Origin of the sequence: Gilliamella sp. wkB112 (genome assembly GCF_001690685.1) — a bacterium.
GTDB classification, from domain to species: domain Bacteria; phylum Pseudomonadota; class Gammaproteobacteria; order Enterobacterales; family Orbaceae; genus Gilliamella; species Gilliamella apicola_J.
In genome coordinates this window covers 173,015-288,357 of sequence record NZ_LZGL01000017.1, presented here as the reverse complement: position 1 = coordinate 288,357, position 115,343 = coordinate 173,015, and the positions used below count along the sequence as shown (strand labels likewise).

The window sequence follows — 115,343 nt, the reverse complement described above, 5'->3', positions numbered from 1 at the left end:
AACTGAATCCAAAAAACAAGTTCAGGAAGAAAAAAATAAACAAACGCAAGAACAGCAAGCCGATCCAAAAGTGAAAAAAGCACAAGAGGAAAAGGCACGTTTAGAAGCAGAAGCGCAGGAAATTAAACGCAAAGCTGAAGAAGAGAACCGCCGTAAGTTAGAAGCCGATGCTAAACGCATGGCAGAAGAAGCCCGTAAACTGGCGGAACAATATAGTGAAGTTGACGAAAGCGATCATAGCGAAGATGAAGATTATCATGTTACCACTTCTAAATATGCTCGTGCCGCAGAAGATGATACCGATCGTGAAGTAGAAAGTGCTCGTGGTCGAGGTCGTAGTGGCAAACAGACTAAGCAGAAAAAAGGCAGTAAATTATCTGAAGGTAAAGCCGAGCGTGAAGAGGCTCGCGCCGCTACTCGTAGTGGTCATAAAAAGAAAGGTAAAAGCAGCTTACAACAAAGCTTTACCAAACCAGTACAAGCAGTTAACCGCGACGTGGTCATTGGTGAAACTATCACCGTTGCCGAATTGGCTAACAAAATGGCAGTTAAGGGTTCTGAAGTAATTAAAACCATGATGAAAATGGGCGCAATGGCGACGATTAATCAGGTTATCGATCAAGAAACCGCACAGCTAGTTGCCGAAGAAATGGGTCACAAAGTGGTATTACGCCGTGAAAACGAGCTTGAAGAATCACTAATGAGCGATCGTGACACAGGTGCTGAAAAAGTATCACGAGCTCCAGTGGTTACCATTATGGGGCACGTTGACCATGGTAAAACTTCATTGCTTGACTACATTCGTAAAGCTAAAGTTGCTTCCGGTGAAGCTGGTGGTATTACTCAGCACATTGGTGCATACCACGTTAAAACCCCAAATGGTGCTATCACTTTCTTAGATACTCCGGGCCATGCTGCATTTACATCAATGCGTGCACGTGGGGCCAAAGCAACTGATATTGTAGTATTAGTTGTGGCTGCCGACGATGGGGTAATGCCACAAACCATTGAAGCTATTCAACATGCTAAAGCTGCGAATGTGCCAATTGTGGTGGCGGTGAATAAGATTGATAAACCAGAAGCCGATCCAGAACGTGTTAAAGGTGAGCTGGCTCAGTACGGCGTAATGTCAGAAGAGTGGGGCGGTGATACTCAGTTTGTGCATGTATCTGCTAAAGCAGGTACCGGTATTGACCAGTTGCTTGAAGCTATTTTATTACAAGCAGAAGTGTTAGAATTAACCGCTTATGAATCAGGCATGGCTAGCGGTGTAGTTATTGAATCCTTCCTAGATAAAGGTCGAGGATCAGTGGCTACGGTATTAGTTCAGTCTGGTACCTTACACAAAGGTGATATTGTTCTGTGTGGTTTTGAATATGGTCGTATCCGTGCTATGCGTAATGAACTTGGTAAAGAAGTTGCTGATGCTGGACCATCAATTCCGGTTGAGATCCTTGGTTTATCAGGCGTACCATCAGCAGGTGATGAAGCAACAGTAGTCCGTGACGAGAAAAAAGCCCGTGAAGTAGCGCTTTATCGCCAAGGTAAATTCCGTGACGTTAAATTAGCGCGTCAGCAAAAAGCTAAACTAGAAAACATGTTTACTAACATGACTGAAGGTGACGTGTCTGAACTTAACATTGTATTAAAAGCCGATGTTCAAGGTTCTGTAGAAGCTATTTGTGATTCATTACTTAAACTATCAACCGATGAAGTTAAAGTTAAGATTATTGGTTCTGGTGTCGGTGGTATTACCGAAACTGATGCCTCATTAGCAGCAGCTTCTAATGCGATTATTTTAGGCTTTAACGTACGTGCCGATGCATCAGCGCGTAAAGTGGTTGAATCAGAAAACTTAGACTTACGCTACTATTCAGTTATTTATGACTTGATTGATGAAGTTAAACAAGCCATGAGCGGTATGTTAGCACCAGAGTACAAACAAGAAATTATTGGTCTTGCTGAAGTGCGTGATGTGTTTAAATCACCAAAATTTGGTGCAATTGCCGGTTGTATGGTTGTTGAAGGCGTAGTTAAACGTCACAATCCAATTCGGGTACTGCGTGATAACGTAGTTATTTATGAAGGTGAACTTGAATCATTACGTCGCTTTAAAGATGATGTTAACGAAGTTCGAAATGGTATGGAATGTGGTATTGGTGTACGTAACTATAATGATGTTCGTGTTGGCGATAGTATTGAAGTGTTTGAAACTATAGAAATTAAACGTACTATTTAATTAGCATGTAATTATGTTATAAGCAAGGTGTATACCTTGCTTATTCATGTATGAGGAAAATAGATATGGCAAAAGCATTTAATCGTTCATCCCGAGTCGGTCATGAATTACAAAAAGAAATTGCGATTATCTTACAACGTGAAATTAAAGATCCCCGTTTAGGTATGGTTACGGTTTCTGGTGTAGATATTTCGCGTGATCTTGCGTATGCAAAAGTATTTGTTACTTTTTTAAATGACGATGATCCTGAAATTGTTGAGCAAGGTTTACAGGTACTCAATGATGCCAAAGGATACATTCGAACATTAATTGGTAAAGCAATGCGGCTACGCATCATTCCGGAAATAAAATTCTTTTATGATGAGTCGCTGGTCAAAGGTATGCAGATGTCGTCTTTGGTATCTGATGTTATCAAACATGATAATGAACGTCATAAAGATTAATATTAGCTAGCGGATTTGAACCATTGTAAAGATGTTTCAGGTCAGCTATATGTTTAAGTATAAAATCACCATTATGAATATAAAAAAAACACGCCGTGATCTTCACGGCGTTTTATTGTTAGACAAACCACAAGGTATGACATCCAATGATGCACTGCAAAAAGTGAAAAGGCTATTTAATGCCAAAAAAGCAGGGCATACAGGGGCGTTAGATCCCTTGGCTACCGGCATGTTGCCAATATGTTTTGGGGAAGCGACCAAATTTTCACAGTACTTACTAGATTCTGATAAACGTTACCAAGTCATTGCCAAACTCGGTGAGCGTACCGATACTTCCGATGCTGATGGGCAAATTATCAGTACCAAAACAGTAACTATCACTGAGTCAGATATTCAGCAAGCACTCACACATTTCCGTGGTGATATTTTGCAAGTACCTACCATGTTCTCAGCGTTAAAGTATCAAGGTAAACCACTTTATGAATATGCTCGCCAAGGTATTGTTATTGAGCGCGAGGCCAGACCAATTACTGTCTATGAAAATCAATTTCTAGATTTTAATACCAGTAATAATCAATTAAGTTTAGAGATCCACTGTTCTAAAGGTACTTATATTCGTACTATTATTGATGATTTAGGTGAATTACTCGGTTGTGGTGCTCATGTGATCTACCTCAGGCGTTTGCAAGTGGCTAATTACCCTATTGCAAAAATGCTGACCTTAGATGCGTTACAAGCTATGCCTGAACGTGATCATGTGTTAATGCCGGTTGATAGCCCTTTGCAAGATTATTTAACCATCACTCTTACACAATCCCAAGGCAAAGCGATTTTATTAGGGAAAACTATCGAGCTAGACAGTTATACGCCAACAGAAACCTTAGTGCGACTTTATCAAGGTGAACAATTTATTGGGGCAGGCTGCCAGCTACATAATAAGTTATCTCCTAAACGTTTGATTGCGACTTTTGCATAAGGCAAACCCAAAGAGTGTAAATTGTAATATTGCAGATTATGGCTAATTTTTGCATCATTGATAATCATATAGATGATATTAATAAAAAATAGCCTCTGCTTTAAGTAAATGATAGTGTTTGGTAACGCTATCGTTATTTTTGACTTTTTTACTCAACAAAGCTGCAGCTTGTTGCCCCATTTTATATAGTGGTTTATACATTCGCGATAAGGTATCAAGTTCATTATAATGGCGCTGGTTACTATGACTAATGTAAACTAAAGTAGGTGCTGTACTTTGATGTATATGAGCCTGTGCTAAAGCGCCTAAAACGGCTCTATAATCCAATTGATAATGCTGCTTATTATAATATTTTTCATCCAAATAACTTAAATTGATATTGTCTGCGCAAATAATTGCAGTGGGTGGTTTATTGCTGCTAAGCAAATTTTTGACTGCCAGTTGCCCATGTTCATAAGTAAAACAATCCTTAATAATATAATCCGTGTCTATAGTTAAATTGGCTCTATCTAGTGCTTGCTTATAGCCTTGTAGTAAATGAGTAGAACTGATTTTATCCGGGTGACCCAGCAACAGTGCAATTTTATGGTGAGCATGTTCTATTAGATATTTAGTTATTTGGTGGGCCATTATAAGGTGGTCAAAGTAAACACAATTAAATTCAGCATGAAAATGATTTACCAGTATCACTGGAGGCAGGCAAACCATGTATTGACTAAGTTTGGTTAAATATGGTGCTTCATTAATGATGATAATGCCAGCAAATAAGTTTTGGGTAGCATATCTAATTAAATGCTGAATATCCTTGTCTTCTGAGTAAGGAAAGCGTAAGTAAAATATTTTATAACCAGTGGCATTTAACACTTGTTCTATACCATAATTAATTAAGCTATGGGAAATTAGTTGGTTATCAATAATTAAGATTGTTTTATTATTAGTAATGGTATTGTGAGCATTAACTTTATCACAAGTATCTACATGCAATTCTTCAATAGCTTGGAAGACTTTAGATTGAGTTATTGGTGAGGTTAAATTAGGTTTTTTTAAAACTCGCGAAACCGTTGCAATTGATACATTAGCATGTTTAGCAATAGTTGCTAGTGTGGTTTTATTTTTTATCATTGAGATAGCTTAATTATTATAGATACCTTACTTTAGCGGTAATCATTAATTTTGTATTTTATTACTATCTAGTTTTACGATCTGCATTCCAAATTATTAGAGATAATTGAAGTTGTTGGTCAATTCTATAAGTTGCACTCAAATTATATTGTATTAGTACGCAAAAATTACACCAGTAATTCAGCAACTAATAGTTAAAGTAAATCATTTCTCAGAATATTTAAGGCGTAGTATTATGAACCAAATGAAAACTAAAAAATTGAAGATAACTAACAGTTTTGATAGTAATTGGACACAAATTAAAATGGAATTAAGTGATGAAAAAGATTTTATTAAGTAGTTTATTACTAATTATATGGTCATGTTGTACCTATGCATTGGCAGAAAATTTCAGTAAAAATTATCATTATCGCTTGATAAAAGATAGATTAAACGAACACTTTGATCCAAAGTCTGGAAATGAAAGATTAAGTAATACATTTGATAATTTTATTTTAGGTGATTTAGCAAAAATTAATATATTAGGCTGTGATTTTAATAATGTTGAAGTTAATCAAGAAAATATTAATTCAGTATTAAATTCTATTGGTTTTTATGAAGCATATGCCCAAGACTTAAAAAAATATCACTTATCCTTGAATGAATTTAATCGGCTTTATTATTTTGATGAGTCTGAGTTATCCGATTTATGTATTAATTTTAATTACAAATATATTATACAACTTAATAATCATGAATTAATGATTCCTTATGATAATCACTTAATCTTCTATAAACCACTATCTGACGAGGATGAAAGCAAAATTAATCATTTAAATAACAATGAACAATGTCTTGAAACAAAACAAGGTGAAATGCAATGGACTGATACTTGTTATTATAACAATATGACTATTTTGGATGTCTATGAAGCAATGAGTTTAAATCCATATTATGTATTTAGAAGTAAGCTTAAAGCAGGTGAAAATTTTTTAGCCGATTATGAAGATAAAAGTGTTGATATGGAATACAAATGGTCAGGAAACAATAAGTTAACCATTACTCAATACTTTGGCGGTGGAGTAACTTCTTATACTTTTATCTATAAAAACAATAAAACAAAATTAATAACTGTGCATTCGGCGGATTAAACAATAGCCTCAAAAGTATTAAAGCAGTGTAATCAGGTACGTAGATTACCAATGGGTTTGTCAACAACGCTGATTAATACATTTTTTAAAGTAAGGAAACCAGTGAAATGTATCTAGCAATTGATGTTTATTATATGCAAGAACGGGCCAAAACAGTAGGTATTTTGTTTGAGCATTGGTCAGATTCAAAAGCCGAAATTAAAGGGATAATTACCGATTATCAAGATAATGTTGCGCCTTATCAATCTGGTCAGTTTTATCAACGCGAATTACCTTGCATTATGGCTTTGTTGAATAAAATCGATTTAAGCAATATTAGCGCCATCATAATTGATGGTTATGTATATCTACAAGATGGCAAATTGGGGTTAGGTGGTCATTTGTATAACGCTTTAAAGCAAACCATTCCTATCATTGGTGTAGCAAAGAAGCCATTTTTAGGCAATAGCCAATATTTAATTGAGGTGCTGCGAGGCAACAGTAAACACCCACTATATGTAACCGCGATTGGTACGCAGTTAGATGCCGCAGCAAGCAATATAAAATCAATGACTGGCAAATATCGGTTTCCCGATTTACTTAGTTTTTTGGATCAACAAACCAAATTATTTAAGTCAGAATAAAGCTAATAAAAGTTGAGATAATTGCTTGTAATTCAAGCAAAGATAGTGGTCTTATGCGATTAACATTTTGCCACATTGATAGTTACTTTTTTCCGCTGTGTTTGCCAATAAAGTGGTATAATCATCAGCAAATTTCTTTATTTAGGTTTTAAATTATGTCTGCATGGAATATTGCCATTGTCGGTGCCACAGGGCAAGTTGGTTCTGCGTTAGTTGAATTATTACAGCAACGCGCAATAGAAATTGAAAATTTATTTTTAGTTGGGAGTGATAATAGTGCTGGTGAAATAGTTCGCTTTGCCGGTAAAAACCTGACGGTTATTGATAGTAGCAAAATGGAATGGACTGAGTGCCATTTTGCCTTTTTTGTTGCCGGGACTGAAACTAGCGAAAAATATGCCCAAGTTGCAGCCCAATCAGGGTGCATAGTGATTGACGCTAGTGGTTATTTTGCTCAGCAAGATCACATTCCATTATTGGTACCGCGAGTGAATAATAATGTGTTAACAGAATACCGGAATGAAAATATTATTGCGGTGGCAAGTGCTACAGTATGTCAGTTATTACGATCAGTGGCATCGTTAACCAATATTGAACAATTAACTAATTTGCATATGACTAGTTTTATTCCAGCATCATTGTATGGTAAAAACGGAGTAAATGAACTGGCTGGGCAAAGTGCCAGATTACTAAATGGTATGCCAGTTGATAACGAGTTATTTGACCAACAATTGGCATTTAACTTACTACCGGTTTTGCATCAAAACAACGATTCACTATTAGGTGAACAACCACAAGTTGACCAAATCCGTAAGGTTATTTGTAATTATGATTTGGCGGTATCAATTGAATCAGTGGTGGTGCCAGTTTTTTATGGTCTTGCCCAAGCGGTTAATGTCAGTAGTAGTCTACCGATTGAATTAGATACGGCACGCGTTAGTGATTATGGTGTTGAGCTACATGAAGGCAAGTTACCTACACCTGTTACCCAAGTTAGCAATGAGGCAGAGCAAACTCTAGCGATTAAAATCGCCAATTTACGGCACAGTTATGGTAATTATGAGCAAATTCAATTTTGGTCAGTTGCTGACAATGTTCGTTATTTAGGCGCATTAATGTTGATTGAGACGTTAGAGATCCTCATTGATGACTACCTGTAAAATTGCCTTGGGGATTGAGTATGATGGCAGTGACTATTTTGGTTGGCAACGTCAGCAGTCGGTTGACTCCATTCAACAAAGGTTAGAAACCGCCTTATCAATCGTGGCTAACGAAACCATCAACTTATTTTGTGCTGGTAGAACCGATGCCGGCGTGCATGCTACCGGCCAAGTGGTGCATTTTGTGACCAATGCTACGCGATCAGCAAGTGCCTGGACTATGGGGGTAAATTCGCATTTACCTCACAATATAGCTGTGCGCTGGTCAACACCAGTTGCCGATAGTTTTCATGCCAGACATAGCGCCACAGCTAGACGTTATCGTTATGTGATTTATAATCATCGTTACCGCCCGGCAATTTTAGCTAAAGGCGTTACGCATTATTATTTACCGTTAGATGCAAGCTTAATGCACCAAGCTGCACAGCACCTATTAGGTGAAAATGATTTTTCATCTTTTCGAGCGGCTCAATGTCAGTCACTAACACCATGGCGTAATATTCATCATATTAAGGTGACACGGCAAGGTGAATACATTATAGTCGATGTTAAAGCCAATGCATTTGTGCATCATATGGTGCGTAATATTGTTGGTAGTTTATTAGAAGTGGGTTGTGGTAATAAACCGCCAATATGGATTTTAGAGCTGTTGCAAGCTAAAGACAGAACTCTAGCTGCAGCCACAGCCAAACCCGAAGGGTTATATTTGGTTCAGGTAGATTACCCACCAGAATACCAAATACCTGAGCAGGCTTTAGGACCATTATTTTTACACTAAGCATTACTGCTTAGATAGGAATTAAACATAGAGAAAAATGAATGCAATGAATACTGATGAAATAAATACCAGTAAAGATGCGAAAAAATCAAATCTGCACAATTTAAAATTACCACCGCATTCTATTGAAGCAGAACAAGCGGTATTAGGCAGTTTAATGATTGACAATCAACGTTGGGATACAGTTGCTGAGATGATTACTGAGCGTGATTTTTATTCTCGCCATCACCAATTGATTTTTTCCGAAATGCATACCTTGATTAGTAAAGGTACGCCGATTGATTTAATTACATTGTCTGAAAGCTTGGAAAGCAAAGGTGTATTAGCTGATGTTGGTGGCTTTGCCTACTTGGCTGAGCTTTCTAAAAATACGCCTAGTGCCATTAATGTTGTGGCTTATAGTGATATTATACGTCAACAAGCTATTTTACGGGAATTGATTAGTGCTTCCAATGAAATTGCTGATAACTGTTATTCCCCCGAAGGGCGCGATAGTACTGAAATTTTAGATTTAGCCGAAAGCAAAATCTTCCAAATTGCTGAAAGCCGTACTAAACAAGGGGAAGGCCCTAAAAGTATCACTGAAGTGTTGGAAACAACAGTGGCTAAAATCGAAGAACTCTTCCAACGTCCGCATGATGGTGTGACGGGTGTAGCTACCGGGTTTATTGATTTGGATAAAAAGACTGCAGGTTTGCAGCGTTCAGATTTGATTATTGTTGCCGCGCGCCCATCCATGGGTAAAACCACTTTTGCCATGAATTTGTGTGAAAATGCAGCGATGATGCAAGAAAAACCAGTGTTAATTTTTAGTTTGGAAATGCCTGCAGATCAAATCATGATGCGTATGTTGGCATCATTGTCACGCGTTGATCAAACCCGCATTCGAACAGGTCAATTGCAAGATGATGATTGGGCGAGGATTTCTAGTACTATGGGGTTATTGCTGGAGAAAAAGAATATCTATATTGATGATTCCTCTGGTTTAACACCAATGGAATTACGTTCACGAGCTCGGCGAATTTATCGTGAACATAAAGGTTTAAGCATGATCATGGTTGATTATTTGCAATTAATGCGAGTACCTAATATCTCCGAAAATCGTACTTTAGAAATTGCTGAAATCTCGCGTTCATTAAAAGCATTAGCCAAAGAGTTACAAATTCCGGTAGTGGCACTTTCACAACTTAATCGTAGCTTAGAACAGCGTGGTGACAAACGGCCGGTAAACTCGGATCTACGTGAATCCGGCTCAATCGAACAAGATGCGGATGTGATCATGTTTATCTATCGCGACGAAGTATATAATGAAGCTTCCGAGCACAAAGGTATTGCCGAAATTATTTTAGGCAAACAACGTAATGGTCCAATTGGTAAAGTCCGTTTAAAATTCCAAGGTCATTTCTCACGCTTTGACAACTATGCTGATGCTAGTAAATATTTAGATGATGAGTAAGTCATCATCTAAATACTAATAACTTTATGCCGGATTAAACCTATTGCTTTGCTTGACGTGATTAACAATAAGACGATAACACTGAGCCAAGATAAAAATAGTTGCTTGTAAAATAACAATACAGGCACCAGTAGCACCATCAATATAAAAACTAATCAAAGTCCCGGTCACTGTTGAAAATACCGAAACAATAATCGCAATAATTAACATTAATTCAAAACGTTTGCATAATAAAAAGGCGGTGATGCCGGGTGCAATTAACATGGCGATAACCAATATCACGCCAACAGCTTGTAGCGAGGCTACAATAGTTAAGGCCAAAACGCTAAGTAAGCCATAATGCAAAATTTTGACAGGTAAACCGATCACTTTAGCTTGTACTGGATCAAAACAAAATAGCATCAGATCACGGCGTTTAATAATCACTAAAATTGAAACGATAATCGCAATAGTCAATATCTGGCCTAATTCGGCGTAAGTGGTACCCAGTACATTACCGAATAAGATGTGATTTAAGTGTTGCGAAGTGTCGACCTTAGAAAATAGTACTAAGCCAAAGGCAAACATCCCTGAAAAAACAATCCCCATAACGGTATCTTCTTTTACGCGGCAGTTTTCTTTAATGTAACCAGTGGCTACCGAACAGCATAAGCCAGAAGCAAAAGCGCCAATAATAATCGGAATACCAGCTAAATAAGCCAGCACAATACCCGGTAGTACTGCATGTGAAATCGCATCGCCCATTAACGACCAACCTTTTAGTACCAAAAAGCAGGACAACAAAGCGCACACAAATCCGGTAGCTAGTGCTGCTAAAATTGCCCGTTGCATAAAGGCATAGGTGAAAGGGTGGCTAATAAAATCCCATAACTCCATCATATATTGGCCGCCTTATTTAATTGGTTGCGCTTAATCCTTAATCGATTAGGAATCAAACCATGCTGTGGGGCAAACAGGAACGCAGCTATGAAAATAAGTGTTTGTAATGTCACGATTACACCACCAGTAGCACCATTTAAAAAATAGCTGAACCATGCGCCAATGGCACTGGTTAAGCCACCAATGATTACGGAAATAATAAGTAACCGCGAAAAACGATTAGTCAGTAGATATGCGGTTGCTCCTGGAGTGACCACCATGGCGATAACTAAAATAGCCCCCACGGTTTGTAGTGCCGCGACGGTACAAGCGCTTAAAATAGTAAAAAACAGGATTTTTAAGCGCAATGGGTTTAAACCGATCGATCGCGCATGTACTTCATCAAAAAAAGTCACCAGCAAATCTTTCCATAGAAAAAACAGTAAAATAAATGAGATTAAAATAATGATTTGTACTTGCCACATATCGCTATCGGCAATACCTAAAATATTACCAAAAATAATGGTTTGCACATTAACTGAAATTGGATTTAACGAAATAATTAACAAACCAATAGCAAAAAAAGTAGAGAAGATAAAACCGATAACGGCATCTTCTTTCAAACGCGTAAATGCACGAATAAGGGCAATGGCAAGGGCTGCCAACAACCCGGTGAAAAAAGCGCCGATTGAATAAGGTAGACCAAGGGCATAAGCACCGGCAACGCCAGGAACCACTGAATGCGAAAGAGCATCTCCCATTAACGACCAACCTTTTAACATTAAAAACGCCGATAAAAAAGCACAGGCCGCACCTACAATGCAACTTACCCATATCGCTTTAAGCATATAGCCATAAGTAAATGGCTCAAATAATAGTTCCATTTAGCCTTGTCCTTGTGGTTTATTATCAGTATGTTCAACTAGCAAATCTTGATGGGGTGAATCATGTTTACCTTCACCATAAAATATTGCTGCACGTTCATCATCCGTCAATACTGAGACTTTACGTGGATCGGAGTCCTCATGCAATTTGTCGCCAGATAAACTTAAATACCTCAATGTACCACCAAAAGTGGTCATTAAATTTTCTGGCGTAAACGTTGTTTCAGTTGGCCCAAATGCTAGCACCGTTTGATTAATTAACACCACTTGATCGCAAAATTCTGGCACGCTACCAAGATTATGGGTAGAAACTAAAACTAAATGCCCCTCGCTACGCAGATCCTTTAAAAGATCGATAATTGCATTTTCCGTTTTGACATCCACCCCAGTAAAAGGTTCATCTAATAACAGCACTTTACCCTGCTGGGCAAGAGCACGCGCTAAAAATACTCGCTTTTTTTGCCCTCCCGATAATTCTCCAATTTGCCGATGTTTAAACTCAGTCATATTGACGCGCTCAAGGGCTATTTCTACTTGTTTTTTATCTTCTTGACTGGGTATTCGCAGAAAAGACATATGCCCATAGCGCCCCATCATTACCACATCAGAGACCAAAACCGGAAAGTCCCAATCGACCTCCTCAGTTTGTGGTACATAGGCAATAATATTTTGCTTTAACGCTTGTTTGATGGGGGTATTATTTACATTGACATGACCCATAGTTGGGCGCACCATTCCCATGATGCTTTTAAATAGTGTCGATTTACCACTCCCATTAACGCCAACTAAGGCACAAATGGTGCCACCATTTAGAGTAAAACTGGCATCATGAATAGCTGTATGACCATTATTATAAGTGACGGTAATGTTATCAACATTTAAACAAATATTCGGCATTATTTTTCAAACCCTTTGGCTATAGTTTCTACAGTAACTTTCAATAAATCAATATAGGTTGGTACAGGCCCATCTTGGGTTGACAGCGAATCCACATATAAAACACCACCATATTTGGCATTAGTCTCTTGGCTTACCTGAATAGCCGGTTTATTGGAAATAGTACTTTCACTAAATACCACTGGAATATTGTTAGCTCTGACTAAATCGATCACATGTTTTACTTGCTTCGGCGTGCCTTGTTGTTCGGCATTAATTGGCCATAAATAAGCTTCTTTAAGATTATAATCTCGGGTTAAATAGCTAAAGGCGCCTTCACTGGTGACTAACCAACGCTGTTCTGCGGGGATTTTGGCTAAACGCTCACGCAATGGTGCATCAAGCGCTTTAATTTTGGCAGCATAATCAGTCGCATTTTGGTTATAAACATTGGCATTATCTGGATCGTACTTAACTAAAGCCGCACGAATATTATCAATATAGATTAGAGCTAAGGTAGGCGACATCCAAGCATGAGGATTAGGGTTACCTTTATAACTGCCTTCTTGAATTGGCATGGGATCAATACCTGCAGTTACAACCACTGCAGGGACATCTTTAATATCTTCAAAAAAACGTTCAAACCAACGTTCTAAGTTTAAACCATTCCATAACACTAAATCAGCCGATTGTGCTCTCACAATGTCTTGCGGGGTAGGTTCATATTCATGAATTTCGGCCCCAACTTTGGTGATTGATTCAACTGTTGCTGCATCACCAGCAACATTTTTGGCAATATCTTGAATAATGGTGAAAGTGGTAACCACTTTAAATTTTTTGTTAGCGGCTAAGGCTGAATTTGCAAATCCACAGCTAATCATCAGGAAAGTAAAAATTATTAAAAAGAATTTCTTTTGGTTTAGCAAGAAATTGAATCCCATTAGTCACTCCTGTTGTTTAAATATACTTAACAATAACGCTACTTTAAAATAAAACTAGTAATGCCTGAATCAAATTGTATTCATTATCAATTACACTAGTTACATTTACATTAAAAAAGCTATAAATATAATTCACTTAAATGGTAATGAGAATTATTATTATTTATAAAATAATTGTCAATTCCTTTTTTTTTGTAATGATATAAAAAATAATTAGTTAATATTTAACCTATTTTGGGAAAAAATCAATGAAAATAGCAGACAATTAGCACTATTTAATTAATCGGTTGTATGGTTAAGTTAAAAGGAAAAAAACGCACATAGATTCAGTTTGAAAAGTAAAAGGGAATAAGTAGGTTATGACATAATAAAGACAGTAGTTTTTGATTTTACCTAAAAGCTAACACATATAGTTGATGTCAAATATCAGCAGTACTCTGCAAATATGCAGAGCTGTAACTTAACTTGATTTAGGTGAGCAAAATAAAGGTAGAATTCAGCATGAATATTTAAATAGAATTTCAAACTCAAACTTTAAAAATATATGGCCATTAAAATAATGGGTATAAAAAACAATCTTATAGAAAAGGCTATAAAGATCATTCAGATAGATAATGATAATTGTGTTGTATTGTTAGATTTTTTTGATCCATTTTTTAAAGACAATAAACAATTAGCATCAAAAAATATTTTTTTGTTAGATAGAAAAGAAGATATCAAATGGATAGTTCACTCAGATTTATTGATTTCAGGAGGATTTGTTGACATTTTGTTTAAAGAAAATAATTTAAAAGCCGTAAGTTGGAATACAGGCTTATATAAAATAGATTTGGGGACAGGATTTGCTACACCAGAAATATTATTAAAATAGTTATATCGGCAAAAAAATCTTAGTCTGAAAACTGGGATTTTTGATTTTAGTCCTGAGATTAAAACTGCTCAGTAGATTAGGTACTAATTTTTTGTAACAACCACATTATAGATTAGAAACTAAATAACAAAAAATTTACTAGTTTATTAACCCTAACATATTCATAAACCCTTTCACAGAAAGACATTCTTGTAAAGAAGTTTCAGGTCAGCTATATGTTTTAATATAGATTTTTCTTATATTCAACATCTAAGTGCGAATTGAGTTAGTAAAAAACACACCTATTAAGTACGTGTATCTATCCGCAATCAATTATTTTCACTAATATTAATAGTGAGTTATAAATAATTACATAAGAAATTAACGATCTTGTTCTTGCTCGTTGATTATCTATAGGTATAAGATTACTTAAGTATTAGATGTCTTTTAAGTATTATTCGATTTTCAATGTTAATGGGTAAACTTAACTCAGATGAGGTGCAAAATGAAACTGCGTAAAGTGATGATTATTGGTGTGGGTAATGTGGGCTCGACAACAGCTTATACGTTTGTTAATCGTGGAATTTGTGAAGAAATTGCTCTGGTTGATCTTAATAATGATTTAGCTTATGGGCATGCCCAAGACTTATTAGATGCGGCGGCTTATCGACAAAATATGATTAAAGTTAGTTTGCGTGAATCCACTGATTGTGCCGATATTGATATTGCTATTATTACCGTTACTTCCGGGTTAGCACAAAAAAGTAGGGCAGAGGAGTTGGCAGGTACTTCCAAAATTGTTGCTAGTATTGTACCAAATATGATGAAAAATGGTTTTAAAGGTATTTTTTTAATTGCCACTAACCCTTGTGATGCCATTACTTACCAAGTTTGGAAATTATCGGGTTTGCCACGTCATAGAGTTATTGGTACCGGAGTGTGGTTAGATACGGTGCGCTTACGCCGATTATTAGGCGAACAGATGGATATTGGACCGCAAAGTATTGATGCTTTTATTGTTGGTGAACATGGTGATTCCCAATTCCCAGTGTGGTCACATTCATCAGTTTATGGTATCCAATTAAATCAATTAGATAAGAATAGGATTGATTTTGCGGAGATTGGAACGGCGGCAAAAAATAAAGGTTTTGAAATAGTTAAATATAAGCATTGTACCGAATATGGTATTAGCAGTACCATTACTGAAATTTGTCAGCATATTTTTACTAATAGTCACCGTGCTTTAGCCTTAAGTTGTATTTTGAATGGCGAGTATGGTTATAAGGATGTTGCTATTGGTGTGCCGGCTATTTTGGATCAACATGGCATTAAGAAAATCATAGAGCTTGATTTTTCCGATAATGAAAAACAGCTTTTTGCTAATAGTATTGGTATTGTCAAAGACTATATCGATCAGATTAAATAATTTTATTTCCTCCAGAGTGTTTGGCTAATTAGGTGTGGCCTATCAACAAACTATCGTAACATATAGGCAACACCAATTTTTATTAATCTTAACTAAAATTGCCACCCGATTTCAAAGATCTTTACAAATCTTTATAAAAATTCATTTTTAATAGTCTTTTTTCATATTTATACTACAAAATGATTTATGTAGAGATATTGATTTTATATATCTATTTAATCCGGATAAAACAACGAAAAAACAATAAAATTCAATTAAATGCTTGATTTTAAGGAAGAAATATGCTATCATATAACAAGGAAACAAGGAAACAAGGAAACAAGGAAACAAGGAAACAAGGAAACACTGGTAAACTATAATTTTTTTTCATATATTAACTGTTGTTTTTTAATTTTTTGTTTATCACTACCTAGTTTTTGTTTTGGTATTTTAAATGCAACAACTCAAAATGTTATTAATGGTAACTTGCCATATTTAACTTTTAATGATGGAATAACTAGAGAATTTAGTCCAAATGCTTTGGGTTTATTAAGAATAACTCTTCCTGATGGTACTTCACTTATCCCTACCGAACATGATGCTTATCCTGACTCTATTGTAGATACATCAAAAGCCGAAAGTCCTATAATAATTGAAAGTACAGATACTTTCGAAAATATTAAAACTTATGTTCCATTCCCTGCCGATGGTAATGATAATTATCCAAAAATCGATTTTGATCAGTTGGTCGTTGCGCCTTATAATTATTGGCAAGATGATGATGGCGATGAATTAGTACCTTCAAATTTATCTGAAATTAAGGGAGCTTTACAGGTAACATGGAAAGATAATCATGGGCGAGATATTAGTAGTAAAGTTAAATCTAATCCTAAGACAAAACCGTCCCCATGTGATGCACCGTATTCATTGACAGTTGAATTGAAAAAGGGAGTGATAAAAACAAAATATGGCAAACCTAGTCAATTGACTATTGATGATAATTCACATGTTTATTATTTTTACCCTAAAGTTGAAGAACCTATTTTTTGCTACGCACAACCTAATTTAACTTTTGGCGATGGGCAATATGCAGGCCCAGCTGAACAATGGGACCCTATGAATGGATTTAAATTGCAAAATATTAATAATCCTCAAAGTAATTTTCCAACGGTTGGCTCTAATAATTTGTTTTTTAAATTAATAGTAGATGGTATTACAGCAGCAGAAATTATTAGTAGCAATGGTTCGATCATTCAACCAGAAAGTGGTGAAGGTGTGACTTTAGAATTAACACCAGAAAATAATCAACCGCAAGGTAAAGTGGTTCGCGTTACATTACATGGGCTAACTGATTCTGCCCCTAATGGTTCTTTTAGCCCATCTACATTTAAAATTTTTGCAAATAAAAATGGCAACAATAAATTATTATATAATTTTACAATTAATAGATGGTTTATAGCACATTTAAGTTCATCTTCTTGGAATGGAGCTTCACGTTATTGCCCTAATTTAGCATCGTCCCCTAAATGGAGAGTACCTGATTCAGCCGATTACTCAAATGGCACTGGGTATGCTACAAGAAAAATAGCTTGGGATAATACAAATCAGTCCAGAAACAAAATGGGGGGATTAATGAATGAGTGGGGAAATCTGTATACCGATTATTATGCTGGAAGTGAATGGGAGGGGGATAGTCACCACACAGGTGTTTGGGCAACTGAATATACAGGAGGGGCAGGTAATTATTCTAGCCATAATGCTGCAAATCGTGATAATGGTCGAATAGATTGGCATTACGATTGGGATTGGTATGGAGGAAAAATAGCCGTTGCTTGTGTTACCCCATAAAGTGTTTATGTGATTAGTTGTTGTTAGCAGTGATAGCAGGTTATGACCCGTTATCACTGCTTTACTGTTTTTGCTTTTATTTTGTTGAATTTAATGTTGATTAATTATTTTCATAAAATAGAGTAGCAACCAATTTTCGCAGTGTTAATTCGTGGATGTGTTTCGATAAAAAAATAAGAAATACAACGACTATGTTATGGATTAATAGTTAGTGCATGTTTTTTGATTAAAATTAAATTACTATATGCAAGTAGGAAATACCACCCCGGTTTGTTGCCTTATTGTGGTAAGTAATGCCGATGATGTTAGTGAGTTACTTAAACCGTTATGCATAATTTGTCGCTGTAGGCATAGTTCGGCAAAGTAGTTTGCCTCGTAATACATTTCATTGCTATTTTGATTGACTGAAATATCTTGTAGCTCTGCTTGCCTTGGTTGATAACTTACTTGTTGGCAAACGGATAAATGGTTAATTATTAATGAGCCATCCTCCCCTTGAATTTCGCTAGGAATATAGGAATTACTTACTTTCGAATGCCAAATTATGACTTCAAAATCGTCATACGTCATGACTACCGAACCATGCGCATCAACACCTGATTCAAGCAAGGATGACGTTGCTGAAATAGTTGTTGGTTTACCCCATAAACCAATCGCGAAATTAAGTGGATAAACCCCAATATCCATTATTGAACCATTAGAAAATAATGGGTTGAAAGTATTAGGATTTTCACCTTTTAAATAACTAGGATAGCGGGAAGAATATTGACAATAATTTAAGAGTACTTTGCGTATTTTGCCTAATTTTGGTAAATAGTTGCGTACTTGCTGGTAGTTAGGTAAATGGTAGGTTTTTAGTGCTTCAAAAATTACTTGTTGCCGGTCAATGGCAATATCAATTAATGCCTTAGTTTGTTCTAAATTAGAAGTCAACGGTTTTTCACAAATCACATCTTTACCATTTTCGAGCATTAACTTTGCTTGTGCAAAATGCAATGAATTAGGGCTGGCAATATAGATGGCATCTATTTGAGGATTTTTAGCTAAACGAATCAGATCGGTATATATGGTACTAATATGATATTTTTTCGCAAATAGTTGTGCTTTATCAATACTGCGTGAGTAGACCGCTGACAATTGATATTTGTTGGTTTGCAGTGCTGCCTCAATAAACTTGTCAGTGATCCAATTGGTCCCGATTATGGCTAGTCTGATCATAATTTTAATTTTATTTGTAACCGTATAAGTAAACTATCTTATTATAAAAATATTGTCAGAGCACTAGGTGTTTATAATTGGTTATGCATTAATAGTAAGCATAATTGTTATTCAATTATAACAAATAACTAATTTTGTTTTTGCAAAAGACTGTTTAGTTAACAATTTATTAGTTATAAATATATCCACAAATAATGAGGATATATTTATAATTCAATACTATTAGTGATGGGTACTTTCCTTACTAGCATAATGTTAGAAAGAGTAACGGTAGCCACCATTAACTTGTAATAAATCAAATTTATGCCCTGATGAACTTTCTAAATCAAAATAAATGGTGTGTCGTTGATTAATATTTGCGCTTATACCCACACCATTATTCCACCAGCTACCTTTAAATGAGTGGTTTTCTTTGCTGTTATTTAATTTATAGTAAGTGTCACCATTAAATTCACTTACAATCCCGGTTTTAGCATACAGGTTGATATTACTATTTTCGGTATTAATTTCATAACCAAATAAAGTAGAAGCACGGCCGATTAAGGAGTTATAGTTGCTTAATTTGACTCGCAAACCATTAGTTGCATTTATCGAAGCACCATTTTGGTGGCTATAGGATAATTGCGTTTGTGGTTCAATATAAAACTCATTGAAATTAAATTTCTTACCTAATTCCATTGACAGGCCTAAACCATTGGTATGTCCGGTACCTTGAACCCTGTTATTTGCAGTGTCTTTGACTTTAAAATGATTGCGTTGGCGCGCATATTTACCCACAACATCAATGTAGAAGCCATTACTGCCTAAGTAAGTAGTGTAAAGACCAGTGTTGAATGAGCGTAACGAACCATCCCCTTTACGGTAATTAGGGGATCCATAAGTTTGACCGACAAACGCTCCAACAACAAAAGGAGAATCCTCAGATAACTGTTTATCGGCACCAAATTGGAAACCATGGTAGCTCATATCGAATTTACTTAATTTGCCACCAGCAAATGAATCTAATTTGCCAGAAAAACCACGCATCCATACATCACCAAATTTACCACTATTACGCATATCGCCTAAACGTTTTAATAGTGTTTGTGTTTCCACGTAGCTCATTAAGTAGTTGCCATTAAGGAATCCAGCGCTAGCATTGGCAGTAGTAGTAATTACCGGTTTATTCGGATTATCTGGCGTCACAGGGGTATCCGGGTTATCAGGAGTAACAGGATTATCCGGGTTATCAGGAGTAACAGGATTATCCGGGTTATCAGGAGTAACAGGATTGTCTGGGTTATCAGGAATAACTGGATTATCTGGGTTATCAGGAATAACTGGATCATCTGGCGTGACAGGAGTTGTTGGATTGTCCGGAGTAACTGGGGGATCAATCGGTTTACGACTACCTGTTAATACCCAGTTATTACCATCTCTATTTAAACTATATACATAGCCACCTAGTTCAACATCATGGGTTGTTTTAAAAGTTGCGGTATTAAGTGCATTATTATCTATTTCTACTAAAATTAGCTTTTCCTGACCATTTGTATTAGAAGCGCCATTATTGTTTACATTTATCGTATGCGCTCCTTCCGCAGAGTTAGTTACAATGATTTTATCATTCTGTTCTTCATAAATGTTTGTGCGAATATCAAAATTAGCTCCCCCTTTTAAATCCATAACAGTTAGTTCACCAAAGGAATCACTATAATGGATATCAGCAAATTTTATATTCCCGTTACCTGATAATTCAGTAATGTATGTTTTACTATTAGTTATATCCCAAGAAGCATTTTTAGCAAGAGCTATGTTTATTGTACCGCCAGTGGTGCGCTCATCATCGAACATATGATTATTTGCTCCTAGCTGCATTTTTGAGCCAGAGTCTAAATTAAGTTCAACTTTACCATCTTCAAACGTTTCAATAGCTCCAATAATTTGAGCTTTCTTATTAATTTGTATGCCGCCTTCATCGTGAGCAAAAATATAACCACTGATTATAGAGTCATTATTAATTTCTATTTTGCCATTGTATTCAGCAACAATGCTACCGTTAATTTCAGCATCACCATTTAAACTTATTTCCCCTTCATCCTCTGCATGAATAGAACCATTAATTATAGCCTTTTTATTTATTTCTATCTTTGCTTTATCATCAACAAAAATATTAGCGTCAATTTCAGAATCGTCTGTTATAAGTAGTAATGAATTTTCGTCCTCAACAGTAATATCTTTCGTAATTTTGCTTTTATTGTTGATTTCTATTAGTCCTTGTCCTCTAACATTAACTTCACCATTGATTTCAGATTCACCATTTAAAATTATCACTCCTTCGCTGGATGAAGACAGATTACCATCTATTTTAGATTTACCATTTATAATTACTTCTCCTTCGTAGAATGAAGAAATTGCATCATTGATTTCAGATTCTCCATCTATAACTAGCGATGAATTTTCACCCATAATACTAATTTCACCGTTAATTGTGGTTTTACTCTGATTCTTAATTTGTATTCTTCCATCTTCTTCAATAGTAATATTACCATTGATTACAGAGTCTCCTTGGCTTTCTAAATTTATTTTCCCATTAGCCATAGCGAAAAGCTCACCAGTAATTGTATAATCTCCATTAATTTGTATTTCTCCGTTATCTGAAACATAAAAAAGTTCGCTATTGATTTCAGCGTCGCCATTTAAAATTATCTTTCCTTCTCCTTCCGCAGAGAGCTCACCATTGATTACAGAGTCGCCATTTAAAATTATTTCTCCTTCTGCATATGCAATAAGATCACCGTTGATTTCAGATTCGCTATTTATACTTATTTTTCCTTTATCCCTTGCAGAAAGATTACCATTAATTATTGATTCATCATTAAGTTCTAATTTTCCATTATCAGTAACCTCAATACGACCATTGATATCTGCTCCTCCGTTTAAGATCAATGATGAATTATCAGTTATTTCAATTGCTTGTGAAAAGCTAGCATCAAGTGTAGTTTTACCATTAACTGTAACAGTATTAGGACCAGATAGATTAATAGCTGTTGACCCGTACATGTTATCTGGTCTTAGATTAATGGTAAGATCATTTTCGAAAATAGTCTTAGAAGGGGCTGCCTCAGTGTCTGAATTACCACTTATCCCCGTAAACATGTTATTTGATAATGAGTTTATGGAGACATTTTGTTCAAAAGTAGTATTACTACCTTCTTCAATAATTATACCTGCGCCAGCAGTAGTCGGGATATTAACCTCATCAGAATATATATTCGTTCCTTGTAAATTCAATGCAATGGCAGATAAAGGTGTCGACAAAGTTAAACCTAAAATTACTTTTTTGTGCATTATGCTAATTCCATATATATATCTTCATTCCAATAAGTGATTAATTTAACAGAAGATTGAGTTATTTTCAAAATAAATTATCAAGTTATTGTTATTAATTAAGTGGTATTTTTGATAATGGGAGTTAAACGACTATAACTGGCAATAGCTAATAGTCGTTATTAGGGAAGTTAAGGTTGGTTGGTTAAAAATAGTTTTAACGAAGGATTTTCAGTTTCATTATGGAAGCCATAACCCAGTTCGGTTAAATGTTCGTTGAAATTATTACTGTTATTTTCATTAATTTCAAAAGCAGCCAATACACGGCCATAATCGGTGCCATGACTACGGTAATGGAACATGGAAATATTCCAATTGGTGCCTAGAGTTTGTAAAAACTTGAGTAACGCACCTTGCGATTCAGGGAATTCAAAGCTGTATATTTGTTCTTGCAATTGCTTAAATGGTTTACCACCGATCATGTAACGGACATGTAATTTTGCCATTTCGTCTTCAGTTAAATCAACTACTTGGTAACCTGCGGAGGTGAGTTCTTGCATGATTTCATCTTTTTCGTTGATTTTGGAAATCTTAACCCCAACAAAAATACAAGCTAAATTCTCATCATGATAACGGTAGCTGAATTCTGTTACCGAACGGCCTCCTAACAATTGGCAGAAACTTAAAAAACTGCCTTGCTTTTCAGGAATAGTTACCGCTAGTAAAACTTCGCGTTTTTCACCCAATTCACAACGTTCGGAAATGTAACGTAAGTTGTGAAAGTTTAAATTAGCACCAGATAAAACATGTGCTAAGTTTTCACCAAAAATATTATGTTGTTCCACATATTTTTTTAGTCCCGCAAGAGCAACTGCACCTGACGGTTCAGCAATAGCACGCACATCATCAAATAGATCTTTTACTGCGGCACAAATCTCGTCACTATCCACGGTAACAATGTCATCAATATATTTTTGGCAGAGTCTGAAAGTTTCATCACCAATGCGTTTAACAGCGACACCTTCAGCAAATAAACCAACGCGATCTAAATCAACTGGTTTACCAGCATCTAATGCAGTTTTTAAGCAGGCTGCATCTTCCGGTTCTACAGCAATGACTTTAATTGATGGCATGATTTGTTTGATTAAAACAGCTATACCAGCAGCTAAACCACCACCACCAACTGGCACAAAAATGCGATCGAGTTTGGCATTTTGTTGCAATAATTCCATGGCAATACTACCTTGCCCGGCGATAACCAGAGGATGATCAAATGGCGGAATAAAAATGCGATTTTGTTGTTCAACCAGTTCTAGAGCTTTAGCTTTGGCTTCATCAAAGTTAGCACCATATAGGAGCACTTCACCACCAAAACTTTTTACCGCTTCAACTTTGATGTCGGCAGTAGTGAGTGGCATTACAATTAATGAATTAATCCCTAATCTACTCGCTGATAAAGCTACTCCTTGAGCATGATTACCCGCTGATGCAGCAATGACTCCCCGCTGGCGTTCTTCAGCACTTAGACTAGCAATCATTGCTTGTGCTCCACGGATTTTGAAGCTATGCACCAGTTGACGGTCTTCACGTTTGACGAAAATTTGGTTATTTAATCTTGAAGATATTTTTTCCATTTTTTCCAACGGTGTGACTTGGGCAACATCATAAACTGCTGAGCGGAGTGTTGCTTTTAAATAATCAGCACCGGTTAAATTTGTAATTTGTTGTTTCACAATTAGCCACCTAATTTACTTTTATCACGTACAGCACCTTTATCAGCACTAGTTGCTAAACTGGCGTATGCTTTGAGTGCAAATGAGACGTAACGATCTCGATTGTGAGGCGTAAAAGCTTTATCGCCACGTTCAAGTTCAGCTACACGTCGACGTTCAAGATCAGAAGTTGGTACATCTAAAACTAATTTACGGTTAGGAATATCAATATCAATAATATCGCCATCACGCACAAGGCCAATTAATCCTCCATTAGCTGCTTCCGGAGAAATATGACCAATAGATAAACCTGATGAACCACCAGAGAATCTTCCATCGGTTATTAGGGCACATTTTTTACCTAGTCCCATGGATTTTAAATAACTGGTTGGGTAGAGCATTTCTTGCATGCCTGGTCCACCTTTAGGGCCCTCATAAATAATTACGACCACATCACCTGCAACAACTTTGCCACCTAAAATCCCATCAACGGCATCTTCTTGGCTTTCAAATACTTTAGCTGGCCCTCTGAAAACGAGATTTTCTGCAGCAACACTCGCGGTTTTAACAATTGCGCCATCCAAAGCAACATTGCCATATAGTGTTGCAAGTCCACCATCTTGACTATAAGCATGGGCTTTATCGCGGATACATCCATTCTCACGATCATCATCAAGCGAGTCCCAATAACAATCTTGTGAAAAGGCTTTGGTGGTACGAATACCCGCTGGACCACTGCGATACATTTTTTTCACTGATTCATCAGTAGTTTGGGTAATATCATATTTTGCAAATGTTTCTGGTAATGATAAGCCAAGAACATTGTGTACATTGCGATTAAGTAGTCCAGCTTTATCGAGTTCAGACATAATCGACACCACACCACCAGCTCGGTGAACATCTTCCATATGGTAGATAGCAGTACTAGGTGCCACTTTACATAAATGTGGAACTTTACGGGATAATTTATCAATATCCGACATGGTAAAATCTATCTCACCTTCTTGGGCTGTTGCTAATAAATGCAGTACAGTGTTAGTCGATCCTCCCATGGCAATATCTAATGACATGGCATTTTCATAAGCAGCTTTAGTAGCAATGGATCGTGGTAAATAAGATTCATCATCGTGCTCATAATAGCGTTTAGTAATTTCGACAATACGTTTAGCTGCATTAAGAAATAATTGCTCACGTTGTTTATGAGTAGCAATGAGTGAACCATTACCGGGTAATGATAGTCCAAGGGCTTCAGTTAAACAGTTCATTGAGTTAGCAGTAAACATGCCTGAGCAAGAACCACAGGTTGGGCAAGCTGATTCTTCTATAGCTCTACTATCATCATCACTAACATTGGGATTGGCACTTTGGATCATGGCATCAACCAGATCTAATTTGATAATTTGGTCTGAAAGTTTGGTTTTTCCTGCTTCCATTGGACCACCAGAGACAAAAATAGTGGGGATATTAAGGCGCAATGATGCCATTAACATTCCGGGAGTAATTTTGTCACAGTTTGAGATACAGATCATAGCATCAGCACAATGGGCATTTACCATATATTCCACAGAATCAGCAATTAATTCCCTTGAAGGAAGAGAGTAGAGCATGCCCCCGTGTCCCATAGCAATGCCATCATCAACCGCAATTGTATTAAATTCTTTAGCAATACCCCCAGATTTTTCAATTTGTTTGGCAACAAGTTGTCCAATATCTTTCAGATGGACATGGCCTGGTACAAATTGAGTGAATGAGTTAACCACGGCGATAATGGGTTTACCGAAGTCTTCATTTTTTACGCCCGTAGCACGCCATAAGGCGCGGGCCCCTGCCATATTGCGACCTTCAACTGAGGTTGCCGAACGATATTTAGGCATTTCTTGCTCCCAAGTTTTATTATGTAAACTACTGATTTTTTTTGAATACTTAATTCGATTTTAAAAAAATATCCACCGAACTTATCGGTGGATTTGAGCATATTGTATTATTTAACTGGATCTAACCAACCATATTTATCTTCAGTTTTACCATTGAATAATCCGAAGAAAGTTTGTTGGATTTGTTTAGTTATTGGGCCACAACGACCAATACCTACTTGAATACGATCAACACTACGGACTGGTGTAATTTCAGCTGCGGTACCAGTCATAAATACTTCGTCTGCTAAGTAAAGTGCTTCGCGGGATAATGTTTGTTCACGAATTTCAATACCTAAATCGCGAGCTAAGGTTAATACTGCATCACGAGTAATACCTGGCAGGGCAGAAGATGAAAGTACTGGTGTATATAACACTTTATCTTTAATCACAAATACATTTTCGCCAGCACCTTCTGAAAGGTGACCATGAACATCTAAAGCTAAGCCTTCTTGGAATCCGTTAGCACGAGCTTCAGAACCAATTAATAATGAAGATAAATAGTTACCCCCAGCTTTGGCCGCTGCAGGAATAGTATTGGAAGCAACGCGGTGCCATGAGGATACCATAGCATCAATGCCTAGATCTAACGCATCTTCACCTAAATAAGCACCCCATGGAAAAGCTGCAATCATTACATCTGTTTTATAACCATCTGGTGGATTAACCCCCATACCAACGTCACCAATAAATACTAGTGGGCGAATATAAGCACTATCTAATTTGTTTTTTCTGATGGTTTCCCGTGTGGCTTCCATGATTTCTTCAAGAGAATAGGGTACAGGGAAGCGATAAATTTTGGCTGAATTTAATAATCTTTGTGCATGTTCTTTATGTCGAAAAATAGCCGGGCCTTTATGCGTATTATAGCAACGAACACCTTCAAACACTGAAGTTCCATAATGTAAAGCATGTGACATTACATGTACTTTGGCGTCAGCCCATGGAACCATTTCACCATTAAACCAAATATAATCAGATTTTGCTGTAGAACCCATTTTATTTTCCTCTCAAATTTTACTTAATTGTTAAGTATGTATATTGTTGCGTGCTTTTTTAATTAACGGTCAATCATTATACTATACTTTCTACTTTGTTTAACTTATAAATATATACTTATCTAATTGTTACTTATTACTTTATTGATTTTGTAGTAATAAAAAAATATTAATCAATTGTTATTACATCAACGAGTTTTGTTAATTGATTTTGCAAAGCTGTAATCGATCTTTTAGTAGTTAATACTAAGTTTAAAACTAAGGTATTATGTTCCGCAGTTTGCATTTGTAGCTTTTCAATGTGGCCTCCACGGTGGCGAACCACTCGTAGAATTCGTTCTATTGCACCTAATTGATCATAAGCCTTTATAGTAAATTGATAATTAGTTAATTCGCTCATAACCTACTCCTTATCCTTATGACTTTTATCAAGCATATTTTCATTGGCTGCACCTGGTGGAACTAGGGGCCAAACATTTTCTAATTCATCAATACTGACATGCAGTAAATATGCACCGGGTGTATTAAAAAGATTATCCAAAGCTGAATTGATTTCAGATTTGCTCGTGATTTTTTGTCCAGAAATATCAAATGCTTTGGCTAACATTAAAAAGTCGGGATTATCTGAAAGATTAGTTTCACTATATCTTTCATTAAAAAATAATTCTTGCCATTGCCGTACCATACCTAGACGTTGGTTATCTATTAGAACGATTTTGATTGGCAATTTTTTGCGTTTAATAGTAGTTAGTTCTTGTATATTCATCATAAAAGAACCATCACCAGAAATACAAATCACACAATCGTTAGGCCTGGCTAGTTGAGCGCCAATGGCTGCAGGCAAACCAAACCCCATAGTGCCAAGGCCACTAGAGGTGATAAAATTTTGCGGATGGTCAAAACGCATGTGTTGTGCAGTCCACATTTGGTGTTGACCTACGTCAGTGGTAATAATAGTTGTGGTTGATTTACGTTCTGAGATACTTTTTAATAATGCCGGAGCATAAATCGGTTCACCTGGGTGATCATAACGGGTTGGATATTGTTTTTTGAGCTCATCAATCTTATGTTGCCATGGTGTTATGGTAACGGTTTGGTTAATCAGTGGTAATACTTGTTTAATATCACCTTGTAACCCTAAATGAGTCTGTTTTAATTTATTAATTTCTGCCTGATCAATATCTATATGAATGACTTTAGCGTGACGGGCAAATTCATTAAGATTTCCAGTTACTCTATCATCAAATCTAACTCCTAATGCAATTAATAAATCACACTCTTGAACGGCTAAATTGGCAACTTTAGAACCATGCATACCAATTAGACCCAAATAATAAGGATTATTAAGATCCGCAGCTCCCAATCCTTTTAATGTTGCAACACTCGGTATTTGTGTTGATGCCATGAAAGCTCGTAATTCTGAAATAGCTCCTGACAAACCAACACCGCCACCAATATATAGCATCGGTTTTTTGGCTTGAACCATCATTGTTTTAGCAAGTTGGATATCGGCAGGAGTATAAGATGATGGTTTAGGATTATTAAGTTTAGGTTTACAAGTGGTTGGAGTTAAGTATTGCTGATAATCAAGGTTAGCAAGCTGAATATCTTTGGGAACATCAATAAGAACTGGTCCCGGCCTGCCAGAGTTGGCTAAATGAAACGCCTCCTCTAAGATATTAGGTAAGTCGTGGGGATTATCAATTAAATAACTATGTTTAGTACAAGCCAATGATAAACCTAAAACATCAACTTCCTGAAAGGCATCGGTACCAATTAATGAATTAGGAACTTGACCGGTTATGGCAATTACCGGAACCGAATCAATTAAAGCATCGGCCAATCCAGTAATAATATTAGTAGCTCCCGGTCCTGAAGTCGCAATACAAACACCGATCTTTCCGGTTGCCCGGGCATAACCGATCGCTGCCATTGCAGCACCTTGTTCATGACGGCAAAGTACATGTTCAATACCACCATCATAAAGCGCATCATAAAGAGGCATTATCTGACCACCTGGATACCCAAAAACGGTGGTAACCCCTTTTTCTTTTAGAGTTTTTACTATCCACTGTGTTCCTAACATTCATTCCTCACTTGTTTTTTATAATCATTTAATATTTATAAAAAAACCCCCGCTTTTTGGGGCGGGGGTTTTGATTTTATATATCAACATATATTTAACTCAAAAAACGCCCCCGCGTTGGAATAATGACCACGCTGACAATAATGCTAATGAGGAGAATATTGAGTGAAAAATTCATAATGCTATATTTAAAATATCTTGTCATTTATTAAACTGATTTTTAATCAAAATACTCGTTTTTAAAAAAAGTGCAACTTTTTTTTATTGCTTTTTAATATTGTTATAAATAACATGTTAAGAAATTTCAAAGGTTGTTCTAAATATTGGCTAAGTTTTATAAGTATTCATAATTACCATTTAGTGACTAAATTAGGGAATATGAAAATGTTAAAAAGAATAGCTTTAATATTTGTAAGTTTAATTTTAGTCAGTTGTGATAATGCCAAACCCAATTCAAGTCAGAATAATACCAGTATAAATGAACCTTCATCACCAGATAATTATCTTGATGAAGCTCAAGATGCTGTGATTAATCCTATTAAAAATAAATTACCCATTAAGGTTGATAAAATTACTGTGTTAATTGGTATATATAAAAATGATAACGTTATTAATTATCAATACGACGTAAAAAAATTATCCAAATATGCTTTATTGTTACCAACAACTCAAGATACAATACGTAATAATTTGTTGGCAACATATTGTAAAGATACCGAAGATATTCGACAGCTAAAAACTTTATTCCCCAATGGTGCCAATTATCACTATTTTATTAATAATCAAGAAATTATCATTATTGAGATCGAACCTAGTGATTGCGGATTAAATCAAACTTAATTAGCTTTGATAGTGATAAGTATTTTTCTTTTTTTTAAAGCTATAATTATACCCAAATTTGTTTTTATTGGCTTTTAAGCAGGAGGATTACATTAACAATAATCTAGTCTAGTCGTTTAGATCAATTATATATTTTACAGATGTAGAATATTCCCGACAATAGGATTTTGTGGTTAGTTAATTGATTTTGTTTAAGTTATATTGATTTTTTATAAATGCATGTTTAACTTAGGAGAAAATTATGAGTAAACAAACGTACAATCCAATTTCCAAATATTATCACGATAAATTTCCAAAACAAAAACAGCCGGCCCCAGCTTTACAATGTGAAATGTCACCTATTCCTGATTGTGGTGAAAAAAGTTACACTGGTCATCAACGTTTAGTTGGTCGTAAAATGTTAGTAACTGGTGGCGATTCTGGTATTGGTCGGGCAGCAGTTATCGCCTATGCTAAAGAAGGGGCGGATGTTGCTATAAACTATCTTCCTTATGAGCAAAAAGATGCAGAGGAAGTGGCTAAAGTCATTGAAGCTGCAGGCCGTAAAGCTGTGTTAATTCCGGGTGATCTAAGTGATGAGACTTTCTGTAAGAAGTTAGTTGAAGAAGCACACCATAAACTTGGCGGTTTAGATAATTTAACCTTGGTGGCCGGTAAACAAACTGCAGTTGAAGACATTATGGACTTGACTACAGAACAACTTAAAAAAACTTTCGAAATTAATGTGTTCTCGATGTTTTGGGTAACTAAAGCTGCATTGGGTTATTTAAAACCTGGTTCAACCATCATTACTACTTCGTCTGTTCAGGCCTTCCAGCCAGGTGCCAATTTGTTAGATTATGCATCAACTAAATCTGCAATTATTGCGTTTACACGTGGACTAGCTAAACAATTGGGGCATAAAGGTATTCGTGTAAATTGTGTAGCTCCGGGACCAGTGTGGACTCCACTACAAATTTGCGGCGGTCAACCTAGTGAGGTTATACCAGAATTTGGTAAACAAACGCCATTAGAACGTGCCGGTCAACCAGTTGAGCTGAGTGGCGTATATGTGCATTTAGCTTCTGAAGAATCTAGCTATACCACTGCCGAAACCTATGGTGTTACTGGTGGTTTACATACTAATTAATGATTATCTTGCATAATATAAGAGCAAGTTATTGCTTTTCTGTTGTGCAATTTTTAATTATTAATTTGTTTTTAGTACATTTTCTTTTAATTATTGATCATAGTATCAATATTAAATACAGATCCTTTAAGGAAAAATAATGAAAATTTTTAAAGTAATAACATTAGCAATGATGGGCTTGTTTTTGGTTAATTGTGATAATTCAAAATCTACAGTTAGTGATATTAAACAAAAGGTTGAACAAACTAGTGCCGATATTAACGACAAAGCCAAAGATTTGTTTGCCCGAACTCAAACCGCAAGCGAAGATGCTATTAATAAAATCAAAGATGGCAATTACAAAGTTGCTCAAGATGAAGTGATTAACGGCATAAAAAAACAATTACCAGTAGTCTTTGACGGTAATACTACCTTGGTTGATGTGACTAATGACAACAATATAATTAGTTATAAATATACAGTTGTTGGTATGACCAAAGATTCTTTACAAAACGCTGATACGCAAAAAGCGATGTTAAATAATCTATTAGCGCTTTATTGTGGTAAAGATGCTACTATGAAAGCATTACAACTAGTATTCACAGATGGTGTTAGCAATAATTACTATATCAATGACGAAAATGTGTTGAGTTTGAATATAAAACCTAGTGATTGTAAAGATAATTCAGATAAATAAAATATGGAAAACAGGGCATTATCCCTGTTTTAATCAACTATTCTAATATATTTATTCTAATACTTTACCTTTAGTTTCTGGAATAAGGAATACAAATGCTGCTGCAGATAGTAAATAGGTAGCAGAGAGTAAAGCTAGCGCATAACTAATCGAATAAACAGTAGCTAAATAAGCGATTAGTACTTGGGATATTCCGGCGATACCACGGCCAACATTAAAAATAATATTTTCGGCACTTGAACGAGCGTCTGTTGGGTAATGTTCTGCTAATAATGCGCCATAACCACCCATCATACCATTTACGAAAAAGCCAATTGCTGAGCCAAATATAATTAACACAACCATGTCGGTTTGGTGGAAATAAAACCATATAGATATAGCTGAGATTAATAAGAACACAATATAAGCAGGACGCCGACCAAATTTGTCACATAACCAACCAAAAACTAAAATCCCCAGTGACATGCCAATAGTGGTAGAAATGGTCCAATTCATGGTATTTTTAAATGGTAGTTTAAGTTCAGTGGCAATCATATTTGGCATCCACACCATTAGTCCATAAAAGCCAAAATTCTGTACTGCACAAGCTATAGTTAAACCAATGGTAGTAGCGGTAGTCCTTGGGTTTTTAAACAGTTTGCTAATCGCCACTTTATTTTTATTTTGGTCTTTGATATTTTGCCAAATTTCTGGTTCTTTTAAACCTTTACGCGTCCAAGCTACAAATAGGGCAGGTAACACGCCCATAGCAAAAGCCCAACGCCAACCATGAATCTCACCGACAAAATTAACAGTTAATGCGGCTAGAATTATACCAACTTGAAAACCTAGAGCTACAATTGAAGTAGCCCGTGACCGCTTGTTTTTAGGCCAACTTTCTGAAACTAGAGTCATGCCAATTCCAAATTCACCACCAAGACCCAAGCCACTTAAAAAACGAAAAATTAAAAAACTCTCATAGTTAGGAGAAATTGCACATAAACCAGTAAACAGAGAAAAGATTAAAATCGTCCATGAAAAAACTTTAACCCGTCCATATTTGTCGGCCAGTACTCCAAATAAGATGCCTCCAAGTACTGCACCTAATAGGGTTACTGAGGTTAAAGTACCTAGGTCTGTTTTGGTAAGGTTAAAGCTAGCTGAAATCAGGCTAAAACAAACACCTAAAATCATCATATCCATGCCATCCAAGGCATAACCAACAGTTGAAGCAAAAAGTGTTCTCTTTTGATAAGGTGTTGTATGCTCGCTCTCACTTTCTGCTTGCTTCACTAAGTTTGCTTCAGTTTTCATGTTAACCTCTAGTTTTTGAAGATAAATAGTTGCTTAAACTAAGCTGTTGTAGACGTTTAACGCATTGTTAAACAGGAGGGATTTAAAAGCGCTGGCAAGTATATACTTAAAAGTTTTAAAAATCCAAATTAAAACGGTAAAAAATCTATTTTTTTTACTCAAAATTTATTAGGCAAACTATAACTATTTAATCTATTAGTTGTAAAAGGGTTAGCTGGATAAGTAGTAGTGACAATATATTAGCTGAGTTATTAGGTAACAAAATGTAATAATTTGTAGTAGTGGATTAAACCGCCGATAATTGCATCAGCGGTTGTGAATAATTATTGTTGTTCTGCAAAATACCAATAGCCTCGATTAACAAGGTTAAGCATGACTTCAAGTGTCGTTTTATCGGCTAGCTGTTCGTAGTAAAGTATTTCGTTAGCACATAAAACATCAATAATTGGCATTGGTAAAGCAATTTTTTCACCGTGAATGTAACCATAATCACCGATTTTTAGAATACGAATACTAGGTACTCGGTATAATTCGAGGCCGGATTGTAGTAATGATACAAATTCCTCAGATGAGTAGGCGGGTTCCACTGGTACAATATTCAACTCATGCATCGGTAACGTTATGTATTTACCAAACCAATCATTAAATAGTTTTGGGTTATTAATTAACTCAATCATTTGATCTTGTAATTTTGTTAGTTCATAAGGCTGAATCCGATAGGCATCACTTGATAATTTCAGATTAGGATCTTGATAAAAGATGCCATCAGGTAAATTATCAATAATATAATCTGCAAAATTACTTAATAACTCTTGGGAAGTTTGGGTTCTAAACCCTACTGAATAACTTAATGATTCACCAATTGAGACCCCATTATGTGGGAATCCTATAGGAATATATAAAATATCACCGGAGGTGATCTCTTCATCAATGATTGGCTGGTAGTCTTCTACATGTAACAATGCTTTATGAGCACTAAATTGCTTATAATTAGGGTTACGATCACCCACTTGCCAACGTCTGCTGCCCATGCCTTGAATGATAAAAACATCATAGTTATCAATATGCGGGCCCACACCGGCACCTTGAGTTGCATAGGAAATCATTAAATCTTCAAATTGCCATTGCGGTAGGCATTTGAATGGTTCAACTAATGTTGCTGCTTGTTCGTGCCAGTGATCCACCGCTTGGACTAGCAAACTCCAGTGATCTTCACCTAAATTGTTATAATCAATAAAAGGCCCGAATTTAGCATCCCAAATACCGTTTTTATTTGACACAATGCGGCTTTCTATCTCTTCTTCCATGGCTAATCCAGCTAGCTCGTCGGGGGTTATGGGATCACTAAAATTAGCAAAAGCATCACGTAAAATAACCGGTTTTTTTTGCCAATAATTGGTTAGGAAATCATCCCAGTCTATGGTTAACTTGTTATGCATTTAATCCCCCTTGTGGGTTGAATAATTGACAAAAATTATTGGTAGTTTGCTGAGCAATTTGTTCTAAATCGATACCTTTTAAAGTGGCTAAGTAACTAGCTACTTCACGAACATATGCGGGTTGATTTTGTTTACCTCGATATGGCACTGGTGCCAGATAAGGTGAATCTGTTTCAACTAAAATACGATCAAGTGGTACGTATCTAGCCACTTCTCTTATACTTTCAGCATTTTTGAATGTAAGAATGCCTGAAAACGAGATATAAAATCCTAAGTCTAATAGTTGCTTGGCGGTATCAAGATCCTCAGTAAAACAGTGCAACACTCCAGAATGGACATGTTGTTGTTTTAATATGGTTAAGGTATCTTGCCGCGCATTACGCGTATGTACAATTACCGGTTTACTTAATTTTCTACCTAGTCGAATATGTTCTTTGAAGATATACTGTTGTTGTTCAATGTTATCTTGTTGGTAATAGTAATCAAGACCGGTTTCACCAAGAGCGACGACATTCGGTTCTTGAGCTAAAGTTTCAAAGCGTGCTGCATCATAAACTTCATCATCTAGATTGAGTGGATGAATGCCACATGAGAGAGAACATTGTTTTTGATAAGGCACGAGCATACACTTCATTGATTGGTAACCAGAAAGTGTTGTTGCCACGCTTAAGCAATGCTTTACATCATTGTGCAAAGCAGTTTGTATTACATCATCAATAGATCTAGAACTAAAGTCCAAACTATCTAAATGACAGTGCGAATCAATTAAAAACATAAAGAACTCTTTTAGTTATCAGAAAGGTGTTCAAAATCACGGACTGGTTTAATCGTTGACCAAGAACGACAAGCAGGGCATAACCAGTAAATAGAATTAACCGTGAAACCACATTTGGTGCAGCGGTAATTAGGTACAGATTTAATTTGTTCGCCCACCATATTACGTAATAAGAGTAGGCTTTCTTTGGCTCTACCTTCTTCAGCATCGGCGACATGGTAGTCCATTAAACGATAAAATCCTTTTAAGTTTGGATGCTTAATTAATTCTCGGTACAAATAATATTGAGCTGAATCTAAACCTTTTTGTTGTTCAACGATATCTGCCAGCATTAGTTCGGCGACATTACCCGTATCTTGATCCACACATAATTTTAAAAATTGTTGCAATTCTTGTGGTTGATTTAACTGCATATAGCAATCTTTGAGTAATGGCAGAGCTTCACCAATGAATGCTTTATCTTGATCAAGTATTTGTCTTAAAGTAAGAATTGCTTGTTCGGTTTTATCTTGTACCATTAACACTCGACCTAGCATTAAAGAGGTGCGAGCACACATCGCATCGGCTGCAGCAGATTTTAGTAGTAGGTTATAGGCTTTTTCAAGGTCATCGTTGGCGATGGCTAATGCAGCAAGTTCACAATAGAATTGGGCAATATTAGTTTTATATTTTACATTACCAAGTTTGACTAATTTAGTGGCGACGTTAATGGCATTTAACCATTCACTAGTGGATTGATAGATGATAATAAGTTGCTGAAGTGCATATTGTTGAAAGTCTTCTTCTTCAGTTAATTGTAGGAACATTTCTTCTGCTCGGTCATATAGACCAGCAACCATATAATCGCGGCCTAGTTGCTGAATAGCTAATAAACGTTGTTCAAAGGTTAAGGAAGAACTTTCCATTAATGCCTGATGAATACGAATAGCTCGATCAACTTCACCCCGGGAGCGAAATAAATTACCAAGGGTCAAATGAGCTTCAAGCGTGCCTTCATCTTCTTTTAACATGTCTAAGAAAAGGTCTACTGCTTTGTCTTTTTGATTAGACAATAGAAAATTCAAACCATCTACATATTCACGAGATAGCCGATTAGATTGATCTAAATATTTTTGTTTTGCATTTCTGTCACCCATATACCAACCATATGCAGCAGCAATTGGCAGTAACAGAAATAACAGTTCAAACATAATTTTCTATTCTTAATTAGGGTTAGTTAAATTCATTTTTTTATTGCTGGTTACTTCTTCATCATATTTTTTTTGTAATTTATTGAATTTTCGTTTGGATGATGAAAGCTGTAGTTTAGATTTTATAAAGAAGATGCCTGTCAATATCCAACCGACTATAAAACCAGAACCAAATAGAATCGCCATTAAAACTGATAAACGGAGTTCTGCTTTGGCAAATAAATAATTAAAGGTGACCACTTGATCATTAGCAGCACCTATAGTTATAGATATGGCAAAAATGACAATTATCAATAGAATCGATATAACTAATTTCATAATGCTAACCTTTTTATTGTTATTTTTTTCACATAAGTATAAATCAAATCTGCAAATTTTTACAAAATTGCAGATTTAAAAATTATGAATCTACTATAAGCCATTTTCTAGCATAAAAACAGCATATTAATGAGATAACCCACGCAACTATAGTTCCTAAAATTAAATCATCAGGATAATGCATTCCTAATATTAATCGACTAATTTGCATGAGTACAGCCCATATGATTAGAATAGAAGCAATCAAATAATGACGTCTAAATCCTAATAAGACAATGGCTAAAAAAGACCAAGTAGTTGCGAATAAAGTATGCCCGGATGGAAAAGCGTAGCCAGTTTCATTTTGCCAATGTCGCGATAACCAATTGGGAATAGTCGAAGATCCATTGAATAAATGCTGAATTATTTCTTGGCGTTCTATTTTAGGAATCGCATAAAAATGTTCATCACTAATATTGTATTTTTGTGTCAGCCATAATACGTACGGTCTAGACTCAGCAGCTTGAGATTTGATAATTGATTTAATAATTTGTCCACCTAGGATAGCGGTAGTTAATAGTAACCACAAGAGCACAATTTTTTTAAGATTTTTGTTTGGTATTAATACACAAAATAATAAGAACAACGTAGTTGATGTGATTATGGCCCAAGGGTAACTTGCAGTTTCGGTGAGCCAAAAAAAATACTTAGAAGTATGATCTATAGACTCTGGTTGCCAATGCCAATTGGCGACTATGATAACTAATGGTACAATTAAAAAAATAGCCAATAAAGCTATTGTTTTTTTTATAACAAACCCCATTTATAAACTCAATTAAACAAATTTTTAGTTATTTTATCATAGATAAAATTTAGTTTTATAAATTTATTATCTATGTTTTTTTAAGTTGGAGATAATGATGCAAATAAAACTTGTTGCAGAAGCGAAACTACCTACTCAATGGGGATGTTTTAAGATTGTAGGTTTTGAAGAAATTGCAACAGGTAAAGATCACGCTGCATTAGTATTTGGTAATATCAACGATTCGCAACCAGTGTTAACTCGAGTTCATTCAGAGTGTTTAACTGGGGACGCTTTGTATAGTTTACGTTGTGATTGTGGTTTCCAATTAGAAGCTGCGTTGCAGCAAATAGCTAAAGCAGGCAAAGGTATTTTAATCTATCATCGCCAAGAAGGGCGTAATATTGGTTTGCTCAATAAAATCAGGGCTTATGCTTTGCAAGATCAAGGGTTTGATACAGTTGAAGCTAATCATCAATTAGGTTTTGCTGCCGATGAACGCGATTTTACACTTTGTGCAGACATGTTGACCTTATTAGGCGTGTCGCAGATTCGTTTGTTAACCAATAATCCAGAGAAGATTAGAGTATTAGAGGCAGCGGGTATTGAAATCGTCGAAAGAGTCCCTTTAGAAGTAGGTGAGAACCCAAATAATGAACATTATTTAGAAACTAAAGTTACCAAAATGGGGCATTTATTACATCTTCATCATTGTGATCATTAAGATACTTGTTATTCTTAATGAGGTTGTTTTATTCTGTTAGTAGATAGCTTAGTTAAGCTGTTATTGATTCTCTGTTAGAACTAATTAATCCCAAAATGGATCTAGAATTTTGAGATTAATTAGGAATATCAATAAAAATTTTTGACTCAAATAGTTATTATTAATTTTTATCGCAACGCAATATGCCACCGTTAGCAATTTGGTCTGTGGATATTTCGTGCATGATTATTTGTACTGCTTCACGTTTACAATTGAGGGTTTCTACAATGGCATCGGTTACTCGCTTTGCCATCTCTCTTTTCTGTTCAACACTGCGTCCTTCTATAAAATCAATTACTACATTTGGCATATCACTTCCTTATCGATGATTAATTTTGGTTAATTGCTCAGCTGTTAATGCAATCTCCTGATTGTGGCAAACACTTACCCCAGAGTTAATTACTTGTTCAGCTATGGATTTTGCTTCATCTAGTGAGTGCATTTTATAACTACCACATTGATATTTATTTAATTCAGGGATATCTTGTTGCGATTTTACATTTAATACATCATGCATTGATTTTAACCAAGCATCACCTACTGTTGATTCGTTCGGTTTACCAATAAGGCTCATATAAAATCCGGTTCGACAACCCATCGGCGAAATATCTATAATTTCAACTTTATCACTATTTAAGTGGTCACGCATGAAACCAGCAAATAAATGTTCTAAGGTATGGATTCCTTTTTCTGGTAACAGAGCCTGATTCGGAATGGTAAAACGTAGATCAAATACCGTAATATCATCCCCTTTAGGAGTTTTCATGGTTTTAGCAATACGTACAAATGGTGCTTTCATTTTGGTATGATCAACTTTAAAACTATCTAATAATGGCATAACTCTCTCCTTAGTTTTCTCATTGCGAGTTATTTGGTATTTAGTAATCTAACTAGTTATTAGGTATTGTATATTCATTCATCTAATAAACGTAACATTTCTTGTTCATCAATTATTTTAATGTTGAGTTCTTGGGCTTTATCTAATTTAGATCCAGCAGATTCACCTGCAATGACAATATCAGTGTTTTTCGAAACACTTCCTGTTACTTTTGCACCTAATTGCTTCAATCTCTTTTTGGCATCATCCCGAGTTAGTGTTGATAATGTACCCGTTAATACTACAGTTTTACCAGAAAAAGGTGAAGCTGTCGTAACTATCTGTGCTTGGATATCGATATCTTGCCAATGAATACCTATTTCATCACTGGTTAACTGTTCAATGACATTGCGATTATGAGGTTCTTGGAAAAAGTCTATTATACTTTCAGCAATAACTACTCCAATATCATTTACCTTTTGTAACTGTTCTAAAGTAGCATTTTCAATCGCGGTTAAATTGCCAAGCTGGTTAGCTAAATTTTCGGCAGTTACTTCGCCAACGTTAGGGATCCCAAGTGCAAAAATGAAGCGACTGAGTGTAGTATTTTTAGAATCATTCAAGGCATTTAATAAATTGTTAGCTGATTTTTCGCCAATTTTATCTAAAGAACATAATGTTGATAAGTTGAGTTTATAAAGATCTGCTGGTGTTTCAACATAATTTTTATCGACTAACTGTTCAATAATTTTATCGCCCATACCGTCCACATTTATAGCTCGGCGAGAAACGAAGTGTTTTAAAGATTCTTTGCGTTGAGCTGGACATATTAAACCACCAGCACAACGGGACACAGCTTGGCCTTCATCACGCACAATTAAAGAACCACAAATAGGGCAATGGGTTGGGAAAATGATTGTTTTAGTCTCAGTTGGTCGGCGATCTAATAGTACAGCAACAACTTTAGGAATAACATCACCAGCTCGGCGTACTGTGACATAATCGCCTTCTCGGATACCTAAGCGAACTATTTCATCACTGTTATGTAAAGTCGCATTACTAACAATTACACCAGCTACTGATACCGGTTCAAGTCTAGCTACTGGTGTAATTGCACCAGTCCGACCTACTTGGAAGTCTACTTTTCTTAATTGAGTCACTTGTTCTTGAGCTGGAAATTTAAAAGCAATAGCCCAGCGAGGTGCGCGCGCAACAAAGCCTAATTCTTGTTGTAGGTTAATTTGGTTAACTTTTATTACTACACCATCAATATCAAAATCCAATGTCATTCGTTTGGCATTAATTTGTTCAAAATAATTTAATGCATCTTGGACACCATGACGTATTTGTACTTCATTACTAACGGGTAATCCCCAATCTTTAAACTGCATTAAACGAGCATAATGGGTATCTGGTAGTGTGGCACCTTCAACTATACCAACACCATAACAAAAGAAAGTTAATGGTCTTTTGGCGGTAATTTTAGGATCTAGTTGGCGTAGAGAACCGGCAGCGGCATTTCTTGGATTTGCAAATATTTTTTCATTTCTCTTTTCTGCATCAGCATTTAATTTTTCAAATCCTTTGTGAGTCATAAAAACTTCACCACGTACCTCTAACCGAGTGGGAATATGATCACCGCGAAGTACTAATGGAATGGTTTTGATGGTTTTAACATTAGCTGTAATATCTTCTCCAGTGGTGCCATCGCCACGGGTTGCGGCTCGAATAAAATAGCCATTTTCATAAAGTAAACTTACAGCTAATCCATCGAGTTTAAGTTCACAACAATATTCAATTTGTTCGTTATTTTTTTGCAGTAACCGATCTCTAACTCGTTTATCAAAAGCTAAAAAACTTGGAGCATCAAATACGTTATCTAACGATAACATAGGCATTTCATGTTTAACCGTTGCAAATTGTGATAATGGACTGCCACCAACACGTTGAGTTGGTGAGTCGGAGGTAATAAGCTGCGGATGTTGTTGTTCTATATTTTGTAATTGTTTGATTAATTTATCGTATTCAGCGTCAGGGATTTCTGGGGCATCTTGGACATAATAACAATACTCATGATGCCTAATAAGATCACGTAAAGATGCCAATTCTTGAGTAATTTCATCTATCGATTTAGATTGTGTAGTTGGATTTTCTGTTATATTAGATAGTGACATAATCAAAACTCTTAAATTATTTTATGTAGTTGTAACAATTTTAGCATTGTGTGAACTAAACTAGCACTTGTAAAATTGTATTGAACTAATTTGGAATCGAACTAGCTTGTTGTTTGAACTTTACTTACAACCACTAACTAAAGTTGGTGGTTGTACATAGAATTGTTATTAATTTTGAATTGATTAAACTTCATTACATGCTTTTTTGATACGATTTTTATAACTATCAATTTTTTGTGGTGTTAGCATGTGATGTTCATCATCTAATACTACACCATTTACATCATCAGCAATTCGTTGTGCAGTTTGTAACATTAATTTGAAGTTTTGTTGATTATTACCTTCAGTTGGTGCAACCATAAAAATAGAAACCCCCGGTGTGGTAAACTCATGCATAGTTTCAGGATCTAAATAGCCTGGATTTACCATATTAGCTAAGCTAAATAATATAGAACCATTACCTGCTGGGTCAACATGACGATGGAATATGCGCATATCACCAAATTGAAATCCTGATTGCATAATGCTGGCTAATAATACATCACCTTGTAACAATTTGCCATTTATTCCAGTTACGTTCAAAACAATGATTTCAGTTTGTGTTTCGTCTTTGGCATCTATATTTAGTTTTTCTGTTTTATTTGGTTTCGGCGTAGCTTCGGATTGGTGTTTTTGGTCTTGATTATCTAAAGTGTGACTATCAGTTTGATTATGAACAGATATAGTTGGTTCTTTAACGTCTTCTAATTCATCTTCTAAGCGATCATCATAAGCAAATAGATCTTCTTGTTGAGGTTGAATAATTGGTTCAACTTCTTCAACTATTACTTCTTCTTCGACTATACTTTCGGTATTAGTATTATCTTTTTTATTTTTTGGTGTAAGCAAAATTACATCATCTTCGCCTAAATCATCTAGGTAAGTATTCTCATACGATTGAGTATTAACCGAGCTTTTTCCTTTTCTGGCTGAATTAAAAAGAGAAGAACGTTCTTTTTTATTGATCCAAAATCCATGAATCAATAATGCAATTATGACCAAGGACGCAACAACAATCAGAACAATACGTAAATTATCCATAATAACCATCTCAAAATTAAATTGAATATAGACTTATAACATTCAAATAGCAGTTAAACTAAATTATTAATTTGATAACACTATATAATTTTTTTATTTAGTTAACAAATTGAATTAAAAAATAATTGCTACAATTGCATTTGAATTCTGTTTAGTATATCACTTTGTTTAAAATACTTTTTAGTACTATATTTTTAGTACCATAAATGATTAAAACATATATTACTTTATTTCGGCAAATAATCATAATTATCCAGATATTTTTTTTATTTGAACTTTTCAAATAGTTAATTTTTAGAACTCTGTGCTATTAACCTGTAAAGTTACTTACAATCTATGCGTATTTTTTGTAAAATCACCCGTTACTTTTAAATAAAATTAATTATTCCTTTAAAATAATAATTATTAAGTTTACTGAGGTCGTTTTTATATGAGATTTAACAAACTATTACCAATAGTACCAGTGGCGCTAAGCAGCCTACTTTTATTAACAAGTTGTGATAATAACAATTCACAAGGCGCTGGTGGTCAAATACCCAAGGTAACTGTATTTAAAGTGCAGCCTTTAGACTACACCTTAAAAATAAGCTTGCCTGGACGAGTTGTTGCTTCTCAAATTGCTGAAATTAGACCACAAGTTGGTGGCATTATTTTAAAACGTGAATTTGACGAAAGTTCCAATGTTAAAACCGGGCAATCATTGTACCAAATTGATCCGGCCATTTATCAAGCTAATTATGATAGTGCAGTAGCTAGTGTAGCAAGTGCTAAAGCCAATGCTAATATAGCTCAATTAACCTTAAAACGTTATGCTGGTTTATTAACTACTAAATCAATTAGCCAACAAGATTATGATAAAGCTGCTGCCGACGCCAAGCAAGCCGATGCTAGCGTGTTAGTGGCACAAGCAGCAGAACATACAGCCAAAGTAAACTTAGATTATACTAAAGTGTATTCTCCAATTGACGGTTATATTGGTAAATCAAGTGTCACTGAAGGTGCTTTAGTGTCTGCAGGGCAACCAACCCCTTTAGCCTTAGTTCAACAATTAGATCCTATTTATGTTGATATGACTGAAGCTGCAACTCGTTATAACAAATATCTTCAAGATGAAAATGTAATTTTTGAGCCAATTAAAGGTGATAATGTAGAATTATTTTTTAATGACGGTTCTAAATACGCTTACCCTGGAAATATTAAATTCTCTGATATCTCCGTCAATGAAACCACTGGCACGGTAACATTACGTTCGCAATTTCCAAACACCGAAGGCAAAATTTTACCAGGTATGTTTGTCAAACCACAAATGACACTTGGTCATATCAAAAATGCCATACTGGTACCTCAACAAGGTATAACCAGTAATGTTAAAGGCCAATATACTGCTAAAATTTTAAAACCGGATAATACTATTGAATATCGTCAAGATATCCAAGTTTACACTGGAGTGAGTGGGTATTGGGTGGTGACTAAAGGCATAGATATTGGTGATCAAGTCATCGTAACAGGATTACTCAATTTGACTCCAGTAGAAATGGGACAAGAAATGAAAGGTGAATTGGTTGGCGAACCAGCTACTTTATCACAAGAACAGTTAGATAATATCACTAAAAACAGTATGAAATAAAACAGGGGTAGATTTAATTATGGCTAAGTTTTTTATTGATAGACCTGTTTTTGCATGGGTGATTGCTATCATGATGATGCTAGGCGGAGCTTTGTGTATCAAGCTTTTGGCCATTGAGCAATATCCTGATATTGCACCACCAGCTGTAACCGTTACTGCAACTTATCCAGGTGCTGATGCGCAAACTATTGAAAATACTGTTACCCAGTTAATCGAACAAAACTTAACTGGTCTAGATAATTTGATTTATATGAAATCAACCAGTAGTGCGCAAGGTGTAGTGCAAACAACATTAACCTTTGCGCCTGGTACCAATCCAGACTTTGCTCAAGTACAAGTGTTGAATAAAGTTGAAAGTATTAAATCAAGGTTACCTGAAAGTGTACAAAAAAATGGTGTTTCAGTTGCAAAAAATAACACTAACTTCCTGAAAGTTATTGGTTTTTATTCAACAAATCCACAAAAAACACAATCGGATATAGCTGATTTTATTTATTCAACCGTGCAAGATCCAATTCGACGAGTACAAGGGGTAGGTGATACTACATTATTTGGTTCTGAATATGCGATGCGTATTTGGCTTGACCCCAATAAATTGAATTATTTTAATCTATCTATTGAAGAAGTGACCGCGGCTATTCAAGCACAGAATGCGCAAGTAACCGCTGGTCAATTAGGTGCTCTACCATCTACAGATGGACAAGAACTTAATGCTACCATTACAGCACAATCTCGTTTGAAAACACCCGAACAATTTCAAAACATTTTAGTGCGGGTTAATACCGATGGTTCTAATGTTTTATTAAAAGATATAGCTAATGTAGAAATTGGTGCGTCTGATTATAATTTTATTTCCCGCTATAATGGTAAAGCTTCTGCTGGTTTAGCAATTTATCTGGCAACTGGTGCTAACCAGTTGGATACCTCAGATCAGGTTGATAAAAAAATTGCTGAATTATCAAAAATCTTCCCTGAAGATATTCAATACGCATATCCGTATGATACAACGCCATTTGTAAAACTTTCGATTAATAATGTGGTACATACATTAATTGAAGCAATTATTTTGGTTGTTATTGTAATGTATGTATTTTTACAAAATCTACGATCTACATTAATACCAACTATTACTGTACCAGTGGTATTGTTAGGAACGTTTGCCGTTTTATATATTTGCGGCTTTACTATTAATACTTTATCAATGTTTGCGATGGTATTGGCGATCGGTTTATTGGTCGATGATGCCATAGTTGTTATCGAAAACGTTGAACGGCTTATGCATGATGAAGGTTTAAGTCCGTATGCGGCAACAGTTAAATCAATGGAGCAAATTACATCGGCGTTAGTTGGGATTGCTGTAGTTCTTTCGGCAGTGTTTGTTCCGATGGCATTTTATGGCGGTGCTGCAGGTGGTATTTATCGTCAGTTCTCAATTACCATTGTAACTGCGATGTCTTTATCAGTAATTATGGCCATCGTTTTAACACCAGCACTGTGTGCTCAAATTTTAAAAGCACCATCTAAAAGTAAAATAAAGAAAACATCGTTTGGCGAAAAATTAGTAACAATCCCACCATTTAGTTGGTGTTCTTTTACTACTAAATGGTTTTTTAATTTGTTCAATCATGTTTATAGTAAAAGTTTACATGCTTATGAGAAAGGCGTTATAAAAGTTATTCGTTATCCATTAATAACTTTTGTTTGTTATGTTTTAATTGTCATTGGGTTAATATTTGGATTTAATCGTCTACCGACAGGTTTCTTACCGGAAGAAGATCAAGGTGTTTTAATTGTGATGGTTGAATTGCCACCCGGTTCGACATTAGAGCAAACTATGGGAGTACTAAAGAAAACAACTAACTTTTATACAGAACAAAAAGCTGATTCGGTAAAAGAAGTGTTTACTGTTGCCGGATTTAGTATGATTGGGCGTGGTCAAAACATGGGCTTGGGTTTTGTTAGATTAAAAGATTGGGATATACGGAAACGATCAGATCAAAAGGTCAAGGCTTTAGTTTCTAGTGGTAGGGAGTTTGCTTCCAATGTAACCGACGGTCGCGTTATTATTACTAATTTACCTGCGGTTCCATCTTTGGGTATGGCTAATGGTTTCTCATATATGTTGAAAGATAGTGCTGGGCTAGGGCATGAAGCATTAATGGGGGCATTTTTTAAATTATTCGGTGTCGCATCTCATCATCCAGATTTACAACAAGTACGCCCTGGTAGTATGTTAGATGTACCACAGTATAAAATTAATGTTGATTTTGAGACAGCTCAAGCGCTAGGTGTTTCGGTTGGTAGTGTTAATACCGTATTATCAACGGCTTTAGGTTCTGCTTATATTGATGACTTTGTGTATAACAGTCGGGTTAAAAAAGTATATTTACAATCTGATGCTCCTTACCGTATGTTGCCAGATGATTTTAGTTATTGGCATGTTAAAAATAATAAAGGTGAAATGGTGCCATATGATGCCTTTGCTAATACTACAAAAAGCTATGGTTCACCATCCTTAGTTCGTTATGATGGTGTTGCAGCAATGGGTATTAGTGGTTTAGCAGCTCCAGGCCTAAGTTCTGGTCAAGCTATGGCGATAATGGAAGAGTTATCACAACAGTTACCAAAAGGTTTTACCTTTGACTGGACTGATATCTCTTATCAAGAACGTCAAACTGGCTCGCAAACTACTACACTTTATATTATTTCAATCATTGTAGTATTTTTATCATTAGCGGCATTATACGAAAGCTGGACAGTGCCAATTTCAATACTATTTGTGATACCTCTTGGTATTTTGGGTACCGTGTATGCAACTATGTTTAGAGGACTTGATAATGATATTTACTTTATTGTTGGTCTATTAACTACCATGGGCTTATCAGCAAAAAATGCCATTTTAATTGTGGAATTTGCTAAAGATGCGTTAGAAAAAGAAGGGAAATCATTAATTGATGCCACACTAGAAGCATGTCGTTTGCGTTTACGTCCAATTTTAATGACGTCATTTGCCTTTATTCTAGGTGTATTACCATTAGCTTTGAATACTGGTGCTGGTTCGGCAAGCCAAAATGCTGTTGGTACTGGTGTAATTGGCGGTATGTTAACGGCTACATTTTTAGCAATCTTTTATGTACCATTATTCTTCTTATTTATAACTAAATTATTTACAAAGCATCGCAATAAACCGGTATTATTAGGTAAAAGTATGCTAAAACAAGATGTACATAAAGATTAATATTGTGAGTATTAAAGTCTAGCTTGCACTAGACAAACTACAAAACTTAAAAATGCGCTTATTTTTTAGCGCATTTTTTATGTCCAATATATTTTTGGTGGATATTGATTAAAGTAGCACCTATACTTTCAGACTAGCTCACGTTTAAAATGAATTTTGATAAAGCATATGATTATGTTAATAAATTTATTTACGAGACTGGATTAAATGTTGGCTCATATGGGCGTGGGTAATGGCAATGGCTAAAGCATCAGCGGCATCAGCCTGAGGACTAGCAGGTAATTTCAAAAGTAATTTGACCATATGTTGGACTTGCTTTTTGTCTGCGGCACCATTACCGACTACACTTTGCTTAACTAAGCGAGCCGCATATTCAAATACAGGAAGCTCGTTGTTGACAGCTGCAACAATAGCTGCCCCCCTAGCTTGCCCCAATTTTAATGCTGAATCAGCATTGCGCGCCATAAATACTTGTTCAATGGCAAACATATTCGGTTGAAATTGTAAAATAATCTCACAAACGCCAGCATAAACACGTTTTAAACGGGTGGGTAAATCATCAACGGCAGTGCGAATACATCCACTACCTAAGTAGGTTAATTGTCGTCCCGTTTGGCGAATTACGCCGTAACCCGTCAAACGAGAGCCTGGATCGATGCCAAGAATAATGGCCATTAGAGTGTAGCTGCAACCTCGTCGGAAACTTCCCCGTTATGGTAAACTTCTTGCACGTCGTCGCAATCTTCAAGCATATCGATTAAACGTAATAATTTTGGTGCTGAGTCAATATCAAGATCAACTTTAGTTGCTGGAATCATTGATACTTCAGCTGCCTCAGCAACTAATCCTGCAGCATCAAGCGCATCTTTAATTTCACCAAATGATTCTGGAGTAGTAAATACATCAATAGCACCATCATCATAGGTAACAACATCATCGGCTCCGGCTTCCAGTGCCGCATCCATTACCTGATCTTCATCAGTACCAATAGGGTAAGATATCACGCCCTTTTTAGTAAATAAATATGAAACTGAACCGTCAGTACCTAAATTACCACCAGTTTTAGTAAATGCATGACGAACTTCTGATACTGTACGATTACGATTATCACTTAAGCATTCAACCATTACTGCGGTACCCGCGGGTCCATAGCCTTCATAGATAATAGTTTCCATATTACTATCATCTTCACCACCAACACCTCGAGCAATAGCTCGGTTCATGGTGTCACGAGTCATGTTATTGGATAAAGCTTTATCCATTGCCGCACGTAAACGTGGGTTTGACGCTGGATCGCCACCACCAATTTTAGCTGCGGTTACTAATTCACGAATAATTTTAGTAAAGATCTTACCGCGTTTCGCATCTTGTGCTGCTTTGCGGTGTTTGGTATTGGCCCATTTACTATGACCTGCCATAAAATTCTCCAGTATAAAATAATTTAAAAATCGCGATATTTTAACAAACTTTTAGTGAAAATTCATTATCAATATATTTATTCATTGGTTATTAACCGTTATGTAGTTAGTCTGTGATTAAATAGTGAGGAAATCTATTACTAAATAACATATTCCTTATTTTAGCCATAGTAATCATCTATTTTGATGAGATGGTTAATAATTATTAATAATAAAACTTAAAGTTAAAAAGTTCTTATTAAATTAACCTATGTAAATTGATCGAGATCACAACTTTGACTATTAATTATTGCAACATTGATCCATTCAATGGAATATAGATCATCGAAACGTTTCGATAAGATTTTTTTCTTCTTTATTTAATAGGAATCTATTATGCGTAAAGGTCAATTATTCAATTCAAATATTTGTCAGATCCTATCCAAAATGGGACATACCGATCAGATTGCTATTGGTGATGCTGGTTTACCTATTCCTGATTCTACTTTACGAATTGATCTGGCTTTAACATATGGTATACCTTCATTTATGCAAGTATTTGAATCTTTATCGCAAGATATGCAGATCGAAAAAGTAATTTTGGCATCCGAAATTATCGATAAAAACCCTGCTATTCATGCTCAAATAGTAAAACGCCTTAAAGAAATTGAGAATATTCAAAAAAATAGCATTGATATTATTTATCTAACTCATGAGCAGTTAAAGTTGCAAACACAGCATTGCAAAGCAGTTATTCGAACAGGCGAGTGTAGTCCATTTGCCAACATCATCTTACAGTCTGGTGTTATTTTTTAATAGGTACTTTAATGAACTAGGAATGAATGCTTTATGGACGATATGTTATTGCAACTTACAGATATTCACAAATCATTTCCCGGTGTGAAGGCTCTTTCAGGTGTGAATTTAACTGTTAGAGCTGGTCGTGTTATGGCATTAATCGGCGAAAATGGTGCTGGAAAATCTACCTTAATGAAGGTGTTAACCGGTATTTATAAAAAAGATTTAGGCGAAATTATTTATTTAGGTAATAAAGTTAATTTTACTGGACCTAAAGCATCACAAAATGCTGGTATTGGTATTATTCACCAAGAATTAAATTTAATTCCACAATTGACTATCGCTGAAAATATTTTTTTAGGTCGGGAATTCGTTAATAAATTCGGTTGTATAGATTGGCAGAAAACCTATGCCGAAGCTGATAAATTACTTGCTGAATTACACCTTAGTTACGATAGTCGTCGATTAATTGCAGATTTATCCATTGGTGAACAGCAGATGGTTGAAATTGCTAAAGCACTAAGTTTCAATTCAAAAGTGATTATCATGGACGAACCAACTGATGCTCTTACTGATACTGAGACAGCATCGTTATTTGAAGTGATTAATAAACTAAAAAAGCAAAACTGTGGGGTCGTGTATATTTCACACCGTTTAAAAGAGATCTTCGAAATCTGTGATGATGTAACTGTATTGCGTGATGGGCAATTTATTGGTGAAAAAAACGTTAAAGATTTAAATGAAGATACTCTAATTGAAATGATGGTAGGGCGTAAATTAGATGAACAATACCCACGTATTGTTAAACAGCGAGGAGAGGTAACCTTAGCAGTAAATAATCTTACTGGACTGGGTGTTAATGATGTTAGTTTCCAACTTCATGAAGGTGAAATATTAGGTATTTCTGGCTTGATGGGATCCGGCAGAACTGAATTAATGAAGATGATTTATGGTGCTAACCCAGCCAAATCTGGAGAAATTATTTTAAAAGGTAAAAGCATCAAAGTCCGTTCACCTCAAGATGGTTTAAATCAAGGAATTGTTTATATTTCGGAAGATCGTAAAAAAGATGGACTAATTTTAGGTATGTCTGTTAAAGACAATATGTCACTTAATGCATTGAATTACTTCGTTAATAAATTTAGTAAATTACGTTTGCGAGAAGAGAAACAGGGGGTAGATGATTTTGTCGGATTATTTAATATTAAAACACCATCAATTAATCAAACGATTGGATTTTTATCTGGTGGTAATCAACAAAAAGTTGCTATAGCCAAAGGTTTAATGACTCGTCCGGATATCTTGATTTTAGATGAACCAACACGAGGTGTTGATGTTGGAGCTAAAAAAGAGATCTATCAACTTATTAACCAATTTAAACAACAAGGACTTAGTGTGATTTTGGTTTCCTCTGATATGCCAGAAATTCTGGGCATGAGTGATCGCATTTTAGTCATGTATGAAGGAAAAGTAACAGGGCATTTTGCAATAGCTGATGCAACACAAGAAAAACTTATGGCCGCAGCCGTTGGAAAAACACAGGAGAATGCCTAATGCTGCAAAATAAAACGCTCAAAAACCTATTAATTGAACAAAAATCATTAATTACTTTGTTGGTGTTAATTATATTTGTTTCATGTTTAAGCGATAATTTTTTCACTTTAAATAATTTTTTCAATATTCTACAACAAACCTCAATTAATGCGATCATTGCAGTCGGTATGACATTAGTTATTTTAACTTCTGGTATTGATTTATCAGTTGGTTCTACATTTGCTTTAGCGGGAGCGATTACGGCTTCTATGATTGGTTTGGATATTTCTCCATTTATTGCCATTGCTGCCTCATTAACATTAGGCGCTGTGTTAGGTGCTTTTTCTGGTGTTATTATTGCCAAAGGTAAATTACAAGCGTTTATTGCCACTTTAGTTATGATGCTGATTTTACGTGGAGTAACTTTGGTTTATACCAAAGGTAGTCCAATTTCCACCGGAAATAATGATAATTCTGAATTTTTTGAGTGGTTTGCTTTTGGTCAAGTGTTTGGAATACCCGTGCCTATTGTGATCATGGTTATAGTTTTTGCTGCAGCATGGTACCTACTAAAATATACTCGTTTAGGACGCTATATTTACGCTCTTGGTGGTAATGAAACCGCCACCCGACTTTCCGGTATTAATGTTGACCGAGTAAAAGTTATTGTTTATGCAATTAGTGGTTTACTTTGTGCTTTAGCTAGTACCATTGAGGTGGCAAGGTTGTCATCAGCTCAGCCAACGGCTGGTACTGGTTATGAAATGGATGCGATCGCAGCAGTGGTTCTTGGTGGTACCAGCATGTCTGGCGGCAGAGGCAAAATTATAGGTACCTTGATTGGAGCATTGATTTTAGGATTTTTGAATAATGGATTAAATATGTTAGGCGTGGATGCCTATTATCAAATGATTGTAAAAGGGGCCGTTATTTTACTAGCAGTATTAGTTGATAACAAAACAAGTAAGTAAGTGAACAAGGTATTTAGCCTTAGGAGTAAGTTATGATGTTAAAAAAAATTATCACCACTATTTCAGTAGTGACGTTAAGTTTTGCTTTTGTTTTCCAAGCCTCGGCGAAAGAAAATATAGCATTAGTTGTTTCAACACTTAATAATCCTTTTTTTGTCACTTTAAAAGATGGAGCGGTAAAAAAAGCTAATGAGCTTGGTTATAATTTAGTTGTATTAGACTCACAAAATAATCCAGCAAAAGAACTCGCCAATGTCGAAGATATAATTGTTAAAGGTACTAAGGTTATTTTAATTAATCCTACCGATTCAGATGCCGTCGGTAATGCTGTTCTAGCTGCAAATAAAGCTGGAATTCCGGTTATCACACTTGACCGTGCTGCTAATAAAGGAGAGGTTGTTAGTCATATAGCTTCAGATAATGTAGCTGGGGGGAAAATGGCCGGTGACTTTATTTTTAATAAACTAGGTGCAAGTGCCAAAGTAATACAGTTACAAGGTATTGTTGGTACTTCGGCTTCACGCGAACGTGGTGATGGCTTTACTAAATCAATGCAAGCTAATAAATTTACTATTTTGACTGCGCAACCAGCCGATTTTGACCGAGCAAAAGGCATGAATGTTATGCAAAACCTATTAACTGCCTATCCGGCAGCTCAAGCAGTATTTGCAGAAAATGATGAGATGGCATTAGGAGCAATGCGAGCCATTCAAACAGCAGGCCGTACTGATATTTTTGTAGTTGGTTTTGATGGTACTGAAGACGGTATTAAATCAGTTGAACGTGGTAAAATGGCAGCAACTGTGGCACAACAACCAGAACAAATTGGTGCTATAGGTGTGGAAATTGCTGATAAAGTGATTAAAAAAGAAAAAGTCGATAGTAAAGTACCAGTCGATTTGAAACTAATTACTAAGTAAAGTGTTTTTTAGGACGCTAATTGCGTCCTTTATTATTGGAGTATTATTGCATGAATCGTAAAAAATTAATTGTGCTTGGTAGTGTTAATGTTGATCATATATTAAATGTACCTGAATTTCCAAAACCAGGCCAGACATTGACTGGTTCAAATTATCAGATTTCTTATGGTGGTAAAGGCGCTAATCAAGCTGTTGCTGCCGGACGTTTGGATGCAAATATTCAATTTATTGCTGCGGTGGGTGCAGATGAATTAGGTAAGAAATTTCACCAACAATTGAAAAACGATCAGATTGATACTAGTTCAGTAGCCATAGTTCCAGAAGTAAATACTGGGGTAGCTTTAATTTTAGTTAATCATCAAGGTGAGAATCAAATAGCTATTTGTGCCGGAGCCAATGCAACCGTTACTCCTAACTATTTACAGCAATTTAAAGAAGATGTGCAGCATGCAGATGCTATTTTAATGCAGTTAGAAACACCTATGGCAACTGTAGAAGAAGCAGCTAGATTAGCCAAACAACATAACACACTAGTGATTTTAAATCCTGCACCAGCTCAAAAATTATCAGATGATTTACTCAAACATGTTGATATTATTACTCCTAATGAGACTGAAGCTGAATATTTAACCGGGATCAAAATTATCACTGATGCTGATGCTGAAAGTGCAGCATTAATTTTACATAATAAAGGGATCCAAACGGTTATCATTACCTTGGGTAGCAAAGGGGCATGGGTAAGCTATGCTGGTAAAGGTAAACTTGTTGCTGGGTTCACAGTTAAAGCAATTGACACCATTGGTGCAGGAGATACCTTTAACGGAATGTTAGTAACGGCCTTGTTAGAAGGTAAATCGCTCGATTTAGCGGTTAAATATGCTCATGCAGCAGGTGCTCTTTCTGTAACTAAATCTGGAGCGCAAACTTCAATACCAACTCGCAAGCAAGTGGATGAGTTTATGCAATTGCATAATAAAAGAGAGTAACTATTTTGGTTACGATGAAAGATGTCGCTAAATTAGCACAAGTATCAACATCTACAGTTTCTCATGTTATCAATGATGATCGTTATGTAAGCCCTATAATCCGCGAAAAGGTTGAATTGGCGATCAAGCAGCTTAATTATGCGCCATCAGCCATAGCGCGAAGTTTAAAAAGTAATAAAACTAAAACTATTGGTATGCTCGTTACCACTAGCAATAATCCTTTTTTTGCTGAAGTTGTGCAAGGTGTTGAACGTGGTTGCTATGAACTTGGTTATAATCTAATTCTGTGTAATACCGAAGGTGATCATAAGCGCATGCTAAATAATATCGAGCATTTGCTACAAAAACGAGTAGATGGTTTATTAGCTATGTGTACTGAAACCTATTCTATTCCTCAAGAAATATTTGCTCGCTATCCAACTTTACCCATTGTGATTATGGATTGGACTCCTTTTAATGGTATCTGTGACACTATTCAAGATAATTCTTTACTAGGAGCAACCCTTGCTACCCAATATTTAATTGAGCAACATTATACTTGTATCGCCTGTATTACAGGTCCTTTAAACAATACACAGGCACAATGGCGTTTACAAGGTTATCGCCAGGCGATGCAACAAGCTAACCTCAAAATTCATAAAGGTTATGAAGCCCAAGGCGACTTTCAATTTGCCTCGGGTATTGATGCTATGAAAAACTTATTACAATTAGCAAAACCTCCACAAGCTGTTTTTTGTTGTAATGATGCCATGGCAATTGGGGCCTATCAGGCACTTTATCAAAAGGGGATGGTTGTTGGTAAAGATATTGCAATTATTGGCTATGATAATATTGAATTGGCGCAGTATATGACTCCACCATTAACCACTATTCATCAACCAAAAGAAGAATTAGGGCAACTGGCCATACAAACTTTATTAAATCGTCTCCATAATCCTAAACAAACCACTAAGACTTTAACTTTAACTCCCATGTTAGTTAAACGCTTATCTGCTTAGTTATAGATTGGCAGTTAAATTGATGGTTAGCAATTAAGCTAATCGCAGGCTGGTTAGTGTTTAAATAAATAGATAAACTTAACGTTAATTTAGCTAGTGGATTAGAACTCGATGAAATTTTAAAAATAAAAAGCACCACAAAAAACAGGTGCTTTTTTGTAAAAAAATAATCGATTAACTCATTCCGTATTGTTTTAATTTTTTGCGTAAAGTACCACGATTAATACCTAGCATATTTGCTGCTCGAGTTTGATTTCCACGTGTATATTGCATAACCATATCAAGGAATGGGTGTTCAACTTCAGCTAACACTAGTTCATATAAATCAGTAGGATCTTCACCATTTAATTGTGAAAGATAATTTTTTAAAGCTTGCTTTACTGAATCTCGCAAAGGTTTTTGTGTTATTTGGTCTTGAGAGTTTACAGTTGTAAATTTAAGTGCCGCAGCTGTAACGCGTTGTTCTGACATAGTATTTTTAACTCTTTTGGTTGTTTCTAATTTTACTAAAAAATGCTTTTAGTGCTTTAACTTGCTCACTAGTATTGTTAAGTACACTAAATAAGCTCCTAAATTGATCGCTATCAGCATAATTCTTGGTATACCAATTTACATGCTTTCTGGCAATCCTTAATCCTTTGTATTCTCCATAAAACTGATAAAGTTCATTAAGGTGCAATAGTACTATTTGCTCAACTTCATCGACAGTTTTATCTTTTTGTAACTTTCCATGTGTTAAATAGAATGCTATTTCTTCAAATATCCAAGGCCGTCCTTGTGCCGCTCGGCCGATCATTATAGCATCAGCTTGCGTATAATTAAAAACATCTTTTGCCTGTTCTGGCGTACAAATATCGCCATTAGCAATTATAGGAATACGAATTTTCTCTTTAACTGCTTTAATTGATTGATATTCAGCTACACCTCTAAACTGGCAAGCACGAGTACGCCCGTGGATAGTAATCGCCTTTATACCAGAATCTTGAGCAATTTGTGCGATTTCTAAGCAATTTCTATTATCTTTATCCCATCCAGTCCGCATTTTTAATGTCACCGGTACATCCACTGCACCAACAACTTTTTGTAAAATAGTTTTAATTAGTTCCGGATATTGCATTAAAGCAGAACCAGCTAATTTTTTATTAACTTTTTTAGCAGGACACCCCATGTTGATATCAATCAATTGTGCCCCATGTTTAACATTAAACTCGGCAGCTTTAGCCATTTCATCTGGATCAGATCCAACAATTTGCACTGCGCGAACACCGATATTATCAGTAGCAATCATTCTTAACGTTGATTTATCAGTATGCCAAACATCTGAATTTGCTAAAAACATTTCTGAAACCGTCATTCCAGCACCAAATCGATAACATAAATTACGAAATGGTTGATCACTAATTCCAGCCATTGGTGCAGCGATTAAATTGTTTCTTAAAGTGACCTTACCAATACTTAGCAAATTAAGGCCGGCTATATTACGCATTTTTTCTCGAAGTTAAAAGGGGGTAATGTCAAATTTTTAATTTTTTTTACCAGTAATACGACACCATTCTTGTTGTTCAACAACCGGGTCAAGCACAAAATGGGGTTGATAAGCTGAACTAACAGCAGGTGCTTGGGTTGCTAAAATGCCAGATAAACCTAATTGCCCATTGGATTTAACCAGTTTACTAATTTGTGGTTCTAGCTCTTTCAGTGGTCCGGCTAAAATATTGGCTACAACTACATCAGCTTGCAAATTATCTGGTAAGTCTTTAGCTAGATAAAGCGATAATTTTTCACTAACGTTATTACGTTCCGCATTATCGCGACTAGCTTGGATTGCTTGCGGATCAATATCAATGCCAATTACTTGTTTGGCACCCAACTTTAAAGCCGCAATTGCTAAAATGCCTGAACCACAACCATAATCAATTACCAGTTTGTTATGTAAATCTAAACTATCAAGCCAAGTTAAACATAAAGCGGTTGTTGGATGAGTACCAGTACCAAAGGCCAATCCGGGATCTAACATTACGTTGACGGCACTAGGGTCAGGTACTTCTCGCCAACTCGGACAGATCCACAAACGTTTACCAAACTGCATAGGATGAAAATTATCCATCCACTCACGTTCCCAATCTTTATCTTCTAATTGCTCAATCTTATATGAATATTGTTCTAAATTTAGAACAGCTTTTAACTGATTAATATCAGTTTGAGCATCATACAGGCCAATAACATCGGTATTGCCCCATAATTTTGTTTCACCAGGTAAAGGTTCGAAAACAGGTGTGTCATAAGTGTCTTCAAAAGTAACTGAAACAGCACCAGATTCATCCAATTGTTCACTGATATGCTCTGCCAAATCATTAGTAGTATTAATTCTGAGTTGAATCCAAGGCATAATTTTTTCCTGTTTTACCATATATATAGCCAATAGGGTTAGTTATAATAAACACCACCAATCCAATAACTAAAGATGGTACAATCGGGTGGAATGACAATATTTTAATATTATAAGCGGCCAATAAAGTATAGCTTATTGCTCCGGCAAACATTGAGCTCATGGCTCCGATAGCATTAGCTTTTGACCAATATAATCCTAAAACTAACGGCCATAAAAATACCGCTTCTAACCCGCCAAACGCCAATAAATTCAACCAAATAATCATATCTGGTGGATTCCATGCTGCTAAAATAAGTAATCCGCCAAAGATAAAAGTAATAGTAACCGAAACACGAGTTAAGGTTTTATCACTATAGTTAGTATTAGGTTTAATACTTAAGAATAGATCTTTAATAATAACTGAGGATACTTGTAACAGTTGTGCATTGATAGTTGACATAATGGCAGCCAATGGTGCAGCCAAAAAAATGCCAGCAGCTAAAGGTGGTAACACTTTAATTATCAATGTTGGCACAACTTGATCCGGAATGGTTAAATCACTAACAATAACGCGGCCTAAAGCGCCGGATAAATGCATGGTTAACATAATTATAGTTACAACAATTGTCCCGATAATAATGCCTCGATGTACGGCTTTACTATCTTTATACGCCATGCAACGTACAGCGGTATGAGGTAACCCAACTACACCAAAACAGACTAATACCCAAAACGAAGTCATAAATGGGAAATCCATAAAATTATTAGGACCTTGTGGAGTTAACAGGGCAGGATCAATTGTGGTTAAACGATCAATAATTGTGGTTATGCCACCACCAGCATAAATAATGGCACTTAATAGTAAAATCGCCCCAATAATCATTACCAGACCTTGAAAGGCATCATTTAAAATACTGGCTCTAAATCCACCAAAAGCGGTATAAATAACTGTACCTATACCAAAAATTAATAAACCAACATCGTAAGGAATACCAACCGACGCCTCTAATAACCGCGCACCACCAACAAATTGGACGGTCATGGCTCCAATAAATGCTACTATCAAAGTGATACTAGCAAACCAAACAATTATGCGGCTTTTATAATGAGCATACAGCATGTCACTTAACGTAATTGCATTATACTTACGCGCTAAAATAGCAAATTTTTTGCCTAAAATGCCGAGAGAAAGTAATACGGTAGGTACTTGAATCATGGATAGTAATACCCAACCTAAGCCATATTTATAAGCCGCTCCTGGACCACCAATAAATGAACTAGCGCTAATATAAGTTGCCGCTAGAGTCATGGCTAGTAAAAATCCACCCATGGTGCGGTTGCCTATAAAATAATCTGTAAATTGATTTACCTTTTTCCGTTTTACATAGGCATAAATTGATAATGCAAAGACAAAAATTAGGTAGATAACCAGTGGTAAAATTATATCAAAATGCATGTTAAATCACTTAGTTTGTTCTAGCGAGATATCTTGGAATTGAAATTTTACAACAATCCAACATAATAAAATAAAACCGACAGGAACTAAAATACAAGAGATCTCAAACCATAATGGTAGCCCAAGTATTCCCAGTTTATCGCTGCTTAAATAAGCGCCAAGCACCCACGCTAACAGGTAAATAATCGTGAGTAATAATGACAGCTTAGCTTCTTTACTAGCTTGCTGATAACGTATATCCATGTTAAGTAGTTAAGTGGTTAATAAATGGTGGTCTAGAGTAAAAGAAAGTATCACACTTAGCAAGTGTATTGCAATTTATGCAATATAATGTTGTGAATATATCAATTTTAGCAATATTAAAATTACTATATAGTTATACAACAAGTAAATCAATTTAATTCAAGTTATGGAGAGGAAAATGTCGAACTATTTTAATACATTAAATTTACGGGAAAAGTTAGACCAACTTGGTAAATGTCGTTTTATGGCACGTGAAGAATTTGCTTCAGAAGCTAACTTTTTAAAAGGTAAAAAAATTGTTATTGTTGGTTGTGGTGCTCAAGGTTTAAACCAAGGTCTCAACATGCGTGATTCCGGATTAGATATTGCCTATACATTGCGTAAAGAAGCCATTGCGGAAAAGCGTACTTCATGGCAACGAGCGACCGAAAATGGTTTTAAAGTTGGTAGCTATGAAGAACTTATACCAACTGCGGATTTAGTTATTAATTTGACCCCAGATAAGCAACATTCAGCTGTAGTTCAAGCGATTCAACCATTAATGAAACAAGGCTCTGCATTAGGTTATTCTCATGGTTTTAATATTGTTGAAGTAGGTGAAAAAATTCGTGCTGACATTACTGTTGTTATGGTAGCACCTAAATGCCCTGGTACCGAAGTCCGTGAAGAATATAAACGTGGTTTTGGGGTACCAACACTGATTGCTGTTCATCCGGAAAATGATCCAAAAGGAGAAGGTTTAGCGATCGCCAAAGCTTGGGCAGCTGCAACCGGTGGCCATCGTGCCGGGGTATTACAATCTTCGTTTGTGGCTGAAGTAAAATCAGACTTAATGGGTGAACAAACCATTCTTTGCGGTATGTTACAAACAGGCTCATTATTATGTTTTGACAAGCTAGTAGCAGATGGAGTTGATCCAGCGTATGCATGTAAGTTATTACAATTTGGTTGGGAAACGATCACCGAAGCATTAAAACAAGGTGGTATCACCTTAATGATGGATCGTTTATCTAATCCAGCTAAATTAAGAGCTAATGCTTTAGCCAAAGAATTGAAAGTGATAATGACCGATCTTTATCGTAAACATATGGATGATATTATCTCTGGTGAATTTTCGGCTACTATGATGAAGGATTGGGCTAACAATGATGTTAATCTATTAAAATGGCGTAAAGAGACTGGTGAAACGGCATTTGAAAAAGCGGCTGAATATCAAGGTAAAATTGATGAACAAGCTTACTTTGATCAAGGTGTAGTAATGATCGCAATGGTAAAAGCTGGAGTTGAACTTGCTTTTGAAACCATGTTGGAATCCGGTATTTTAGCCGAATCAGCTTATTACGAATCACTACATGAATTACCACTTATTGCTAATACTATTGCGCGTAAACGTTTATATGAAATGAATGTGGTTATTTCCGATACTGCTGAATATGGTAACTACCTATTTGCTAATGCCGCAGTGCCATTATTGCACAAGAAGTTCATGCCAATGTTACAACCTGGTGATCTTGGGAAAGCGATCCCTGAAGGTAGTGTAGATAATGCCCAATTACGTGATGTTAATGATGAGATCCGTAACCATCCAATAGAAAAAATTGGACGTAAACTACGCAGTTATATGACTGATATGAAACGTATTAATGTAGCTAGTTAATAATTAATTAAATTAAAATAAAAATTTAAAGGTGCGATCTGCACCTTTTTTTATGCCTAAAACATGGTGTAAAGATGTTTCCAAATAGCTATACGTTTCAGTATAAAAATTTATTGATCATAGCGGATCAAAATGGATAAAAAAAGATTAATTTAGATCTAAGTTAGATCATTTGGATCCAATTAAATTTCAAATAAAATTTTTAAAAATTAAATAATTAAATAAATTTTATTTTAACTTTTTATTTATTTTTTTTTAAATTTGTGTTATCTTTTGTACAAATTTAGTTCAGTTAAAAAGGGTAACATATCAATGAAAATGATTTTTAGACCAACTGATTGTTGGCGTTGGTATTTTGACAAGGAATATGGCAATTTGATGTTAGAAGTCTCGCCTGAAATGTTATTTCGTTCTTGTTACTCAAGTAAAGTGTTAATCCCTGATGTGTTTGGTGAATTTCCATTTTCGGTTAGTGATGCCACTGCTTATTACTTATTCCGTGATAGTTGCCAATCTTTAAATTTGGATGAATCTCAGCAAATAGAATTATCAATTAATGCAATTGTTGCTGCTAACTTCCTTAAGCCGCAAATGCCTAAAAGTTGGTATTTTAGTCAACAACCACAATTGTTTGTACCTAAGGTGGCAGATATTGTTGAAGTTAATATGCAAGAAGATGGTCAACGAGTAACTTTGATGGTGGTTGAAGCTGGTGAGAATGCATCTTTGTGTATCATTGCCCAACCAACTTTCACTGCAATGAATAGAACTTTCAATTTTGCTGAAGCAATTAAAGTTATGAATGATAGATTAAGACCAGCAACCCATAATTTTGTTGATAATATGCAAGAAATAACCGATTTGCAGGCTATTTCCTAAAATTAAATTTCTATCTAATCAGCGTGGTTATTAAATAACCTAACCTGAAAAATTCATCGAACGCATAAGCTTATACCTACGCTCATATCTATGGTAATACGATTTGGCTTCTTTATGACCTTGATCAGCTGCCAGTTTCAGATAATATAAGCCGGTAGTATATAATGCTACATCATCATATAGTATCTTTCCTAGGTTAAATTGTGCCTCCATATCGCCATTGTTAGCTTTAGTAATCAAATCGGAAGTTTCTTTTTCTTTTTCAATAAATGGGGAACAAGTATAAACGTAAGACTCATTTTCTTTAAACTCATTACAATAACTGTTATACCAATATAGAGTTTTAGTAAAATCTTGTTTAATGTAACGTCCAGATTTATATTCGTCAGCGATTTCTAATTTTGCTAAAACATGTCCTGCTTCGGCTGCTTTTTCCAACCAGTACATACTTATCTTTTGTTTTTCTAAAACAGAATCGGAACTTCTTGATGAATAAAAGTAAAGTTCAAATATTTTATATTTAATTTCAGCATTATCAATATAACTATCATATTTAATATAGGTGTTAATTATTGCCATTTCTAATTCTGACGAAAATTCTATATTCGCAGTTTCTAATAATTTCACCATTTTAAGTAATAGCTTAGGATCTTTATCAGTAGCGTATGAATAGTAATTGATCGCAGTTAAATTTTTACCTAAATCTTCATACCATTTTGCAATGGCTACACCCACCTTAATATCAGGATTATTCTTATCAAATTTGCGCAATAAAGAATATATCTTATTTTTCTTTGGCTGTTTTAACTGTTGTTTATATAATTCACATGCTCTTGATGCTTCTAAAGTGCAAGCTATACCAAAATATTCGATCGCTCTATTTAACTTTTCATCATCAGCATAATAAAAACTAAGCTTTAACATTGAAGGATAATCATTAGGATCCAGCTTGTCTTCGATTTGTTTTATAACGTCAGCATGGTTAGTCTTATTTTGATTTTCGTCATTTAAGAAAGGAATCTTACTAAGGCTCTCATTTTGTGATTCGATTATTTCTTCCATTTTTGCAAATGCAAGGTAATACCATAAATCATGCACATGAATATCTTCAGCCGCTTTAAAATACTCTATGGCTTTTGTGGGATTTTTATTGACGAAGTAATCATCAATATATAATTGACCAATTAGAAAATTAACATATGGATTATCGTTGAAATCTTCATCTTCCAAACTAGCAATTGTAATAAAATGTCCAAATGGAATTTTTTTTAATTTAAAGCTACTTAACAATATTGCAATTGACTTTGTATCGCCATTTAATATGGCTGTTTTATATAACGAAACACCTTTACCAAATAACTTAGGTAATAAATTATAATTTATTTCATCATCGGTTAATGTATTACAACCAAATTTTTTATAATTACTAACTGAACTGTCTTTTCCCTTATAATCGGAATAAGGCTCATAGTCTAAGGCGAATGTTGCTTTTTTAGTTTTTATCAGATTATAAAGTTGTTTCAACTTATTGCAGTCTCTAGAAGAAAGGCTATTGGCTAAATTAATATAAGCGGTCGCTAATCTTCTGGTACTCTCTAAATTATTTTTATCTTTATTTGATTTCTTCTGATATTGGTTATTGTCACCATTATCAAAACTACTCATTACGGTACTAAAATCATTAGACGAAAACGCGCAAGATGAAAATATGAATACAAAAGTAAACACACATATTTTTTGAATCATTAATATTAACCTTATGCTTTTATTTTAATTATTATTGTTATCTTGATACTAAAACTATTATTACATTCTATAGATAATAAATGCTTTTTTATATCACTTCTTTAATAAATTCAGATCAATATCACCATTAGGTACACAACTACAGGCTAAAATTCGGTTATTTTTTTTTATTGCTGATTGTGTTAGTGCGCGGACTTCTCCTTGCTTCAATACCACCATACAACGTCCACAAATTCCAGCACGGCACGAATTGGGTAATGCTACTTGTTGTTGCTCTAATTGTTCTAAAATAGTTTGTTGATTGTTTCCTTGGATGATTTTACCTTCAAAAGTAATAGTACATTTTTGTGCCAATTTACTATTTTCTGGTGGAAAAGATTTAATATAATTTTTGGCATTTTGTCTTTCTAGTACTTCTACAGTGTCATTAATGGTAATCTTACCGGAGTTACGGGCAATCATATTCATGCCAAAATCAATTTTACCTTGTTCATCCGCCCGAAAATAACGTAAAGTAGTAAGTGGTTCATTATTAGCTAAATAATTTGTTGAATCAGCATTAATTGTGGTCATTACACAACGAGTACAAGGTTTGACGATATCAAATATCACTTCGCCAATTTTGATCGTTTTCCAGCCATCCTCGGCAAAAGGTAACGCCCCCTTAATAATAATATTGCCTCGAAATTGGCTAATATTGAGTTTTTCAGGACATTGCAGTTGTAAATAAGCAAACGAAGCTTCATTTAATAACAAATATGGATAACCATCGGCAAAACTAACTGGTACTTCGGGGTAACGTTTAGTTCGGCGGGATAATTTATTGCCAACCCAACGTAATTGCACATCTTTTTGCAGAAATTGGCTTAAAAATTGGTTAACTCTAATTGAGGCAATATGTGACATGAAATGATTCCCCCATACTTCAGTGGGTTCATTGGTATTGGAAAAATCATCAAAATTGATACTAATTGATTCACGAGATGGCAGCGAAATATGCACCACATTATTTATAACTTTAGTTTCAAGTTTTAAAAGTTTAGGGAACTGTCTTGCAGTAATAAAAGTACCATCAGGTTCACTAATCATTAAAATTCGATCGTACTTAAAACCGCCAGTAGCAGTTATTGCTTCTGTCAACGCAATCCCTTTCATGGATTTAATTGGGTAAATAAACAGCTGACTAACTGCGATCATAATAAGTTAAGTAAATAATAAAATGGTAAAGATTATATCCTTTATTGACTAGGATTTATATATGCTAACAAATGGTTAGTTTGGATGTATTTTACTATTACCCAGATTTTTATCGTCAATTTATCGATTGCATTTGCTTAAGTTAATGCTTGATAACTAATAGCGACTATATAGTAAAATGCAGTACCATTGGGTGTCATGACTGAGATTTCATCATCAACTTTGTGACCGATTAACGCTCTAGCAACTGGACTATTGATGGATATCCAGTTCTTTTTGGGGGCGAATTCATCCGCGCCTACAATACGGTAAACTTGTAAATTACCATTTTCATCTTCTAATTTTACCCAAGCACCAAAAAAGACTTTACCTTCTTGGCGTGGGTCAGGGTCAACAATGGTAAGTGATTCTAATCGTTTGCTTAAAAAACGCACTCGCCTGTCAATTTCACGCAGACGACGTTTACCATATATATATTCCGCGTTTTCACTGCGATCCCCTAGTGCAGCAGCATCTGAGACTGCTTGAGTAACTCTCGGTCTTTCTTCTTTCCATAAATATTTCAATTCACGGTCGAGTGTTAAGTAGCCTTCTCTTGTTATATAATTAGCACTTTTCATAATAAAGACAAATTCCGTTAATCGATAAAAATATATTGAGACATCATGATAAATAATCAAATAAGCCATATTATAGCTGGTGAGTTAACCGTAAAACCAGAACAAGTTTTAGCAGCGATTCAATTATTAGATGAAGGTAGTACTGTCCCCTTTATTGCGCGTTATCGTAAAGAAGTAACCGGAGGGCTTGATGATACCCAATTACGTACTTTAGACAGCCGTTTAAGTTACTTGCGTGAACTTGAAGATCGAAAACAAACCATCTTAAAGTCTATTGAAGAACAAGGTAAATTAACACCAGAATTATCTAAAAGCATTATTTCGACGCTTAGTAAAACCGAACTTGAAGATCTTTATTTACCTTACAAACCTAAACGCCGTACTCGCGGTCAGATAGCGATTGAAGCAGGACTGGAACCGCTTGCTGATGATTTATGGCAAACACCAACATTAAATCCTGAAACTGAAGCCGAGAAATATTTAGATACTGATAAAGGTGTGGCTGATACTAAATCCGCATTAGATGGTGCTCGTTACATTCTAATGGAACGTTTTGCTGAAGATGCGGCATTGTTAGCAAAAGTACGTCACTATCTGTGGAACAATGCACATTTAGTTTCGCAAGTAGTTAGTGGTAAAGAAGAAGAAGGCGCTAAATTCCGCGACTATTTTGCCCAAAGTGAGTTGATCTCAAAAGTACCATCCCATCGTGCATTAGCGATGTTTCGTGGACGTAACGAAGGTTTTTTACAACTGTCATTAAATGCCGATCCTCAATATGAAGAAGCTCCGAAAGAAAGTTATTGTGAACATATTATCACTGAATATTTAGGTGTACATTTCAATGATGCACCAGCAGATAAATGGCGTAAAGCAGTGATTAATTGGACTTGGCGCATCAAAATTTTGCTGCATATGGAAACCGAATTAATGACTACTCTACGCGAAAATGCAGAACAAGAAGCGATCGACGTATTTGCAGCTAATTTGCATGATATGTTAATGGCGGCCCCAGCGGGTATGAAAGTGACCATGGGTATGGATCCTGGTTTACGCACCGGTGTTAAAATTGCGGTGGTGGATGCCACCGGTAAATTGGTCGCGACTGAAACTATCTACCCACACACCGGGCAAGCCGATAAAGCTGCCATGATAGTAGCGGCACTTTGTATTAAGTATCAAGTTGAACTGGTTGCAATTGGTAATGGTACCGCTTCACGGGAAACCGAACGTTTTTATTTAGATGTACAAAAAAAATACCCGGAAGTTAAAGCGCAAAAAGTGATTGTCAGTGAGGCCGGCGCATCAGTTTATTCCGCTTCGGAACTGGCTGCACAAGAGTTCCCAGATCTAGATGTATCAATTCGTGGAGCAGTATCCATTGCCCGGCGCTTACAAGATCCTTTAGCTGAGTTAGTAAAAATCGATCCAAAATCAATTGGAGTGGGTCAGTACCAACACGATGTGAGTCAAACCTTATTGGCGAAAAAGCTTGATGCTGTGGTGGAAGATGGCGTAAATGCGGTTGGGGTAAATTTAAATACCGCTTCAATGATGTTATTGGCGCGTATTGCCGGATTAAATAAAGTCATCGCTCAAAATATTATTGACTGGCGTAATGAAAATGGCCAATTTTCCGACCGCAAACAATTACTAAAAGTAGCGCGATTAGGTCCTAAAGCCTTTGAGCAATGTGCCGGTTTTTTACGTATTACCAATGGCAACAATCCATTAGATGCATCAGCCGTTCACCCTGAAGCTTATCCAGTAGTTGAGCGCATTTTAGACAAAAATCATAAATCACTAAAAGACATTTTAGGTGATACTAATTATTTGAAATCACTTAAAGCAGTTGATTATGTGGATGATCATTTTGGTGTACCAACTGTGACTGACATTATTAAAGAATTGGATAAACCTGGTCGTGATCCGAGGCCAGAATTCAAAACTGCGCAGTTTGCTGACAATATTGAAACCATGCAAGATTTAAAAGTTGGTATGGTTATGGAAGGTGCTGTAACCAATGTGACCAACTTTGGTGCCTTTGTTGATATTGGCGTACATCAAGATGGTTTAGTGCATATTTCAGCTTTATCCAATAAATTTGTTGATGACCCAAGAACAGTGGTGAAAGCAGGGGATATCGTTAAAGTAAAAGTGATGGAAGTCGATATTGCTCGTAAACGTATTGCGTTAACCATGCGACTCGATGATGTAGTCATGCCTAAGCAAGATTCAACAAAACCGTCTAATGGTAAATCAGTAACGGCTAAATCTCAAAATCATAACCATTCTATGGGTAATAGTGCTATGGGAAATGCGTTTGCCGCTGCGTTTAACAAAAATAAATAAAATTATTGTATATTAAAATGTAAAAAATATGTTTCCGTTAATTAACTCTAATGGAAACATATAATTAAGCTTAAGATTATTTATTAAATATTAATGGTGTGCATTTAATAAATATTGCAATCCTTCAGCAAATTCACCCTGCCAATGTAAGTAATCGTGCCCACTAGCTGTTTCATGGTAAAAATAAGTATAGCCTTTAGCGCGTAAAATATTACTAAAGTGGCGATTACTGGCTAGTAAGTTGCCTTCAAATAAGCCAGCATTAAGGTAGAATTTAATTGCTTTAGGCGATTGTTGGGCAAATTGCTCACTGAGCCATTCACCAGTGTGATTTTTTGGTCCCCACCAATATGAACCAGATAAACTCAATACCTTCGGGAAATATTGTGGATATAAAAAAGCAATATAAGACGAAGCTAACCCACCAAAACTAGAACCAGCAATAACGGTATTATTTGGCTTAACATCAATATGTTGATGTTTCAACCATGGCAATAACTCGGTGGCTAAGCAATCAGCTAATTTAGTTGAATAAGGGGGTAATTCTTGGGAGCGTGTTTGGCTATCTAAGGTATCAAGCATAACCAAAATAGTTGGCGTAATTTTTTTATGCGCGATTAAGTTATTCATTATGTTAATAATAGCGGTTTTTTGTTGGTATTGGCGACTATCAAATAAAATAACTAAGTTTAGATCATCAGGTGGCAATGCTTTAATATTAGCCGGCCAGTAAATCGTGATACCACGTTCATTGTTTAGAATATGACTTTTAAACTTATGCTGAGTTAAACTGCCTTTCGGTGAATTTATTTCTGCTTTAATACCAAATTGTACTGGTGCGTCAGCAAGTTCAACATAAGATTCGCGATGGAATTTATCGACCCCATCACTTGGGTAAAAATGAGGATTTAGTGGATCTTGCTGAGCAGTTGCAACAATAGCATGCCTTTGCTGCGCTATGGGTTTAGCCGTTATTGGAATATTGGGTGCTAGCTGATAACTATAACGAGTGGTTTTAGGAACGATGTAACTACGAAACCAAACATCACTATTAGCCAGATGATATAAGTCATCGTGATCACCAGTTGGTGAACCAAATATTTTAATATTATTTAACTCACCTCGCCATAAAAAGGTCATTATCACATTATTTTCATCATAGGGTTCGATTAAAGGTGTGCCTTGCTCAGCGATTTTATGCCAAAAAACACTAGTATCTTTATTGGTTAATAGAGTTTGCTCTAGTTTAATTAACTCAGGGCTAATTAATTTATAGGCTTTAGGTGTATTGGCGGGTGTAGTTTGCCAAGTCAGTGTAAATGATTGATTAGGTTGACCGTTCATAATAAGTTGATAATTATCACTTTGTGGCACGGTAAAAATAAATTCATTACCATTGCCACTCAATTGCCGTATATATTGATGGTCAACAGTAACAAGATCTAATTTAGCTAGCGAAGTGTAGTTGCCTTCGATCAAATCGCCTTGCTTAAAAAAGGTTTGTAAACAAAGTTTGCCAGAAGCATCCAATTGCTGGCTAGTCGTCGTTATTCCAGGAGCTAAAGATAAACAAGGTAAATTAGCATTACCACATAATGGTAATGCTAATAAAACAATTCCTCTTAACCAGAATTGCTTGTTATTAGGTACTAAAAATTTACCAATCATAATTTAAAGCTGCTGAAACTTGACGCTCTAACCCATAGAAACAAGATGTATCTGTTCCACAAGCCGCAACATAATGTTTATTAAATAAATTATTGGCATTAACTTGCAAAGTTAGACCTTTTAAACTTGGCATTTTAGCAGATAAATCATAGCGTAAAGTCCAATCATAAAGGGTATAAACTGGCACTTCAAAACGTTTTCTTATTCCGTAATGATTATTACCGGCAGCATCTTTAACGGTAAGAACGTCGTAAGCATTAGTTGTACCAACATAACGCACTCCAAAGCCGCTAGATAAACCATCAAATATGCCATCAATAAATTTATAATCAGCCCATAATGAAGCCTGATGGCGAGGATTTCTTTCCACTGGTTTACCTTTTAGAGTAGAAATAGAGGTTTTTTTGTATTTACTATCACCATAGCTATAGGTCGCAATTAAGTCTATATTTTTGGTTAGTTCGGAATGAGCCTCAAATTCAGCACCTTTTGAACGAATTTTGCCAACTTGACGCTTGTGGAAAATGCTATAGTCATAAGTCACCTCATCACGCTCATCTAATTGATAAACAGCAGCGCTAAGTAATGTTTTACTATTTGGCATTTGATATTTTACCCCAGCCTCAACTTCTTTAGCTTTGGATGGTTTAAATGCTTTACCTTTTTCATCAATATCGGCATTTGGTTCAAATGATGTACTATAATTAATATAAGGAGAAATACCATTTTCAAACGCATATAAAACCCCAACACGTGTAGTAAAAGCATCATCATTTACTGAAAGTCGGTCATGCATTAAATCACCTGAATCATATCTTTTTTTAATATTAACTTTTGAATGATCGTAACGTCCTGAAAATAATATGTTAAATTGATTGATTTCAAGTTGATCTTGAATGTAAACCCCTAATTGCGATAACCTTTGTAATTTATCATCAAAAGGTTTTAATGGATCATCTGCTTTAGGAACAGTTATATGATATTTAGGATGCTTCCAATCAATTATATAACCATTTGAAGCTCGATTTAACTGATTATCATCGCGATTCCATTTATAATCAAAGCCTAAAGTAGCATTATGAGTTACCATGCCGGTATCAAATAATGATTCAAGACGATTATCTACGGTTAATTCTTTATTATTAATATGTTCTATTTGTGGTCTACGATAAATACTTGTTTTAGCATCGTCATCATCAAAAGTATATACCATATATTTATAGCGTTGAGTATTTTTGGTATAGCGTAAATTTTGTCTAAAAGTAAGACTATCGTTAAAATCATGCTCTAAGGCATAACCGGTAGAATATTGTTCACGCCAAGAGTCGAAGAAATTAGGATCACTAACGGCAAAGTCATAAGGGACTTTACCATGACTTTTATCAATAGTACCACGTTTAGGTAAGAAGTTACGTTCGTTAGCATCAGGATCTTTTTGATAACTAGTTAATATGGTAAAAGTAGTGTTTTCAGATGGCATCCAAGTTAGTGCTGGTGCTATAGCTACACTTTCATCCCGCACAAATTTAGGTTGCGCATCACGTTCCGTACCAATACCATTTAAGCGGAATAATAAATTGTCGCTTATGGCACCACCAAAATCGAATGCAGCTTCACGTAAACGTTGATTACCGGCACGAACTTGCACATGACGAATCGTTTCAGTCGTAGGGCGTTTACTGGTCATACCGATTAATCCTCCAGCAGAGCTTTGCCCATAAAGAGAAGAGGATGGTCCTCTAATGACTTCAACGCGTTCAAGTAACCAAGGATTTAGAGCCACATTACGTGAATTCATGGTTCCGGAATAATTAAGTCCATCTAAATAACGAGGAGCATAGCCGAATCCACGAATAATCACTTCATCGGAACGATTTGAATCACCGCGATATTCGGTAAATACACTAGCAGAATAACGCAACGCTTGGGAAACTGATGCAGCATTTTGCAAATCCATTTGATCTCGAGTAATAACTGAAACCGACTGTGGTGTTTTGATTAGTGGAATATCACTTTTGGTTGCTAGCATACTTCGTGTAGCTACAATACCATTAACACGACCAGTGGCATACTCTGTTTTTCCTTCGACATACATGACGTCATCGGTTTTATCATCATTATTGACTGTTTCATCGGCTAGAGCGGGTATAACAAAAATACTTGCTAATATTAATGCTGAAATCTTACTAATTTTTAGTTGATAAATAGACATTTTAGCCTCTCAGGGGTTGATTAAAACTTGCGCAGTCTAAACTAAATGATAATCATTTACAATTCCATTTTAAGGTTTTTTTAAGTTTTGCAAAAATTAGTAAAAATATATGTTAAATAACAATTGATTATGTTTTTGATATGAAATTAAGCTGATATTTTAGATATCGAAAGTGTAAGTAGAAACAGTTATAAATAAATTATTGGCACCGTGATATGCTTTAAGCCATATTGTTTTAGTTCAGCAGCAAAAATCTCAATTTGTTGCTTAGCTGCAGGTTTCCAATACTTAGCTATACCATGCACTCCATGGTTATGAAATGCATTAATTCGGATCTTTATTGTAGGGTCTAAATTTGTTATAAAACTGGCAATTTTTTCAGCATTATCTTGCAAATCGGTATGATTAGGAATAATTAATAGTCTGACTTCATGTAATTTATTAATTTTTGATAGATAGGTAATTGTTTCTTTAACACGGTTATTATCTCGGCCTGTTAAGTTTTTATGTACTTGGTTATCCCATGCTTTGAGATCTATCATGGCACCATCCATAACATTTGCTACTTTTTGCCAACCCGTAGTAGTTAAATAACCATTACTATCAATAAAACAAGTTAGATGTTTTAAATCACCAGTTTGTTTTATTGTATGAAACAAGGTTTGAATAAAAGGTAACTGTAAAGTTGCTTCTCCACCACTGATGGTAATGCCAGTTAAAAAAGGTAAATATTTGCGAATTTCTTTTAAAATATCATTAACGCTATAATTATAGGTCATTGGTGTTGAGTTATAATGACAAGTATTAATACACGTGTCACATTGCTGGCAAGCATCAGCATGCCATATAACTTTATTTTTTTTCAATGATAATGCTTGATGAGGACAAGTATCGACACAATCACCACAATCCTTACAGAATGATATGGTGTAGGGATTGTGGCAGTTTAAACAGTTAAAGTTGCATCCTTGTAAAAATATAACAAAACGGTTTCCAGGCCCATCGACACAAGAAAAGGGTAAAAGTTTATTAACGATTGCCCATGATTTGTTCATGACTAATTACTCTTGGTGTTCTGCATAAGTAACTATTACCATCAGCATCATCTGCTGCTTCACTACCCAAAAAAGTAGTATTAATTCTAGAACCTTCTTGTTTGTATTTAGCCATATCCGATAATCTCACCATATAACCTGTTACTCGAACTAGGTCATTACCACTTATATTAGCGGTAAATTCACGAAAACCAATTTGGAAAGCTGCTTTACAAATTTGTAGTAATGCTGATTGATTATTTTTTATGGTTTCATCAATGGTTAATATATCACTTATACCTGAACTATAATAATGATGATGCTTAAATACAGCCATAATATGACTCACAGGATCAGGTTCTTGTCCATAAGGTATTCTTAGTCCAGGAGTTGTACCACGATCGGAGCTAATGCCAGACTGTGCATGCAACATAGCTTTACCTTTCCATGCATGTTTAACTGCATGATTATCAACAAATTCAGCAAGTTGTTTGGAAATGGTTAAAGCAAGCTCATTCGCTTTTTCGTCTTGTCCATAACGACCAGCAATATTTGATTTTTCCTGTAAAATATTTACTGCTTCTGCCATAGCATAAATACCAAACATAGGCGCAAATCTGTCGGCATCAATTAAACCTTCTTTTATTAAAAAGCTGTTGCTAAAAAAGTTTGATTTTTCATAAAGGAATTCAGATCTAGCCTTGATAAGATTTAATTGTAGTTGACAATAATAAGGTAGTGTATTTTGCAAAAAATCATCGATATTTTTACTACGCAAGGCTACTTCTTTTAAATTGATTCGTGCAAGGGTACTACCGCCTCCAGCAATGGGCAGTGAATTATAACAACTCACTACCCCATATCCTTTTTCATCAAAATCCTTTGCAATTATTTTATTGTTAGCAATGTGAGGTTTAGCTGTATAGCAAATGTTATCAATTGCTAATGATAATAATTCTTCGGAAGTGACTTTTTCATCATAGATAAATGTTAAATTCGGTGCGACTTGTTTAAGTTCTTTATCAATCCGTAACAATATTCGACAAAGAATATTATCCGTAGGTCCTATATTGGCATGCATAAATGCATCGGGTAAATTACGGTCGAGCATAATCCAAAAATGTTTTAAGCGATCATAAAGTTCGTCTTCATTAAGGTTGCCAATATAAGGAAGCAATATTTGATCTAAACAACCTAAATAAACAGGCATACTGGTTACTGATGGAACATGATGATAAGCAATGGTTAGCATATTTATCGCATCATCAAATGTTTTAGCTGGTTCAAGTTCTAACCATTGCGATCCTTGTTTTAAGAATTTTGCATAATCAGGTAGGACATAACGAGGTTTATAAGGGGCATTACCTTCGTACATATCACAAATCACACGTTCATTTAATGCTTGTTGAGTTTCACTATCTAGATCAACATAAGGTAGATTATTTTCTGCAGCTAAAGCAAGTAAATGTGATTTTTGTTTTGGTGATAAATTAGGGTCAGTGACAATTTTATAACAATTATTTTGAAATTCTGTCATATTCATATTAACCTCAATGCTAAAAGCAAATATTTGTAAATTATTTTAGGCATAAATCTTTAAGCTATAATTAAAATAGAAAAAATGTATATCAGCTACCTATTTTTTATAGAGAGCTTTACTCTCGATTAGTTTTTAAACTAATAAATTTTAGTTATTAGCATAATAATTTATTTTTCAAAAATAAATTGTATGGGCTCATAATCAGCTGCGTTAATTGGTGAATGAGTTTCAAAGTATTGTTTTACGGCATCGGCATCACGATAGCCAGTATCAACATAACTTGGTAATGTGTTTGTAACAGGGTAACCATCCCCACCAGCGGCTAAAAAGTCTAAGGTAGCAATGCGATAACTTTTTTGTAAATCTATAGGCTCATTTTTAACTTTTACATCGATTATATTATCGCCATCTTTAGTAATTGTCAGATTTTTGAAATGGGCATATCCACCTGAACCCGGATTTTTACTTATTGCTACTTTTAAATAATCAATTAATTCAGTTCCAGTTAAATTAAAATAAATCACACTATTGCCAAAAGGTTCTACTTTTAGAATATCCCGATAAGTGATATTACCTTCTATTAGTGAGTCACGAATCATTCCACCTGACATAACCCCAATATCAGCCCCCGTTTTTTCAATAAAAGCGCTCAGTAACAATTGTCCCATATTACTTTGTTGATACCTAACAATATTGCGATCACCTTCCAGACGACCAGTTAATTGTCCACTCTTAGTTAATAACTGCTGTTTACCTTGTTCTTGATACGGGGTTAAGCTATCTAACAACTGTTTATTTTGTGGGATTTCTTTGGTGTAATATTCTAGTTTTTTGGTACCGTTATTATTATCGACTTCTTTTTTTAGATTAATTGGGATTAATTGATAATTTTGTAGCGTTAATTTACCATTTAGGAAAATAAAATCAGCTCGGCCAACATATTTTCCCCATTCATGAGCTTGTACAATCCAAGTCCCATTTTGTTGATCAGGAGCACATGGCGTGCCAGGTACATATTCGGTAATTCGTGTATTAGGACTTGCCATACAAACAGGATTTTGCGAATGTCCACCCACAATCATATTTAAATCGCCAGCGGGTAAACCACGAGCTAATTCAACATCTCCCGGTGCCATAGTACCATGCTCACCATTGTCATAATGCCCCATGTGTGTTACCGCAATAATCATATCCGGACGTTCACTTGTTTTTATTTGTGTAATGATTTTTTGCGCTTCAGGTAATGTTGCCCGGAATTCGACTCCGTTAGTGTTTTTAGGTGAAGCCAGAAAAATTGTATCATCCGTAGTTAAACCAAATACAGCTACTCTAATTCCATTCAAATCAAACATTTTATATGCATCAAAAACCCGATTTTCACTATTTTTGAAGTAGGTATTTGCCGATAAAAAAGGGAAGTTAGCCCATTTTTGTTGTTCACGAATAATTGACAAAGGGTGATCAAATTCATGATTACCCACAGCCATGGCATCATAACCAATTTCACTCATACCCATAAAATCAGGTTTAGCCTGCAATACATCTGATTCAGGTACACCAGTATTAATATCACCGCCTGACAGTAATAACAATTTACCACCTTTAGCTGTAACTTCTTGACGAATTTGATCAACGACAGTTTTTTGGGCTGCAAGTCCATATTCGCCAATATCATTTTGCCAAAAGCGACCATGATGATCGTTAGTATGTAAAATAGTAATTTGGTAGGGTTTATTTTTTTCCCAAGTAGATATGGCTGAGTTATTAGTTGAAACGCCTGCCATCGAACTCATTGAAAATAATCCCAAACAAACCACTAATGACAGTTTTTTATTAAGATTAAAATGATACATGGTGTCTCCTAAATCCTTGTACTATTTTTATTCAGTAATCACTTTATAAATAAGCTGAGGTTGTTTTGCACTATCACCAATAATAATATTGTCATACAGTTTTTGTTTGATTGCCTCTAACTTGTCAGTGTTAGCATGAATAGTCAATAGTGATTCTCCTTTAGTTACTTTATCTCCTACCTTTTTGCGCAAAACAATACCAACAGCAGGATCAATAATATCTTCTTTTGTGGCCCTTCCTGCTCCTAATTGCATAGCGGCAATACCGATTTGGTCAGCAACAATTTTGGTCACATAACCTGATTGTAAAGCAGGTAGTTTAATTTGATAAGGTGCATTAGCAAGTTTTTCTGGATGATCAACAATAGAACTATCGCCACCTTGAGCCGCAATCATGGTTTTAAATTTCGCAATCGCTTGACCATTTTTTATCGCTGCTTGTAGTTTTTCTCTCGCTTCTTCTAGCGTTTTTGCTTTATTAGCGAGTACTACCATCTGGCTTCCTAGAGTTAAAACTAGTTCGGTTAAATCAGCAGGACCTTGACCTTTTAAGGTATCAATCGCTTCTTTGATTTCTAGCGCATTACCTATAGCAAATCCGAGTGGTTGAGACATATCCGATATAATCGCCATTGTCCTTCGCCCAATTTGGTTACCAATGTTAACCATTTCATGTGCCAGTTTTTCTGAGTCTGCCATGTCTTTCATTAAGGCACCGTCACCTGTTTTGACATCTAGTACAATGGCATCTGCCCCAGCGGCTAATTTCTTGCTCATTATTGAGCTAGCAATAAGTGGAATAGAATTAACTGAACCAGTTACATCACGCAAAGAATAAAGTTTTTTATCTGCCGGTGTTAAATTACCCGATTGCCCAATAACTGCAACCCCTTTTTGATTAACTTGATTAATAAAATCCTGTTTATCTAATTCAATTTTGAAGCCAGGTATAGATTCAAATTTATCAGTAGTCCCTCCAGTATGGCCTAATCCACGACCTGACATTTTGGCTACTGGCACGCCTAATGCTGCAACTAAAGGCGCTAGCACTAATGTGGTGGTATCACCCACACCGCCTGTTGAATGTTTATCAACTTTAATCCCTTTAATTGATGATAGATCGACGGTATCACCTGAATACATCATTGCTTGTGTTAAATCTGCACATTCTTTGGATGTCATTCCTTGAAAGTATATTGCCATTAGTAAAGCACTAACTTGATAATCAGGAATAGTACTATTGGTATAGTTGGTAATAAAAAATTGAATTTCTTCGGTTGATAATGGTTTACCATCACGTTTTTTTTCAATAATATCTACAAATCTCATTATTATAAGTCTCTCTTAAATTAGCTTAACCAGCTTGGTATATCAGTTTAATTATCAATAAAACTGATTGTAATACTGCATTGCTGATTATATTCGTTATTGGTATTACTTAATTTTGCCATTTAGTCCAAATCACTTGGTGAAAAAGACCATGGTAATAACTCACCAACGGTTGTTTCCTGTATTTTGCCATTTAAATTGGTCAAAATAACGGGCATATCTTTGGCGCAAAATTCACTAATCACTTGTCTGCAAGCACCACAAGGTGAAATAGGCCCATCAGTATCACCAATAACCACTAATTTTTTAAATTTGCGTTTTCCTTCGGAAACAGCTTTAAAAATAGCCGTTCTCTCGGCACAATTGGCTAATCCATATGAGGCATTTTCAATATTGCAGCCTAAAATCACTTCATCATCTGCGGTAACTAAAGCTGCACCTACCTGAAATTTTGAATACGGAACATAAGCTTTCGCTCGAGCGGTTTTGGCTAATTCAATCAGTTTTTCAATTTTCATATTGATAATCCCTTGGGTTATTAACTAAATTTATTTATTGATGACGGTAAGTTTAGACGATAAACACTAAAATCTGTTTTGTCCTTGTCTATATAGCTTATTGAGTAGTGTAAAAGTTTCCCAATAAATGCTTTTACCAATTGTACCGGACATGATTTAAAGTGAATGTCTAAATTTATAACACTTTTGGGTATCACTGTCCGTTGCTATTTACTAATCCAATAATCTCTGTTGTGAATTTATAGAATACTAATATATCTATTTTATTTTGCTATACTCTAATTCTATTCGCGCAATCGTTTTTGGTAGTCAACCAATCTTGCTATTATTGCAGGATGATATTTATTGCTAGCAATTGCTTGCTTGAGTAAAGTCCTATCATTTGCTGTAAAACTAGATAAAATTTTATTGGTTAATCGTTGCTTTACATTATCATCAACAAAGGCGGCATAGATACCACATAATGAGATATCCAGTAATTCAAGTCTAGAAAAATTAAATATTGCTTGGGCTATTTGATATTCTTTGTCGATATCTGTGCCAAAAATACCTGCATCATCAGTATTAAGTGTGATTCTGACACCTTGAACATAGAGCTTTCTCACCGGATGATTATGAATATCACCGTGAAGTTCATTGACTAAAATACGGTTACTCGTTAATGCTATTTCTAAAGTGATATTGTTCTTAACCAGCTCATTAATCAACTGATGATTTTCGATAGCACGAATACCATGCCCAATCCTAACTGCACCATGCTTAAGTGCCTGGATAATACTTTCAGAGGATTCAATTTCGTCTGCATGATAAGATTTTTTTAATTTCAATTGTGAAGCTAATTGATGTGCGTCCTGAAAATCATCAAAATGACCAGCTTTTTCATTACCAGCGATATTAAATCCAGTAATAAAATGATGTGGATTGTCTTGGATAAAACGTAAGGTGTCATAGACAATTTGTGCCCCAAGGTGACGCACCCCGATCACATGATATCTAACAGTAATATTATAATTTTTCTGCACCTCGATAATGGCTTTATCCATTTGTATCAGCGTTTGTTGAAATTTATCCTTATGCCAAATGGTGTTACCAAGGTTTTGAGTAGTACAAATATGAAAAGGTGATAGGAATAATTCGCAATAGATTAAACCTTGCTCAGCATTTCGATTCAAAAAATCAAGCGTGATTGCATAATAATCTTCAGGGTTTTTTAAAAAACTAGCAACGGTATCATAAGTTTGAATAAATTCTTCAAAACTAGTTTCGTCATACCGATAGCGTCCATTTTTATATTCTTTGGCATCATATTCACCGGATTGATAACATAATGAATTCGGAAAGGGGATATGATTTTTCTCGGCTAATTTTTTTGCCATAACAGGAGTAATACTGCCTTCCACATGCTCATGTAAAATTACTTTGGGGATTATTGGTTCATTCATGCCGTATTCTAATTAATTATATTAATGTTGATTGTTATAATAACATCTCTTAAGTGTTTAAGGGGTGATTTATAACATGGTTAACATGACTAATATCACACTTTTCTATTTTAAATCGAATTTTTGGATGTGTTGTTAACACTGATTTCATTCAAAAGTTACTGGTTAAGTATTAATATAGTTAATTGATTTAAATTGATTAATTAACTTAATAAGTTTGTAACTATTAGTTATAAATTGCTATAAAATATCAGAACAATAGAATTTATGTTCAATCAAGGTAACTCTTATCAGAATTACCTTAAATTCAACAATCTGCAAGCTGGATTCATACTATATTAGCAGATCTATTTTTGCTCATTCTTATCATTTTTAAATATAAATAAAAATACAATAGCTAAGATTAATGAATAACCTGCAAAAATAAGCCAAACAGAATGCCAATCAATGATTTTCTCAGTAGAAGTATAACGATCAACTACTACACCACTAATGACAGAACCTAAATAAGCACCCAGACCATTAGTCATGGTCATAAATAACCCTTGCGCACTATTACGAATGTTAGGTGAAACTGATTTTTCTACATACATTGAACCAGAAATGTTATAGAAATCAAAAGCGCAACCGTACACTATCATTGATAGTAATAATAAAATAAAGCCAATTGGTGATGGATCACCATAGGCGAATAAACCAAACCTTGCCACCCAAGCAAGCATACTGATTAACATGACATATTTGATGCCTAACCGTTTCATAAAGAATGGTACAAATAAAATGAATACCACCTCAGATATTTGCGAAATAGATAATAACACTGAAGGATATTTAACCACCAAACTATCAGCATACTCAGGAATTTTTTCGAAGTCATGTAAGAATGGATTACCGAAAGTATTAGTAATTTGTAAAATACCACCGAGTAACACCGCAAATAGAAAAAAGACAGCCATTCTAGGTTGTTTAAATAATACGAATGCATCTAATCCTAATGAACTAATAAGTGATTTCTCTTGACTATTATTTTTTGCTGTCGGTATTGTTGGTAGTGTTAATGAATAAAGACTCAGTAAAATTGAACTTACGGCGGCAATATAGAGTTGTAGGTTACTTAATTCTAAACCTAAAAAACTTACCAGCCACATAGCTACAATAAAACCAATGGTACCAAATATTCTTATTGCTGGGAATTGAGATATAACGTCAAATCCATGAGATTCTAAACAACAATAAGAAATAGAGTTTGATATAGCGATAGTTGGCATAAATACTAAGCAGTGTACTAGCATGATTACCATCATCAAAAATGGTGATGTTATTGAAGCAGCAAAGAATAATGTGATGGCTCCAATTAAATGACATAACATGTATAATCGATTGGCTGGCATCCATCTGTCAGCTACAATACCAAGTAGACTTGGCATAAATAAAGAAGCTATACCCATTGTTCCATAAACCGATCCTACTTCAATACCCGTAAATTCCAATTTACGCATCATATAGGATCCTAAGGTGATTAACCAACTGCCCCAAATGAAGAATTGCAGAAAAAATATAATCTTAAGTTGTAACTTGATATTCATTTTGATTCCTTATCAAATGAGTTTTTTTCATAACTTATTATCAATTATTTACTATTAATCAATAAGTTCAAAAAACACTATCACTTAAATTTAAGGTTAAAAAAATTAGCTATTGAAATAGTGGATTTAAATAAATTTGAATACTTCGATCATTATTTCAACGCCAATGTGCATAATATTTTGTACTAAATCTTGTTAACTAATTTAAATATAGCTATAAACCATTTATTTTAGTCTTGATCTAATAAAACAGATTCTAATGCAACAGTAATCATTTGTTTAAAACCAAGTTGACGTTGTTCCGCTGTCATTGCTTCACCTTTACGAATATGATCTGAAACGGTACAAATTGCTAATGCTTTAGCACCATATTCAGCAGCAACACCATAAATACCGGCAGCTTCCATTTCGACACCTAATATATTGTATTTTTCCATTACATCAAGAATAGTTGGATCAACAGTATAAAAAAGATCGGCTGAAAATAAATTACCAATTTTAACAGGGATTGCTAATCTATTAGCTGTATCAACCACATTTCGGGTTAAATTAAAATCAGCAATTGCAGCAAAATCGTTATCTTTAAAACGAATTCGATTAACTTTAGAATCGGTGCAAGCGCCCATGCCAATAACTATGTCACCTAAGTTGACATCTGGACTAATTGCTCCGCAAGAACCAATGCGAATAATATTTTTTACATTATAAAATTTGATTAGTTCGGTGGTATAAATAGAACAGGATGGGATTCCCATCCCATGCCCCATGACAGAAACCTTTTGTCCTTTGTAGTAACCGGTAAAACCTAACATCGCTCTTACATTGGTGACTTCTTGCGCTTTTTCTAAAAAAGTTTCGGCAATAAATTTTGCACGTAAAGGATCGCCTGGCATTAGCACAGTCTCGGCAAAGGCATTTTCAATAGCGTTAATATGTGGGGTTGGCATCAAAATCTCCTGATAATTTATTGCTTAACATGATTATTTTATCGATTTTTGGATAAAAGAGAGGCCATAATCCATTGGGGACAAATCAAAATAATCGGCAACACTTTGTCCAATATCGGCAAATGTTTTCCTGTGACCGAAAGATCCTACAGGCATACTATCACCATAAACTAAAACTGGAATATGTTCACGGGTATGATCAGTTCCGGACCAAGTTGGATCGCAACCATGATCTGCACTAATTATTAGCAAGTCACCAGGTTCAATTAACTCTAGCATTTCAGGGAGCCTGCTATCAAAATATTCTAAAGCTGCTGCATATCCTGCTACGTCACGTCGGTGACCATATGAGGAATCAAAATCAACAAAATTAGTAAATACAATAGTGTTATCTTTAGCTTGTTTAATTTCTTGTAGTGAAGCATTGAAAAGGGCTTCAATGCCTGTAGCTTTAACTTTTTTGGTAATACCAACTTGGGCATAAATATCGGCTATTTTGCCGATAGAAACTACATTACCTTGTTTTTCGTCAACTAATTTCTTCATCATTGTTGGCGCGGGAGGTTCTACAGCTAGGTCATGACGATTACCAGTACGCACAAATTCCCCTGGTTTATTACCTATAAAGGGTCTAGCGATCACTCGCCCTATGTTGTAATTACCTTTGTTTAGTTCATCACGCGCAATTTCACAAACCTCATAAAGTCTATCTAAACCAAAGGTTTCTTCATGGCAAGCTATTTGAAACACCGAGTCAGCAGAGGTATAGAAAATAGGTTTACCTGTTGCCATATGTTGTTCACCTAATTCGTCAAGAATAACAGTTCCTGATGAATGGCAATTTCCAAGGTAACCAGGTAGTTTTGCGCGCGCCACAATCTTGTCTAACAGTTCTTGAGGAAAGCTATTAGTTATGTTAGTAAAATAACCCCAGTCAAATAATACTGGTACACCAGCAATTTCCCAATGACCTGATGGAGTATCTTTTCCTGACGATATTTCGCTTGCATAGCCATAGGCACCAACGATTTTGCCTTCGGTTATCATACCTTGTGGATAGTGACCAGTGGATTCATAGGCCGCTTCAAGTAGGCCTAATCTAGCTAAATTAGGTAACTTTAATGGCCCTTTGCGTCCGTTATCAGCATTACCTAACGCACAAGCTTCTGCAATATGACCTAATGTGTTAGAACCTTCATCACCAAATTTTTGGGCATCTTCTGCTCCACCAATTCCAAAGGAATCGAGGATCATAATAAAAACTCTTTTCATAACTTTCTCTTTATTTTAAATAAATTAATGCTAAACAATTATCAGGAATAAAATCCTTCTAATAATGTGAACTAACACGTATTTGTCAATTTTTTATTTTAACAGGTATTATAAGTAATTTTACCATTGCTTGCTTTAGATTTATTAGGATAGAACTTTTAATAACTAGTAAATTACTAGTGATTTATAATACATCATAAATAAAAACAAAAAAGATTTACATGTGCTTTAGCTTAGTAATTGCTTAATATAAATGTTTTAACAATTATGGTTGTGTCAATTTTACTAAAGATTGATATAAAAAATTTGCTTTGGTATTGCCAATAATTCTCAACTTAAAATCTAAAATAACTAGATTATAAATATTGTCACTAATAACTAAAAAATTACTAAATTGCTAAGGAACAGATACCCATTCTAACTGAAAGTAATAATTCAACTATCTTGGTCTGCAAACAATGTAGTTACTGAATGGCAACTTTTGACTAATTGGTAAAATATTATTCATCATTATGATAAAATACCCCATAAAATGTAATATATATTTAAAGTTTGTCGAGTTATTGTTTTTATTAATTAAACTATTTAAAGAACATGTCGGTTAAGTTATTTCTTAATGAAATTTAAATATATTTTTGGCTATACAACGAAAGGTCGTTATTAATGAAATCAAAAATTCCTAATACTTTTGGGCTTAATGTTTTTGCAGAGCAGGTGATTACAGTTACTAGCGTTGAGCAGCTGAAAGAAGTATGGAAAAATTTATCCCCAAATCAACCAGTCATGATTATCGGTGAAGGTAGTAATACATTATTTACTTGTGATTTTGCTGGAACGATTATTGTTAATCGAATCAAAGGGGTAGCAATTACAGAAACCGATGACCAATGGTGTCTGCAAGTAGGCGCAGGTGAAATTTGGCATGAACTCGTTGCGCAAACAATAAGCCAAAATATTCCCGGCTTGGAAAATTTAGCTTTAATACCGGGTTGTGCTGGTTCAGCACCGATTCAAAATATTGGTGCGTATGGAGTTGAATTCCAAAAAGTGGCTGACTATGTGGAATTGTTAGAACTGGCAACTGGTAAAATTATTACTGTCACTGATGGGCATTATGGTTACCGTGAAAGTATATTTAAACAAAGCTATGCTCAAGGATATGCAGTCATTTATGTCGGTATTAAACTTCCTAAACATTGGCAACCAGTATTAACTTACGGTGAATTAAGAAACTTTGAACCAGAAACGGTAACTGCCAAAATGATTTTCGATAAGGTGTGTGAAATTCGACGTAGCAAATTGCCCGATCCTAAAGTATTAGGCAATGGTGGTAGCTTTTTCAAAAATCCGGTAGTAGATAAAAAAATTGCTGATCAATTACTTGAAAAATATCCAACTATGCCTATATACCCTCAGGCGAATAATCAAGTTAAGTTAGCTGCTGGTTGGTTAATTGATCAATGTGGTTTAAAAGGCTACCAAATTGGTGGCGCAGCAGTACATCAACAGCAAGCCTTAGTGTTAGTCAATAAACATAATGCAACAGCCCAAGATGTGGTGGCTTTAGCGCGTTATATTCGCAATACAGTATTGCAAAAATTTTCAGTTAATTTGTCACCAGAAATCCGTTTTATTGGTAGCACTGGTGAAATCAATGTGAGCGATTATTTATAATTCAACGATGAAACACTCTTATTCATTTCCTATTTTATTAGCGAGTTTGTTATTTGTAACTATCTCGCTATCAGCATTGAATACGCAAGTGCCGCTGTGGCTGGTTCATAGTCAGTTTCCCGTGTGGCAAATTGGTTTAATCGGTTCCAGTTATTTTGTTGGTAATTTGGTTGGTACCATTGTGGCTAATTGGTTTATCAACAAATTTAATGCCCGGCATACCTATAGCTGCAGCTGCATTATTTTTGCTATTGCCACTATTGGATTAAGTTTTTCCATGGACTTTTATAGTTGGGCGATTTGGCGATTTTTTATTGGAATTGCTTGTGCGGTGACATGGGTGGTCATTGAAAGTTGTATTTTAGTCACTGGAACAGTAAGGACTCGAGGTAAAATGTTAGCCGTTTATATGACCACTTACTATTTAGGCACTGTTTTTGGGCAAGCACTTTTACAATATTTCCCACAAGATGTACTTTATTTTGGCTTAGTGGTTTTAGTATTAATGGGACTGGCAATTTTATTTATTTTACTGACTCATTATAAATTACCTAAAAGAAAGCAAAGTAGTTTCAATATTATACCAATGATCTTATATAAACCTTCCCGATTGGGTTTAATTGGTTGTGTTATTGCCGGAATGTTGATTGGTTCACTCTATTCGTTAATGCCAGCGTATTATTCGCATTTGGGGTATAATGACAGTCAAGTGGCCAACTGGATGATTTTATTGATTTTATCTGGCGTAATTGTGCAGATTCCCGCCAGTTGGTGTGCAGATAAATACGGTAGGCGTATTGTTTTATTAATTGAATCGTTATTAGTGGTGGTTGCCTGTGTCATGTTAGTATGCAGTTGGTTTGAAGTGTTGGCAATTATTTTGTTAGGCTCAACCATATATACTATTTATCCAATTTCTATGGCTTGGGCCTGCTCCAGCGTTAGGAAACAAGATATAGTTGCTATGAATCAAGCCATGTTACTTACAAATACTTTAGGTAGTTTAATCGCCCCGGCAATTATTGCTTTGGTAATGGATAAATTGAATAATGCTTATTTATTTGTAAGTTTTGCTATAATCTCATTTTATTTTGTTATTTTATTAATCAAAAAGCGAGAACCTGATGCGCAATAAGCAAAATCCACTCAAATTAATTGAGATCTTAGCCGATGGTCAATTCCATTCCGGAGAAGAATTGGCTGCATTATTTGGTATCACTCGTGCCGGTATTAACAAATATATTAAAATACTGCGTGAATGGGGGCTAGTATTATCTTCAGTACAAGGCAAAGGTTATTGTTTAGCATCTAAATTAGATCTACTTAACAAAACTAAAATTGAGCAACATTACCATTCTAAAAATCGACTCGAAATATTACCAGTTATTGATTCAACTAATCAGTATTTGCTAGATAAAATTGATTCACTCCAATCTGGTGACTGCTGTGTTGCCGAATTTCAGTCTAAAGCTCGAGGTAGGCGAGGTCGACAATGGTTTTCACCATTTGGTAGTAATCTTTACTTTTCAATGTATTGGCGATTAGAACATGGCATTGCTGCCGCGATGGGACTTAGTTTGGTGGTAGGTATTGTTATTGCCGATGTGCTACGTCAATTATCTGGCCAAGATATTAAAGTAAAATGGCCCAATGATCTGTATTTGCATGATCAGAAGTTAGCTGGGATTTTGGTCGAAATAGCTGGTAAAACTGGGGATTGTGCGCATGTAGTTATTGGTATAGGTGTTAATTTAATGATGACTCACCCAGATACTAATATTGTTAATCAAAAATGGGCTAATTTAGGTGCAGTTGATCGTAATTTGTTAGTGGCTAGCGTTGCACAAACTTTAACCGCAAAATTAGCCGAATTTGAACAACAAGGTTTAGCTGCGTTTATTAATGATTGGCAACGATTAGATAATTTTGTTAATCGTCCGGTCAAATTATTGATAGGTGACAAAATTATTCGCGGTATTGCCAAAGGTATTAATCAACAAGGTGCATTATTGTTAGAACAAGAAGGCGAAATTAATGCCTATATTGGTGGCGAAATATCGTTAAGAAGTGATGAGTAATCTCGATTAGAACCAACCCTCTTAAGATTGAGAGGGTTGGTATTTAGCTAAACTATTTTCTAAATCTCAACACCCGTAAGGCATTTGCCGTTACGATTGCAGTAGTACCTGAATCCGCTAAAACAGCTAACCAAAGCCCAGTAATGCCTAGTAAACTGGTTACTAGAAAAATCAGTTTGATGCCTAAGGCAATAGTTATATTTTGCTTAATATTGCGATTAGCAAAACGGGTTAAACGAATCAATTTAGGCAAGCTCAATAAGCTGTTTTTTGTCAATGCCGCATCGGCAGTTTCAAGTGCCACATCGCTACCGCTCCCCATAGCGATACCGACAGTCGCGGCTTTTAATGCCGGTGAGTCATTAATACCATCACCCACCATAGCAATAGGTGTTACCGCGTTAATTTTTTCGATTTCCAACAATTTATCGGCAGGTAATAATTCGGCACGATAATCAATGTCTAATGTGTTGGCTATAGCTTCAGCTGCACGCTGATTGTCACCGGTTAACATGACAGTTTGTAACCCAAGGTGATGCAGATCTTTAATTGCTGGAATAGCGTCACTGCGCAACACATCTTGTAATGCAATAATACCAAGTAATTGTTGTTCGGTTACCACAACTACTACAGTTTTTCCTGCGCTTTCAAGTTCATGAATACTTTGTAAGTCATTATCTGCAATTGGTGAGGAAACATTAGTAACTTTATTGGGTGATACAATATAAAACGTTTGTTGTTCAATATCACCTTGAATACCGACGCCAGCGATCGCCTTACGATTATTAGCCTCAACAAAATCAATCTGGTTTTGCTGGGCGTAATCAATTATTGCTTTAGCTAGTGGATGATGTGAACCACTTTCAATCGCAGCGACAATTGCTAATAATTGTTCTTTGGTTATTTCATGTTGGATAATGTCAGTGACTTGGGGTTTACCCGCAGTTAGAGTCCCAGTTTTATCGAAGGCGATCATTTTGATCGCACCTATACGTTCTAAAGCTGCTCCACCTTTGATTAAGACTCCTTGTTTGGCTGCGCTCGATAGTGCCGAAGTAACAACTGCAGGGGTAGAAATAACTAACGCACAAGGACAACCAATTAATAATAATGTTAAGCCACGATAAAACCAAGTGTACCAATCTGCATGCATTAATAACGGCGGGATAACAATGACAAATAAAGCAAATATTGCAATGGATGGTGTATAATAACGACTAAATTTATCAATAAATCTTTCGATTGGCGCTTTACGTTCTTCAGCATCTTCGATCAGCTGTAAAATCCGATCAACAGCATTTTGACCAGCTTCTGAGATGGCCTTAAATTGAATTGTGGTATCAACAACTAGTGAACCGGCTAGGATCTTATCACCACAAATATAATTGACCGGAATTGATTCACCGGTAAGTGCGCTTTCATCAATACTAGCTTGTTCGCTAATTAAAATAACATCGGCAGGCAATCTGCCACCAGATGAAATTTCAATAATATCACCAGCTTTTAAAGTATGACTAGCAACAGTATGTCTTTTGCCATCGATAATTATCACGGTTTCATCAGGCATTAATTCAACCAGTGATGATATACCTGTTTTAGCTTTACTGGTGGCAATGCCTTCTAACATTTCACCAATCATAAACAGGAATATTACCATGGTTGCTTCTTCTGCCGCGCCAATAAATAAGGCGCCAATTGCTGAAATACTCATTAAAGTTTCAATAGCGAATGGCGTGCCACTGCGTGTTAGCATAATGGCTTCTTTAACAATTGGTACTAATCCTATAATAGCGGTAATAATGAATGCATATTCACCAATATTTTGGTTAATTAATAAAATTATATAACTAATAACAATTAGTCCCCCCAATACTGTAATTGGTATTAGGGCCTTTTTATCAAAGCCATGAGAATGTTCATGTTGATGACTATGTTGGGATGACAATTCTAAGATTGGTTTGTAACCGAGCTCAGTTACTTTATCTTCAATTAATTTAATAGTTTCTTGATCTTTATGAGGAACAAATACAATTAGTTTTTCGGTAGCAAAAGTGATTTTTATTTGGTTTACATTAGGTAAAGTTTTAAGTGCGTTTTCGATTTTCTGAGCACAATGTGCACAGTCCATACCCTGAATTTTCCAAGTTAATTTTTGATTTTCCGTGCTCCGGTCAGGGTCATCAGGTGGGTCGTCAAATTCGTTGGTTTGGGTTGTAGTATGTGTATCACTGCCACAATTAGTTGTGGTTACTTGAGCACAACAGGTTTCATGGGGTGAATGTTCATGATTGTGGGCAATATTTTGACAATTACTGTGGCAATGGTCGTGATGGTCATGCTTATGTTGCATGGATTTGTTATTATATAACATAACGTTACCTCGTTTTGTTGATGATTTTGATTGTACTCCATAATAGCCAAAATGAAATCATTTTTTATCAATTCAGATAAATTTTGAATTATTTGTATTATAAAAATTTCTATTAGTGCTTATCAAAAATAATCTAAAGATAACACATATTGTTAAATCCTATTTTGTCAGCACCATACTTCTATTTTGATTTTAAGTATATAATTACCAATACTTAGCTAATTGAGATTTTATATGTCAACTATTTCATTCATTCGTAGAGGAAGAGGAGTAATTTTTACCGCTTTTCTTTTTACTACTTTTATTATTGGCATTACTGGCGCATTACAATCACCAACATTAAGTCAGTTTTTGTCTTTTGAAGTCCATGCTGAAGCAACTTTCGTAGGTATTTTTTATTCAGTAAATGCTGCTGCATGTATTATTGGTAGTTATTTATTAGCCAAATATTCCGACAAAAAAGGTGATCGCAGAAAGATTGTTATACTTTGTTGTTTAATGGGTATAGCCAATAGTATTGTATTCGCATTTTCACGCCAATATTTTGTGTTAATTACTTTTGGTGTTTTTTTTGCTGCACTTTCTTCGGCAGCTATGCCCCAAATGTTTGCTCTTGCCCGAGAATATGCGGTTAAAACTGGCCGTAATGTAGTAACATTTAATTCTTTAATCCGTGCACAAATGTCTCTGGCTTGGGTTATTGGACCTCCTTTATCTTTTGCCTTAGCGATAAATTATGGTTTCACCACGATGTATCTTACTGCTATGACCATGTTTATAGTAGCGATGCTAAGTGTAGCTATATTTTTACCTTCAGTGGAAAAGAACCCTACTAAAGCATTAAATAATTCTGCTGATACAGCAGTTATTAATCAGCCAATTTTTAAAAATAAAAATGTTGTTTGCCTTTTACTGGCTACTATTTTTATGTGGACTGCCAACATGATGTACTTAATTGATATGCCGCTTTATGTTTATTCAGTATTGCACCTTTCCAGTTCATTACCGGGTGAATTAATGGGTTTAGCAGCAGGGATCGAAATACCAGCCATGTTAATTGCCGGTTATTTAGTACCTTATTTGGGTAAACGTAATCTATTTTTTATTGCAGTGGTTTGTGGAATACTATTTTATATAGGTATGATTATATTTACTGATGAATTGGCATTATTTGTAATACAGATCTTTAATGCACTATTTATTGGTATTGTAGCCAATATTGGTATTATTTATTTTCAAGACTTATTACCTACCAGAATGGGTGTGGCTTCAACACTGTTCAATAATGGCATAATTTGTAGCATTATTTTAGCCGGAATGTTGCAAGGTGTTCTTTCTGAAAACTTTGGACATGAAATTATTTATTGGATTGCCTTAGTGATGGTAACCATCTCCTTGCTATTTTGCGCGTTAGTGAAAGAAGGCAAGAATTAGTTGGTTGAATATTGTATTTCGTCTTCCTGTATTAGGAAGACGAAACAATCATTAGTTATGTTCAAACTGTTGTTGTAATTGTTGGTAGAAACAATAATCTGTTCTTTCGTAGCTAATTGGTGTGATAGCTATATAACCACTATTAGCTGCATCCAGTTCTTTTTCTTCATCAAATACTTGTTGATTACGTTTAGCTCTGAACCAAAAATAATCATCGCCTTCCGGATCTTTGGTAGCGGCAACAATAAAATTACTTACGTCAGCCGCTCCTTGTTTGGTTATTTTGGTACCTTTTACTTGTTTAGCACTACAAGCAGGGAAGTTAATATTGAAAATTATATTTTTGGGCGTTGTTAATGCCAATAACTGTCGAATGATAGTTTCGGCATGTTGAATGCTGGAGTCCCATTCTGTTGGTTTATTGTCTTCAGAGGAAAGTTGGCTTAATGCCATTGCCGGTATACCAAGGGTCATTGCCATCATCGCGGCACCCACAGTCCCGGATAAAATAGTTTCAAAACCGACATTAGATCCATTATTAATCCCAGAAAGAACTAAATCAGGCAAGCAATCCTTCATTAAATATTTTAAAGCAAATAAAGAACAATCAGCTGGTGTACCATACACCGCATATTCTGTAGGCGAACGTTTAGCCACCCGAAAGGGTGCTTTTAGACTAACTGCACAAGAAACCCCACTTTGATCTAGAGCTGGGGCAACAATCCACACTTCATTGGCAAGTCTTTCGGCAATATTTTTTAATATAATGATACCTGGAGCATCAATACCATCGTCATTGACTAACAATATGCGATTTACTAATTTTTTAGACATATAAATTCCTTATTCGGTAAAAGTATTACATTGATTAATATTGCCACTATCAAATCCACGTTTAAACCAAGTATAACGTTGTTTAGATGTACCATGGGTAAAACTGTCAGGAATAACATAGCCGTTACTTTGGCGTTGTAAGCGATCATCACCAATTGCCTCAGCAGTATTTAATGCTTGCTCTATATCGCCGACTTCAAGAATATTTTGTTTTTGCATGGCATTACCCCACATTCCCGCATAACAATCGGCCTGTAATTCTAGTTTAACTGACAGTTGATTATTGGTTAGATCAGATTGATTGTGTTTTAATTGTTCGACTTTAGTGAAAGTACCTAACAGGTTTTGAACATGATGACCAACCTCGTGGGCGATAACATAACCTTGAGCAAAATCACCCCCGCCACCAAGTTGTTGCTTCATTTCCTGATAAAATGCCAGATCAAGATAGACAGTTTTATCAACATTGCAATAAAACGGACCCATATAGGCTTGCCCGGTACCACATGATGTCGTTGTCGATCCTGTATATAACACTAATTTAGGAGCAACATATTGTTTGCCTAAACGTTGAAATTCTTGGTTCCAATAATCCTCAGTGCTAGCAAGGATCACCGAGGTAAATTTGACCGCATCTGAATCATCTTTAGTAGTAGCTTGTTGGATACTTCTATCTGTATCGATTGAATTAGCATCGATTAAGCCCGTTAAATCAACGCCATAATAACCTGCGACTAATACTACAATAAATAAAACAATTCTGCCTTTGCCACTTAAGGGGATTCGGGGGCCTAATTCACTGCCTGATTGGAAACGGCGATCTTCAATGTTATCACTTTCTCTCTGGTCTCTCCAACGCATAGGATTTACCTCATCAGTTTTAGTTTAGCTATTCTAATGGATAATAAATAAGGATTCTAGGTTAAGTTATAATCAATGAATAACTTAATAAAATTGTTAACATTTAACCATCGATGATCTAAACATAAACTAAATTAGTTTGGGTTAACTATTTTGTTATATTTTACAATGCAGACTTATTTTGCTAGAATTCCGACCGAATTTTTAATAGTAGTTTTTGTCGTAACTAGTTTAACAGTTAACGTCAATATATCAGTCTTTACGTTTTAGTCCTCAAATTTTTATCTTTACCTGATTTTGCTCCACTGTTACTTAACTAAGTAGCATTTTTATGTGCTTGTTGAAGAATAGTTTTTATCTATAAGAAGTAAAAATAAATCAATAAAAACATGGTGTTGTATTATTGTGTTTTCGTGTTTATAGGAAATTAGGTGGTATATTATGAGAAAAACAACCAAGACCAGAATTAAGCCATTAAATATTAATGATATTACAATAATTGATGACAGCAAATTGAAAAAAGCGATAACCGCTGCTGCATTGGGTAATGCCATGGAATGGTTTGATTTTGGGGTATATGGTTTTCTAGCTTATATTTTAGGACAGGTATTTTTTTCAGGGGCGTCACCTAGTGTGCAGATGGTAGCAGCTCTAGCAACATTTTCGGTGCCGTTTTTATTCCGTCCTTTAGGTGGTGTAGTTTTCGGTATTTTAGGGGATAAATTTGGTCGCCAAAAAGTACTTTCAATTACTATTATCATTATGTCGTTAAGTACTTTCTGTATTGGCCTAATTCCATCATATGCCACCATTGGCATTGCCGCACCGATTCTATTATTGCTTGCTAAATTAGCTCAAGGTTTTTCTATTGGTGGTGAATATTCTGGTGCGGCAATCTTTGTAGCTGAATATTCGCCCGACCGTAAACGTGGCTTTATGGGCAGTTGGTTGGATTTCGGCTCTATCGCTGGATTTTTAATTGGCGCTGGTTTAGTGGTACTATTATCAAGTTTGCTTGGGGAAGATGCTTTTCATGCTTGGGGCTGGCGTATTCCTTTCTTTTTCGCTTTGCCATTAGGATTAATTGGTTTGTATTTACGCCACGCATTAGAGGAAACTCCAGCTTTTCAACAACAAAATGACTTAAAAGATAAAAATGCGCATGAACAAAATGGTAATTCACCAAAAACCACTTTAAAACAGATTATTACTAAATACTGGCATAGCTTTTTTGTGTGTGTTGGCTTAGTCATTGTTACTAATGTTACTTATTATATGTTGCTCACTTACATGCCGAGTTATTTATCGCATAATTTAAATTATAATCCTGATCATGGAGTATTAATTATTATCGCTATCATGATTGGCATGTTATTTGTACAACCAATGATAGGATTAATCAGTGATAAAATCGGCCGCAAACCGTTTATTATCGGTGGTAGTATTGGTTTATTGATTCTGGCTTATCCGGCATTTGTAATGATAAATAGTGATATAATTGTATTTATCTTTTTAGGGTTACTCATTCTAGCGGTGTTACTTAACTGTTTTACCGGGGTGATGGCATCAATTTTGCCAGCTATCTTTCCGGTTAGTATCCGTTATAGCGCCCTAGCAATTGCATTTAATGTATCGGTATTAATAGCAGGGGCAACCCCAACTGTTGCTGCTTGGTTGGTTGAGGCAAGTAACAATTTATATATGCCAGCCTATTACCTAATGATAGTCGCTTTAGTTGGATTAATAACCGGTTTAAAAATGAAAGAAACCGCTAATAAACCATTACGTGGCGCAACACCAGCGGCAGCGGACCGCTCAGAGGCTAAAGAAATTTTATCTGAACATTTTGATTCAATAGAGCAAAAAGTTGAAGATATTGAACAACAAATCGAAACATTACAAGAACAACGACAACAATTAGTTGATCAACATCCTAAATTAAATTGATTAATTGTAATGTTGTAAAAATGTTTCAGGAGTGCTATGCGTTTAAGTATAAAGTTTGATTAAACAATTTATAAAATTGACTAAAATGAACTGAAGGTAGTGAAGAGTAGATCTTTTTAGTGTAAGCAGCCGACCTTAAGGTCGGCTCAGTGAAATGTTATTTAATTGCTTTAGCTACAATTTCTTGAGCTTCGTGTTGTAACTGGGTTAAATGGTCGTTACTAATAAAACTTTCGGCATAAATTTTGTAAGCATCTTCAGTACCAGAAGGACGAGCCGCAAACCAACCATTTTTAGTAATAACCTTTAAGCCACCAATAGGGGCATTATTTGCAGGTGCCTTGGTTAAACTCTGGATGATTTTTTCACCACCAAGTTGATCAGTCGTTAATTGACTGGCATCAAGTTTGGCTAGCTTTTGTTTTTCAGTAAAAGTTGCATTTGCTTGTAGTCTGCCATAATAAGAAACACCAAATTTCGCTTCAAGTTCTTGGTATTGTTCTTGCGGATTTTTATCCAATTTAGCAGTCATTTCCGCAGCAAGTAGGCATAAAATAATACCATCTTTATCGGTCGCCCATACTTTGCCATTAGTTCTTAAAAATGATGCTCCAGCACTCTCTTCACCAGCGAAGCCGAGTGTGCCATTGAATAAACCATCGGCATACCATTTAAAACCGACAGGAAATTCTAAATATTTTTTATTTAGACTATTAGCAACTCGATCGATCATAGAACTAGTCACTAAAGTTTTACCTATAGCAATGTCTTTATGCCATTGTGGACGGTTTTGGAACAAGTAATTAACACAAGCTGATAAGTAAGCATTTGGATTCATTAAACCTTTAGGCGTAACAATGCCATGACGGTCAAAATCAGTATCATTACCAAAAGCTAAATCGAATTTGTCTTTTAATTTTAATAAACCGGCCATAGCCCAACGACTGGAACAATCCATGCGAATTACATTATCATGATCGAGGTGCATAAAACTAAATGTTGGATCAATTTTATTATTAACAATATCAAGTTTAATGCCATATTTATTAGCAATACGAGGCCAATAAGTGATACCAGCACCACCTAATGGGTCGACACCAATTTTAAGCGCCGAATCTTTAATTAACTTAAGATCCAGAATATTTTCCAGATCATTAACATAATCTGTTTCATATTCGCGAGTATGGATGTAATCGGATTTAAGTGCTTGGTCTAAGGTAACGCGTTTAATACCATCTAAGTTATGTTTAAGTAATTCATTGGCCCGATTTTCAATTTGTTTGGTAATATCCGTATCAGCCGGACCACCATTAGTTGGGTTGTATTTAATACCACCATCTTCAGGTGGATTATGGGAAGGAGTAATAACAATACCGTCGGCAAGTTGTGATTGTTTGCCTTCATTGTAAGTTAAAATTGCATGTGAAATAACTGGTGTTGGGGTATAGCCCCAATCACGAGCCATAACGATGGTTTGTTGATTAGCAACAAAAACCTCAAGCACAGTTTTAAGTGCAAGTTCAGACAGAGCATGGGTATCTTGACCAATAAAGCAAGGGCCAGAGATGTTATTAGCTTTACGATATTCAGCTACTGCTTGTGCAATAGCTAGAATATGTGATTCGTTAAAAGTCCCTTTGTTGGAACTACCACGATGACCTGATGTGCCGAATATAACTAATTGGCTAGCATTATCAGTATCTGGTTTGATTTGATAATAGTTATTTTGTAATGACCCAATATTGATCAGATCAGAGGGTTCTGCTAATAACCCGGCTCTGCTGTGCTTTGCCATTTTTTACTCCTCTTTCATAAAATTCTTTTTTTATAATAGACTGATGCTTTAATTATTTTATATGCATATCGTCTAGGTATATTTATTTGTTTGTTGGTGAAAACTCACTAATAACTTGAGCTATCATATTTTCCGATATTCCCATATCGCTCATAATAGATTCAATAATATACACTTTGCGTGCGGTATTAGTATTACTAATTACCCAATATGGGGTACCAATGATTTCTCGAGGTTTAGTATTTTTACCCGATAATTCTAAAGATTCTCTGTCCTTAGCTAGATATTGCCTTTTACTTCCATGTAAAGAAGTGGCAGCAATAGAAAATAGCCCTGGATTATAATTATATAAAGTACTAAGTAACAATATAAAGCGGTTAATGACTGATTTTTCAGTAGTAAAAGCATCACTAGCTAATAAATTGGTAAAAATCGAATAATGATTTTGTGGGTGGAGGGTTTCAGTTGGTTTGTTAGGTAAGAGACCATTAATATTTAACAAACGCCGTAAAATACTAGAAGCATCTTCCCCAATATGTTTGGTTTGGCCTGCTATAAATTGATAGAGTTCTTCGTCGATTTCGATAGTTTTCATTCTGTTATTTATACCTATTAAATTATATTACTTTACGGGACAGCCTAGTACTGCAATTTTATTTAATGAATGTGAATTATTAATAGCACGATCATTCATACAATCATCATTAGGTTGTTCAACGTTTTTTATATCTTCCGTTTTAGGTGTTGGATTCGCATCTGGGCATGCAATTAGCTCAGGCTCATTATGATGACAGGCAGTTATCATAACTGATAATACTAATAGAAAAAATAACCGTTTCATATATATATTGTGTGGTGAATAAACTATTAAACTGAGTATAACTCAACATTACTCAAAATTGTATTAGCAATTGATAAAATAATGAAAATACTATTGTCGTTATAGCAAAAGGATATTATGCTTAACAGCATATAGTGATCTTGAGCACAATTTAGATATATGAGGAATAAAATATGAAAAAAGTCGTCACCTTAGCTGTATTAGTTGCATTGCTTTCCGGATGTAGCAACAGTGATATATATTCTGGCGATGTTTATACTACCGATCAGGCTAAACAAGTTCAACAAGTTAGTTATGGAACAATTGTATCTGTTAGACCAGTAAAAATTCAAGCTAACGCTACTGATGGTAAAAATAACAATGTAATCGGTTCACTAGGTGGTGCGGCACTTGGTGGTGTTTTGGGTAATACTATTGGTAATGGTACCGGTAGAGTGTTGGCGATAGCAACAGGTGCTATTGGTGGTGCTGTGGTCGGTAGCGCAATTGAAGATAAAGCCAGCCAAGCTAATGCGGTTGAGTTAGAAATTAATCGTGAAGAGGGCGGCAATATTGTAATTATCCAAAAAGGTTCTACTAAAGATTTTTATGCCGGGCAAAATGTACGCTTGGTAACTAATGGTAAGCAAATTAGTGTTTCTCCACGTTATAATAAAGAAAACAAAAAATAGTTATTAAATTTTAATTTTATTTAAATTGTAAATATAATTAACTTTCGCTTGCTATAATTGTAAGCGAAAGTTTAGTTTTTATTATGCTGATTAACTTAGAATTCATATGGTTAATCAATAATAAATTTTGCGCAGTTATCTCTTCTGCTCACATCTTAATTCATTCCTCCTCGGAACCACAGCATGCGGATCCTTGTTTTTAAGCTAGTTAAATTATAAACTTAATACAAATAATTTATTAATTACAATAGGAACAACCAAGCAATGCGCATATTACATACTATGATTCGCGTCGGTGATTTAACTCGCTCAATTGATTTTTATACACGGGTAATGGGAATGCGAGTTTTAAGAACGAGTGAAAATACTGAATACCAATATTCTTTAGCCTTTGTTGGCTATGGTGATGAAACCACAAGTTCTGTAATCGAATTAACTTATAATTGGGGTACTAATAATTATGAACATGGTAATGCGTTTGGGCATATCGCTATTGGTGTTGATAATGTTGCGGAAATGTGTGAAAACGTCAAGCAGGCAGGAGGGAAAGTTACGCGTGAAGCAGGGCCTGTTAAAGGTGGTTCTACCATTATTGCCTTTGTTGAAGATCCTGATGGTTATAAAATTGAACTAATCCAAAACGATCAAGCGGATAAAGCGTTAGGTAATTAAAAGACTCTGATTTGATAAAAATCTCGCTGAGATTAGTAGTGAGATTTTTATATCAAATTTACTGAATTTTAGATTAATAAATAATAAACCAAGATTGTTATTTATTAATCTGCAATAGTTGGTTAATTAATTGTTTATGAATGATAGCTTGTTTAGGCTGTTCTAAGCTGGCCGTGGCGATAATTGCATTCAAAGCGGATATTGAACTGGCAAAATCATCATTAATAATTACATAATCATATTCATTATAATGTGAAATTTCTGCCTGAGCTTTTAACATTCTTTTTTTTATCACATCAGCATTATCTTGTCCCCTTTTTATCAGGCGATTTTCCAGCTCATCTAGGGAAGGGGGTAAGATGAAGATACTTTTGGCTAATGGCATTTTAGCTCTTACTTGCTCGGCACCTTGCCAATCAATATCTAAAAATACATTAATACCTTGAGCTAAACTCTGTTCTATTTCAGATTTGGAGGTGCCGTAGTAGTGATCAAAGACGTTAGCATATTCTACAAATGCTTGTTTACTGATCAATGATTCAAATTGTTGGTGATCGACAAAATAATAATGCTCACCTTGCTGTTCTCCTGGTCTCGGATCTCGCGTGGTATGGGAAATTGAAACTTTAGCTGGGTGATGATCTTTCTGTTGTAAATAAGCTCGAATTAAGCTTGATTTACCAGCCCCACTTGGAGCAGAAATAATAAATAGCGTTCCAGTATACATAGCTAGTGTGTCACTCTTTATTTAAATAGTTATTTTGATTATTAATATAATATTAGCCAACCATTATATCAAAAAATGACGACAGATTGCGCATTCTGTTTTATGCAATATAATTATTCGATTAATATACTTTTTAATAATATATACTGAAACATATTCCTGACCTGAAACATTTTTACATGATGGATTATCTTCAAATTCAATATCAAGGATTCGCAAGTTATTAAATATAAAAAGGGGATTATAGTTGAAGCAGAATAGTAATGAATTAACCTTTAAAGAAGGTGTGCAAGCTTGTATACCAACTTTATTAGGTTATATTGGTATTGGCATAGCTGCCGGTGCGGTTGGTAAAGCCTCTAATCTGTCCGTTATTGAAGTGACTTTATTGGCTGTGATTATTTATGCTGGTGCAGCTCAATTTATTGTGACAGGGTTGATGATTATAGCTACACCAATTTCCGCTGTCATATTTACCGTTTTTTTAGTTAATTCCCGGCATTTTTTAATGAGTATGGCTACGGCTCCTGCTTTTCGACGCTTCTCTTTATTTAACAATATTGGTATTGGTAGTTTATTAACCGATGAGACTTTTGCTGTGGCGATGAGTGCGATTGCCAATAAAGTTCCCGTAAACCCGGCATGGATGCATGGACTAAATCTAACGGCTTATATTACTTGGATTCTTGCCTGTTTAGTTGGTGCTTTAATCGGTGAATGGTTGCCAAATCCAGCACTGTTTGGTTTAGATTATGCTTTAGTTGCTATGTTTATTGGTTTACTTTATTTGCAATTAAGCGGTGATAAAAGCAAAAGCATCAAGAATCGAATCATTGCAATGTTAACTGTGACTATAATGTTGGTATTACTTATGCGCTTGGTCTCATCTGAAATGGCAATTTTAATTAGTACTTTTGCGGGGTGCTTTATGGGTGTTGCTATGGAGCGAAAAGCATGACAACTTATAGCTTATTAATTATTCTGGGTTCAGGATTAGTCACTTGGTTACCAAGAGTCATTCCGTTTATATTAGTGCACAAGTTGCAATTACCGGATATTGTGATTCGCTTTTTATCCTACGTACCTATTTGTATTTTAACTGCCTTATTTGTACAAAATCTGTTTGTTGTTAAACCAGATGAATTTCCTGACTTCAATGTAGAGTATTGTTTAGCTGCTATTCCAACTATTATTGTGGCAGTTTTAACCAAAAATTTGATGTGGATTGTGATTTCAGGAATGGCTTTTATGGCAATGATTCGTTATTTTTTAATCTAATCTAGAGGTTTTATTAAAGTGAAACAGGGCAAATCGCCCTGTTTATTAATCTTTTTGCTTTGATTCAATTTTATCGATCGTAACCAGAAGTTTTTCTGCTTCGGCGGTTTGACCTAGTTGTTTAAGATAATTAGCCATCGCTTTTTGATAAGCAAGATTATTAAGAATAACTTTAGGTTGTGATCTCCACCATTTTATTAATGCTAGAGGATCCTCATCTGTCGATAATTGTTTGATTCGTCCAATATAAGCAGCTTGTTTAAATTGCTCCAATTGTGATTCACTATAGGCTTTTGCTTTATACATGCTTGGCATTAAATCAATCACTGCTTGATAATCACCCATTTCATAGTAGATTTGATCGGCAAGCCTTAGCACTTCTGGATTGCGAGGTTTTTCATTTAACAGGTTCTCAATTACTACTTTTGCTGCATCATATTCATGATTTTTTATTTGTAAACGAATTTGCACTAATTGGAAGGCAAATTTTTCTTTAGGTTGGCAAGTTTTAGCCGCTTGTTCAAGAGATTGATTTGCAGGAATTAATTGGTCATTATCAATTTGGGCTTGCGCAGCAAGTAGATAAGATAAGGTTATATTATTAGCACCTTTAGCACTTTTCATAAATAATTTACTAGCTTGTTGGTAGTCACCTTCAAGTAATGAAAATTGGGCTTGTTCAATACGCTTGATAGCTTTACGTGGTGATTTTGAACGTAACCAATTACCTAGTGCAGTTTTAGAATTAAAAATCTTTTTAAACAACCAATAAATAATATAAAGGCAAAGTAATCCGAATGTCAGCAATATAACAAAAGAATTAAATGACATGCTGATTCTATAATTAGCAACCACAAATATAGCTGAACCTTGATGGCCTTGTAGTAAAGGACCTAGGAAAAAGCCACCTACAAGCACTAAGAAAATAATTAATATTCTAAACATTATTATTCTCCTATTTGGTCAACACTGAACGTACGCGGGTTTGCATTAACTTTTCTAACTCACCAAGACTAGCCAAATTATCAGGAACAGATTGATTACTTATGGATTGACTTTGTAAGTTTTCAAGATCATTGATTAATGCTTTGACATTGGGTGCATCGCCATCAAAATAAGCATTAATCCAAATCGAGGCATCATTTAATGCCTGTTGGTATATAAGATCTTGATGTCTAGGCACGGCTTGAGCAGCAATTAATAAACGGAAGCGAATATTTTCGCGTAAATAAAGTGATTGTTCGAGTGTCAATGGTGTTTTTAAAATTTGACAGTGAACAATTTGTTTTTCATCATTACCAGCTTTAGATAAACAAGTCGCAAAATTACTTTCGCTTTCATCAAGTTTTTCGATACTAACAAATTTTTGCATAAATGATTCAGCATTCGTTAATAAGTTACTAGACCAATCAGAAATCGACGATGTTATTCCCGTATTATTATCGGTTTGGTCAGTTGTAACCTCAGTATTGGTTTGTTCAGCATCAGTAGTAGGATTCGGTAGGTCATCATTATATTGAGTCATGCCAAGATCAACTTCTTTATAATTTCCGACCAATGGTAATTCAGTTAAAGATTCCGACAAACCTAATAACTTCATAATAATACCATCAGTATCAATAAAGCTAACTTGTGATAAAGAGCCAATATCTTTATTTATTGCTTGCCTAGCTGGTAATAAACTAGGATCGTTAGCTTGAGCTAAACTTTCATCAGCATTTTTAAGTAGTAAGCGAGCAGTAGTATAATCCTGATCATTCCAAATTTTCCTACCGGCCAAGTGCACCAAGTAGTTAGCTTGTGAAATCAACCAAACATTATTGTCGGTAGTGGACATAGCAGCTAACCGTTCGTTAATATTATGCAAACTTTGTTCATTTAATTTTGATAAGTCATTTACTTGATTAGTAAGTTGTTGTTGAATTTTTTGTTGTTCATTAAGCTGGCGATCTACTTGTTGTTCTAGTGATGAAAATTGTTGGTTTTGCTTATTTACTGCATCAGTAATGCTATTTTGTAAATCGTTAACAATACTCTGTTTAGTTGTTTGTTTTAAGTTTACGATTTCAGTTTGCAGGATAGAAATGGTCTTCTTTTGATTTTTAAATTGTTGATGACCATGATAAAAAATAAATCCACCTAAGCAAACAGTTAATGCGATAGCAACAATAGATAATTTTGAAATCGGTGCTTTGTTGCGGTTATTATTAACCGATGGCGTAATGGCTTTTTGTTTCGGCTCAGTACTAGCTGGTATAGTTACCGGATCTTGTTTATTCTCTTTCATTGTATTTTTCGCTTCATTCTTGGTATCTAATGTTGAAGGTTGACTAAATGAAGTGGTACTTATTGTCGAAAGTGTTGCGTTGGCACCATAATATCGGGATGGCATAACTTACCTCATTTAGAATCTTTAAAAAATAATAACGGCATTATGACATATACTTATCATTGTTTTAAATAAAATTTAATGTTTATATTAGCAACTAATAATGGTTACTTGTATATTTTGGTCTGTTTTATGTTAGTAAATGTTGCCAGATTATTAGGTATTTCAATTTAATAATTATAAGGTAATACTTAGATTAAGCTACGGATGTTTAGGATATTTAAAGTAGTTAATCTTTTTAGCTAGTAGTCTTTAGTAGTTTATTATCACCATAATTTGGGTAAAATCTCCTTATAGCCGTTAATAAATCCTGATTATGAGCACTAGCAACTAGAAGGATTTTTTGCCATTTTAGCTGTTTAGCATGACTAAAAATTCGTTCACTGGTTACGATTAAATTAACTTGGCGTTTATGTGCAATTTGGCAATAAGTTTCCAGTTGTAAAAGGTTTTCAATACTAGTAACAATTATGATTTGTTTATCAATATTATTAGCTAAAATATTATTAGAATATGTAATTGGCTGGCGGCGGTAACATTCAATTAATTTAACTTTAGCTTGTTGTAGAGTTAGGCTTTCCATTAATAATTGTCGTCCGGTATTACCACGCAAAATTAATATATTATGATTTTTTAATGATTCATGTGCCAGTAATTGTAATAAGCCTTCACTATTTTCTTGCTCAGGGTAACTGATACTTTGTTTAGTTAATTGACCAAAAAGTTTGGCTGATTTTTCACCAATTGCAAAATAACGAACGTGTTTGGGTAAAGATAGATTAGCTAGGTTATTTTTAATGATATAGGTAATTTGTGGCGATGAAATGATAACGATATCTAATGGTAACAGTTGATTGAGTTGTTGTTGTAAATTGACCAAATCATTACCGGCAGTTATATCAAACAAAGGTAAATGTATCGCGGGGAAGTTAGCTTGGTTAAGTTGGGTAGTTAGGACTTCACCTTCAGGAGAAGGCCTAGTTACTATAATCATTCGCCTTGTAATTCCTGTAATATTTCATCGGCACCTTGTTCAAGAAGTCGTTTTGCCAGTTGTTTGCCTAACTCTTCGGCTGGTATTCCTGAACTTTGTAGTTTTACTTGAGTAATTTTAGACCCATCAATGCGACCAACTAAACCATGTATAGTTAATACTTCGTTAGTTAATTTTGCATAACAAGCAATAGGAACTTGGCAACCACCTTGTAACGCTTCATTCATTGCTCTTTCTGCTTTAATGCAGGTGCGACTATTTGGATCTTCAAGTGGAGCTAATAGATCCATAATTACTTGGTCATTGGCTCGAGTTTCTATGCCGATAGCTCCTTGACCAACTGCAGGTAATATTATGTCCGTATCTATATATTGCTTAATACGGTTATCAAAACCCAAGCGTTTTAAGCCTGCGGTGGCCAAAATAATTGCATCATATTCTCGGTTGTCGAGTTTATTTAGACGCGAACCAACATTGCCGCGTAAATCTTTAATTAAAATATTGGGATATTTTGCCCGTAATTGGCATTGTCTACGTAAACTTGATGTGCCGATGATGGCCCCATATGGCAGGTGTTCTAAACTCTCATATTTGTTGGAAACAAAGGCATCGCGTACATCATCACGATGACAGACAGTGGCTAATATTAATCCTGGTGGTAATTGAGCGGGAACATCTTTGATAGAGTGAACTGCAATATCGGCAACGTTATTTAATAGAGCTTGCTCTAGCTTTTTTACAAACAGACCTTTACCGCCAATTTTTGATAGCGGACTGTCTAACAAGACATCACCTTGAGTCACCATAGGTATTAATTCAACCATTAAATCTTCATGGTTAGCTAATAATCTTTGTTTTACATAATTAGCCTGCCAAAGTGCTAAAGGGCTTTTTCGTGTTGCAATGCGAATTTTCAATCTATTTTCCTACTTTAATACTCAAGCTTAATGACTTTACCTATGTAAGGCTAACTTATTTGTGATGTAATAATTATAAGATTCTACATTATTATTGAATTAATGTTCCTGAAACATTTGTATAAAATGTTTCAGATTGTGTCAATTCAATTATTATAGTTTATCGACAAAACTAACAGCATAGCCAATATAATTAGCTGGTGTTAATAATTTTAAGCGAGTTTTTTCGTGCTCGGGTAAATCTAAAGAATCGATAAACTTTTTAATGTCTTCAGCATTAACACGCTTGCCGCGAGTTAACTCTTTAAGCTTTTCATATGGTTTTTCAATACCGTAACGACGCATAACAGTTTGTATTGGTTCGGCAAGTACTTCCCAGTTACGGTTAAGTTCCTCAAGAAGATATTCTTGATTAACTTCCAATTTATTTAGCCCTTTTAGTGTGGACTGATAAGCTATAATGGCATAGCCAATACCAACACCTAGATTGCGTAATACGGTGGAATCAGTTAAGTCACGTTGGAAGCGCGAAATAGGTAACTTGCTACCTAAGTGATTCATAATTGCATTTGCAATGCCTAAATTGCCTTCTGAATTTTCAAAATCAATTGGATTGACTTTGTGTGGCATAGTTGATGAACCTATTTCACCGGCAATAGTTTTTTGTTTAAAATGATTTAAGGAAATATATCCCCAAACGTCACGATCGAAATCAATCATGATAGTATTAAAACGTGTCACGCAATCAAAATATTCGGCAATATAATCATGAGGTTCAATTTGTGTCGTATACGGATTCCATTGCAAACCTAATGAGCAGACAAATTCTTCACTGAATTGGTGCCAATTAATTTGAGGATAAGCAACTAAATGAGCATTATAATTACCAGTGGCGCCATTAATTTTACCTAGTATTTCGACTGATTGCAGTTGCTTTAATTGGCGTTGTAAACGATAGGCTACATTAGCAAATTCTTTACCAATAGTTGATGGCGTAGCTGGTTGTCCGTGAGTTCTGGCAAGCAACGGTAATTCACGATAGGTTTTAGCTCTTAATGTTATGTTTTCAATAAGTTGGCGCCAATAAGGAATTAAAACTGTTTCTCGGGCAGTTTTTAACATTAATGCATAAGATAAATTATTAATATCTTCAGAGGTGCAAGCAAAATGAATAAACTCATTTATTGCATGTAATTCTTGGTTATTATGGACTTTTTCTTTCAAGAAGTATTCAACCGCTTTGACATCATGATTAGTAGTTTTTTCAATTTCTTTAATCCGTTGAGCATCTTGTTCATTAAATTGTTCAATAATTTGATTAAGGTGATTTATAGCTAAATCACTTAATTTAGGAACCTCTAAAATATCTGCATGAGAGGCTAATTTTTGTAACCAGCGAACTTCAACTAAAACACGGTATTTTAATAAACCATATTCGCTAAAAATTGAACGTAATTCTGTAGTTTTATCACCATAACGGCCATCAATAGGCGAGAGGGCAGTGAGTGCAGATAATTCCATCGGTTTAACTCCGTTGTTATTTTTAATATATATTTAGAAATATACCAATTAATTGATGTTATCAATCTCTAGTAGTAATTCTTGAGCAGCTTTACAAATTCGTTTGCGTGAAAATAAAAGTTGTATGCGACTACCACCGACTTGATACCATAATATCGCTGAGCGAATACAACCCAAAAGTGCGGTTCTGACTTTTGCTTGAACCAAAGAATTTTGTAAAAATTCAGCTTTACCAACTACTTTAATTTTAGTTGCTAAAGGGCTTATAATATCAGAATAGATTCCTGCAAGTGAGTACGAAAGATCATCAATATGTGCTTGTATTGTTTCATCACTCATATCAGTATAAAGCCTGGATATACGGGTTAAGCGCTGATCTATCTTAGTTAATGCTTCGGTATTTTTGATTAGTTTGCTGGTAATACTTAAGGAGCCAAATAGATAACGAATTAACTCTATTTGTTCTTTTTGCCCTGAAGAAAGTAGTTGTATCAACGCTTTTAAGCCAGTTCTGAGGTTGTTCAATCCTCCAAATACATCTACCGTCGTTTTAGGAGAAGTTTGAAAAACACTATTTATTGATTGTTCATATAAGGTAGCACTGCAAACCCCCGTATTGGCAAGTTGGGGGATTAATATTGTGCTTTGTGCTACTCCGGCAAGGGCGATAGCAATATGATGATATTTAGTGTTCATGCAAATGCTCCTTACTATCTATAATCCTGTTTGCAATAATACCACCACCTAAGCACACTTCACCTTGGTAAAAAACCGCCGATTGTCCAGGAGTTACAGCTGCAACAGGATTAGCAAAAACTACTTCAATTTCATCTTCTGCTAAAGGGTTAACCTGACAGTTTATATCCTGTTGACGGTAACGGGTTTTAACTGTACAACTAAATGGTTGAGTCACTACTTGCCGATTTACCCAATGTAATTGCTGGGCAATTAAACCATCTGAAAAAAGTGCAGGGTGGTCATGGCCTTGGGCTACAATTAATTCGTTATTTTTAATATCCTTATCGACTACATACCATGGAGTATCTTCGGCCTGTTTTAGTCCGCCAATCCCAAGTCCTTTACGTTGTCCTAATGTGTGGTACATAAGTCCATGATGTTGACCTATTATCTCACCATCAACAGTGCGAATATTGCCAACTTGAGCTGGTAAATAACGAGCTAAAAAGTCACTAAACTTACGCTCACCAATAAAACAGATCCCAGTAGAATCTTTTTTGGCAGCAGTTGCTAAACCAAGTTGCTCGGCAATTTTACGGACTTGCGGTTTTTCTAACTCACCAACCGGGAATAAGCTTTGACGAATTTGGTCTTCACTCAAGGTGTATAAAAAATAACTTTGATCTTTATTGTTATCAATACCACGTAATAATTCGATTTTGTTATTGGCTTCCCGTTTACGCACATAATGACCTGTAGCAATATAGTCAGCACCAAGATCTTGGGCTGCATATTCTAAAAAGGCTTTAAATTTGATCTCTTTATTACATAAAATATCAGGGTTGGGCGTTCGACCTGCTTTGTATTCAGATAAAAAATGTTCAAATACATTATCCCAATATTCGGCAGCAAAATTAATGGTATGTAGCTTAATATTTAATTTATCACATACAGCTTGAGCGTCGGCTAAATCTACAGCTGCTGAGCAATATTCATCAGTATCATCCTCTTCCCAGTTTTTCATAAATAAGCCAACAACATCATAACCTTGTTGTTGTAATAAATAAGCTGAAACGGAGGAATCAACACCACCAGACATTCCGACAACGACTTTTTTGATTGTATTTGGGTTCGACATAATAACAAGAAAATAAACTGAAATTTGATGATTAATTTTAACATAACTAGACTAAAATGCCTAAAGTTATGCCCGTTACAATGAAAAAGTAATGAACAAATTATATTAAAACGTATAGCTCACCTGAAACATTTTTACGATTTTCGGGGATGATATTCCAATTATAAGCGTGGAAAAAAACGAAATAGTTAATAATAACTTCATCGAAGTTTATAAGCAAAGTTATTATTAACTATAAAGTGAACAAAATTTATTAATTAAGTTTTTTTAGTACATAAACGACATGGCCAATAATTTCAAAGTCTTGTGGTGCATTTTTATCCACAATAATACTTGGGTATTTAGCATTGTCACAAAGTAATGCTAAGCTACAACCTTGATTTTGAATGCGTTTAACACTGATTTGGTCATCATATTGGACTGCATAAAGATAACCATCAAGTGGTTTGCAATGTGTTTTATTAATAATAAGAATGTCATTATTCGATATGGTTGATTCCATACTATCCCCTTTAGCCCATATCGCAATTAAGTCATCGGCATTAAACCCATGGTGTTTGATGAGGCTAATATCAAAAGGGATTGATTCAATTGTAGCAACTGATTGAGCTGTTGCATTTAATTGATGAAATGGGATGTGTATAGCACCTCTAATTTCGGTTTCCGGAATTAATCGACACTCACCTTTACCTGTAGCTAACCATTCTACTGGTACATCACATTTTTGAGCAATGATAGCTAATCGATTTAAAGAAGGGTAGGTTTTCCCTGATAAATAGTCACGAATCACTGCTTCAGACATGCCTATCTTTTTAGCAAAAGCATTACCTGATAAACCTTCTAAGACTAACGTTAATCTACTTTTAAAGTTAATTACTCCAGTATGAACAAGAATACTCTTTTTTTCTTGATCGCTGAGCGTTTTTTCTTTGCTTTCCTTCATTTTTAATTCCATTTCAAGTTATATTTTTATTATTTTCGTTTTAATTCGCGTTTTTATGTGTTATTCTTTGTGGGTGTTTTTATACCATATTAGTGTTGTAAGACCGATAATCTTTTCAATATTAAAAGAATAAACTTATAGAGGATCTCATAATGAGCGAACAAGATCAAGACTGGACACCATCAAGAGTCGTTGGTGAAATTAAAATTAGAGGGGGAAATTTGCGAGCATTATCACGTTCAAGCGGATTACAAGCTGATACTTTAAGAAATGCACTCTACCGCCATTGTCCAAAATACGAAAGAATTATTTCCGAATATTTACAAGTTCCGGTAGAGCAAATTTGGCCTACTCGTTACGCTAAAAAGAATAAAAAGTAGTATTGTTTTAAATGAAATCAACTAAAACAATATGATAAATAAAGACGCCCAAGTTGGCGTCTTCTGTTTATTTATGTTTGGCTTTTTCAGCAGCTTTAACAATGACGGCAAAGGCATCAGCTTTTAGTGAGGCACCGCCAACTAAAGCTCCGTCAATATCTGGCTGGGTAAATAATTCAGCAGCATTTTTATCGTTAACTGAACCACCATACTGAATAATAACTTGTTCAGCAACTTTGGCATCTTTTTTAGCTATATGGTCACGAATGAATTTATGCACCGCTTGTGCTTGGGCTGGAGTTGCAGATTTACCGGTTCCAATTGCCCAGATTGGTTCATAAGCAATAACCGCACCATTGAATGCTTGTACGCCTAATGCATTAATTACGGCATCGATCTGACGTGCACATACTGCTTGAGTTTGACCTGCTTCATTTTCAGCTTCTGATTCACCAATACAAAGTACCGGAATTAAACCAGCTTCTTTTAATACGGCGAATTTTTTAGCAATTAATTCATCTGATTCTTTATGATAAGTACGACGTTCTGAGTGACCAATGATGACGTGAGTAACCCCAACTTCTTTCAACATTGTAGCTGAGTTTTCACCAGTGAAAGCACCAGAAAGATTAACATCAACATCTTGTGCACCTAAGAAAATATTAGAACCCCCTAATTGATGTTTTACAAAGTCCAAATAGACAACTGGTGGCGCAATTGCAATATCACATCCAGCATCAGTTGATAATGCATTTCTTAACCCTGCAACTAGGTCTTTTGCCATATCGATACTACCATTGAGTTTCCAGTTACCCATAACGAGTGGTTTACGCATAATTTTCTCCAACTTAAGGTTTAAATAGGTATAGATTTTAGAATGAATTGGTTATAATAGTAAACATTATATACCAAATAATTTGAACTAGAGGAAAATATGTCTTTAGAAATTTTGAATCAATTAGAAAATCGAATTCAACATACTGTAAATACCATTAAAACACTACAGCAAGAAATTGCTACTTTGAAACAAGGTAATCAAGAATTAGAACAATTAATTAATGATAGTTCTGATGAAATGAAAGCACTACGTGATGAAAATGAAAAATTGAAACAAGATCAACAGGTATGGCAACAAAGAATTCAAACTTTATTAAGTAAGATTGGTGAAATTACCCAATAAACTATTTAAATTAATTTTTAACGCGGCTTAGGTCGCGTTTATTTTGTATTTTATCAATAGCAATTGAAGATTAGTCTTATGCGTGAAGAGTTAAAATCATTATGGCTCACTGAAACTATCCACTTGATTGAAAAAGAGTCGGGGCGTTTTGCTGATCAAGACATAAATCGCCAAGTTAGAGCCACGCAAACTTCCTTGACTAATCGTATTGTTATGCGGGCGACGTTATTAGCCAAACAAACTGGTTTGTTATCAGCGCAAAAAATATTATTAAATGCAGTCAAACTCTCTTTTATCTTATTACTTTTACTCTCCGTTTTTTTAGGTGCAACTTTAGCTGTTGGTGCATTAAGTCAAGATCCGGTAAATTTATACTGGGCACTGTTTAGTTTGCTGGGTGTGCATCTTGTTACCTTAATAATTTGGTTGCTATCTTTATTTATGTTTGCCAATCTTGGTGGCAGTATTTTGGTGTATTGTTGGCTTTGGTTAGCTAAAAAGTTTTCGCAAAAAAAAACAGTGCATCAACTTATTCCGGCATTTAATGAACTGTTTGGTAACCATATTCGTTGGCTCATTGGTTTGGTATTAAATTTATTCTGGACGGTGATATTAAGTTCGGCATTATTGGTATTGTTAGCACTATTTTCCACGCAGCATTATAGTTTTGAATGGAAAACTACTTTATTAAGTTCCGATGCAATTATTGATTTAACCCATTACTTAGGTTTAATTCCAGCCAAATTAGGTTTTGCCATACCTCAAGATGATGTTATTCGGCTAAGTGATCAGGCATTAAATTCGGGTGAAATTCGATCTTCCTGGGCGGTTTGGTTATTAGGGGTTTTTGTAGTTTATGGTTTGAGTATTCGTTTTATTTGTATGCTCATCTGCGGATTTAATTGGTGGTTAAGTTGTCGACGAATTAAATTAGATGTTAATCAAGCGGATTATCAGCTGTTAGCTAATCATTTACAACCGTTATTAGTGAATATTGAAGATGCCGATCAGCACCAAAAGTTCAACCACTGGCGTTCACAGATTTCTTTTATAGAAGAAGGCAAGGGTGCATATTTGGTTGCAGTTGATATTCCAGAAAATTGGCGCCCACCAGATGCTGTCACATTTTTAGGATTTTTAAATAGCCGTGAGCAACGGCAAAAAATTTTAGATTTGCTGCAATTAACTCCAGCTAAAAAATTATTAATAGCGATTGATACCGATCGATCTCCTGATCGAGGTATACTTAATTTTTTAAATCAATTAATGAATAAATCACAGCAAAATCGGGTATGGTTTATTAACCAAGGAAAGCAATTTAACAACTGGCAAGAATTATCGTTACAATTGGCTACTCCAGCATGGTTAACTGAGGAACTGTAATATGTTAACAACATTAAAATTAGCAGTGATTGGTCATGCAAACGTAGGTAAAACGTCATTATTGCGTGCATTAATTCGTAATAGTCATTTTGGTTCTGTTTCCGATAAACCTGGTACTACTAGACAAGTAGAATCAATTACTTTTCCTTTAGAGCATAATAAAAACATAATTTTTTATGATACCCCAGGGTTGGAAGATAGTTTATCTCTATATGATTATATTAATCAATTGGTTTCAACGAACAATAAACTTGATGGTATTGATAAATTAACGATTTTTTTACAAAGTCCAGAAGCACAGAATTTGTTTGATCAGGAAGCCAAAGTTATTAGGCAATTGATTAATAGTGATGCTGCAATCTATGTGATTGACGTCAGGGAGCCAATTCTGGCTAAGTATCATGACGAGTTAGCTATTTTAGCCTATAGTGATAAACCCATAGTTGCGGTATTGAATTTTACTGTCAACGAAGAACAAAATGAAAAGGAATGGAAAAGATTGCTTTCACGTGTGGGAATACATGCTATCATACGTTTTGATGCTATCTTCCCTCCACTAGATGGTGAAGAAAGGTTGTATCAAACTCTAGCTTTATTGGTTGAACCGGCAAAAGCAATACTTGATGATTGGTTGACTAAAATATCAGAATTACGAAATTCACGTAATCAAACCGCTAATCGGATTATTGCCGAAACCTTAGTTGATGTAGCCGCTTATTACCAAATGGCAAAACTTGATGATAAACAAGTTATCATCAATATGCAAAATAAAGTTAGAGAGCGGGAGCAAAAAGCAATAAATGAATTATTACGGCTTTATCAATTTGACTCAGCACACGAAAACGAAGAAAATTTACCTTTAATTAAAGGGCGTTATAAAGCTGACCTGTTTAATGTAGAATCATTAAAAACGATGGGAATGCATTTAACTAAAGGTTTTGTATCGGGTGCAACTATTGGAGCAAGTATTGATTTAGCTGTTGGTGGTACCACGCTGGGCTCGGCTGCATTAATTGGTGCAGCTGTGGGTAGTTTAATGCAAACAGCGAAACATTATGGTTCTAGAATGCGGTATAAGCTTTCTGGATATAGTAAATTAAGCGTTGATGATGTTATTATTTGTTTTCTTTCTTTACGATTAATATATCTCAAAGAAAGTTTAAATCATCGCAGCCATGCGAACTCTGGCCCCATTAAGTTATCCAAACTTGATAAAAGTGAATGGGAAAAGGGTAAGTTACCTACAAGTCTAAAGGTAGCAAGAGGTCATTCGCATTGGTCGACTTTAAATAAAGGAACAAAAAGGCATGACAAAAGAAGACAATCGACTATTAGGAAGCTTTCTGAGCAACTTTATTAGTGTGAAAAAGCGTTTTTTAATAACCACATTGATCTTTTCCCTCTTTATGTTATTTGGTTGTAGTAGTAGCGAAGGGCAATTATCTACTAAAAATTCTAAACCAGATCCATTCATGTTGGCTAAAATTGATTCCCATTACAAAAAATGGCAGAAAACACCTTATCGTTATGGTGGTTCAACTTTAGCAGGTAGTGATTGTTCAGGGTTAGTAATGAATTTTTTCCGTAGTAAATTAGCTAAAACATTACCAAGAAGTACTGCTGCACAAGCACAGTTAGGTTATAAAGTTAGTCAACCAAAAGCAGGTGATTTAGTCTTTTTCAAGACGGGGCGTGGTGGTAATGGTTTACATGTTGGTATTTATTATGCTGATGGTAAATTCTTACATGCTTCAACCTCTAAAGGTGTGATGTATTCTAATTTAAATGAAGATTATTGGAAGAAGCATTATTGGATGACGCGACGTCTGACGGATAGCTAGTAGCTTACAAATTTAACAAATATTACTCTCTAGATTTACATAATTTAGAGAGTTTTTCATATTCCTACCTTTATATAATTATCTTTCTGTATAGCTTTGTTTTCTCTTAATCTTTGCATTAAATTAGCAACATAAAGCATTTTGCTATGTGTACCTAGTGAAATTCGGCATCAACTAGTTTTCAGGGCAAAATCCTTACCAATTAACACATAATTTTGTTGCATCAATTCTCGATATTTTTTCAACGTTACAGGCGTTTTATGGAATATAAAGTTAGTTTCTGATTTTAAATATTGTAATCCTAATTCTGATAATACTTGTTCCATTATAATGTGAGAAACCTTAATAGTTTTTTAGAATAAGTAAAAATTTTGATCGTTTTAAGGGCGATAAAAAACCAGTTTTTATTTGATAAGTGAATAAAAACTGGTTGTTAGCGTTTTATAATTAATACGTATAGTTATATTATTAACTATCCGCTGGTGTTTCAATATCAGCGAAGGTGGCTAATAGCTGTAACAACTTGTATTTTGAATTGACCATCTTAGTTGAACGTTCATGTAAAGTATTGGCGATGGTCGGCTCAAGAGTTTCTAAACGACGGAATCGTTGTTCTTTAAGTAATATGCTAGATAGCGCTTCACTATTAGGTGATTTAGAATCTAGCACTAAACCAGGTTTTCCTTCTAGCATCCTCCTTGGATCATAACGATAAATAGGCCAGAATCCTGATTTAACTAAATCTTTCATTTGTTCATGTGATTTAGATAGGTCATACCCATGTTCTTCACAAGGACTATAAGCGATAACTAAGGAAGGTCCATCATAGGCTTCGGCTTCTTGTAGTGCTTTTAGGGTTTGATTAAGTTGTGAACCAAGAGCCACTTGAGCTACATAAACATGACCATACATCATCATGCTGACACCTAAATCTTTACGGGCTTTATGCTTACCTAAATCTGCAAATTTAGTAACCGCACCCATTGGAGTTGCTTTAGATTGTTGCCCACCAGTATTGGAATAACATTGGGTATCTAAAACTAAAATATTCACATTATGGGTTAAACTCAAGACATGATCTAAACCACCAAAGCCAATATCGTAGGCCCAACCATCTCCACCAATGGCCCAAACAGATTTATCAATAAGATAATCTGCATCAAGCATTAGTTCTTTAGCTTCCGGTGAACTTAAGTGTTCTAATTGCTGACGTAATGATACTAATTGGCTACGTTTTTCTTCAATTGTTACTTCAGGTGATTGTAAAGCAATAACGATTTCCGGAGAAATTTCTGCTGCTACAAGTTCCAGTAATCGTAGAACACGTTGTTTATGTTGATTGTAGGTAATGCGATAACCTAATGCAAATTCAGCATTATCTTCAAATAATGAGTTAGCCCAAGCAGGACCACGACCATTACGATCTGTGGTATAAGGTGTTGAAGGTAGATTACCTCCATAAATTGATGAACAACCTGTTGCATTAGCAATCGCTAAATGGTCACCATAAAGTTGGGTTAATAGTTTGATATATGGAGTTTCACCACAACCAGCACAAGCACCAGAAAATTCAAATAAAGGTGTTAACAGTTGTGATGTTCGGATATCAATACGTTCAATTGTTTTGATATCACGATCAGGTAACTGCATAAAGTAATCAAAGTTGTTTCGCTGAGTATCAAGATTGTTGAGACGCGATTGCATGTTAATTGCTTTGATATCGAAGTTATTACGATCGCGTGATGGACAAACTTCAACACATAAATTACAACCAGTACAATCTTCAGGGACAACTTGAAGTACATAACGTTGGCCTTTCATATCTCGAGCTTTTACTTCTAACGAACTCAATGATTCAGGCGCATTGACCATATCCTCAGGAGTAACTACTTTAGCACGAATAGCTGCATGTGGGCAGGCAACCACACAGTGATTACATTGCGTACAAAGTTCTGGCTTCCAAATTGGAATTTCCTCGGCAATATTGCGTTTTTCCCATTTTGTTGTACCTGTAGGCCAAGTACCATCAGGCGGAAACGCCGATACTGGCAGACTATCACCTAAACCAGCCAACATAGCCCCAGTAACCATTTTAACAAAATCTGGCGCATTATAAGGTACTATAGGAGGTCTGGATGGACTACTTTGATCAACACAACTGAGTGGAATTTGCTCAAGCGACGTAACGGCTAAATCTAGTGCTTTCCAGTTATTTTCGACTATGTCTTGCCCTTTACTGCTGTAACTTTTAGCGATGACTTCTTTTAATTGACCAATACTAAAATCATTTTTGAATATTTCAGAAA

General features: G+C 35.2%; 100 protein-coding genes (2 of these 100 running past the window's edge). 40 read left to right on the top strand and 60 right to left on the bottom strand.

All coding sequences use genetic code 11. The features are described 5' to 3' along the window. The 3 genes from infB to truB form a co-directional block, all read left to right on the top strand. On the top strand, positions 1–2,239 hold the 3' portion of the coding sequence (gene infB / locus A9G12_RS08005; RefSeq protein WP_065565318.1) for a translation initiation factor IF-2. The gene continues 422 nt to the left of window position 1, outside the view; the window shows 2,239 of its 2,661 coding nt (coding positions 423–2,661); the start codon falls outside the window, past its left edge; it ends in the stop codon at positions 2,237–2,239. 65 nt (positions 2,240–2,304) lie between these two features. Beyond that, positions 2,305–2,682, top strand: coding sequence for a 30S ribosome-binding factor RbfA (rbfA, locus tag A9G12_RS08000; RefSeq protein ID WP_065556236.1), 378 nt, complete (start codon positions 2,305–2,307; stop codon positions 2,680–2,682). A gap of 70 nt (positions 2,683–2,752) precedes the next feature. Beyond that, complete coding sequence (gene truB, locus A9G12_RS07995; RefSeq protein WP_442903480.1) at positions 2,753–3,658, top strand: tRNA pseudouridine(55) synthase TruB; 906 nt, start codon at positions 2,753–2,755, stop codon at positions 3,656–3,658. Positions 3,659–3,736: 78 nt separating this feature from the next. On the opposite strand, the gene A9G12_RS07990 is transcribed toward truB, so the two are convergent. Then, a complete protein-coding gene (locus tag A9G12_RS07990; protein WP_065565317.1) occupies positions 3,737–4,780 on the bottom strand; it encodes a LacI family DNA-binding transcriptional regulator in 1,044 nt (347 codons plus the stop codon). A 317-nt stretch (positions 4,781–5,097) separates the two neighbouring features. Here A9G12_RS07990 and A9G12_RS07985 point away from each other — a divergent pair, with 317 nt between their 5' ends. The 5 genes from A9G12_RS07985 (at position 5,098) to dnaB (ending at position 9,927) form a co-directional block, all read left to right on the top strand. Further along, positions 5,098–5,910: a hypothetical protein gene (locus tag A9G12_RS07985; RefSeq protein WP_065565316.1), complete on the top strand. Its 813-nt coding sequence runs from the start codon at positions 5,098–5,100 to the stop codon at positions 5,908–5,910. 107 nt (positions 5,911–6,017) lie between these two features. Further along, entirely contained in the window at positions 6,018–6,533 is a 516-nt protein-coding gene (locus A9G12_RS07980) for an endonuclease V (protein WP_065565315.1), read from the top strand. Positions 6,534–6,688: 155 nt separating this feature from the next. Continuing rightward, on the top strand, positions 6,689–7,693 hold the full coding sequence (locus tag A9G12_RS07975) for an aspartate-semialdehyde dehydrogenase (RefSeq protein ID WP_065565314.1): 1,005 nt from the start codon (positions 6,689–6,691) through the stop codon (positions 7,691–7,693). Continuing rightward, positions 7,680–8,471 (top strand): tRNA pseudouridine(38-40) synthase TruA, encoded by a 792-nt coding sequence (gene truA / locus A9G12_RS07970; RefSeq protein WP_065565313.1) that lies wholly within the window; start codon positions 7,680–7,682, stop codon positions 8,469–8,471. The genes A9G12_RS07975 and truA overlap by 14 nt, the downstream gene beginning before the upstream one ends. A 46-nt stretch (positions 8,472–8,517) precedes the next feature. Continuing rightward, positions 8,518–9,927, top strand: a complete 1,410-nt coding sequence (gene dnaB, locus A9G12_RS07965; protein ID WP_065565605.1) for a replicative DNA helicase — start codon at positions 8,518–8,520, stop codon at positions 9,925–9,927. Positions 9,928–9,951: 24 nt separating this feature from the next. Here the strand turns inward: dnaB and A9G12_RS07960 are convergent, their stop codons facing one another. From A9G12_RS07960 to A9G12_RS07945, 4 genes are read right to left on the bottom strand one after another with little or no spacing between them, the layout of a single operon-like run. Next, positions 9,952–10,806, bottom strand: a complete 855-nt coding sequence (locus tag A9G12_RS07960) for a metal ABC transporter permease (RefSeq protein ID WP_065565312.1) — start codon at positions 10,804–10,806, stop codon at positions 9,952–9,954. Continuing rightward, positions 10,803–11,669 carry a metal ABC transporter permease gene (locus tag A9G12_RS07955; RefSeq protein ID WP_065565311.1) on the bottom strand — a complete coding sequence of 289 codons (867 nt, stop codon included), beginning with the start codon at positions 11,667–11,669 and terminating at the stop codon, positions 10,803–10,805. The genes A9G12_RS07960 and A9G12_RS07955 overlap by 4 nt, the downstream gene beginning before the upstream one ends. Continuing rightward, positions 11,670–12,566, bottom strand: coding sequence for a manganese/iron ABC transporter ATP-binding protein (locus tag A9G12_RS07950; RefSeq protein WP_065565310.1), 897 nt, complete (start codon positions 12,564–12,566; stop codon positions 11,670–11,672). Next, positions 12,566–13,426 (bottom strand): metal ABC transporter substrate-binding protein, encoded by an 861-nt coding sequence (locus A9G12_RS07945; RefSeq protein WP_065565604.1) that lies wholly within the window; start codon positions 13,424–13,426, stop codon positions 12,566–12,568. The genes A9G12_RS07950 and A9G12_RS07945 overlap by 1 nt, the downstream gene beginning before the upstream one ends. 604 nt (positions 13,427–14,030) lie before the next feature. Here A9G12_RS07945 and A9G12_RS07940 point away from each other — a divergent pair. From A9G12_RS07940 to A9G12_RS07930, 3 genes are all read left to right on the top strand, one after another. After that, positions 14,031–14,357, top strand: a complete 327-nt coding sequence (locus tag A9G12_RS07940) for a hypothetical protein (RefSeq protein ID WP_065565309.1) — start codon at positions 14,031–14,033, stop codon at positions 14,355–14,357. Positions 14,358–14,841: 484 nt separating this feature from the next. After that, a complete protein-coding gene (locus A9G12_RS07935; RefSeq protein WP_065565308.1) occupies positions 14,842–15,762 on the top strand; it encodes an L-lactate dehydrogenase in 921 nt (306 codons plus the stop codon). Between the two features lie 465 nt (positions 15,763–16,227). Next, positions 16,228–17,589 (top strand): hypothetical protein, encoded by a 1,362-nt coding sequence (locus A9G12_RS07930; protein ID WP_141674125.1) that lies wholly within the window; start codon positions 16,228–16,230, stop codon positions 17,587–17,589. A gap of 240 nt (positions 17,590–17,829) precedes the next feature. Here the strand turns inward: A9G12_RS07930 and A9G12_RS07925 are convergent, their stop codons facing one another. From A9G12_RS07925 to ilvG, 7 genes are all read right to left on the bottom strand, one after another. Next, complete coding sequence (locus tag A9G12_RS07925; RefSeq protein ID WP_065565306.1) at positions 17,830–18,807, bottom strand: Gfo/Idh/MocA family protein; 978 nt, start codon at positions 18,805–18,807, stop codon at positions 17,830–17,832. Between the two features lie 255 nt (positions 18,808–19,062). Further along, a complete protein-coding gene (locus tag A9G12_RS07920) occupies positions 19,063–22,137 on the bottom strand; it encodes an autotransporter outer membrane beta-barrel domain-containing protein (RefSeq protein ID WP_065565305.1) in 3,075 nt (1,024 codons plus the stop codon). 170 nt (positions 22,138–22,307) lie between these two features. Continuing rightward, entirely contained in the window at positions 22,308–23,849 is a 1,542-nt protein-coding gene (gene ilvA / locus A9G12_RS07915; protein ID WP_255306605.1) for a threonine ammonia-lyase, biosynthetic, read from the bottom strand. Between the two features lie 2 nt (positions 23,850–23,851). After that, positions 23,852–25,702: a dihydroxy-acid dehydratase gene (gene ilvD, locus A9G12_RS07910; RefSeq protein ID WP_065565303.1), complete on the bottom strand. Its 1,851-nt coding sequence runs from the start codon at positions 25,700–25,702 to the stop codon at positions 23,852–23,854. A 107-nt stretch (positions 25,703–25,809) separates the two neighbouring features. Further along, entirely contained in the window at positions 25,810–26,739 is a 930-nt protein-coding gene (locus A9G12_RS07905) for a branched-chain amino acid transaminase (protein WP_065565302.1), read from the bottom strand. Positions 26,740–26,908: 169 nt separating this feature from the next. After that, positions 26,909–27,139: an acetolactate synthase 2 small subunit gene (gene ilvM, locus A9G12_RS07900; RefSeq protein ID WP_065565301.1), complete on the bottom strand. Its 231-nt coding sequence runs from the start codon at positions 27,137–27,139 to the stop codon at positions 26,909–26,911. 3 nt (positions 27,140–27,142) lie between these two features. Continuing rightward, complete coding sequence (gene ilvG / locus A9G12_RS07895) at positions 27,143–28,825, bottom strand: acetolactate synthase 2 catalytic subunit (RefSeq protein WP_065565300.1); 1,683 nt, start codon at positions 28,823–28,825, stop codon at positions 27,143–27,145. Between the two features lie 384 nt (positions 28,826–29,209). On the opposite strand from ilvG, the gene A9G12_RS07890 reads away from it, so the two are divergent. From A9G12_RS07890 to A9G12_RS07880, 3 genes are all read left to right on the top strand, one after another. Then, positions 29,210–29,665 carry a hypothetical protein gene (locus A9G12_RS07890; protein ID WP_065565299.1) on the top strand — a complete coding sequence of 152 codons (456 nt, stop codon included), beginning with the start codon at positions 29,210–29,212 and terminating at the stop codon, positions 29,663–29,665. A 241-nt stretch (positions 29,666–29,906) separates the two neighbouring features. Next, complete coding sequence (locus tag A9G12_RS07885; protein WP_065565298.1) at positions 29,907–30,794, top strand: SDR family oxidoreductase; 888 nt, start codon at positions 29,907–29,909, stop codon at positions 30,792–30,794. Between the two features lie 139 nt (positions 30,795–30,933). Continuing rightward, positions 30,934–31,470 (top strand): hypothetical protein, encoded by a 537-nt coding sequence (locus tag A9G12_RS07880; protein ID WP_065565297.1) that lies wholly within the window; start codon positions 30,934–30,936, stop codon positions 31,468–31,470. Between the two features lie 51 nt (positions 31,471–31,521). Here the strand turns inward: A9G12_RS07880 and A9G12_RS07875 are convergent, their stop codons facing one another. The 6 genes from A9G12_RS07875 to A9G12_RS07850 all read right to left on the bottom strand — a co-directional run bounded on the left by A9G12_RS07875 (position 31,522) and on the right by A9G12_RS07850 (position 37,287). Then, a complete protein-coding gene (locus tag A9G12_RS07875) occupies positions 31,522–32,763 on the bottom strand; it encodes an MFS transporter (RefSeq protein ID WP_065565296.1) in 1,242 nt (413 codons plus the stop codon). Between the two features lie 323 nt (positions 32,764–33,086). Further along, positions 33,087–34,202 (bottom strand): ribosomal protein uL16 3-hydroxylase, encoded by a 1,116-nt coding sequence (locus A9G12_RS07870; protein WP_065565295.1) that lies wholly within the window; start codon positions 34,200–34,202, stop codon positions 33,087–33,089. Then, positions 34,195–34,977: a YchF/TatD family DNA exonuclease gene (locus A9G12_RS07865; protein ID WP_065565294.1), complete on the bottom strand. Its 783-nt coding sequence runs from the start codon at positions 34,975–34,977 to the stop codon at positions 34,195–34,197. The genes A9G12_RS07870 and A9G12_RS07865 overlap by 8 nt, the downstream gene beginning before the upstream one ends. A gap of 11 nt (positions 34,978–34,988) precedes the next feature. Beyond that, positions 34,989–36,167: a lipopolysaccharide assembly protein LapB gene (lapB, locus tag A9G12_RS07860; RefSeq protein WP_065565293.1), complete on the bottom strand. Its 1,179-nt coding sequence runs from the start codon at positions 36,165–36,167 to the stop codon at positions 34,989–34,991. Between the two features lie 12 nt (positions 36,168–36,179). Then, positions 36,180–36,485 carry a LapA family protein gene (locus tag A9G12_RS07855; RefSeq protein WP_065565292.1) on the bottom strand — a complete coding sequence of 102 codons (306 nt, stop codon included), beginning with the start codon at positions 36,483–36,485 and terminating at the stop codon, positions 36,180–36,182. 82 nt (positions 36,486–36,567) lie between these two features. Beyond that, positions 36,568–37,287, bottom strand: coding sequence for a phosphatase PAP2 family protein (locus A9G12_RS07850; RefSeq protein WP_065565291.1), 720 nt, complete (start codon positions 37,285–37,287; stop codon positions 36,568–36,570). 97 nt (positions 37,288–37,384) lie between these two features. Here A9G12_RS07850 and ribA point away from each other — a divergent pair, with 97 nt between their 5' ends. Continuing rightward, positions 37,385–37,990 (top strand): GTP cyclohydrolase II, encoded by a 606-nt coding sequence (ribA, locus tag A9G12_RS07845; protein ID WP_065565290.1) that lies wholly within the window; start codon positions 37,385–37,387, stop codon positions 37,988–37,990. A gap of 160 nt (positions 37,991–38,150) precedes the next feature. Here ribA and A9G12_RS07840 read toward each other — a convergent pair whose 3' ends face one another. From A9G12_RS07840 to zipA, 4 genes are all read right to left on the bottom strand, one after another. Next, on the bottom strand, positions 38,151–38,339 hold the full coding sequence (locus tag A9G12_RS07840; protein WP_065565289.1) for a 2-hydroxymuconate tautomerase: 189 nt from the start codon (positions 38,337–38,339) through the stop codon (positions 38,151–38,153). 9 nt (positions 38,340–38,348) lie between these two features. Continuing rightward, positions 38,349–38,867, bottom strand: coding sequence for an S-ribosylhomocysteine lyase (gene luxS / locus A9G12_RS07835; RefSeq protein WP_065565288.1), 519 nt, complete (start codon positions 38,865–38,867; stop codon positions 38,349–38,351). Positions 38,868–38,941: 74 nt separating this feature from the next. Next, on the bottom strand, positions 38,942–40,972 hold the full coding sequence (ligA, locus tag A9G12_RS07830; RefSeq protein WP_065565603.1) for an NAD-dependent DNA ligase LigA: 2,031 nt from the start codon (positions 40,970–40,972) through the stop codon (positions 38,942–38,944). A gap of 231 nt (positions 40,973–41,203) precedes the next feature. Further along, positions 41,204–42,103, bottom strand: a complete 900-nt coding sequence (gene zipA, locus A9G12_RS07825; protein WP_065565602.1) for a cell division protein ZipA — start codon at positions 42,101–42,103, stop codon at positions 41,204–41,206. 427 nt (positions 42,104–42,530) lie between these two features. Here zipA and A9G12_RS07820 point away from each other — a divergent pair, with 427 nt between their 5' ends. Beyond that, entirely contained in the window at positions 42,531–43,727 is a 1,197-nt protein-coding gene (locus tag A9G12_RS07820) for an efflux RND transporter periplasmic adaptor subunit (RefSeq protein WP_065565287.1), read from the top strand. Positions 43,728–43,746: 19 nt separating this feature from the next. Then, a complete protein-coding gene (locus tag A9G12_RS07815) occupies positions 43,747–46,965 on the top strand; it encodes an efflux RND transporter permease subunit (RefSeq protein ID WP_065565286.1) in 3,219 nt (1,072 codons plus the stop codon). A gap of 186 nt (positions 46,966–47,151) precedes the next feature. Here the strand turns inward: A9G12_RS07815 and ruvC are convergent, their stop codons facing one another. Beyond that, a complete protein-coding gene (ruvC, locus tag A9G12_RS07810) occupies positions 47,152–47,640 on the bottom strand; it encodes a crossover junction endodeoxyribonuclease RuvC (RefSeq protein ID WP_065565285.1) in 489 nt (162 codons plus the stop codon). Beyond that, a complete protein-coding gene (locus tag A9G12_RS07805) occupies positions 47,640–48,383 on the bottom strand; it encodes a YebC/PmpR family DNA-binding transcriptional regulator (RefSeq protein WP_065565284.1) in 744 nt (247 codons plus the stop codon). Before A9G12_RS07805 ends, ruvC begins: the two co-directional genes overlap by 1 nt. A 375-nt stretch (positions 48,384–48,758) precedes the next feature. Here A9G12_RS07805 and rbsD point away from each other — a divergent pair, with 375 nt between their 5' ends. The 6 genes from rbsD to rbsR are packed head-to-tail and all read left to right on the top strand — an operon-like array spanning position 48,759 to position 54,568. Continuing rightward, positions 48,759–49,178, top strand: coding sequence for a D-ribose pyranase (gene rbsD / locus A9G12_RS07800; RefSeq protein WP_065565283.1), 420 nt, complete (start codon positions 48,759–48,761; stop codon positions 49,176–49,178). A gap of 33 nt (positions 49,179–49,211) precedes the next feature. Continuing rightward, positions 49,212–50,714, top strand: coding sequence for a ribose ABC transporter ATP-binding protein RbsA (rbsA, locus tag A9G12_RS07795; RefSeq protein WP_065565282.1), 1,503 nt, complete (start codon positions 49,212–49,214; stop codon positions 50,712–50,714). After that, positions 50,714–51,664 carry a ribose ABC transporter permease gene (gene rbsC, locus A9G12_RS07790; RefSeq protein WP_065565281.1) on the top strand — a complete coding sequence of 317 codons (951 nt, stop codon included), beginning with the start codon at positions 50,714–50,716 and terminating at the stop codon, positions 51,662–51,664. The genes rbsA and rbsC overlap by 1 nt, the downstream gene beginning before the upstream one ends. A 32-nt stretch (positions 51,665–51,696) precedes the next feature. Next, the gene (gene rbsB / locus A9G12_RS07785) at positions 51,697–52,584 is read left to right on the top strand and encodes a ribose ABC transporter substrate-binding protein RbsB (protein ID WP_065565280.1); all 888 of its coding nucleotides are present in this window, start codon (positions 51,697–51,699) and stop codon (positions 52,582–52,584) included. A gap of 50 nt (positions 52,585–52,634) precedes the next feature. Then, complete coding sequence (rbsK, locus tag A9G12_RS07780) at positions 52,635–53,570, top strand: ribokinase (protein WP_065565279.1); 936 nt, start codon at positions 52,635–52,637, stop codon at positions 53,568–53,570. A 5-nt stretch (positions 53,571–53,575) separates the two neighbouring features. After that, complete coding sequence (gene rbsR / locus A9G12_RS07775; RefSeq protein WP_141674124.1) at positions 53,576–54,568, top strand: ribose operon transcriptional repressor RbsR; 993 nt, start codon at positions 53,576–53,578, stop codon at positions 54,566–54,568. A 174-nt stretch (positions 54,569–54,742) separates the two neighbouring features. Here the strand turns inward: rbsR and fis are convergent, their stop codons facing one another. Genes fis through A9G12_RS07750 form a run of 5 tightly spaced genes read right to left on the bottom strand, consistent with a single transcriptional unit; the run spans position 54,743 to position 58,638 of the window. Continuing rightward, positions 54,743–55,039, bottom strand: a complete 297-nt coding sequence (gene fis / locus A9G12_RS07770) for a DNA-binding transcriptional regulator Fis (RefSeq protein ID WP_034883623.1) — start codon at positions 55,037–55,039, stop codon at positions 54,743–54,745. Positions 55,040–55,046: 7 nt separating this feature from the next. Continuing rightward, positions 55,047–56,054: a tRNA dihydrouridine synthase DusB gene (gene dusB / locus A9G12_RS07765; RefSeq protein ID WP_065565277.1), complete on the bottom strand. Its 1,008-nt coding sequence runs from the start codon at positions 56,052–56,054 to the stop codon at positions 55,047–55,049. A gap of 36 nt (positions 56,055–56,090) precedes the next feature. Continuing rightward, entirely contained in the window at positions 56,091–56,957 is an 867-nt protein-coding gene (gene prmA, locus A9G12_RS07760; RefSeq protein ID WP_065565276.1) for a 50S ribosomal protein L11 methyltransferase, read from the bottom strand. Beyond that, positions 56,932–58,395: a sodium/pantothenate symporter gene (gene panF / locus A9G12_RS07755; RefSeq protein ID WP_065565275.1), complete on the bottom strand. Its 1,464-nt coding sequence runs from the start codon at positions 58,393–58,395 to the stop codon at positions 56,932–56,934. The genes prmA and panF overlap by 26 nt, the downstream gene beginning before the upstream one ends. Before the next feature lie 6 nt (positions 58,396–58,401). Continuing rightward, positions 58,402–58,638: a YhdT family protein gene (locus A9G12_RS07750; RefSeq protein ID WP_065565274.1), complete on the bottom strand. Its 237-nt coding sequence runs from the start codon at positions 58,636–58,638 to the stop codon at positions 58,402–58,404. Between the two features lie 178 nt (positions 58,639–58,816). Here A9G12_RS07750 and ilvC point away from each other — a divergent pair, with 178 nt between their 5' ends. Together ilvC and A9G12_RS07740 are read left to right on the top strand one after the other, a co-directional pair. Beyond that, positions 58,817–60,295 (top strand): ketol-acid reductoisomerase, encoded by a 1,479-nt coding sequence (ilvC, locus tag A9G12_RS07745; RefSeq protein ID WP_065565273.1) that lies wholly within the window; start codon positions 58,817–58,819, stop codon positions 60,293–60,295. Positions 60,296–60,607: 312 nt separating this feature from the next. Then, the gene (locus tag A9G12_RS07740; RefSeq protein WP_081299700.1) at positions 60,608–61,174 is read left to right on the top strand and encodes a cell division protein ZapC; all 567 of its coding nucleotides are present in this window, start codon (positions 60,608–60,610) and stop codon (positions 61,172–61,174) included. Positions 61,175–61,213: 39 nt separating this feature from the next. Here A9G12_RS07740 and A9G12_RS07735 read toward each other — a convergent pair whose 3' ends face one another. The 3 genes from A9G12_RS07735 to greB form a co-directional block, all read right to left on the bottom strand. Then, a complete protein-coding gene (locus A9G12_RS07735) occupies positions 61,214–62,920 on the bottom strand; it encodes an SEL1-like repeat protein (RefSeq protein WP_065565272.1) in 1,707 nt (568 codons plus the stop codon). Between the two features lie 93 nt (positions 62,921–63,013). Beyond that, complete coding sequence (locus A9G12_RS07730; protein WP_065565271.1) at positions 63,014–64,117, bottom strand: YcbX family protein; 1,104 nt, start codon at positions 64,115–64,117, stop codon at positions 63,014–63,016. Positions 64,118–64,254: 137 nt separating this feature from the next. Further along, positions 64,255–64,737 carry a transcription elongation factor GreB gene (gene greB, locus A9G12_RS07725; protein WP_065565600.1) on the bottom strand — a complete coding sequence of 161 codons (483 nt, stop codon included), beginning with the start codon at positions 64,735–64,737 and terminating at the stop codon, positions 64,255–64,257. A 45-nt stretch (positions 64,738–64,782) separates the two neighbouring features. Here greB and A9G12_RS07720 point away from each other — a divergent pair, with 45 nt between their 5' ends. Then, entirely contained in the window at positions 64,783–67,089 is a 2,307-nt protein-coding gene (locus A9G12_RS07720) for a Tex family protein (protein WP_081299699.1), read from the top strand. Positions 67,090–67,179: 90 nt separating this feature from the next. Here the strand turns inward: A9G12_RS07720 and A9G12_RS07715 are convergent, their stop codons facing one another. From A9G12_RS07715 to A9G12_RS07665, 11 genes are all read right to left on the bottom strand, one after another. Continuing rightward, the gene (locus tag A9G12_RS07715; RefSeq protein ID WP_065565270.1) at positions 67,180–68,757 is read right to left on the bottom strand and encodes an alpha/beta hydrolase-fold protein; all 1,578 of its coding nucleotides are present in this window, start codon (positions 68,755–68,757) and stop codon (positions 67,180–67,182) included. Continuing rightward, complete coding sequence (locus tag A9G12_RS07710) at positions 68,747–70,969, bottom strand: TonB-dependent siderophore receptor (protein ID WP_065565269.1); 2,223 nt, start codon at positions 70,967–70,969, stop codon at positions 68,747–68,749. Before A9G12_RS07710 ends, A9G12_RS07715 begins: the two co-directional genes overlap by 11 nt. Positions 70,970–71,157: 188 nt before the next feature. After that, entirely contained in the window at positions 71,158–72,024 is an 867-nt protein-coding gene (locus A9G12_RS07705) for a YjjW family glycine radical enzyme activase (protein ID WP_065565268.1), read from the bottom strand. Continuing rightward, the gene (locus tag A9G12_RS07700; RefSeq protein ID WP_141674123.1) at positions 71,999–73,546 is read right to left on the bottom strand and encodes a YjjI family glycine radical enzyme; all 1,548 of its coding nucleotides are present in this window, start codon (positions 73,544–73,546) and stop codon (positions 71,999–72,001) included. The genes A9G12_RS07705 and A9G12_RS07700 overlap by 26 nt, the downstream gene beginning before the upstream one ends. A gap of 164 nt (positions 73,547–73,710) precedes the next feature. Continuing rightward, the gene (ushA, locus tag A9G12_RS07695) at positions 73,711–75,336 is read right to left on the bottom strand and encodes a bifunctional UDP-sugar hydrolase/5'-nucleotidase UshA (protein ID WP_141674143.1); all 1,626 of its coding nucleotides are present in this window, start codon (positions 75,334–75,336) and stop codon (positions 73,711–73,713) included. Between the two features lie 87 nt (positions 75,337–75,423). Further along, positions 75,424–76,725, bottom strand: coding sequence for a pyrimidine-nucleoside phosphorylase (locus A9G12_RS07690; RefSeq protein ID WP_065565265.1), 1,302 nt, complete (start codon positions 76,723–76,725; stop codon positions 75,424–75,426). Positions 76,726–76,847: 122 nt separating this feature from the next. Further along, positions 76,848–77,243 carry a cytidine deaminase gene (locus tag A9G12_RS07685; protein ID WP_065565264.1) on the bottom strand — a complete coding sequence of 132 codons (396 nt, stop codon included), beginning with the start codon at positions 77,241–77,243 and terminating at the stop codon, positions 76,848–76,850. 284 nt (positions 77,244–77,527) lie between these two features. Next, entirely contained in the window at positions 77,528–78,685 is a 1,158-nt protein-coding gene (locus A9G12_RS07680) for an adenosine deaminase family protein (protein WP_065565263.1), read from the bottom strand. A 347-nt stretch (positions 78,686–79,032) separates the two neighbouring features. Then, complete coding sequence (locus A9G12_RS07675; RefSeq protein WP_065565262.1) at positions 79,033–80,271, bottom strand: nucleoside permease; 1,239 nt, start codon at positions 80,269–80,271, stop codon at positions 79,033–79,035. Positions 80,272–80,501: 230 nt separating this feature from the next. Then, positions 80,502–81,218: a purine-nucleoside phosphorylase gene (gene deoD / locus A9G12_RS07670; protein ID WP_065565261.1), complete on the bottom strand. Its 717-nt coding sequence runs from the start codon at positions 81,216–81,218 to the stop codon at positions 80,502–80,504. 33 nt (positions 81,219–81,251) lie between these two features. Next, positions 81,252–82,490: a phosphopentomutase gene (locus tag A9G12_RS07665; protein WP_065565260.1), complete on the bottom strand. Its 1,239-nt coding sequence runs from the start codon at positions 82,488–82,490 to the stop codon at positions 81,252–81,254. A 663-nt stretch (positions 82,491–83,153) separates the two neighbouring features. Here A9G12_RS07665 and murB point away from each other — a divergent pair. Genes murB through birA form a run of 3 tightly spaced genes read left to right on the top strand, consistent with a single transcriptional unit; the run spans position 83,154 to position 86,242 of the window. Beyond that, complete coding sequence (gene murB, locus A9G12_RS07660) at positions 83,154–84,164, top strand: UDP-N-acetylmuramate dehydrogenase (RefSeq protein WP_065565259.1); 1,011 nt, start codon at positions 83,154–83,156, stop codon at positions 84,162–84,164. Between the two features lie 7 nt (positions 84,165–84,171). Continuing rightward, entirely contained in the window at positions 84,172–85,299 is a 1,128-nt protein-coding gene (locus A9G12_RS07655; RefSeq protein WP_065565258.1) for an MFS transporter, read from the top strand. After that, positions 85,289–86,242, top strand: a complete 954-nt coding sequence (gene birA / locus A9G12_RS07650) for a bifunctional biotin--[acetyl-CoA-carboxylase] ligase/biotin operon repressor BirA (protein ID WP_065565257.1) — start codon at positions 85,289–85,291, stop codon at positions 86,240–86,242. Before A9G12_RS07655 ends, birA begins: the two co-directional genes overlap by 11 nt. Before the next feature lie 52 nt (positions 86,243–86,294). On the opposite strand, the gene A9G12_RS07645 is transcribed toward birA, so the two are convergent. Next, entirely contained in the window at positions 86,295–88,613 is a 2,319-nt protein-coding gene (locus tag A9G12_RS07645; RefSeq protein ID WP_065565256.1) for a zinc/cadmium/mercury/lead-transporting ATPase, read from the bottom strand. Positions 88,614–88,847: 234 nt separating this feature from the next. Here A9G12_RS07645 and A9G12_RS07640 point away from each other — a divergent pair, with 234 nt between their 5' ends. Further along, positions 88,848–90,047, top strand: coding sequence for a sugar efflux transporter (locus A9G12_RS07640; protein WP_065565255.1), 1,200 nt, complete (start codon positions 88,848–88,850; stop codon positions 90,045–90,047). A 51-nt stretch (positions 90,048–90,098) separates the two neighbouring features. Here A9G12_RS07640 and surE read toward each other — a convergent pair whose 3' ends face one another. Together surE and ypfJ are read right to left on the bottom strand one after the other, a co-directional pair. Beyond that, positions 90,099–90,881: a 5'/3'-nucleotidase SurE gene (gene surE / locus A9G12_RS07635; RefSeq protein WP_065565254.1), complete on the bottom strand. Its 783-nt coding sequence runs from the start codon at positions 90,879–90,881 to the stop codon at positions 90,099–90,101. Positions 90,882–90,890: 9 nt separating this feature from the next. Further along, complete coding sequence (gene ypfJ / locus A9G12_RS07630; protein WP_065565253.1) at positions 90,891–91,742, bottom strand: KPN_02809 family neutral zinc metallopeptidase; 852 nt, start codon at positions 91,740–91,742, stop codon at positions 90,891–90,893. A gap of 441 nt (positions 91,743–92,183) precedes the next feature. Between ypfJ and proP the strand changes: the two genes are divergently transcribed. After that, positions 92,184–93,689, top strand: coding sequence for a glycine betaine/L-proline transporter ProP (proP, locus tag A9G12_RS07625; RefSeq protein WP_065565252.1), 1,506 nt, complete (start codon positions 92,184–92,186; stop codon positions 93,687–93,689). A 157-nt stretch (positions 93,690–93,846) separates the two neighbouring features. Here the strand turns inward: proP and pgm are convergent, their stop codons facing one another. From pgm to A9G12_RS07610, 3 genes are all read right to left on the bottom strand, one after another. Then, positions 93,847–95,484 carry a phosphoglucomutase (alpha-D-glucose-1,6-bisphosphate-dependent) gene (pgm, locus tag A9G12_RS07620; protein WP_065565251.1) on the bottom strand — a complete coding sequence of 546 codons (1,638 nt, stop codon included), beginning with the start codon at positions 95,482–95,484 and terminating at the stop codon, positions 93,847–93,849. Positions 95,485–95,566: 82 nt separating this feature from the next. Beyond that, positions 95,567–96,079: a hypothetical protein gene (locus A9G12_RS07615; protein WP_065565250.1), complete on the bottom strand. Its 513-nt coding sequence runs from the start codon at positions 96,077–96,079 to the stop codon at positions 95,567–95,569. 27 nt (positions 96,080–96,106) lie between these two features. Beyond that, the gene (locus tag A9G12_RS07610; RefSeq protein WP_176701752.1) at positions 96,107–96,289 is read right to left on the bottom strand and encodes a hypothetical protein; all 183 of its coding nucleotides are present in this window, start codon (positions 96,287–96,289) and stop codon (positions 96,107–96,109) included. A 209-nt stretch (positions 96,290–96,498) separates the two neighbouring features. Between A9G12_RS07610 and A9G12_RS07605 the strand changes: the two genes are divergently transcribed. Then, the gene (locus A9G12_RS07605) at positions 96,499–96,996 is read left to right on the top strand and encodes a glycine zipper 2TM domain-containing protein (RefSeq protein WP_065565248.1); all 498 of its coding nucleotides are present in this window, start codon (positions 96,499–96,501) and stop codon (positions 96,994–96,996) included. A gap of 264 nt (positions 96,997–97,260) precedes the next feature. After that, complete coding sequence (gloA, locus tag A9G12_RS07600) at positions 97,261–97,668, top strand: lactoylglutathione lyase (protein ID WP_065565247.1); 408 nt, start codon at positions 97,261–97,263, stop codon at positions 97,666–97,668. Positions 97,669–97,765: 97 nt separating this feature from the next. Here the strand turns inward: gloA and gmk are convergent, their stop codons facing one another. Beyond that, entirely contained in the window at positions 97,766–98,395 is a 630-nt protein-coding gene (gmk, locus tag A9G12_RS07595; RefSeq protein ID WP_065565246.1) for a guanylate kinase, read from the bottom strand. Between the two features lie 247 nt (positions 98,396–98,642). Between gmk and A9G12_RS07590 the strand changes: the two genes are divergently transcribed. Continuing rightward, complete coding sequence (locus A9G12_RS07590) at positions 98,643–99,353, top strand: AzlC family ABC transporter permease (RefSeq protein WP_065565245.1); 711 nt, start codon at positions 98,643–98,645, stop codon at positions 99,351–99,353. Continuing rightward, positions 99,350–99,673 carry an AzlD domain-containing protein gene (locus A9G12_RS07585; protein WP_065565244.1) on the top strand — a complete coding sequence of 108 codons (324 nt, stop codon included), beginning with the start codon at positions 99,350–99,352 and terminating at the stop codon, positions 99,671–99,673. The genes A9G12_RS07590 and A9G12_RS07585 overlap by 4 nt, the downstream gene beginning before the upstream one ends. 45 nt (positions 99,674–99,718) lie before the next feature. Here A9G12_RS07585 and A9G12_RS07580 read toward each other — a convergent pair whose 3' ends face one another. The 8 genes from A9G12_RS07580 to A9G12_RS07545 all read right to left on the bottom strand — a co-directional run bounded on the left by A9G12_RS07580 (position 99,719) and on the right by A9G12_RS07545 (position 108,253). Then, positions 99,719–100,618, bottom strand: coding sequence for a heme biosynthesis HemY N-terminal domain-containing protein (locus tag A9G12_RS07580; protein ID WP_065565243.1), 900 nt, complete (start codon positions 100,616–100,618; stop codon positions 99,719–99,721). Positions 100,619–100,628: 10 nt separating this feature from the next. Next, a complete protein-coding gene (locus tag A9G12_RS07575) occupies positions 100,629–102,065 on the bottom strand; it encodes a uroporphyrinogen-III C-methyltransferase (protein WP_065565242.1) in 1,437 nt (478 codons plus the stop codon). 235 nt (positions 102,066–102,300) lie between these two features. Beyond that, positions 102,301–103,056 carry a uroporphyrinogen-III synthase gene (locus tag A9G12_RS07570; protein ID WP_065565241.1) on the bottom strand — a complete coding sequence of 252 codons (756 nt, stop codon included), beginning with the start codon at positions 103,054–103,056 and terminating at the stop codon, positions 102,301–102,303. Beyond that, positions 103,053–103,973 (bottom strand): hydroxymethylbilane synthase, encoded by a 921-nt coding sequence (hemC, locus tag A9G12_RS07565; RefSeq protein ID WP_065565240.1) that lies wholly within the window; start codon positions 103,971–103,973, stop codon positions 103,053–103,055. Before hemC ends, A9G12_RS07570 begins: the two co-directional genes overlap by 4 nt. A 153-nt stretch (positions 103,974–104,126) precedes the next feature. Then, on the bottom strand, positions 104,127–105,494 hold the full coding sequence (gene purB, locus A9G12_RS07560; protein ID WP_065565239.1) for an adenylosuccinate lyase: 1,368 nt from the start codon (positions 105,492–105,494) through the stop codon (positions 104,127–104,129). 48 nt (positions 105,495–105,542) lie between these two features. After that, a complete protein-coding gene (gene hflD / locus A9G12_RS07555) occupies positions 105,543–106,190 on the bottom strand; it encodes a high frequency lysogenization protein HflD (protein ID WP_065565238.1) in 648 nt (215 codons plus the stop codon). Further along, positions 106,180–107,310, bottom strand: coding sequence for a tRNA 2-thiouridine(34) synthase MnmA (gene mnmA, locus A9G12_RS07550; protein ID WP_065565237.1), 1,131 nt, complete (start codon positions 107,308–107,310; stop codon positions 106,180–106,182). The genes hflD and mnmA overlap by 11 nt, the downstream gene beginning before the upstream one ends. Positions 107,311–107,563: 253 nt before the next feature. Next, positions 107,564–108,253, bottom strand: coding sequence for a LexA family transcriptional regulator (locus A9G12_RS07545; RefSeq protein WP_065565236.1), 690 nt, complete (start codon positions 108,251–108,253; stop codon positions 107,564–107,566). Positions 108,254–108,405: 152 nt separating this feature from the next. On the opposite strand from A9G12_RS07545, the gene A9G12_RS07540 reads away from it, so the two are divergent. Next, on the top strand, positions 108,406–108,633 hold the full coding sequence (locus A9G12_RS07540; RefSeq protein ID WP_065556156.1) for a helix-turn-helix domain-containing protein: 228 nt from the start codon (positions 108,406–108,408) through the stop codon (positions 108,631–108,633). 67 nt (positions 108,634–108,700) lie between these two features. On the opposite strand, the gene tpiA is transcribed toward A9G12_RS07540, so the two are convergent. Then, positions 108,701–109,468, bottom strand: coding sequence for a triose-phosphate isomerase (tpiA, locus tag A9G12_RS07535; RefSeq protein WP_065565235.1), 768 nt, complete (start codon positions 109,466–109,468; stop codon positions 108,701–108,703). Between the two features lie 99 nt (positions 109,469–109,567). On the opposite strand from tpiA, the gene zapB reads away from it, so the two are divergent. The 4 genes from zapB (at position 109,568) to A9G12_RS07515 (ending at position 113,037) form a co-directional block, all read left to right on the top strand. Further along, positions 109,568–109,813, top strand: a complete 246-nt coding sequence (gene zapB, locus A9G12_RS07530) for a cell division protein ZapB (protein WP_065565234.1) — start codon at positions 109,568–109,570, stop codon at positions 109,811–109,813. Positions 109,814–109,891: 78 nt separating this feature from the next. Beyond that, positions 109,892–111,196: a DUF2868 domain-containing protein gene (locus A9G12_RS07525; RefSeq protein ID WP_065565233.1), complete on the top strand. Its 1,305-nt coding sequence runs from the start codon at positions 109,892–109,894 to the stop codon at positions 111,194–111,196. Position 111,197: 1 nt separating this feature from the next. Continuing rightward, positions 111,198–112,556 carry a DUF3482 domain-containing protein gene (locus tag A9G12_RS07520; protein ID WP_065565232.1) on the top strand — a complete coding sequence of 453 codons (1,359 nt, stop codon included), beginning with the start codon at positions 111,198–111,200 and terminating at the stop codon, positions 112,554–112,556. Continuing rightward, positions 112,504–113,037 carry a C40 family peptidase gene (locus tag A9G12_RS07515; RefSeq protein ID WP_141674122.1) on the top strand — a complete coding sequence of 178 codons (534 nt, stop codon included), beginning with the start codon at positions 112,504–112,506 and terminating at the stop codon, positions 113,035–113,037. The genes A9G12_RS07520 and A9G12_RS07515 overlap by 53 nt, the downstream gene beginning before the upstream one ends. A gap of 468 nt (positions 113,038–113,505) precedes the next feature. Here the strand turns inward: A9G12_RS07515 and nifJ are convergent, their stop codons facing one another. Further along, positions 113,506–115,343 carry the 3' portion of a pyruvate:ferredoxin (flavodoxin) oxidoreductase gene (gene nifJ / locus A9G12_RS07510; protein ID WP_065565230.1) on the bottom strand. The gene runs 1,705 nt beyond the window's last position, so the window shows 1,838 of its 3,543 coding nt (coding positions 1,706–3,543); the start codon falls outside the window, past its right edge; its stop codon occupies positions 113,506–113,508.

Bases quoted from the DNA above. Each gene is read 5' to 3' on its own strand.
- ushA (WP_141674143.1), bottom strand. From the start codon at position 75,336: ATGAGTTCGATGGCAGGCGTTTCAACTAATAACTCAGCCATATCTACT.
- ribA (WP_065565290.1), top strand. From the start codon at position 37,385: ATGCAAATAAAACTTGTTGCAGAAGCGAAACTACCTACTCAATGGGGA.
- A9G12_RS07740 (WP_081299700.1), top strand. From the start codon at position 60,608: ATGAAAATGATTTTTAGACCAACTGATTGTTGGCGTTGGTATTTTGAC.
- A9G12_RS07955 (WP_065565311.1), bottom strand. From the start codon at position 11,669: ATGGAACTATTATTTGAGCCATTTACTTATGGCTATATGCTTAAAGCG.
- A9G12_RS07840 (WP_065565289.1), bottom strand. From the start codon at position 38,339: ATGCCAAATGTAGTAATTGATTTTATAGAAGGACGCAGTGTTGAACAG.
- A9G12_RS07920 (WP_065565305.1), bottom strand. From the start codon at position 22,137: ATGCACAAAAAAGTAATTTTAGGTTTAACTTTGTCGACACCTTTATCT.
- A9G12_RS07605 (WP_065565248.1), top strand. From the start codon at position 96,499: ATGAAAAAAGTCGTCACCTTAGCTGTATTAGTTGCATTGCTTTCCGGA.
- A9G12_RS07735 (WP_065565272.1), bottom strand. From the start codon at position 62,920: ATGATTCAAAAAATATGTGTGTTTACTTTTGTATTCATATTTTCATCT.
- A9G12_RS07990 (WP_065565317.1), bottom strand. From the start codon at position 4,780: ATGATAAAAAATAAAACCACACTAGCAACTATTGCTAAACATGCTAAT.
- A9G12_RS07575 (WP_065565242.1), bottom strand. From the start codon at position 102,065: ATGCCATCCCGATATTATGGTGCCAACGCAACACTTTCGACAATAAGT.
- ilvM (WP_065565301.1), bottom strand. From the start codon at position 27,139: ATGAGCGAATTAACTAATTATCAATTTACTATAAAGGCTTATGATCAA.
- ruvC (WP_065565285.1), bottom strand. From the start codon at position 47,640: ATGGCCATTATTCTTGGCATCGATCCAGGCTCTCGTTTGACGGGTTAC.
- ilvC (WP_065565273.1), top strand. From the start codon at position 58,817: ATGTCGAACTATTTTAATACATTAAATTTACGGGAAAAGTTAGACCAA.
- A9G12_RS07975 (WP_065565314.1), top strand. From the start codon at position 6,689: ATGTCTGCATGGAATATTGCCATTGTCGGTGCCACAGGGCAAGTTGGT.
- A9G12_RS07610 (WP_176701752.1), bottom strand. From the start codon at position 96,289: ATGATAACTGCCTGTCATCATAATGAGCCTGAGCTAATTGCATGCCCA.
- truA (WP_065565313.1), top strand. From the start codon at position 7,680: ATGACTACCTGTAAAATTGCCTTGGGGATTGAGTATGATGGCAGTGAC.
- proP (WP_065565252.1), top strand. From the start codon at position 92,184: ATGAGAAAAACAACCAAGACCAGAATTAAGCCATTAAATATTAATGAT.
- tpiA (WP_065565235.1), bottom strand. From the start codon at position 109,468: ATGCGTAAACCACTCGTTATGGGTAACTGGAAACTCAATGGTAGTATC.
- A9G12_RS07905 (WP_065565302.1), bottom strand. From the start codon at position 26,739: ATGGGTTCTACAGCAAAATCTGATTATATTTGGTTTAATGGTGAAATG.
- A9G12_RS07850 (WP_065565291.1), bottom strand. From the start codon at position 37,287: ATGGGGTTTGTTATAAAAAAAACAATAGCTTTATTGGCTATTTTTTTA.
- A9G12_RS07515 (WP_141674122.1), top strand. From the start codon at position 112,504: ATGACAAAAGAAGACAATCGACTATTAGGAAGCTTTCTGAGCAACTTT.
- A9G12_RS07985 (WP_065565316.1), top strand. From the start codon at position 5,098: ATGAAAAAGATTTTATTAAGTAGTTTATTACTAATTATATGGTCATGT.
- A9G12_RS07805 (WP_065565284.1), bottom strand. From the start codon at position 48,383: ATGGCAGGTCATAGTAAATGGGCCAATACCAAACACCGCAAAGCAGCA.
- A9G12_RS07700 (WP_141674123.1), bottom strand. From the start codon at position 73,546: ATGAATATGACAGAATTTCAAAATAATTGTTATAAAATTGTCACTGAC.
- ilvG (WP_065565300.1), bottom strand. From the start codon at position 28,825: ATGTTAGGAACACAGTGGATAGTAAAAACTCTAAAAGAAAAAGGGGTT.
- pgm (WP_065565251.1), bottom strand. From the start codon at position 95,484: ATGGCAAAGCACAGCAGAGCCGGGTTATTAGCAGAACCCTCTGATCTG.
- A9G12_RS07645 (WP_065565256.1), bottom strand. From the start codon at position 88,613: ATGTTATATAATAACAAATCCATGCAACATAAGCATGACCATCACGAC.
- ilvD (WP_065565303.1), bottom strand. From the start codon at position 25,702: ATGCCTAAATATCGTTCGGCAACCTCAGTTGAAGGTCGCAATATGGCA.
- A9G12_RS07680 (WP_065565263.1), bottom strand. From the start codon at position 78,685: ATGAATGAACCAATAATCCCCAAAGTAATTTTACATGAGCATGTGGAA.
- A9G12_RS07525 (WP_065565233.1), top strand. From the start codon at position 109,892: ATGCGTGAAGAGTTAAAATCATTATGGCTCACTGAAACTATCCACTTG.
- A9G12_RS07880 (WP_065565297.1), top strand. From the start codon at position 30,934: ATGAAAATTTTTAAAGTAATAACATTAGCAATGATGGGCTTGTTTTTG.
- A9G12_RS07870 (WP_065565295.1), bottom strand. From the start codon at position 34,202: ATGCATAACAAGTTAACCATAGACTGGGATGATTTCCTAACCAATTAT.
- rbsA (WP_065565282.1), top strand. From the start codon at position 49,212: ATGGACGATATGTTATTGCAACTTACAGATATTCACAAATCATTTCCC.
- zapB (WP_065565234.1), top strand. From the start codon at position 109,568: ATGTCTTTAGAAATTTTGAATCAATTAGAAAATCGAATTCAACATACT.
- A9G12_RS07865 (WP_065565294.1), bottom strand. From the start codon at position 34,977: ATGTTTTTAATTGATTCGCACTGTCATTTAGATAGTTTGGACTTTAGT.
- A9G12_RS07890 (WP_065565299.1), top strand. From the start codon at position 29,210: ATGTTAAAAAGAATAGCTTTAATATTTGTAAGTTTAATTTTAGTCAGT.
- A9G12_RS07875 (WP_065565296.1), bottom strand. From the start codon at position 32,763: ATGAAAACTGAAGCAAACTTAGTGAAGCAAGCAGAAAGTGAGAGCGAG.
- A9G12_RS07570 (WP_065565241.1), bottom strand. From the start codon at position 103,056: ATGATTATAGTAACTAGGCCTTCTCCTGAAGGTGAAGTCCTAACTACC.
- A9G12_RS07720 (WP_081299699.1), top strand. From the start codon at position 64,783: ATGATAAATAATCAAATAAGCCATATTATAGCTGGTGAGTTAACCGTA.
- A9G12_RS07675 (WP_065565262.1), bottom strand. From the start codon at position 80,271: ATGAATATCAAGTTACAACTTAAGATTATATTTTTTCTGCAATTCTTC.
- mnmA (WP_065565237.1), bottom strand. From the start codon at position 107,310: ATGTCGAACCCAAATACAATCAAAAAAGTCGTTGTCGGAATGTCTGGT.
- rbsD (WP_065565283.1), top strand. From the start codon at position 48,759: ATGCGTAAAGGTCAATTATTCAATTCAAATATTTGTCAGATCCTATCC.
- A9G12_RS07710 (WP_065565269.1), bottom strand. From the start codon at position 70,969: ATGTCTATTTATCAACTAAAAATTAGTAAGATTTCAGCATTAATATTA.
- A9G12_RS07950 (WP_065565310.1), bottom strand. From the start codon at position 12,566: ATGCCGAATATTTGTTTAAATGTTGATAACATTACCGTCACTTATAAT.
- A9G12_RS07730 (WP_065565271.1), bottom strand. From the start codon at position 64,117: ATGATCGCAGTTAGTCAGCTGTTTATTTACCCAATTAAATCCATGAAA.
- A9G12_RS07545 (WP_065565236.1), bottom strand. From the start codon at position 108,253: ATGAAGGAAAGCAAAGAAAAAACGCTCAGCGATCAAGAAAAAAAGAGT.
- fis (WP_034883623.1), bottom strand. From the start codon at position 55,039: ATGTCAGAACAACGCGTTACAGCTGCGGCACTTAAATTTACAACTGTA.
- A9G12_RS07815 (WP_065565286.1), top strand. From the start codon at position 43,747: ATGGCTAAGTTTTTTATTGATAGACCTGTTTTTGCATGGGTGATTGCT.
- A9G12_RS07855 (WP_065565292.1), bottom strand. From the start codon at position 36,485: ATGAAATTAGTTATATCGATTCTATTGATAATTGTCATTTTTGCCATA.
- A9G12_RS07655 (WP_065565258.1), top strand. From the start codon at position 84,172: ATGAAACACTCTTATTCATTTCCTATTTTATTAGCGAGTTTGTTATTT.
- panF (WP_065565275.1), bottom strand. From the start codon at position 58,395: ATGCATTTTGATATAATTTTACCACTGGTTATCTACCTAATTTTTGTC.
- dusB (WP_065565277.1), bottom strand. From the start codon at position 56,054: ATGCGTAATATAGCCGGCCTTAATTTGCTAAGTATTGGTAAGGTCACT.
- A9G12_RS07750 (WP_065565274.1), bottom strand. From the start codon at position 58,638: ATGGATATACGTTATCAGCAAGCTAGTAAAGAAGCTAAGCTGTCATTA.
- prmA (WP_065565276.1), bottom strand. From the start codon at position 56,957: ATGCCTTGGATTCAACTCAGAATTAATACTACTAATGATTTGGCAGAG.
- deoD (WP_065565261.1), bottom strand. From the start codon at position 81,218: ATGCCAACCCCACATATTAACGCTATTGAAAATGCCTTTGCCGAGACT.
- rbsB (WP_065565280.1), top strand. From the start codon at position 51,697: ATGATGTTAAAAAAAATTATCACCACTATTTCAGTAGTGACGTTAAGT.
- dnaB (WP_065565605.1), top strand. From the start codon at position 8,518: ATGAATACTGATGAAATAAATACCAGTAAAGATGCGAAAAAATCAAAT.
- birA (WP_065565257.1), top strand. From the start codon at position 85,289: ATGCGCAATAAGCAAAATCCACTCAAATTAATTGAGATCTTAGCCGAT.
- A9G12_RS07715 (WP_065565270.1), bottom strand. From the start codon at position 68,757: ATGATTGGTAAATTTTTAGTACCTAATAACAAGCAATTCTGGTTAAGA.
- A9G12_RS07540 (WP_065556156.1), top strand. From the start codon at position 108,406: ATGAGCGAACAAGATCAAGACTGGACACCATCAAGAGTCGTTGGTGAA.
- A9G12_RS07705 (WP_065565268.1), bottom strand. From the start codon at position 72,024: ATGAACAAATCATGGGCAATCGTTAATAAACTTTTACCCTTTTCTTGT.
- gloA (WP_065565247.1), top strand. From the start codon at position 97,261: ATGCGCATATTACATACTATGATTCGCGTCGGTGATTTAACTCGCTCA.
- A9G12_RS07980 (WP_065565315.1), top strand. From the start codon at position 6,018: ATGTATCTAGCAATTGATGTTTATTATATGCAAGAACGGGCCAAAACA.
- luxS (WP_065565288.1), bottom strand. From the start codon at position 38,867: ATGCCATTATTAGATAGTTTTAAAGTTGATCATACCAAAATGAAAGCA.
- rbfA (WP_065556236.1), top strand. From the start codon at position 2,305: ATGGCAAAAGCATTTAATCGTTCATCCCGAGTCGGTCATGAATTACAA.
- A9G12_RS07960 (WP_065565312.1), bottom strand. From the start codon at position 10,806: ATGATGGAGTTATGGGATTTTATTAGCCACCCTTTCACCTATGCCTTT.
- A9G12_RS07940 (WP_065565309.1), top strand. From the start codon at position 14,031: ATGGCCATTAAAATAATGGGTATAAAAAACAATCTTATAGAAAAGGCT.
- surE (WP_065565254.1), bottom strand. From the start codon at position 90,881: ATGTCTAAAAAATTAGTAAATCGCATATTGTTAGTCAATGACGATGGT.
- greB (WP_065565600.1), bottom strand. From the start codon at position 64,737: ATGAAAAGTGCTAATTATATAACAAGAGAAGGCTACTTAACACTCGAC.
- A9G12_RS07665 (WP_065565260.1), bottom strand. From the start codon at position 82,490: ATGAAAAGAGTTTTTATTATGATCCTCGATTCCTTTGGAATTGGTGGA.
- ypfJ (WP_065565253.1), bottom strand. From the start codon at position 91,742: ATGCGTTGGAGAGACCAGAGAGAAAGTGATAACATTGAAGATCGCCGT.
- A9G12_RS07820 (WP_065565287.1), top strand. From the start codon at position 42,531: ATGAGATTTAACAAACTATTACCAATAGTACCAGTGGCGCTAAGCAGC.
- rbsK (WP_065565279.1), top strand. From the start codon at position 52,635: ATGAATCGTAAAAAATTAATTGTGCTTGGTAGTGTTAATGTTGATCAT.
- purB (WP_065565239.1), bottom strand. From the start codon at position 105,494: ATGGAATTATCTGCACTCACTGCCCTCTCGCCTATTGATGGCCGTTAT.
- rbsC (WP_065565281.1), top strand. From the start codon at position 50,714: ATGCTGCAAAATAAAACGCTCAAAAACCTATTAATTGAACAAAAATCA.
- A9G12_RS07615 (WP_065565250.1), bottom strand. From the start codon at position 96,079: ATGAAAACTATCGAAATCGACGAAGAACTCTATCAATTTATAGCAGGC.
- murB (WP_065565259.1), top strand. From the start codon at position 83,154: ATGAAATCAAAAATTCCTAATACTTTTGGGCTTAATGTTTTTGCAGAG.
- gmk (WP_065565246.1), bottom strand. From the start codon at position 98,395: ATGTATACTGGAACGCTATTTATTATTTCTGCTCCAAGTGGGGCTGGT.
- A9G12_RS07520 (WP_065565232.1), top strand. From the start codon at position 111,198: ATGTTAACAACATTAAAATTAGCAGTGATTGGTCATGCAAACGTAGGT.
- A9G12_RS07690 (WP_065565265.1), bottom strand. From the start codon at position 76,725: ATGAGATTTGTAGATATTATTGAAAAAAAACGTGATGGTAAACCATTA.
- A9G12_RS07945 (WP_065565604.1), bottom strand. From the start codon at position 13,426: ATGATTAGCTGTGGATTTGCAAATTCAGCCTTAGCCGCTAACAAAAAA.
- A9G12_RS07580 (WP_065565243.1), bottom strand. From the start codon at position 100,618: ATGTTTAGAATATTAATTATTTTCTTAGTGCTTGTAGGTGGCTTTTTC.
- A9G12_RS07885 (WP_065565298.1), top strand. From the start codon at position 29,907: ATGAGTAAACAAACGTACAATCCAATTTCCAAATATTATCACGATAAA.
- A9G12_RS07640 (WP_065565255.1), top strand. From the start codon at position 88,848: ATGTCAACTATTTCATTCATTCGTAGAGGAAGAGGAGTAATTTTTACC.
- A9G12_RS07935 (WP_065565308.1), top strand. From the start codon at position 14,842: ATGAAACTGCGTAAAGTGATGATTATTGGTGTGGGTAATGTGGGCTCG.
- lapB (WP_065565293.1), bottom strand. From the start codon at position 36,167: ATGTTTGAACTGTTATTTCTGTTACTGCCAATTGCTGCTGCATATGGT.
- A9G12_RS07685 (WP_065565264.1), bottom strand. From the start codon at position 77,243: ATGAAAATTGAAAAACTGATTGAATTAGCCAAAACCGCTCGAGCGAAA.
- hflD (WP_065565238.1), bottom strand. From the start codon at position 106,190: ATGAACACTAAATATCATCATATTGCTATCGCCCTTGCCGGAGTAGCA.
- A9G12_RS07925 (WP_065565306.1), bottom strand. From the start codon at position 18,807: ATGATCAGACTAGCCATAATCGGGACCAATTGGATCACTGACAAGTTT.
- A9G12_RS07585 (WP_065565244.1), top strand. From the start codon at position 99,350: ATGACAACTTATAGCTTATTAATTATTCTGGGTTCAGGATTAGTCACT.